The organism is Virgibacillus alimentarius (assembly GCF_017874635.1).
GTDB classification, from domain to species: domain Bacteria; phylum Bacillota; class Bacilli; order Bacillales; family Amphibacillaceae; genus Virgibacillus_B; species Virgibacillus_B alimentarius.
On the sequence record NZ_JAGIKX010000007.1, the window covers coordinates 1 to 102,613 of the forward strand.

Genomic DNA, 102,613 nt, shown 5'->3' on the forward strand with positions numbered 1-102,613 from the left:
TCATGAATTTAGATCAGTTGATCTGCATCCACAACCACAAGCTATCATCTATATTCTTGACATACTGGTTGTTTTGTTCAGTTTTCAAAGAGCAATATCTTTATAGTAGAATGATTATATCATGTTACATATAGTTTGTCAATCCAACGAAATTCGCTCATTTCAAAGCGTTCATTTCATCCTTTCGTTGACAGCAAAAATAATTTTACAACCGAAGAACAAAAAAGTCAACACTTTTTTATGATTTTTTTCACATTATACCTCATGCCAATTTGATAAAGTTTTAAATAATTATTTCTCCATCCCAATCAAGCATTCCACCAACCAAGTTAGAAACTTTATATCCATTTTCATTTAAGTATAATGCAGCATTCATACTTCTTCTTCCAGAACGACATACAAGTACATAGTGTTTACTTTTATCTAAATCCTTCATTTCTTCAGGAATTTTATCTAAACGAATATGTTTTGCGCCTTCAATCATTCCTTGTGCAACTTCTTCATCTTCACGAACATCAATTATCTCTATCCCTTGATTCGTTTCCTTTAACTCCTGCAATTTATTTGGTGTTATTTCATTTATATTTTCCATCTCATTCATCCTTTTTTTTATTTTCCATTCAATAATACTTTTTTTGCGTATAGCTTTCAATATCTAACACAAAATAATTTCACCTGATCACATTGGAGAGATTAGTATGAAATTAAGATTTTACGCTCTAGTTCCTTTATGTTTAACTTTTTTTATTTTCAGTTTAGGTTTTGTAACATTTGCAAATGAAAAGGGAGAAGAACCCGAACCTGTAGTTATCAAAACATATGAAGAAGATATTACTGGAGATGGTTTAAAGGAAACCATCAAATTAAAAGGTGTTTTACTATCCGAAGATTCGGATTACTTCCATAAAGTTTGGGCGAATATAAAGGGGAAATATAATCAACAGTGGAAAATTCATTTTGAAAGTGGATATAAGCCGACTATTCTATTTAATGATTTAACGCATAATAAGGTGAATGATATGTTATACCAGAGTGCATCTAAAGACAATAACGAACAGTATAATTATCAATTGTATACACTTAAAAATGAAAAGGCCACTGAAATTCCCTTGCCTGAGCAGGATTATATACAAGGTAAATTCAAAGATAATTTTAAAGTCGATATTCGAATATCCCATGATGCAGATTCTGAAATTGTAAATATAAAAAATCAAGCATCTAAATATGTCCAATTAGGTATTTATAATGAACAAGGTGAATTACAAAAGCCCACTTCTGCAGTTGTAAATCCAATCTCCTTTATTGAACCGAAATTAATTAGTAAAAGTAAAGGTATGGGAATGAAAAGTTTTCAACAAATTAATGCTACTAAGAATACTGATCAACTCGGTACCATAGAAACGCTTTGGTATTACGAAAAAGGGGATTGGATCATTTTGAAAACAAAATGGGTTCGTGAAGATTAAAAAAATGAAAAGGATCTCTTTATAGTTGAGATCCTTTTCATTTTAATTTGCAACAATGTTGACTAACTTTCCAGGAACAACGATAACTTTTCGAACCGTTTTTCCTTCAATCCATTCCTGGATTTTTTCATCTGAGAGTGCTTTTTGTTCAAGTTCTTCTTTTGGTATATCTTTTGAAACACGGATTTTTGAACGTACTTTGCCCATGATCTGTAAAACAATTTCGACCTCATCTTCGACTAGTTTTGTTTCATCATATGTTGGCCACTCTTCATATGCGATAGTTGTAGTATTTTCAAGACGATTCCACAATTCTTCACCAATATGTGGCGCAATAGGCGAAAGTAATTTAACAAATCCTTCTATATACTTTTTAGGAATCATCTTTGCTTTTTGAGCTTCATTCACAAACACCATCAGTTGAGAAATACCCGTATTAAAGTGCAGATTTTCATAATCCTCAGTAACTTTTTTTACTGTTTCATGATAGACTTTATCCATCGATGAATCATCCGAAGTCTCTGAAATTTTCTCAGAAATTTTACCCTCGTCCGTAATAATCAGACGCCATACACGATCAAGAAAACGACGTGCGCCGTCCAAACCACTTGTTGACCAAGCAACTGCAGCATCAAGAGGCCCCATAAACATTTCATATAGGCGTAAAGTATCGGCACCATGAGAAGTTACAATATCATCTGGATTAACAACATTTCCTTTTGATTTACTCATTTTTTCATTACCTTCTCCAAGAATCATTCCTTGGTTATATAATTGCGTAAAAGGTTCTTTCGTTGGTACAACTCCAATATCATATAAAAACTTGTGCCAGAAACGTGCATATAATAAGTGAAGTACTGCATGTTCTGCTCCCCCAATATATATATCGACCGGCAACCACTCATTTAATACTTTAGGATCTGCTAGCCGCTCCTTATTATCCGGATCTATAAACCTTAGGAAGTACCAGCAGCTGCCTGCCCATTGTGGCATTGTGTTTGTTTCACGTCGTCCTTTCATTCCGGTTTCTGGGTCGGTCACATTAACCCAATCGCTATTAGCTAGTGGGGACTCTCCAGTTCCAGATGGTTTTATCTCTTCTAATGTAGGTAACTCCAAAGGTAATTCCTCTTCGGGAACCGCGCTCATTGTCCCATCTTCCCAATGAATAATTGGAATTGGTTCACCCCAGTATCTTTGACGTGAAAATAACCAGTCACGAAGACGGTAAGTCACTTTCCTTGTACCTTTGCTATTTTTTTCAAGCCATTCTATCATTTTTTCAATTGCCGCATCTTTATTTAGACCATTCAGAAAATCAGAATTAATTAGTAACCCATCGCCAGTATATGCTTCGTTGGAAATATCTCCACCAGAAACAACTTCTGTAATTGGCAGATTAAATTTTGATGCAAATTCAAAGTCTCGCTCATCATGTGCAGGAACAGCCATGATTGCTCCAGTACCATACGTCATCAACACATAATCTGCTACCCAGATCGGCATTTTTTCATTATTTACAGGATTAATAGCATAAGCACCGGTAAAGACACCTGTTTTATGCTTTGCTAAATCAGTTCTTTCCAAATCAGATTTTGTTTGTACTTCTTTTATATATGCTTCAACCGCTTCCTTTTGCTCTGAAGTTACAATTTCTTTAACATAAGGATGCTCTGGTGCTAAAACAGCATAAGTTGCACCAAATAACGTGTCAGGTCTTGTGGTGAATACATTAATTCCTCTATCATGCCCATCGATAGAAAATATAACTTCTGCCCCTTCAGAACGGCCTATCCAGTTGCGCTGCATATCTTTTATACTTTCAGGCCAATTTAGCTCTTCTAAATCCTCAAGTAAGCGATCAGCATAAGCCGTAATTTTCAGCATCCATTGTTTCATTGGTTTGCGGATAACAGGATGGTCACCACGTTCACTCTTTCCGTCAATCACTTCTTCATTTGCTAAAACCGTACCTAATGCAGGGCACCAGTTAACAGGTACTTCATCCATATAAGCTAGACCTTTTTCATAAAGTTTTGTAAAAATCCATTGCGTCCACTTGTAATAACTAGGATCTGTTGTGTTTATTTCCCGATCCCAATCATAGGAGAAACCTAATTCTTGAATTTGTCTTTTAAATGTTTTAATATTTTCTTCCGTAAATTCTGCCGGGCTATTCCCTGTATCGAGCGCATATTGCTCTGCAGGCAAACCAAAAGCATCCCAACCCATTGGATGTAATACTTCATATCCTTGCATACGTTTCATCCGAGAGATAATATCTGTCGCTGTATATCCTTCTGGATGCCCTACATGCAAACCCGATCCGGATGGATAGGGAAACATATCAAGCGCATATACCTTTTCTTTTTTTGAATGCGTGTCCGTTTTAAATGTTTTATTCTCTAACCAATATTGTTGCCATTTCTTTTCGATTTCACGATGGTTATAACTCATTATGATTACCTCCTTCTTCCTGATAAAACCAGCTTTTTCCGCAATTATCTAAAAAAAAGCCACTCATCCCTAAAAAGGGACGAGAAGCTTTTTCCCGCGGTACCACCCAAATTAACGCATATCGTATGTACGTTCACTTATATCTTTAACGCAGATGTACGGCAGAAACTACTTATTCACTTCTGCAACATTGCAGGTGAGTTCATAACAATTCAGGAACAGTTCTCACCAGCCACTGTTTCTCTAAACCTGAATACGATTATTACTACTCCAGCGCGTCGTTATTTGAGTTATTATATCGAATTTTAATGAATTCAATATACTTTGTCAAGACAATACATTTGGAATACTTTAGATTCCAGTGTTTAATAGCAAAAACAAATTTTTTAGATTATCTTTCCATCGTGTTAAACTTATTATAGCGTAATAAAAAAGAGGGGTTTGTAACTATTTATGTTAAAAGGTATTTTAAATTATTCTCATTATTTACTTGCTTTATCCACACAAAATGGAGAAACAGTTATTGATGCAACTTGCGGAAATGGAAACGACACACTTTTTTTAAGTAAAAAAGTCGGCAAGGAGGGGCATGTCCTAGCATTTGATATACAGGATCAAGCAATTAAAAACGCTAAGGCTTTAGTAGAAGGTCATAACTGTTCGAATATATCTTTCATTCATGACAGTCACGTGAATGTATCTGAATATTTATCTTCTGAAAGTAAAGTCGGAGCTGCTATTTTTAATCTTGGATATTTGCCAAAAAGTGATAAAACAATTATTACACAAGGTGAATCCACCATTTCATCTATAAAAAGTATCTTAGGTTTCTTAAGACAAAACGGGCTCATTGTTATCGTTGTATACCATGGTCATAAGGGAGGAAAAAAAGAAAAAGAAATGATCCTCAGCTATGTCATGAATCTTGATCAAAAAAAGTACCATGTATTACGTTACGATTTTATCAATCAAAAAAATAATCCGCCTTTTTTATTAGCTATTCAGAAAAAATAATGATTAACAAAACAAGCCTGTGTCTTCATAAGGGCTTGTTTTTCGTATTTTTAAAACGGTAATATATGATTGTATTCCAATAAAAAAACTTCGCTTTACGTCCGCTGATTTCAAGCAGTTCTTTTTTCATTTCTGCCCCGCTGGACAATTGCTTTACTTTCGGATCACCTAGGTATAACCCGACTAATCCGTGATGTATCATTTCATGAAACTTGGAGTCAGGAAGTTGCTGTACATGTTTATCCGCCTCTTTTATAAAATAAATAAAGCGTTTTTTCATTTTCTCGCCATTTGGATAATAACTGCAGAAGTTCAAATCCCCTTCATACCTATCTTCCTGTTGATCAATGTAATAATCCAATAAAATATGTAAGCCCTGCATAAACGGAAAATAACCATCGTATATTTTCTGAGCAAGCTGATCCGTAAGTTTCCCCTTTAAGGCATAAGACACAGTACAAAAAACCCCTAATGTGGAGCCAGCAGCTGCTGCAAATTCATACCATTTCAACGATGCCCAGTCCCCTCTATTTTTTTCATACCACTTCGTCAAACGGGGTATTCGCTCCATTTCAGTAACATGTTTATGAACCTGAAGATCTTCGTATAGACCTTCAAGTTTCATCATACACTCATATACCGTTGGTGAAAAGTTCAGCTGGTCAACCACTCTTTGACAGGTTTTAACAAGATCAATTAAATAGGCCGCATCTTCCTGTTCATCCCTTAATGCATAATAATTTTTCGGTTTATTTTCTGGTGTTAGAGCGTCAACCATGGCCTGATGCAGTAAACGAAAGTCGTTGGGATCCATTGATGTACTCCGGTCACACAAATTATCCAAATAATCACTTATAGTCTGGTAGGCAACGATAAAACGTATCGCTTCTTTCCATTCCTCCCCTGCCAACAAGGCATAAACAGCACCTCCCTGACAATGAAAACGTTTCGTTTCGATACTTGCAAGAGCTTGTGAACGAAGCTCACTATTTGGTATCCCCTCCGCTCGAGTTTGCCAAAAATGTAATTCTAGATCAACCTGAGGAAATATTTTTCGATACACAGAAAATATTAAAGTTAGTACGGTTCCTGGTATTCGTTCAACCACCCTGCTACCTCCATTTCTAAAACTTCAAATCTATTTTAATCAATTTTTTTTGCTATACTACATATATCATCAAATAATCAGGAGGATTTCAAATGATACACCCTTATGAAGACATTCACCCTTCTATTCATGAAACAGTTTTTATTGCACATAATGCAACAGTGATTGGAAATGTAAGCATTGATGAGGCATCCAGCATATGGTTCCATACCGTCCTTCGTGGTGACATTGCACCAATAATAATAGGTAAAGAAGTGAGTGTTCAAGATTTATCTATGATCCATCAAAGCCCTGATATGCCAGTTATTGTCGAAGACGGCGTAACAATCGGCCATCAAGTTAGATTACATTCAGCAACCGTCAGGAAAAACGCTTTAATAGGTATGGGTTCTTTACTATTGGATGGCGCTGAAGTAGGAGAAAGTGCGTTTGTTGGAGCTGGTAGCTTAATTCCACCGGGAAAAAAAATACCGCCACATACACTAGCGTTAGGCAGACCAGCTAAAGTAGTTCGAGAACTATCCGAAAAAGACTATAAAGAATTAGAACGTGTACGAACTGCTTATGTTGAAAGAGGAAAATATTATAAAAATAATACCTCTTTAGGGCTACCATTTTAATCTATAAAAGCAGGCTTTCAGTATATAACTGTTTTGCCTGCTTTTGGTCATTTTGAATATATTATTTAGTTGGTTACTTTTGCTATCTCTTTATCTGGTTTGCTTAATTCTGATATGTCAAACTTATTTTCTACGAATATTTGATGCCAAAGCATAAACATGAGAACAGTCCATATCTTTCTGCTATAGTCTCCCTTGCCTCGGCAATGAGCTTCAAGCAAATCAAGAACATAAGATTTATAAAGTAAATGATCTGTCTGACTTTCCTGAATCAGCTGTTTAGCAAAATCATATAACTCATGCTTTAGCCAATGACGGATTGGTACTGGAAAACCAAGCTTTTTACGATCAAGAACATGATCAGGAATAACACCCCGTGAAGCTTCACGTAAAATATGCTTCGTTGTCCCGTTTGCAATTTTAAGGTCAACCGGAATTCCATTTGCAACTCGAAATACTTTTTTATCAAGAAATGGAACACGTACTTCAAGCGAATTTGCCATCGTCATTCTGTCCGCTTTTAATAAGATATCGCCACGCATCCATGTATGGATATCAACGTACTGCATTTGATTAACGAGTGGATAATCGCGTACATTGTCAAATAACTTACCAGTAATTTGCTGATAAGATATATTTTCATTATGATATTTAAGTATTTGCCGCTTCTCATCATCTTCGAACATTTTTGCATTACCAATATAACGCTCTTGTAATGGCGTTGTACCACGTTCTAAGAAGCTCTTTCCTCTTACACCTTCAGGCAATACTTCTGCAACTTTAGCTAGCAAACTTTTAGCAGGTGTTGGGATTGAATCAAACAATTTTAAGGACTCCGGTTCACGGTAAATATTATATCCACCGAATAGTTCATCTGATCCTTCACCTGATAAAGCGACTGTAACATGCTTGCGTGCCTCACGAGCAAGAAAATACAACGGCACACATGACGGATCTGCTAATGGATCATCCATATGCCACATAATCTTCGGAAGCTTTTCAAGATATTCATCTGGAGTTATCACATAAGAAATATTTTCAACATCTAACTTATCAGCTGTTTCTTTCGCTACATCAATTTCTGAAAATCCCTCACGCTCAAAACCAACCGAAAATGTTTTAATATTTGGATTAATTTCCTTTGCCATGGCAACGATGAGTGTGGAGTCTATGCCACCGGATAGAAACGATCCAACAGGAACATCACTACGCATATGAACGTGAACAGAATCATACAGGCTATCTTGAATTCGTTTTATCCAATCCTGCTTGTCCATTAATACAGGGTTGAATGTTGCTTTCCAGTAACGATGAAATGCAATGGGCTCTCCAGGTTTTTGTATGAAGTAATGACCTGGCTCTACTTTTTTTATCCCCGTAGTCATTGTCATCGGTTCTGGAACAAACTGGAAGCTTAAATAATGATGCAATGCCTCTTGATTTACTTCCTGCTTATCCATCATTAATGCAATACTTTTTTTCTCAGAGGCAAATAATGTACCATTCTCAGTTTCATAATAAAACAAAGGTTTAATGCCAAAAGGATCTCGAGTACCGTAGAGTGTCTCATTTTCTTTATCCCAAATCAAAATAGAAAACATACCTCTTAGATACTGGAAAGCTTTTTCTTTATGTTGAGAAAAAAGCGCTGCAATGACCTCTGTATCAGAGTCTGTTTCAAATGTATATCCTTCTTTTTGCAGATCTCTATGTAATTCCACAAAATTATATATTTCTCCATTAAAAATCAACCATATTTTATCATTATCATAGCTTAATGGTTGTGCACCATTATCGATATCAATAATACTTAAACGTCTAAAGCCGAATGACACATATTGGTCATGGTAATAGCCCTCATCGTCAGGGCCACGATGTGTTATAAGGTCATTTTGCTTTTGAAAAAAGTCCATTTCTTCATTATCTAAAATATTTTGTTTGTTACGGATCATACCGATAAAACCACACATATTCTAGCCTCTCTTCCAGTCATGTTGAATCGTTAAAATTATATCATAAAATGGCTGATCCCGATATAATTATTTGATTCTGTTTTCCTTTAAATAAAAGGGATATTGTATAAATTCATACAATACCCCCCTTAAAATTATTACTTTAATGTCAGCGCCTTTAATTCTTCCACTTTATCTGTCTTCTCCCATGGAAATAAAATATCGGTTCTTCCAAAGTGACCATAAGCAGCTGTTTGTTTAAAGATTGGTTTTTTTAAGTCAAGCATACGGATAATACCAGCTGGTCGTAAATCAAATAATTCACGAATTGCTTCAACCAATATATTTTCGTTTACAACACCTGTTCCAAATGTGTTGATTGTAATCGATACAGGTTCAGCGACTCCAATAGCATAAGCAAGTTGTACCTCGCATGTTTTTGCAAGTTTAGCTGCGACGATGTTTTTTGCAACATAGCGGGCAGCATATGCCGCAGAACGATCAACCTTCGTTGCATCTTTTCCACTAAATGCTCCCCCTCCATGTCGAGCATAACCACCATACGTATCAACGATGATTTTACGGCCGGTTAATCCGACATCACCTTGGGGGCCACCTATGACAAAACGTCCTGTCGGATTAATGAAATATTTTGTTCTCTCATCCAGTAAATTTGGTGAAACCACAGGACGAATCACATATTCCACCATATCTTTTTTAATTTGTTCGATGGTCATTTTTTGATGATGCTGTGTCGAAATCACAATCGTATCTACGCGGATTGGGTTACCATTTTCATCATACTCAATTGTTACTTGCGTCTTTCCATCCGGACGCAAATAATTGAGTAATCCTTCTTTCCTTACATCAGCCAACCGTTTGGAAAGCTTATGTGCAAGGGAGATGGGCAATGGCATTAGCTCTTCGGTTTCATCACTTGCAAAACCAAACATCAACCCTTGATCTCCCGCACCAATTGATGCAATCTCCTCATCAGTCATTTGTCCTTGCCGCGCTTCAAATGCTTGATCTACGCCACTGGCAATATCAGGAGATTGCTCATCGATCGCAGTAAGTACTGCACATGTTTCTGCGTCAAATCCATATTTCGCCCGTGTATAGCCAATATCCTTGATTGTTTGTCTAACAATTGCTGGAATATCCACATAAGTATTTGTTGAAATTTCCCCTGAAACTAATACCATACCTGTTGTTACTGTCGTTTCACAAGCTACCCGAGCATTTGGGTCTTCCTTTAAAATTTCATCTAAAACGGCATCAGAAATTTGATCAGAAATCTTATCTGGATGTCCTTCTGTCACCGATTCCGATGTAAATAGATGGCGATTTTTCATATTCATATGATTAAATCCTCTCTAAAATATGGTACGGATCTCTATTTTCCAGTTTTTAGCATATAGAAAAATCATCAAATCAAAAAGTATTTTATTTTGATTTTAAACAAACATTTTCTAAAAAAGAAAATTTCTTCATAATTTTATTATCCAAAGTGAAAACTAAAAAAGCCCTTCCTGCTATCTGAGGAAAGGGTTATTGCCTTTCACTCTTATTGTTCAAGGTTGAACCTTGCATCAGGTAAGCACCTTTTCACAAGTGTGATGGTTGCTGGGCTTCATCAGGGCTGTCCCTCCACCGACTCTGAATAAGAGAGTATCCGTTCGGATTTCATCGTAACGAAATAGCAATTGGATGTCAATACTTTTACTTTTTCTCATCGTAACATCTCTCCGATATTTTCATAAACTATTTTTAAAATAGTATGGACTATTTTTATTAATGTGTTATACTATTAACCATAATTTCATTATTTATTTATTTGATATTTGGCTTTTAAAAAAATTAACGCATATAAAAAGGCAGGGATTTAACTTATGAACACCGTGAAGCAGTCAATATTTAAAGATCTCTTAGAACATAAAGGTATCCAACATAATTTATCAGTTCCACGATTAGCAGAGCAAATCTTGGAACGTGGGGAAGGCATATTAACAGCTACTGGGGCCGTTCGTGCTGAAACAGGAAAATATACTGGAAGATCGCCAAAAGACCGTTTTATTGTCCGTGATGAAGTTTGTGAAGACTTAATTGATTGGGGTTCAGTCAACAAACCAATTAATGAAGACGTATTTAATACACTATATGAAAAAGTCGTTTCTTACCTTAAGGATAAGGAAAAATTATTCCACTTTAAGGGATATGCTGGAGCAGATGCAAAATACCGTGTACCAATTCAAGTATTTAATGAATATGCATGGCATAATTTATTTGCAACTCAAATGTTCGTTCGTCCCTCTAAAGAAGAACTTCAAACACTCGAACCTGAATTTACAGTTGTTTCAGCACCGTCATTTAAAGCAGATCCTAAAGTGGATGGTACTAATTCAGAGGCATTTGTATTAATATCTTTTAAAAAGAAAATTGTCTTAATTGGCGGTACAGAATATGCAGGTGAAATTAAAAAATCTATTTTTTCTGTAATGAATTACTTACTTCCACAACGTGAAGTATTATCTATGCATTGTTCCGCGAACGTGGGCCAAGAAGGTGATGTTGCTCTATTTTTCGGACTGTCAGGTACAGGTAAAACAACTTTATCCGCTGATCCATACCGCCGGTTAATCGGTGATGATGAACATGGTTGGAGTCCGAATGGTATTTTCAATATCGAGGGAGGGTGCTACGCAAAATGTATTAACCTTTCCCAAGAAAAAGAGCCGCAAATATATAATGCTATTCGATTTGGCTCTGTACTGGAAAACGTCGTTATTGATGATAAATCACGTAATCCTGATTATGATGATACATCATTCACCGAAAATACAAGAGCAGCATACCCACTGGAGAATATTGATAATATTGTAACGCCTAGTATAGCTGGTCATCCGAATACGATTATTTTCTTAACTGCAGATGCATCTGGTACACTTCCACCAATAAGTAAATTAACAAAAGAACAGGCAATGTACCACTTTTTAAGTGGTTACACAAGTAAATTAGCCGGTACTGAACGTGGTGTAACAGATCCACAAGCAACATTTTCAGCGTGCTTCGGATCTCCTTTCTTACCACTTGCTCCTTCAACGTATGCAGAGATGCTCGGTGAGAAAATCGATCAATTTAACTCAAATGTATTCCTAGTTAATACAGGCTGGACTGGTGGTGCTTATGGTGTTGGAGAACGTATGAAGTTATCTTATACCCGTGCAATGATACATGCTGCATTAGAAGGTGAACTCAATACAGTGGAAACAACGCAGGACGAAATCTTTGGATTATCAATACCATTGAATGTTCCAGGTGTACCAGACGAGGTATTAATTCCTAAAAATACTTGGACAGATAAAAAGGCATATGATATTGAGGCAAAAGCACTTGCCATGAAATTCCATAAAAACTTTAAAAAGTTTACAAACGCTAGTCAGGATATAAAGCAAGCTGGCCCATTATATTATTCTGAGTAAATAAAAACCGATCTCCTATCTTGAGATCGGTTTTTTTATATGTAAATAATGCGTTATCTTCCTATTCCCTCCTCTTAATATAGGCATTCACACATTTTTAATCCTTACATAAACTATTTCAGACCCATTACCATTTTCAAGAAAGGAACGATCGGCATGACGAAAATCAAATTTGTCGCCTTATTTTCATGTCTAATGCTTATATTATTAACTGCTTGTAACACAAATGAAAAATCATCTATAAAATTAGCTGAAGTTACGCGTTCCCTTTTTTACGCTCCACAGTACGTTGCATTAGAGAAAGGATTTTTTGAAGAGGAAAATTTAGATGTAGAATTACAGACGACGTGGGGCGGGGATAAAACGATGACAGCATTATTATCTGATGGTGCAGATATAGCACTTGTTGGCTCAGAAACATCTATTTATGTTTATACGCAGAACTCAAAAGATTATGCAGTTAATTTTGCAAATTTAACACAAACCGACGGAACGTTTTTAGTGGCGAAAGAAGAACACCCTGAATTTAAATGGAAAGATCTAAATGACAGTATTTTTCTTGGGCAGCGCAAAGGTGGAATGCCTCAGATGGTAGGTGAATTTGTTTTGAAAAAAAATAACATCGATCCACATAACGATTTAGAATTATTGCAAAATGTTGATTTTGCAAATATACCTGGTGCTTTTGTTTCTGGTGATGCAGAATATGTTCAATTATTCGAACCAACTGCTAGTGTGTTCGAAAAAGAAGGAAAAGGCCATATTATTGCATCTTTTGGAGAAGAATCAGGCAATGTTCCATACACCGGGTTTATGGCAAAACAGAGCTATTTAAAAGAAAATAAAGATGAAGCAAAAAGATTTACAAGAGCTATTTATAAAGCGCAACAGTGGGTGGAGGAAAATAGTGCTGAAGAAATAGCAAAAGTCATCCAACCTTATTTTGAAGATACCGAATTAGATATTTTAACCACCTCTATCCAACGATATAAAGACCAAGACTCTTTTGCAACGAACCCTAGCTTAAAAGAGGAGGATTGGGAGAATCTTAAAGAAATTATGAATGAAGCTGGAGAACTCAAAGAAGATGTGCCATACGATGAGCTAGTTAACACCGAACTGGCTGAAGAGGTCGCAAATGAGTAAGGAGGAAAACCATATGTCATTTCTTACCCTCGAAAACGTATCACATCACTATTTCACAAAGAATAGTTTTACAAAAGCCTTAAGTAATATTTCTTTTAATCTTAAGGAAGGGGAATTCATTTCAATCCTTGGCCCGAGTGGCTGTGGAAAATCAACGATTCTTTCTATTATTGCTGGAATTATGAAACACACTTCTGGAAAGGTTTTATTAAAACAAAGACCTCTAGAGGAGTCTGAACTGCCTATTGGATATATGCTGCAGCAGGATTACTTGTTTCCTTGGAAGACCATTATAGAAAACTGTTTAATAGGGCCAAAAATACGTAAGGATAAATCAGAGTATAAAATGAGTCAGGCAAAAAAGCTACTAAAGGAAGTTGGCTTAACAGATATAGAAAAGGAATTTCCGGATTCTCTGTCCGGTGGCATGCGGCAACGAGTAGCCTTAGTTCGAACATTAATAACGAATCCGGAAATTTTATTGCTTGATGAGCCTTTTTCTGCACTTGATTACTTAACAAAATTGAAATTGGAAAACTTAGTATCAAAGCTGTTAAAAAGCTATCACAAAACCGCCATCTTAGTAACACATGATATTGGTGAGGCTATTTCCATGAGTGACCGCATTCTTGTTATGAATGCTAATCCTGGCAACATTGCTAAAACATTCGAGGTGCCGGTTGAATTACGAAATGAAACCCCCTTCTTCGTCCGAAGACATCCAAAATATCAAATGCTTTTTGATAAAGTTTGGGATGAATTAAATAAAACAGAGAGCACTTCTTTAAAATCGATGGGAGGGGCAAAGAACGATGAAACAAAATCCTGATAATTACCTCTTTCAACAATATAAAAATAAACAAAAACGTGAAAAGAAAATCGTTATAACATGGCAACTAATCATTTTTATTGGTTTTTTTTCTGTTTGGGAATTAGCAAGCAGCTTATACTGGATAGATCCATTAATATTTAGTTCACCAAGTAAAATAATTGGTTTAATGATGGATAAATTTGCAGACGGCTCGATGTTCATTCACTTGCAAGTTACGCTATTTGAAACAATATTAGGATTTATTATAGGGACGATTGCAGGTATTATCATTGCTACATCCTTATGGGCATCCATCAGATTTTCAAGAATCATGGATCCCTATCTTGTTATTATGAATGCTATGCCAAAGGTCGCTTTAGGGCCAATTATTATTGTAGCACTAGGACCTGGCTATTTTTCTATAATCATTATGGGAGCAATCGTATCCGTTATTATAACCACACTAGTTGTTTATTCAGCTTTTAGAGAAGTCGATCCAAACTATGAGAAGGTTTTAAAAAGTTTTGGTGCTACGCGATGGCAATGTTTTAAAGAAGCAGTGTTTCCTGCTACATTACCGGCGATGATTTCCACTCTTAAAGTAAATGTCGGTCTTTCATGGGTTGGTATTATTGTTGGTGAATTTCTTGTCGCTAAAGAAGGTTTAGGCTATTTAATTATTTACGGATTCCAAGTGTTTGATTTTTCATTGGTAATGTCCAGTTTATTACTCATTGCCATTTTTGCAGCAATTATGTACAAAATAGTTGAAAAAATAGAAAGTTGGCTGATCAAACATACACATGAATAGCTCAAAAATATAAGCATCGTCTATATCTCATTATAATAGACGATGCTTATGTTGAAAATTTTCTTTTATATATTTCAATGAATGTGGTAAAACACCATCTTTCATAATAAAACTGTAAAGGTTATTATGTTTTATATTCGATGGTATATTGTTCATCATTTTTGGTCCTTCCGTTTCGAAATAATTTTCTTGGTCAATGATCTCATCAATTTCAGCGTAATAAACATTTTTTATAATACTGCCACTTTTTCCAGAAACAAAATATTGTCCAATATAATTAATCCTTTTAATTTTAGCACCCGTTTCTTCTTTCACTTCACGAATGGCTGCTTGTTTAGCTGTTTCACCTTCCTCTACCTTTCCTCCTGGGAATTCAAGTCCTCGCTCTTTATGCTTTGTTAAGAGCCATTTATCCTTATGTCTGCAAATAACCCATACATGTTTTGGTTTTTTTGAAAAAGGATGATCATTAAATGAAAGATTCACTTCGTTATGGTAGTAATCTCTAAAAGTATACATGTTCCAGCTGCCTCATTTTCATATTCTTATTCTCATACTATAAATGTGTAATATCCGTTATTTTCCATGATTTATTTCTTGTAAATTCATATACAATCGTATAGGTGCCATACAAAGCAGAATCATTTACTTGCTTCACCTTCACTTTATTACTCTCTAATTGTACCATATCATAATCATTTTCTTTATTAAACCAAGGCGGTTTTGCAGTTGTTTTTAGGTACAAACCATCCTGTTTCTCATGATAATAATATTCTATATATGTTGACACAACACTGCTTGTTGCTATTTGATTAAAAGCGTGTGTTAACCCTTCTTTTGTATCATATTCTAATACTTTATTATTTTTCGTTTTTTGTATTAATTTATCCATAAATTGATCAGTTAATGAAGCGATTTGTTCATGGGACAATGATTGATCTTCTTCCTCTTGTGTTATGCTATGAACATTTTTTGCAGATATTATTTTCAGATTATTTGTTTGAAAAATGAATAAGGAAAATAAAATGGCAGAACATAACATCCATAATAAATACTTTGCTTTATGTGTTCTCATCGTAAAGTTCCCCCTTAGATTTTATATATAAGCCTGTCCTACTTATAATATTCCTTCAATTCCAAAAGGATAAACAACTTTACATACAAAAGAATAAGATAGCTTCCCATCTTATTCTTTCGTTCTTTACATATAATCATTTTTTAAAACATTCATACTTTCGATGTGCGCTTTTGTTTGTTCATCACCTAGTCCATAAATAAGCTGTAAGGCTTCATTTAAACCAAAATCATAATCATCGTTCGACTTATCCTTATGATATGCCAGAATCGGTACATGTGCTCTAAAAAAAGATCTTATACCAGCTCCGTGCATATTATCCATTTTAGCTCGTAATATACTAATTTCTTCATCTGTTGCATAAATGGTAAAAATGCTATTATTTCCATAAGGTATTTGAGAAATCTCATGTGTACCTACGTTTACATAATATCTTTTTCTTTCCATACAGCACCTCCTACTTTTAATTTGGCTCAAAAAAGCAGAAGCATGTATGGATTTTAAATTTTTTTAAAAAAAGAGCACTCATTAAAGGTACCGACCCCCGTAAGCTAGAGTAGAAAACTAACTTTCGGGGGTCGGTACCATGCAGAAGAATTTAAACTATAATTATACAAATTTTAATGAAAAATAACAAAATACGTCATTTGTTACGTTTTTCTAATCGCTCTATTAACTTATTCCTCAATAGCTTATTCGAAGCATTTTTAGGTAAGGATGCTACAAAATAAAGCTCTTTTGGAATTTTGTAATTCGCTAAAGCATTTTTTGCATAATTGACAATGTCTTCTGAAGTTACATGTTCCTCATTTTTCACGACAAAAGCTACTGGAACTTGTCCCCATTTCACATCATTTTTTCCAACGACACCAATTTCATGTATTTGTTCCATACCTGCAAGTACACTTTCAATTTCAGAAGGGTATATATTTTCTCCACCAGAAATAATTAAATCATTCCTGCGATCAACGACGTATAAAAATCCTTCATTATCTACATAACCAAGATCTCCTGTAGCTAGCCAACCGTTACGTAAAGCTTTTTGAGTAGCGGTCTCATTTTTATAATATCCCGACGCAACCATTGGACCTTTTACATAAATCTCCCCAACATGTTCGCCCTTGTTATTACCAATTTTTAACTGTGCTGGAAACAGAGGCTTTCCTGCAGAACCTATCTTCTCTAATGCATTTTTTGGACTCAAGGTAACTATTTGTGACGAAGTTTCTGTCATGCCGTATGATTGAAATACTGGTATTCTTCTTGCTTTTGCTTGATTTAATAACGGCTTTGGAGCCGGACCCCCTCCAAGCAACATACAACGAAATGCAGTTGGATAATGGTTATTTCCAAGTAATTGAACTAATTCCTTGAGCATAATCGTTACAACAGAAACAATGGTAACATCTTTTTTCATAATAGCTTCATGAATTAATGCTGGATCATACTTTTCCAGTAAATAAACGGGTATACCATAAATGACACTGCGGATAAAAATGGATAATCCGCCTACATGAAAAATTGGTAATGTAGCTAACCATTTATCATTTTCAGATAACCCTAGATTTAATGCAGAACCGATTGCACTCCACCAATGATTTCCATATGTATGCATAACACCTTTCGGAAAACCTGTAGTACCAGATGTATAGATAATTGTAAATACATTATCTATATTTATTTCTGTTTTTAATTCGGTATTTTTCTCTGTTGATTGTTCTATTTGGGAAAATGTGTTAATCAAAACAGAAACGGGAAATTTCATTTTTCTGATTCTATTTTCCATTTCATCGCTGACAATGATGAAGGATACATCTGCATCTTTCACTTGGTAATTTAATTCTTCCTCTTTTAATCTGGTATTCAGCATAACCGAAACAGCTCCCAGATAACTTAACGCATGAATAGTAATCACCATATCTATACTGTTATTAGATAGAATTCCGATGTGAGAACCTTCTTTCACTCCATTTTCAGCTAATTTTTTCGCAAATGTTTGACTTGCAGAAGCCAATTCTAAAAATGTCATATGATAACCATCTGGCAATTCTATTGCAGTTTGATCAGGTGATAGTTCTGCTCTTTTACTTAACCAATGTGGTATCGTTTCAGCCATCACTTATAAAGCCTCCTTACGTAATTGAAAAGAGGCTTTTCCTAATGAGTTGACCCCCTCTATGTAAAATACTTTAGAGGGGGTCAACCATATGCTTCCTAAGAAAGCCTCTTTTGAAAAATATAGATTAAGGAAAACGCGGAAATTGCTTGAAATCCGGTTTTCTTTTTTCTTTAAACGCATCTCGTCCTTCTTTTGCTTCGTCCGTTGTATAATAAAGAAGCGTTGCATCTCCACCAATTTGCTGCAAACCTGCTAAACCATCCGTATCTGCATTAAATGATGCCTTCAAGAAACGAAGGGCTGTTGGTGATTTTTGTAACATCTCTTCACACCACTGAAGTGTTTCTTCTTCCAACTTTTCTAATGGAACAACAGTATTTACCATGCCCATTTCATATGCTTCCTCAGCATTGTACTGGCGGCATAAATACCAGATTTCGCGTGCACGTTTATGTCCAACCATGCGTGCGAGATATCCTGCCCCATATCCAGCATCAAAGCTGCCGACTTTTGGACCTGTTTGTCCAAATACAGCATTTTCCGCTGCAATCGTTAGGTCACATACAACATGCAGTACATGTCCTCCACCTATAGCATAGCCTGATACCATCGCGACAACTGGCTTTGGTATCGTTCGAATTAGTCGCTGTAGGTCTAATACATTTAAACGCGGAACTTGATCTTCCCCTACGTATCCACCATGACCTCTTACAGTTTGATCTCCGCCTGAGCAAAAAGCTTTATCTCCAGCTCCAGCCAGAATAATTACACCAATGGATGAGTCATCCCTCGCATCAGCAAAAGCATCAATCATTTCATTTACTGTTAATGGAGTAAAGGCATTATGTTTTTCAGGACGATTCATTGTTACCTTCGCGATTCCATTATATTTTTCATAAATAATTTCTTGATACTCTCTTGCTTGTTTCCACTCGACTGTCATAGAAATCCTCCTTATGTAATTACAATGAATTTATTTTTAAAATAAACGCAGTTACTATTTTACCAAATATTTTAGGTTGTTCCACATGAATTGCATGCCCTGAATTATCAACAATCACTAGATCACTTGATTTAATACGTTTTTTCATCCTTTTATTAATTTGAATAAATTTTTGATCGTCACTGCCTACAACTAATAATACTGGCTTCTCAAATCTAGTTAACTCCGACCACCAGGAAGGTTGTTTTCCGTTTCCCATGTATCTTAAAGATCGGGCTAAACCCTCTTCCGTCTGCGCTAATCGTTCTTGTCGAATGGATTGCTGGACTACTGCTGATAATCTTTTTTGAGTGTGGAAAAGCGGGATATTTTCCCAGTAATGAACAAATGCTATTAATCCATCTTGCTCTATTTTGCTTGCGAGTTTTTCATCATTTGCAGCCCTATTCATACGCTCTTCTGTAGAATTTAACCCCGGAGAAGAACTTTCCAAACATAATGAAGTAACCATTTCAGGGTAAAACATTGCAAAAGATAACGCAGTTCTACCTCCCATTGAATACCCTACGAGATGAACCTCAGAAAGTTTTAAATGAAATAACAATTGCTTTATGTCAAAACAACAAGCCTCCATTGTTCTAGGAGATTGTGTTCTTGTTTTACCATGGCCCGGCAAGTCGACCGTAATAATTTGAAAGTGTTCCTTCAAAACGGGAATTACCGAATACCACGTAGATGTGCTGCCGGTAAATCCATGGAATAAGACAACAGGCGGACCATTTCCATCAATTTCATACCAATATTTCGCATCTTCTATTTTAAAATACAAAATATTTCACCACTCACGATTTAAAATTTCATTTTCTATTGCTCGCCACTTACTTTGATGCCATTTAAGATTTTCGGTTCGATCTGTTTTTACTTCTATAATGTTTATCCCTTTGTGCTTGTAACTTTTATGGAGTGCAATTCTTAACTCCTCTTCCTTCAACACACAAGAATAATTTCCTCCATACATTGTCACTGCATGCTTAAAGTCGATGTCTATAGGAGTTCCAAATAATGCTTCAAAATGTTTATCGTCACCCGCTTGCGGCAGAAATGAAAATATCCCGCCACCATTATTATTTATTAATAAAATCGTTATATTAAGCTGGTAATGTTTCGCAACCAAGAGACCATTTAAATCATGAAAGAATGACAAGTCTCCTATCACTAATGTGATATGCTCGCCTGAGGCTGCGGCTCCAAGACTGCTAGAGACCATACCATCTATCCCATTAGCCCCTCGATTTGCTAGAAGTCTTAATGTTTTAGATGTCGTCATGAAAAAGGTATCCACATCACGAATAGCCATACTATTTCCCACGTATAATGTGCTTTCTTCAGGAACAACTTCAAATAAAAGTCGTATTGCTTCTCCTTCTGTCAATTTCTCATTTTTTTCTTTTAACCTGAATAACTCTTTTTGAGCAATTGTGTTCATTTCTCTCCACTGACCTATCCAATGTGGGTCACAATTTATCTCCTCTGATGCAACGGTTAAATCCTTACAAAGCAAGATAGGGTTAGCGAAAATAAAAGTTGATTGATTGCCGGCTGGCTCACGAAACCCTTCATTTTCTTCCACAATAAATTGTTTTGTTTGATGGTGATCTTTCACATAAAAAAGATATGCCTTTGAAACTGGCATCGCCCCAAAGCGGATAATAAAATCAGGTTCGAGTTGCTTGCGAATCGCTTCATGACGCAAAAAGGAATCATACCCATCAATGATATGATTTTTATCATGTTTTCCTGATCGAATTTGGGATAGTGGGTCAGCTAAAATAGGTATATTCCACCTTAATGCTAATGTCGTAATAGCTTCAGCAAGGCTTTCACTTACTTGAGGGCCACATACAAATAAACCTCTTTTTTTGTTTTTTAAATCATCAAGAAGTTGTTTTAATTGAGGTTCGTCTAATATCTTTTCACCTACGTATGCAGGATGATACGAGTCCTCTTTTTCTTGCTCCCACAATTGTTTTATTGAAAAGTCTGGAACAAGCGGTTCCCGGAGGGGAAAATTTAAATGTACTGGTCCTGCATTCCCTTCTTGTGCTAAATAAAGAGCCCTTGCCGCTTTACTTCTGGCATAATTTAGCATCTTAGATGAAGCCTCAGGTAATGCCATTTCATGAAACCATTTAACATAATCCCCGTACAATTTAATTTGTTCTATTGCTTGCGGAGCACCGACGTCTCGAAGTTCATGCGGACGATCCGCTGTTAGAATGACTAGTGGAACTCTACTGTAATACGCTTCTACAATAGCTGGAAAATAATTTGCAGCTGCAGTTCCAGAGGTACATACCATAGCGACAGGACGCTTGGTTTGTTTTGCCATTCCCAATGCAAAAAAAGCGGCAGATCTCTCATCTATATGAATCCAAGTGTTTATTCCTTCATGTTCTGTTAATGTCATAGCCAGTGGTGTTGACCTTGACCCTGGTGAAATCACCACGTCTGATAATCCATTTTTGGCAAGTTCATCGACAAAATTCGCCACATACCGTGTTAATCTTTCCGTATGGTTCATTCCCTTATCCTCCTAAAACGGATAGCATAGGCAGAAACTTAATATTTGTTTCTTCATATTCTGCTTCAATATCAGAGTCCTTTACTACACCACATCCTGCAAACAAGGATGCTTTATCCCCTTTTATAAGGCCAGAACGTATGGCAACCGCGAATTCGCTATTTTGATTACTGTCCAGCCAGCCAATTGGCGCTCCATACCAGCCGCGATCTAATTGCTCATGTTCGCGAATAAAGGCTAATGATTCTTCTGTCGGGGTTCCTCCAAGCGCTGGAGTAGGGTGTAGCTCTCTAACAATGTCAAAAATACTGTATTTATCCTTAAGTTTTGCTATAACAGGTGTAAATAAATGTTGTAAATTTTTTAAAGGATAAATAACGGGCTTACCCGGGATATCGATATCTGTACAATAATCATTTATTGCACGCTTAATCATTTTTACAACAAAATCATGTTCCTCTCTATTTTTTTCATCGTCTAGAAGTGAGATACCTATTCTTGTATCCTCTTCCTTCGTATTTCCACGAGGTGCAGTTCCTGCTAAACATGTGGAAAGCAACTGGTTTTTCTCCAGTTTTACTAATCTTTCTGGGGTTGCACCTATAAAACAGTCATTCCCGTTTTCAAACGCAAAAATATAACTAGTTGCTTGTGTTTTAATCAATTTATCTATAATAGCGGAGATTTCTGCTTTATTCTTTAGTTCTAAGCGTAATTCCCTTGCAAGCACAATTTTTTTTGCTTCATTCTTTTCAATCTTTTCCTTTGCAAGGCGAACACTGTGCTTCCACGCTTCAGGGTTTTTTTCTTCCTTCGACTTAATCCCAACTCCCTGGGGGATTTTAATAAAAGTATTAAACAATTTCTTCTCAGCTTGTTTACATGCCCTCAGCATCTGTTTTGGATGATCATTTTTCGTTACTTGAATATTAATTGTAAAATAAGTGGTGTTATTGTTTTTGGTTAATAAAAATTCTGGTATCGTAAATCGGCTTGGCTGGAAGTTTTCCCATAAACTGGATCTTTCTCGTTTAGGATCAAAAGACATACCGCCTAGTGCAAGTAGACCTGTACCTGCTACCTCATACGGATTATGAATGATTGCTTCTTGTAAGAGTTTATTCCACTCTTTCTCGGTTTCGTTATATCTTGATTTGTTTGCAACAATATCATATGCCTTTCCGACGCCGACTACGCAAAAATCATCAGCGGTACTAGACCAAAAAATTCGATTTTTTTCTAACATTTTTGCCGCTTCAAAAAATACAAGAGGATCTATTCTATTTACTTGTTTGGTAAAACTAACGAGCTGAATTTCTCCATTTGTTTTCACTTGATCAATCGCTTTACTAAGCAGAAATTCTATTTGGTCTTCCTTCATTTCAATCATCTAATATAAACCTCCGTTAAACATACGATGCAAAATACCCTTCTCTATTTTATTCTCTTTTTAATGGTTTCTCAAGGAAAGTCTTTCCCTAGCTAGTCTAACTTGCTCATTGACACACTTCACAGAATTACATAGACTTAGAATGATATGGACGAAAATTCAGGAGGAGAACAATAATGCAAGATAAAACAAATATAAAAGAAGTCCTAAATGAAAAAGAAGGCTTTCAAATCTGGTGGCGTCTGCTACGCCCACATACATTAACAGCCTCTTTTGTTCCTGTTTTTGTTGGTACCATGTTTGCATTTAATGATGGTACAATAGAGATTAGGTTATTTTTAGCTATGCTGCTAGCTTCTATTCTTATACAGGCAGCTACAAATATGTTTAATGAGTATTATGATTTTATTCGCGGTTTGGATAACGAACAGTCAGTTGGAATCGGCGGTACCATTGTTCGTGATGGTATCGCACCAAAGACAATCTTAAACCTTGCTTTTACCTTTTTTGGAATAGCCATACTACTTGGTGTTTATATATGCATGGAGTCAAGTTGGTGGATCGCAGTAATTGGTCTTATCTCGATGCTTTTTGGATATTTATACACCGGGGGCCCCTTTCCAATTGCTTACACACCCCTAGGGGAACTATTTTCTGGCTTTTTTATGGGAACAGTTATTATCGGCATCAGTTATTATATCCAGACACTCTCAGTTACCGTTGATGTTATACTCATTTCTATCCCTGTTGCTATATTTATCGCCAGCATTATGCTTGCCAATAATATTCGTGATTTAGATGGAGATAAACAAAACGGACGTAAAACAATTGCTATTTTAATCGGACGTAAACAAGCGGTTAAATTAATGGGATTTTTATTTACTGCATCTTACGTCCTGACCGTTCTTTATATTATACTTGGTATTTTACCTATTTTATCTATTGTTGTAATACTTAGTAGCATAAAGGCACGAAATGTAATAAAAAATTTCGAAGGAAAAACAAAACCTATTGAAATGCTACCTGCAATGATTGCTACAGGAAAAACTAATACTTTATATGGTATCTTACTTGGACTTTCATTGCTTATTAGCCACTTTATATAAAAAGGAGAGCATGCATGATGGATCTAAAAAACACATTAATGGAAGCACTTGGGATTGAAATTGCTTCATTAGATAAAAATCTAGTAGAAATGACGATGTCTGTCGATGAACGTACACATCAGCCAGCTGGGTATCTGCATGGCGGGGCTAGTATTGCACTTGCTGAAAGTGCTGCTAGTATAGGTGCCTACTTAAACATTGACCCAGAGATATCAAATGTTTTTGGTATAGAAATTAATGCCAATCACATCAAAAGTAAACGAGATGGAATTGTTACTGCAAAAGCTACACCAAGTCACATTGGTAAAACGACGATGGTCTGGGAAATTAAAATAACGGATGAAGAAGATAGGCTTATATGTGTTTCAAGATGTACGATTGGGGTAGTTCCAAAAAAATAGATTTAGCAAAAACACGCTTCAGAAATAAAGCGTGTTTTTTATATCTTCCCATGATGCTTACCTTTGTTCAATTTGAAAAGTAAATTGATTGTCACATTGGAATTTTCCCTTACTATATGTACGTTCAACAAATGTCAGGTGGTTTGATTTATCCACAAGTAAAATCGTAGACGAACGCGTACCATAATTAGGTATTTTAATAAATAAGGGTGAAAGTTTTCGTTCTAATTCTATATTTACACCAGTATTTGGTAAATTTATATCTTCTGTTTCTTCCATATCAGTCAAAAATTGAAATAGCTTGTTTATATTTATCGTTTCCTGTTCCATTATATGTTCTTTCAGTTTTTCCTTTCCCTTAACTACTTTCGGCCAAGGTGTGTCTAAGAAATGGTTGCTTAATCCATGTGTGCCAGCAGTAATCTCTAATATTTTATTTTGTCTATTACTTAAATAAAATAAATGATCCGGATTTCCTACTATTAAGTTAAAACCGGAATAATTATTAGCGTTTTTTTGTATGGATTCGAGATAATTTTGGGGCCCCATGTTTCCTGACAAATAAGCACTTACAAGTTCTCCCCTTGAAATTTTATTCGTATTTTGCTGATCTGCTTCACGAAAATTTGTTAATGCAGCAATACGTCCTTTCTTTGTCACACCAAGCCAAGTGCCCATTCTCCTTAAATCACGTCCTGCCAGTATGTTTGGGTTATCTTCCCAAAAATGTGCTGGCATTGTTGGACGTTCATAAAATTCGTCGCGATTTGCTGCTAATACTAATTTATAGATTGGGTGATCATGCAATTGAAAGTTAATTAAACACATGAATAATCCTCCTGTTTATTAATACGAAAACCAAGTAAAAAAGCCAATCCCTATCACCTTATGGGACTGGCTTCTTTTTACATCTATCTATACAAAGCTTGTTTGCTTTTGTTCAATCCAACTGCGCATTTTAATGAATAAAGGCACAAATAAAAGACCAATTACTATTCCTTTAATTGCATTAAATGGCAATACTCCTCCGATTATAGTAAGCCATTTTACTTTATCAGTCATTTCCCAGCCCATAAACCATGCATATGCTGGTAGTATGAGCAAGTAATTTAAGATACTCATTCCAATTGCCATGATAATTGTTCCGGAAACTAATCCAGAAATGATGCTTTTTACCCCTTTATATTTATGATATAGGATAGCAACAGGTACGACAAACATAACCCCTGCTATAATATTTGCAATCACACCTATTGGGTCCGCTGCTCCTGTCACTGCCAGATAAAGGATGTTTTTAATCGCGACTACGATTACACCAGCAAACGGCGAGAAGATTAAAGCAGCCATTAAAGCCGGAACCTCACTAAAATCAATTTTTAAATAAGGTGGTAAAAATGGCAACGGGAAATTCAAGAAAAATAAGATAAGTGAAATTGTTCCCAGTAATGCTAAAATAACCAGTTTTACTAATTTTGATGATGATGTATTTTTCATCACCATTCTCTCCCTTCATCTAATCGATTCCCATCTCGTCTTGTGATGAAGGATGAGCATATTTCCTTTTACAAAATGAAAAACCCCAAAGCCTAATCGGGGCTTTAGGGTATACAAGTCATAGGAAAATAAAGGTGTTTTCTCACACCATTTTCAGCTCGACATCTTCTCCCATCCAGACTTTAACTGTCGGTTCTGGACTTACACCAGATCAACCACGCTGCGAATATTTATGCTTTGTGGGTCACGGACTTAAGCAAAGTTCTTGCCTTTACCGTCGGTCGGGAATTGCACCCTGCCCCGAAGATGGAATCGATATAATATTGTTACCTATTATTATACATGTATTTGTGCAATTTGCAATAAAAATTTTATAAAGACAGCAGATGATTAATCATCTAAGGGATTGAGACTTTCTTTTCCAGTTAAATTAGATATCATCTCTACAAGTAATTCTATTTCTTCATCAATATCTTTTAAGCTTACAGTCTCAACTGGGGAGTGCATATACCGTAAGGGTAAAGATACTAATGAAACTGGCACACCAACACCAGTCAAGCGCATCTTATCTGCATCAGTTCCAGTCATTCTCGGAGTTAATTCATATTGAATATTCATTTTCAGCTTCCTCGCAGTCTGCTCTAACAATTTATTTATTTTAATATTAATTGGAGCACCTTTTGCAAGTACAGGTCCCTTTTCCAACTTTACATCTCCATGCTTGTTTTTATCTACACCCGGATAATCCGTGGCAAAAGTAACATCACAAGCGATTGCCATTGTTGGTTGAATACCCGCAGCTGCAAAATAAGCACCTCCCATATTTGTCTCTTCATTTACAGTGCTTGCTGCATAAACTCCAACCGTACAGTCCGTTTTGGATAATCTTTTTAGTATTTCTGCGATGATAAATGCGCCCGTACGGTTATCTAAACCACGTCCAGCCACATACCTGTCTGTTAATATTTCAGGTTCTCTTTTATATACGGCAAGATCCCCAATTTGAACATATTTCTCCGCTTCCTCTTTTGATTGATATCCACAATCAATAAATAAATCCTCTAGATCAAAATCTTTTTTTAATCCGCCATGATGTTGAGCGTTCACTCCAATAACACCTGTAACTGTTTTATTATAACCAAGTACACTTGTCTTCATTCCCACTGCTGCCTTAGGGTTAATCCCCCCCACTTTATCAAAATATAAAAAGCCATGATCATCTATGCGATTAATAACAAGTGCAATTTCATCACAATGACCTGCAAGCAAAACTTTAAAAGAGGCATTAGGATTTAGCACGCCTATTGCATTTCCCGCATTATCTGTTCGGATTTCATCTGCAAATTTTTCAACATAATTGATCCATTTTTTTTGAATTTCCATTTCATTACTTGAAGGTGAGGGAGTTTTTAATAGCTCCATTAAAAACTCAGTGTTTGATTGTTTCAATCGTATTCCTCCTAATTTTTTCTATAATACTGTTTATTTTAAGTTTAAAAATAACGAACGTCTAGTATATTGATTACTTTGAAATCCATATTGTATAATTTTGTTAACCCTCTGTCTATACTAATAAAATACCATTCATGTCTATAAGGAGAGCGTAATGAGTATTGAATTTTTTAAAAACATTTATTTTCGATTACCCATTATTCTTAGACTTCTAATTACAATTTTAGTTATTATGCTTTTTTTCGGCATTATTATTCGAATTATCGAGCCTGATGAATTCCCAACTATATTTGAGGGTGTTTGGTGGGCTTTTGTAACAGGAGCAACCGTTGGCTATGGCGATTATGTGCCGTTAACCGTTATGGGAAAAATAATAGGCATTTTCCTTATTCTTTCCGGGGGAGGTTTACTAACCTTTTATATAACAACATTATCAGCTGCTACTATCAATCACGAGCGTAATTTATCAAAAGGAAAAATTGAATATAAAGGAAAAGATCATATTATTTTCATCGGTTGGAACGAACGAACACGAAAATTAATCGAAATGACCGAAAAACATAATCCCAATATTGATATTGTTTTAATCGATCGTACCCTAAAACATCTACCTTTTCAAAAAGTTCCTGTACATTTCATTCATGGGAATGCAAGTGAAGATAATACATTACGCCAAGCACATATTGAAACAGCAAGTTGTGTTGTTATTACAGCAGATTTTTTCACAAAAGAACATCAACCAGATCATTACACGATTCTAACTACTGTTGCTATAAGAGGGAATAATTCACAAATACCAATTATTACTGAAATATTTTCTACCATGCAAATTGATAATGCACTACGAGCTGGTGCCAGTACCATTTTACGGCCAAATGATTTCATGAGTTTACTAATGTATCATGAATTATTTCATGAAAAAGAGGCACATCCTTTTGAAGCTATTTTACAACTTTTAACACATCAGCAATTTCGCCAGACTAAAGTACCTGAACACCTCATTCACAAATCTGTCAGGGACGCATCCTTCCAATATTTTAAAAACAGACATATTTTTCTTGGTATTATACGAGAAGAAGAATGGAAACTAAACCCTTCTCCGGATTTACTTTTGCAACAAAACGATATTGTTGTTACTTTGTCCCATTGGTAAAACAACGTTGATGATTCTAGACTTTTGCTTAAAAAGTTAATTTATGATAGTATGTTAACTTGTATGAAAAGAAACTGAATATAGATATAGGAGTTGTTTATCATGACAGATAAATTTGAGAGTGGTCAGGTTTTAGAGGGAAAAGTAACTGGGTTACAACCATACGGAGCTTTTGTTGCCTTAGATAACGATACACAGGGATTGGTTCATATTTCCGAAGTAACACATGGTTATGTAAAAGATATTAATGAATATCTGTCAATCGGCGATACTGTAAAAGTAAAAATTTTAACGATCGATGGAGAAAAAAATAAAATGTCATTATCTATCCGTGCTACAGAGGAAGCACCCGCAAATAATAATGCGAAATCTGCATCTAAAAGCAAACCTACACAACAAAAAACTGAATCTACAGGATTTAACACACTCAAAGGAAAGCTTGAAGAATGGATTGAACAATCAAAAGAACGTGAAAATACATTTAAGAATTAAAAGGGGCTTCTCAGGTAACATTGACTAAAATAGAGCAATGTTGGTTGAGAAACCTCTTTTTTAATTTTTATCATTCTTGATTTAATCACTTTACTACTTTAAAGTAAATGTAACAATAATAAAAGGGGTGTTATAGATGACGCACGTTTCTTTAAGGTATGATAAAGCATTACCTTTTTTTACTCAATCGGAAATGGATAATTTGAAGAATTTTGTACAGACTGCGCATGACGCTTTACATAACAAAACTGGACCAGGCAATGATTTTTTAGGCTGGATTGATTTGCCTGAAACATATAATAAAGAAGAATTTGCCCGGATTAAAGCATCTGCTGAAAAGATAAAACAGGACACAGATGTTTTACTCGTTATAGGAATAGGTGGTTCCTATCTTGGAGCACGTGCTGCTATTGAAATGTTAAATCATTCATTTCAAAACCTACTGCCAAAAGAAAAACGCAAGTCCCCTCAAGTAATTTTCGCAGGACATCATATGAGTACTGCCTATGTCAGCGAATTATTTGATCTGCTTGAAGATAAAGATGTTTCCATTAATGTTATATCAAAAAGCGGAACAACTACCGAACCCGCTCTGGCTTTACGTATTTTCCAAAAATACATAGAAAAAAAATATGGAAAAGAAGAAGCAAAAAAGCGTATTTATGCAACTACAGATAAAAGAAAAGGTGCATTAAAAACAGTTGCGGATAAAGAAGGTTATGAGACGTTTGTTATTCCTGATGATGTTGGTGGTCGCTTTTCCGTACTAACAGCAGTAGGTTTACTTCCAATCGCTGTAAGTGGAATCAAGATTGATGATATGATGCATGGAGCCAAAGAAGCGATGGTTGACTTAGCTGAACCTTCTTTAGATAAAAACCCAGCATATCAATATGCCGCATGCCGAAATATCCTTTATAATAAAGGAAAAACAATCGAAATGCTAATTAATTACGAACCTCATCTGCATTATTTCGCAGAATGGTGGAAACAGTTATTCGGAGAAAGTGAAGGCAAGGATCATAAAGGAATTTTCCCTGCTGCAGCTAATTTTTCTACTGATTTACATTCCATGGGTCAGTACATTCAAGATGGTCGTCGTGATCTTTTTGAAACAGTGCTGCATGTAAATGAATCAAAAATGCAAATAACACTCGAAGAAGACGACGTGAATACGGATGGACTTAATTACCTCGTAGGAAAAACCATTCATGAAATCAATGACAAAGCGTATCAAGGAACACTACTCGCTCATACAGATGGAGGCGTTCCAAATTTAATTATAGAATTGCCTAAACTGGATGCATTCACCTTTGGCTATTTAGTTTATTTTTTCGAAAAAGCATGTGCAATGAGCGGATATTTATTAGGGGTAAACCCTTTTGATCAACCAGGAGTCGAGGCATATAAAAAAAATATGTTTGCTTTACTAGGTAAACCAGGGTTTGAGAATGAAAAGGAGAATTTAGAAAAACGACTGAATTAAAAGGGATTAAAAAAATGTAAAAAGATGTTTAATTTATTTTCTTCTGGGAATAACTATAAATGTAAGACTTTCTCGTATTCCCCCTGTGGGCAAAGCGCATTGCGCTTTGCTTTTTTTTGTAGAATTACCCCACTCCCAGAAGAGTAATTCTTATCCATTTTCACTTTTTTCGTTATAATAGAAGTAACAAGATAAGAGGAGGGATTGTTAATGGGAGTATTTGATACCATTCAGGCGCGAAAAAATACTCGTTCAGTAAAATGGGATGGGCTGAAATCCGTATTCCAAACGAAGGATGTCCTGCCAATGTGGGTTGCTGACATGGATTTTAAATCCCCGCAAGCTGTAAATGAAGCTTTAATGAAGCGGGTAGAACACGGAATTTACGGTTATACAATGATTGACCATGATGTTAAAAACTCTATTGTGAATTGGATAAAACGACGACATCATTGGCAAATACAGCGCGATTGGCTAACTTTCAGCCCTAGTGTAATAACAAGTTTACATATAGCTATTCAAGCATTAACAGAACCAAATGATAAGGTTCTAATTCAAACCCCGGTTTATACACCATTTTTTAATGTGTTAAAACAACATAATCGAGAAATGGTCAAAAATCCCCTTGTCTTACAAAATAATTATTACAAAATTGATTTTGAAGACTTTGAGGATAAACTAAAACAAGGTGTAAAAGCATTTATATTATGTTCACCACATAATCCAGTCGGTCGTGTTTGGACAAGGGATGAATTAGAAGAAATCGCCCGATTATGTTTAAAATATGACGTGATTATTTTGACTGATGAAATTCACGGGGATCTTGTATACCCGAATCATCATCATATTCCTTTTGCTTCATTATCTAATGAAATAGCAGAACAGACAATTACATTCATGTCTCCTTCTAAGACATTCAATTTGGCTGGTCTGCAGGCATCCTACATGATTGTTAAAAATCAAACAAAACACAAAAAATTAACAGAACACCTTAAAAAACAGGGGCTAAATACATTAAATACAATGGGAAACACAGCTCTTGAAGCGGCATATAATCATGGCGAATCTTGGCTTGATGAGCTGATCAGCGTATTACATGACCATCGAAACTATGTAACCGAAATGCTGGAGTCACGCACAAAGGAATTAAAAGTCATTAACTCCGAAGGAACCTATTTGATTTGGATTAATTGCAGTGGATTGAAAATGGATAGTCCATCTTTACGGAAATTTATGATTGAAAAAGCCAAGGTAGGGCTAAATCCTGGTATGAACTATGGAAAAGAAGGCAGCCAATTTATGCGTATGAATATCGCTTGTCCAAGAGCAATACTAGAAGAAGGAGTTAATAGGATCATAACTGCAGTCAATGAACGCTAATATCAGTAGGGAGAAGTTATCTTCTCCTCACTGTTAAACATACGTAGAACAGATGTCAAAGACCTCAAATTTTTATAATGTTCCAAGTTTCTACTTCTCTTTATCATCTTCTTTTCCCTTTATTTCCGTAGGATCTGTTGATTGTTCCTCTTCTTCTTTATCAGGGTCGGCTTTTAATTCACCACACATAATACGCGCTCCCGAATCTCCACCTGGTTGTGTTACCCCATCATCTTGATCTTTATGAATAACTAAGGATGTGCCTTCTTCACTTAAAATAGATTTTTTCCCTTCAAGGAGGGTTGCATCTGCTAACATCAGTTCAGTGTCTACTGCTCCGCTACTGTCAGCTTCGACATTAGGTAAGTCACCTAAATGATTCCCATCCGGGTTCATTAACCCATGCTTTTTTCCCTCTGGATTGAAATGGTTTCCTGCGCTTTTAAAATCTTCTCCTTTACAAGTTGGATTTTCGTGGAGATGTATTCCATGCAATCCCGGGGTTAACCCCTCTACTTTCACCTCTATTTGCACTCCATCTGGATGTTCACTAAATGTAGCAGTACCTACCATATCACTATCAGTGTTATACATATCAATTTCCCTTACGGAAGGTTCATTTGTTTGACAAGCTGTCAATAGAACCAATAAAAGAATAAATAATAAGCGCATTTCGTTTTCTCCTTACTTTCGTATATACTAATTATTAGTATCCACAAAAATAAGCAAAATAAACGAATCCAATAAAAAACCTCCTTAGCTTTTAAATTGCTAAGGAGGGTTAGTTGTGCCCATTCGATTTATGATCCTCACGTTTGGAAAGATTATATTCTTGTTCAAATCGACTTTCGTCTTTTTTTGATTTCCGATAGATTAAATACATCGCCACCGCTGCACCAATCATGAATATAACTAGCATGATCACAGCTGGAATATATTCCGTTTTATCTTCAGGAAAGTATAAAAACTCCATAATCGCTGCCCCTTTCTTTTTTTAATTATAGCAAATTCTCTATAGTTCCTAAACATCTCTTCAAATAATTCGCTAATTTGTTATTTTTTTGGCACAATAAAGAAAAGGAGGTTGCCAAAATGTCAGAAATAAAAGTCGGGGATACAGTTCGTGCCCATTACAACTCAGGTATTTATATTGGGAAAGTCGTAGAGGATCGTGGAGAAAGGTTTTTGGTGAAAGTGCTAGCAGTGCAAAAACATCCAATGCAAGGTGATCTCCATCACCCAGGAAAAGTAGATGAACCAGGAGTGTTATTTCATGAACGAAAAGCACTAGCATTTCGAGAGAAAATGAATGTTCAAAAGGCAGTTGTCTACCCTTTCGACGATGAAATTCCTAATTACAATACTTCTATAAAAGAAGCAGTGGAAACTTCTAAGAACAAACTAAAGGCAAAAGATACAGCATTTAATAAGAAAGCCTTAGAACGCCTAAAAGGACTAGAGGAACATTATTATAAAAAAAGTTATTATTAGAAGAAAGGGTCAGACCCCGTCTATTGGGAACTGACCCTTATGACTCCTTTATTCTCCTAAATGTTCTTTAATTACTGATTCAACACCCGAGAGTGCTTCTTCCTCATCATTTCCTGATGTAGTTATTTTAATTTCTGCCCCTTTTGGAATCCCCAAGGACATGACACCCATAATTGATTTTAAATTAACTGTTTTATCATTATAAGAAATTTCAACCTCAGACTCAAATTGCCCTGCTTTATTCACCAATAATGTAGCAGGACGCGCATGGACTCCTGTATCAGCTGTGATTGTAAATGTTTTTTCCTTCATTAATAAAAATCCTACCTTTCTCCACTATATTTACCATACAGTTGTTCATAATTACATTTATTTTCTACTGATCATTATAACCAATATTATAAACAAATGAACTAATAACATTATATATAATAACAATTATTTATGAAACTAGAAAGGCTTTTATTATTTTATTTATAACGAAAGTTTGTCTTTGGATGTCTGTTATGATACCGTTATTTTAAGCGTTTTTTGAGGAGGAAAAACATGAGTGTACATATTGGTGCCAATCAAGGAGAAATAGCAGATAAAATTTTATTGCCTGGGGATCCGCTGCGGGCAAAGTTTATTGCTGATACTTTTTTAGAAAATGTCGTCCAGTACAATAAAGTACGTGGGATGTACGGATATACTGGAACCTATAAAGGGGAACGTATATCTGTACAAGGTACAGGCATGGGAGTACCGTCAATTTCTATTTATGTTAATGAACTGATTCAAAGCTATAACGTTCAAAAACTCATTCGAGTAGGAACATGTGGAGCTATTCAAAAAGACGTAAAAGTTCGGGATGTTATTTTAGCTCAAGGTTCTACAACTGACTCACAAATGAACCGCATGATTTTTAATAGAATTGATTATGCTCCGTTAGCTGATTTTGATCTACTCAAAAATGCCTATGATGTAGGCGTTAATAAAGGTATGACATTACGTGTTGGAAATGTGTTTACGAGCGACAATTTTTATCGGGATAACGCAAAAGAGGTGAATGAATTACTAGCCAAATATAAAGTATTAGCAATTGAAATGGAAGCTACTGCTTTATATACGTTGGCTGCAAAATTTGACCGTCAAGCACTTTCTATTTTAACTGTTTCAGACCACGTCTTGACGGGAGAGGAAACATCCGCAAAAGAGCGGCAAACTACATTTAATGAAATGATGGAAATAGCTCTTGAAACAGCAATTAAATAATAATTATTTAGATAAATCTGTTCTTTCAAATAACCATGTAAGGTATTGAAAGAACTTTTTTAACGACTTTTTTTAATCACTTATACGAATAAGCTCATTTCATACTAATTATAAACCAAATAGGGAATAGATTTGATAAAGGACTTAAATGAAAGGAATAGAGTGATGTTTAATTTACCTTTAGTAGCTGCATTAATTGCAATTATGCTTGCACAAATAATAAAAATCCCTATTCAATTTTTCATCACCAAAGAGTTAAATCTCAATTTAGCATTTAGCACGGGAGGTATGCCAAGCAGTCATTCTGCTGCAGTTTGTGCATTAACGACAGGAGTTGGAATAGTAGATGGTATCACATCAATGACATTTGCTGTCTCCTTTGTCTTTAGCATTATCATCATGTTTGATGCTTCAGGTGTTCGAAGACAAGCAGGTGAGCAGGCTATCGTAATAAATCAATTATTAAAAGACTTTCAATACTTTGTCGATGAAGCAAAACAATGGAATAAAAAAGAGAAGTTTATGAAACAAGAAGAACTAAAAGAGCTATTAGGCCACCAGCCAATTGAAGTATTTTTTGGAGGATTATCGGGCGTAGGCATCACCTTTTTACTGTATTTTTTACTTTAAAATGAAACAACTCACTGCATTCGATTGCAGTGAGTCTATGTTAATTCATTCATTTGTAATTTGTTCTCGAAATACTTGCATTGCAGCATTCTCATTTAGCTTTGTAAGTTCCTCTTCTGTCAAATTTCCATCCCCATACTCAACTACATAAACTTCAACTTCTTTTTTGCCCCACTCCGAATATACTTTATCTACTGATGGATAATATAAATCAATTTTATTCCCGGTGATGGCGCTTCCCTTGTCTGCTACTACACCATATCCATAATCTGGAATGTATAAAATAGTTCCTACCGGATATACACTTAAATCCGCTGCTATTGTAGAATATAAGTCTCTTTTTACCTTAACACCAGAATATGTAATTCCATATTCCGGATGATCCGGATTTTTCCCAGTAGATTCCATACCTGCAGTATATCCTGTTGCCAATACTGTATCACTTGGGAGTTGCTCCTTGTTGACTACTTCATCCAGCGATTTTTTTTCTTCTTTTTCACTCGAAATATACCTATTTTGTTCTACCATATTATTTAATGCTTTTTTCTTTAATGCTATTTGTCTACCTTCTAGTTCTGAATATGAGGTTTCGTAAATATACTTATCATTTTGATACGCATTTCGTACGTCTGCAAATGTGACATTAGAAATTGAACTTACCGTTGTGTAAAGTGCTCCTAAGAATAAAAGTATCATTCCAGTTCTGCGAAAAAGTTGCTTCATTGATAACACCTCTCTTGGATGTCATCCTTTCCCATCTGGAACGTTTTTATTCATTTTCTTATTTAGAAATGGTTTAAAACATTTGATAACCACTTTTACGTAATATTTTTATGACTATCCCAGAAATAATCGTACCAACAAATCCAGAAATCAAAATAATAATATCAACCAGGGTAACATTCATTAGATTTGAAAACGCAGTAGAAAATGATGCTGCCGGGTTTTTAAAGTATTCAATTGTAGAAATATTATCAACAATCATAAGAACGATAATTGGATAAATCAGTGTCATAAGCCATGTGCGTCTTAATAACATATTCAAAATAAAAGCAAGGCCAAAAAATATAACCAAAAACAATAGAATAGAAACTATTAGTTGGATCATCACGTCATCTCCTTTCTGAATTCACGTTCTTAAACACAAATTCCATTTTATAATATAAACATGAAAAAGCAAAGACAATAAACTGCCTTTGCTCTTTTTTCAATAGAAAAAATTAAACTTTCCTTTTTTAATCATTAGTTTAACTCCGCCCAATTTATATAGATAATGATTATCAATTATTTTTTCCATAACTGTTGCCTTCCACCCAAATAGTTTGCGATCTTTCATAAATATACCTACAGCATCATCGTTACCTAAAGATGCAACTGTTCCTATCGTTCTTGGTTGAAAATCAACTATTTTTCCCTTGCCTTTAATAAGTGTTTTTAAATTATGTGCAACTGTTTCAGCTTGTTGTATAGCTATTTGAGCTGTTGGGGATAAGAGATTCTCCGGATTATTTTCCGAGGTTAAAGCACAGTCTCCTACCACAAACACATTGTTATATTCTAAGGTTCGCATATCCTGACGCACTTCAATTTTACCAGCATTCATTTTAAAACCTGATTGTTCCACAATCCTATTCGCCCGGATTCCTGCAGCCGAAATCGTTGTGAATGTTGGAATTTCTATTTGCTCTCCATCTTTTTTATAAACAATACTTGCTGATGTACATTCCTTTACCTTTGCCTCTGTTATTATTTCTACACCGCGAGATTCCAAAGAATTCATCGTATAATCAATAAGCTGTTGATCAAATCCAGGTAAAATTGTTGATGCTTCTTCTATCATAACAACACGAACCTGAGGTTTGTTTATATCAAATTCCGCACAAAGGTTAGGAATCCGATCAACTAATTCTCCTGCGAATTCGATCCCTGTAACCCCACCTCCGCAAATAACAATGTTGAGATGTGCTTGGTCCTTATCTTTTTCTTGATTATACATCGCGAAATTATATTCAATGTGCTCTCTAATTAAACGAGCGCTGCTAAGGTCATTGATCATAAGCCCGTTTTCTTTCAGTCCTGTAATTCCGTATGTTGCCGCTTCAAATCCTAACCCAATAACAAGATAATCATAGTCTATTTCACCGTCTTCTAGTTTAACTTTGTGATTTTTTGGTTTGATAGAAACAACTGTGTCCTTAATAAACTTGATTTTTTGCATATTTAATATGTTTTTAATATCAATTCGCGATCTTTCTTGTTCTAAAGTACCTGCAGCATTTTCATGTAACCATATTGTCTGATAATGATAATCATTTTTATTTACCAGTGTAATCGTTGCATCATTTAAGCCTATTGCTTTTTGCAGGTTCACTGCAGTCATCATTCCACCATAACCCGCCCCCAAGATTACGATATTTGGCTTTTTCATGTTTTTACCACCCATTTTTTGTTAATTTCAATCCATTATTGATAAAAGCTAATGTGTGATTTATTTCACTAAGGTTTATATTTATTATTATTAAACTTTTATATCTTTGTTACATGATTGTAATATATAATCCATTGATTATAGTAGTCTTTTTCATTCAAATTTTCAACCCTATCATTGCACCTTTTTCTTGAAAAATTTTTGAATTATACGTACGAAATAACACTCGAGACATATCTATTTATGATAAGATAAAAATAATGTACAATTTGTTGTAGAGAAACGGAGGAAATTGATTATGGAAAATAAAGTTTATGATATAACTATCATTGGAGCAGGACCGGCTGGTCTATTTACTGCATTCTATGGTGGAATGCGCCAGGCAAGCGTTAAAATAATTGAGAGTTTGCCACATACTGGAGGGCAACTAACAGCCTTGTATCCGGAAAAATATATATACGATGTTGCCGGATTTCCAAAAATCCGTGCCCAAGATTTAGTAGATAATTTAGAAGAACAGACGAAGCTGTTCGATCCAACCATCGTTTTAAACCAATCCGTTGAAAAAGTAGAACGGCTAGAGGACAATACATTTAAACTGACATCCAACGAGGAAGTGCACTATACTAAAACAATCATTATTACTGCAGGGAATGGAGCTTTTCAGCCTCGCCGCCTGAATGTTGGGGATTGTGAACAATTTGAAGGGGTTAACCTCCATTATTATGTAAATGATATGAATCAATATAAAGATCAGCATGTCTTATTATTAGGTGGCGGTGATTCCGCTGTAGATTGGGCACTAATGCTTGAACCTATCGCAAAACAAGTGACTTTAGTTCATCGACGCGATAAATTTAGAGCCCATGAACATAGTGTAGAAAAATTAAAAGCTTCCAATGTTAATATATTAACACCTTTTACACCTAAAGAAATAACTGGAGATACCAAAATTGATAAAGTAACATTACAGGAAGTCAAAGGTGAAAACCAAATTGAGCTGGAAGTCGACTCTATTTTATGTAATTATGGTTTTGTCTCTACCTTGGGTGCAATCAAAGACTGGGGATTAGAAATCGAAAAAAATAGCATTATCGTTAATACCAAAATGGAAACAAATATACCTGGTATATATGCCGCTGGTGACATTACCACCTATCCTGGGAAAGTAAAGTTAATAGCTACTGGTTTTGGTGAGGGTCCAACAGCAGTAAATAATGCTAAGCAGTATATTGATCCATCTGCCCGTATACAACCTAAACACTCAACAAGTATGTTTTAATGAATAGAACCGAATAAATTCAGGAAATAAAAAAGCTAGAACAATTCGTGTCCTAGCTTTTTAGCATTTTTCTGCAGTTCCCTCACGGCCCTCAGCTCGAAAAGAAGATCCACAGCCACATGACACAATAGCGTTTGGATTATCAATACTAAATCCGCCACCCATCATGTTTTGTTTAAAATCAATCGTAGTCCCTTCGATAATCGGTATATCCTGTTTAAAAATGACTACCGGTATATCATTAATTTTCTCAACCATATCCAGCTCTTCATTTATTTCATAATCAAATCCTAACGAATAGGATAATCCGCTACATCCTCCACCTTTAACTCCAAAGCGCAGGCGAGCATCAGCTGTTTCTTCTTTCATCATCTCTTTTATCTGATCACAAGCTTTATCAGTAATTGAAATTACCATTATATGCTCCTCCTCTGATTTATGATGGAATCATGTTAAGTACTACTATTAGTATACAAAAAAGGGGTAGCATGATGCAATCATTTCGTTTATACCTGTAACGCTACATCATTTTTATCTAATGCTTCATAAATGGTTTTTAAACGCGGGATCCCTTCTGCAACGATTTCATCATTTACCAAGACAATTGGATAAAATAAATCCTCATCAAAAATTTTTTCTATAAATTGTTGATGTTTTTCATTACTCTGTGACTCATTAATATCGATATACTTATATTGTATGGAATCATCAATATATTTTCTTCCAATTGCAGCCTGCAGCCATTCATAAGTATCCTTTGATCCTGGTGCTCCAACACAACTAGCACAAATTTGTTCCGCTCCATAAACTGTTATTGTTACCTTCTTCTTTACCATTTCCTCTCCTCCTACCGATATTTATTGTTGTTCTTTTTATTTTACAAAACATTTTTTTAAAGATAAAATAAAGGTAATTGAATAGTTCCTAAATTTATCAATAGATTTTTTCTTACATTCATCATATAATAATGATATAGAAAGGGGTGGATCGATAATGCATGAACAAGTACAAGAAGTTTTAAGTAAATTACGCCCATTTTTACTACGTGATGGTGGTGATGTGGAACTTGTTGATGTTGATGAGAACGGTATTGTCCTACTTCGACTTATGGGCGCTTGTGGTAACTGCCCAAGTTCTGCAATCACATTAAAAGCTGGAATTGAGCGCGCATTAATGGCTGAGGTTCCTGGAGTTACTGAAATTGAACAAGTATTTTAATTTTATTAAAGCAGGGGCAGACGGAATGTTAATCATGTCTGCCTTTTTTATGGTTTTCTGAATCAGTGTTCCGGTCTTATTCAGGGCTATTATTCAAATACGGGGGTTTTTGGCCCGTTACCATCAAAAAATGAAACAACATTTTCCATACATAAATGAAGCATTGCCTTCCGGGTTTCGATACTTGCTGATCCAATATGAGGTAAGCATATGGCATTATCTAAACGCACAAGCGGATGATCACTAGGTATAGGTTCATCTTCAAACACATCTAATCCTGCTGCAGTAATTTCCTGACTCTTTAAAGCGTTAACCAATGCTTTTTCATCCATCGTACCTCCCCGGGATACGTTAATAAATATTGCGGATTTTTTCATTTTTTGGAATGCCTGCTTATTAAATAAATGTTTGGTACGATTTGTTAAAGGTACTAACGATATTATAAAATCAGCCTCACTTAATAGATTGTCAAATTCTGTATAAACCGCATTCAATTCTTTTTCTTTTTCATATTTTCTCGTTCGATTGTTGTATAAAATGGACATTCCAAAACCTTTCGCTCGCTTTGCTACGGCCTCACCAATTCTCCCCATCCCGACAATTCCGAGTTTTTTATGATGAATGTCTGTACCTGCAAGTAAGAATGGAGACCAATGACCCCATTTATCTTCTCTAATATAATCACTTGCCTCCGTCATCCTCCTTGCTGTAGCCATTAAAAGCGAAAAGGTTAAATCAGCCGTTGTTTCAGTAAGTACATCCGGTGTATTGGTAACGATTATATTGTGCTTTTTTGCTACTTCTATATCAATATTATCATAACCCACTGCCATATTGGCTATTATTTTTAAATGATGGGTATTTTCTAATAATTCCTTATCAATACGCTCAGTTAACATACATACTATCCCGTCCGCTTGCTTAGTTTCTTTCAAAAAAACCTCCCTCGGAACTGGTGTATTTTCTTCTTCCCACATTTTGAAAGTAAAGGAGGCCTCGTGTGGAGCTAATATTTCCTGCGGTATTTTCCTGGTTATATAAATAAGTGGTTTCTCCATCCTTTTACTTCACCCCATTAACTATTATTATAACCAGTGTAACACAGGAATGTGTAAAGCTTCATGCTGAAGGCCCATTTCGATGAAAAAAGAGCTTAAATTTTGTTCATAAATGGATTGTTTTTCGATCAAATTTTCCATTTTAGTGAAATAAGTTTGATCATTCTTTTCTGTAAAAAAACTTTCTTCGATTAGATCATAAAATGTGATGGGAAAAATCAATCTTCCATATAATAAACGCCAGCTAAATATGGATAAAGGTCTCAATGATTGATAATCATCCATAAACGATCTTAATTCTTTATTTGCTTGATTTAAAAATAATTTCGTACGAATATACTCCGCTAAGTCCCGTGTCGGATGATCATACATTAAATCATTAACCCAAATAACAGGCTTTAAAAGATGGTCATCATAACGCTGAAAAGTGATGGTGCCTTGGTCACCTTCATCGTAACGGTAATCTTCTGTTGTTTCTTGAATATACTGTATAGCATTTTCACTCATTCCTATAATATAGGGTAAAATGTCCATCAACAAGCGATAGTAACAGGTATGTTTCCTTTTTGCTTCATGGATAATTCGATTTTCAAATATCGTAAGCTTATGGATCCATAAGTTTTTCCATTGACCGTAGCTTGAGATATTTTGTGGTTCATAGTGATATGCTGCATTCATAAGATGAAAATTTGCTAATGAATGACCATGCGATTCTATATAGTTTGTTTGAGGACTTTGTACTTGAACAACCATATACGATTTATTTTGATAAGTTGTAAACCAATTTCCATCCATATTTTGAATTGGTTTCGCTGTATGATAAAGGCCTTTTTCTACCAGAAAATAAGCTAGTGCTGCTTGTTCCATATGTATCATTTCCTTGTTTTCTGATGAGATGATAAAATAAGTATACGCATTATCTATAAATCCCAATTTCCCATTTATAGTTATTTTATCTCTAATATAGACAGCATAATCACGATTAAGCATTTCCTCCACCATGATCCCTCCTTCATCCTACATTAGTCTATGAATGAAATTAGTATAAATTAACAAGAAGAATGAAGTTTTAAGAAAGTATAGGTGAAAAAAATGGATAAAAATACAAATCAAAGTAAATTAGAAATTAAAGCAAGAGAATGGTTAACCGAGCGTGGTGTCACATTAGATCACATTGCGGAGTTAGTATATTATTTACAATCAAAATATCATGAGGATTTAACAATGGAAGAATGTTTGCATAATGTAGACCGTGTTTTAACGAAAAGAGAAGTCCAAAATGCTATATTAACCGGTATTCAACTGGATATGCTAACAGAACAAAATAAGTTGGATCAACCGCTTCAGAAAACAATTGAATTAGATGAAAGCTTATATGGAATTGATGAAATTATTGCCTTTTCGATCGTTAATGTTTACGGTTCGATAGGGTTTACAAATTATGGATATATTGATAAACAAAAACCAGGAATTTTAAAACATTTAAATGACAAAACAACGGGCGAAGTCCATACATTTCTCGATGACATTGTAGGAGCAATTGCAGCTGCAGCTTCAAGCAGATTAGCTCATTCATTTGCAGATGATCAATTATTAGATGATTAATGTGTTAAAACCATTTTTTATCATTAAACCTTTATAATAAAACATTTGAAAGCTGAAAACGTGCAAGACGTGTTCAGCTTTCAAATATGATCTATCCATTCACTTAAATTTTTCACATGATAATTCGGCTTTTTATCAAAACTTGAATATTCATGATATGGAGTTACACCAGTGAAAACCATTAACGTATCTATCCCTGAATTTATGCCAGCTAATATATCTGTATCATAATTATCCCCTACCATTACGATATCTTGTTTGGCTACACCTAATTCAGATATAGCTTCGTTCATTATGATTGTCTCCGGCTTCCCTATATAAATGGGGTGTTTACCTGTACTAACTTCAATTACCGATGTGATTGCTCCATTTCCCGGGAGAAGTCCATGTTCTGTAGGTATTGACACATCCCTATTTGTAGAAATAAATTCTGCTCCAGCACGGATTGCTATACATGCTTCTGCGATTTTTTTATACGTAACACCCCGATCAAGTCCAACTACAACGTAATCACTTCCATATGCTTCTTCCGAAATTGTTAGACCCTCTTGCTGTAAGGCTTTGTACAATCCCTCCTCGCCAATTACGAAGCAATTTGCATCTGATTTTTGATGTTTAATAAACTTTGCTGTAGCTAAACTTGATGTAATTACATGTCTAGACGTCGACGTGATATTCATTTGATTTAACCTATCAGAAACATTTTCTGGTGTACTTGTTGAATTATTGGTTAAAAACAAATAAGGAATGTTTTTTTTATTTAATGCGTTAATAAAATCTGCTGCGGAAGCAATTGGCTCGCTGCCACGATACATTGTTCCATCTAAATCAATTAAATACCCTTTAAATTTTTTCATGTCATGCAACCTTTCCTCAAATAAAAGAGGATGATTCGTTTATCGCAAATCATCTTTGGTTCGTTTTTTTATTGTCCACCTGCAATGTGGATCACCTTTTGTAATCAAAGATCTTGAAAGAACTTCACAATCCGAAAAAAGTTCTTCGAATACACGCTTATCATTTTTACATATCTCATTATACGAATTTGCAATCGAAGCAACTGGACAGTTATAATATATGATTTCATAAGTCCCATCTTCTGATTTTTTCACTTCAGTCATATAACCTTTTTCGTTTTGCATACATGCAATTCTTGAAATTTTTTCATCCAATTTTTTATTTTTTATTTTTTCATGGAAGGAATTTTTTTCTCGCTCCATGCGTTTCGATAATAAGTCTGTTACTGCCTGACTTCCTTGTAAACCTTCCAAATCTTGAAGAAGCTGAAGTGCCAAATTTCCATCTTGGTTAGGGAACGTTTTATGCCCTTTTTCTGTAAGGGAATACGTATAATACGGTCGGCCGATATCCTGTTTATGTGTATGTTTACGAATAAAGCCCTGTTGTTCTAATTTATGAATATGCTTTCTGACTGCTATTTCAGAAATTGTAAAGTGCTTCATGATTTTATTCATTGTAATATCGTGGTCTTTTTTTAAAACATATAATATCTTTTGTTTTGTCGTAAGTTTCATCACTATACATCCCTTAATCATTATTTGTTTGTGAATGCATTTGCCACGCCTAGTTCATTATTCAAATAAGATCTGATGTGTGTACTAAATCTTTCTATAACGGATTTACTTTCTAGCATAATCATTGCTAACTCTTCGTGATCAATAGCTAAATAATCTCTGACTAGTTGTTTACGAAGACGTATAACTTTTTTATAAACGTTTTTATCTTGCTCTGGTAAAACCTCCTCATCAACTAATATGTCGATAATATCTTCATAGCTACCCGGATCACGCATAATGAACCCATCAATCATCATATTTCCTACATCAAGCGTTGATTCAATAAACATATGTGTGATTCGTTCTAAACCTAATTTATCCTTAAAAGATGGAAAGGTTTGTTGATTTAACTCTGCAAGCAACTTTTCCATATATTTTAGTATTTCTTCAATTTTGCTTCGATCAATAAAATACATCTCAGTACCTCCAATACTCTCTCTACACTACTATCATACCATATAATGGCTGTAAATTTTAATGACACCAATAAATGGTACGATTGTTTTTTTTCTTTTTGTATAACATAAAAGTAGAAAGGGATGATACTTTTATGGAAAAAAAAGATGGCAGGGTCTATACTGATTTCTCAAATGTTCGTAGTATGCGAAACGAATTAGTTCCTGAAGAATATCCAGAAGGCTCATTTGGGTCGCCTATCAATGAGGATGAACCAGTGGAGGGAAAGTCTACGCCATGGGAAAAAGGTCAACGTAGACAAAGTGCCTATGTTTATTCTTATAAAGCACTTCATGATGATCTACCTAGACAAACGCCTGGCGCCCACCCCCTTCATGACGAAGAAGGTGAAGTAAAACCAGAAGATGAGGAGCAGTAGAAATGGCTACTGCTCTTGTATTAGCCTATTTTTTTTAATACAAAATAAGCACACCCAAAGTTGCAGTATTCATATAAATAATCGTCCAAAGCTCCAATTCTTGTATCGTAATTTGCTTTCGTATTATTATCGTTATAAAATCCTTTTAATCTGAGTTGATCGTATCCCCAGTCACCAACAATAAAATCATATTTCTTAAGAATTTCGGAATAACGTTCATTTAATACATCTTCTTGAAATCCTTCTTTTACATCTTCTATCAATTGATAATTTATGCCATTGAGTTCAATCAAACTATTCACCTCATTGTTAAAACTTTTCATTTATCATATCACATAATTTGGGGGCAGAGGAATCTTACCAATAATTATTTGCATGAATTTAATCCCATTACAGAAACTAAGTAACGATTTAAATCTGAAGGAGGAAAAGGAATGAAAAGAAAGCTGTTTGCTTTAATTATTTTTGCTATGGCCCTTGTTATATCTGGCTGTGGTAACTTTGATAATTACAGTAAAAGAGATAAAGTAGTTGAAGAATTGGATCCAACCAGAAATCAAGAAAGATCAACAAATCAAAATACAGATAATAAACTAGGATATGTTAGTTATACTAAAGATCAAATGAAAAATGAACCGAAGCAAAACGTGACGATAGATCGTAATAAAATGGCTGATATGATATCGAGAATTATTTTGCAGCATAAAGATTTTGGTGAAGTGGCTACGCTTGTAACTGACGAAGATGTACTCATTGCTTATGAAGCAAACGATCGAATCGATGATGAGGATGCCGCAGACATTGCAAAAAAATCAGCACTTTCAGTAATGCCGCAGTATTTTGATATTCACGTTTCCAATAATGATGGTGGGATAATGAATGATATACGCAGCCTTCATAATTCAAGCACTCAAAATAAAAACTATGACAATTATAAAGATGAAATCATTAAGAAAATGAAGAACTCCCCTCAGGATGATAAAGATAATAATAAAGAATAAGTATTTAAAAAAGGGACTAACATATTTTCTGTTAGTCCTGCTAATTCTAGATCGTGTTTTGGGAGGTGAAACAAATTGATGGTTAAACGAATATATATAATGCTATTTGTTTTATTGGTTTATTCTCTTTTTTCATTTGAAGTTCAAGCTGAGGAAACAAAAAGTGATATATACCAAGATCGCATGGCCCTTTATAAAAAAACAGAAGCATTAACACAAGTACCATGGTATTATATTGCAGCGGTGGATCAATATGAAAGAAACGCTCAAAAAGAATCAGATTCAGATGAGGAAGAAGTCGTATCGATAAAGATAAAACCAAATAAGTGGTTTGGCATTGGCAATAGCACAAAAAATATGGATGAAGAGATTATAACCTTTTTTGCTGGCCATGGTAAGGACGGAAATGGGGATGGAAAAGCTGACCCCAAAGATCCCGAGGATGCACTCTATACGATGGCAAATCTTCTTTTAAAGCACGGGCCAACAGAAGATGATATAAAAATTGGGTTGTGGAACTTTTATAAACGTGATCTTTCCGTTCAAACTATTGTCAGTACAGCAAAGGTATTTAAAAAATTTCAAGATATAAATCTGACTAAACGCGACTTCCCTGTATCAATGGATTACAATTATAGTTACGAAAGTACATGGGGGGATCGCCGAGGATTCGGCGGAGTTCGTATTCATGAAGGAACTGATATTTTTGCTGGATATGGAACCCCTGTAAAATCCACGACGTACGGTGTAGTTGAATTAAAAGGATGGAATTTATATGGTGGCTGGCGGATTGGAATTAGAGATATTAATAATATTTATCATTATTATGGTCATCTAAGTGGGTATAATGATGATATTAAGGTCGGACAAGTAGTTAAACCTGGCGACGAATTAGGCAGAGTAGGATCTACCGGTTATGGTCCTCCTGGAACCTCCGGAAAATTCCCACCGCATCTACACTACGGAATGTACAAAGATAATGGTCAAAATGAATATTCTTTTGATCCTTATCCTTATTTAAACAAATGGGAAAATATGGCTAAATAAAAATAAGATCCTAACCGTTCGTGTTATGATCTCCTTAAGGTTGCAAAATTTTAATTCAAAAACAAGATAGCATGTAAAATCGTAAAGATTTTCACATGCTATCTTTTCATCCAATTTTAATGCTTAACCCTAAGTGGTGGTATTATTTTTATCTTGTTCCCCACCCTTAAGGAGAACTCGTTACTCCTGGTGTAATATTCTTATTTTAATCGTACATTAACTGGACTCTTTCGCATTCTGATCTTTGGATTTTTTCACCGCATTCGTAATGCTTGCAGCTAATCCTCCCCATATAACCACAACACCTATAATCATCACGAAAACTGCACTCCCACTCATTAATTTACCTCCTTCGATTCCGTATCTGCATATGCTTTCTCAGACTTTTTCCACTTTGTTAGAGATATGAGGATACCGATTATAAGTGCAGCAGCTGCCACAAACCAGCCACTATACAATATGAAAGTGTCAGCGTATCCTTCGTAATTTCCATTTTCTGTAGCAAACTCCTTAAGCAAATTTTGTTTAAATAAGCCAAACATCATATATCCTAAAACAAGTGGTGTAATGATAGACAAACTAATCGTCCACCATGAACCTAATCGGATATCAGATATTCCATTCGCATGATCTTTAAATTCTCCAACCTTTCGTAAAACCCAAGCTACCAAAATAACTTCAATAAGCCCGACAAATGCAACACCGAATTGATTAATAAAATAATCTACAGCATCTAAGAATGCCATTCCGCCTTGTGAAGCATATAAAAAAGAAACAACTGCAGCTAAACCTCCACCAAATAACACAGCTTTCGTTCTTGAAATTTTAAATTTATCAACTAATCCGGCCACATATGTTTCGGTAATTGACATTAAAGACGTTAAACCCGCAAGAACTAGTGAAGCAAAAAATAAAAATCCAAAAAGTTCACTAAAAGCCGGAAATTCATTTATAATCTTTGGGAAAACAACAAACGCTAATCCTACTCCACCCGCAACAACATCATCAATAGCTACCCCGGATTGTGTGGCCATAAATCCTAATACCGAGAAAACTCCGATACCTGCCAATAACTCAAAACTTGAATTCCCAAAGCCTGTTATAAAGGCATTATTTGTAATGTCTGACTTCTTCGGCAAATAACTTGAATACGTAATCATAATTGCAAAGGCAATGGATAAACTAAAGAAGATTTGTCCGTATGCTGCTACCCATACATTTGGAGATAAAATCTTACTGAAATCAGGCGCGAAAAATGATTCTAGCCCAACTATTGCACCGGGTAAAGTAACAGCCCGGATTACAATTATAAGAAAAATAACAAGCAATGTTGGTATGAAAATCCGGTTTGCTATCTCGATACCCTTTTTAACACCTCGAAATAGAATTCCCAAGACAAGCAACCATACAATAATTAGAGGAATAAATACTCCTGGAACAAGACTTCCTGTTTGCCCAACATCAACAGTATTCTGTAAATAATCATTGAATAAAAATGATTCCGTGTCTTCTCCCCAACTTAAATTAATGGAAAAAATCGAATAAGATATTGCCCAGGCAATAATAACTGAATAATATGTTGAAATGGTAAAAGCCACTAATACACCCCACCAACCAATCCACTCGGATTTTTTATGCATTTTTCGATAGGTTAAGGGTGCTGATCCACGATATTTATGCCCCATCGTAAACTCCATAATTAAGATGGGAATACCAGCAGTTAACAAAGCAAATAAATAAGGAATAAAAAACGCTCCTCCTCCGTTTTCATATGCAACAGAAGGAAAGCGCCAGATATTTCCTAATCCAACAGCAGAGCCCACAGCAGCTAAAATAAATCCGGCTCTTGTCCCCCATTGTGAGCGATTTTCCATTATAATACCTCTCCCTTCCACAATTATTTTAAATATCTTATTTTTCTGATATTTATGTTTATATTATAGCTTTACTTTTTATACATGTCAAAAATTTTATTTAATAATAAACAATATTCTTAATACATTGACATAATTAAAAGCACCTTTCACAATCCCACTATAAAGGTGCTTTTTAAAGTTATACTTTTTTTAAAGTTGTTTTGGTTAAAAACCGGATAAATATACCAAATGCAATAATTATCACAACTGTTACTATTAATGAAAGTAGTATATAATTCGTTAAACCAATCATTAAATATCCGATACATGCAGCTGCCGCAGCAAGTAATGCATATGGCAATTGCGTTATAACGTGATCAATATGGTTTGCACCAGCTCCAGTTGAAGAAAGAATCGTAGTGTCTGAAATAGGAGTACAATGGTCCCCAAATACTGAACCCGCTAGCACTGCCGCTAGTGAAGGAAGTAATAAATCCATATTTGTTATCACCGCAACTTCTGCTGCAATAGGCAACATGATACCAAAGGTCCCCCATGATGTACCAGTTGCAAGTGCCATGACACCTGCAATAAGGAAAAATAATAACGGTAAAAGCGTTGGACTTAATGAGACAGTTTGCACGATATGTGCTAAATATTCCCCGGTTTTTAATGTGCCTATTACAGAGCCAATCATCCATGCCAGTATTAATATATAAATGGCAGGAATCATTGTTTTAATTCCTTCTAATATTACTTTAAAAACGTTTGCTCTAGGCAGTTTTTGCTGCGTATGAAAGAAAAAAGAAGTACCAACAGCCAAAAGACCACCAATAAATAATGATAAATTAACATCGGTATTAGCAAATATTGTAAATATTGTTATATTACCATCACTGGCTTTTGCACCTGTGATTACCATTGAAGTTACTGTAGTAATAATCAATACACATATAGGTGCTAAAAGATGATAAACTTTTCCTTCCTCGTGAGGATTAAATGTGTTACTGAAATCGCCTGGAACTTTTTTATTTTTCGTATTAAGCAGTTCCCCGGTTTCGATTGCTCGTTTTTCATGTGTTCGCATGGAACCAATATCTAGCTTAAAGGTAGCGACAATAAAAACAAGAATCATTGCAGCCAGTGCATAAAAATTAAGTGGAATCATTTTAATAAATGCTTCAAATGGTTGAAGTGTTGTAATTTCATTAGCAGCGAATAAGCCCCCTAAAATACCTATAATATAAGCTCCCCAACTGGAAATTGGAGAAATTACAGTTACGGGTGCTGATGTAGAGTCAATAAAATAAGCGAGTTTTGCCCTGGAAATTTTATGCCGGTCTGTTAATGGTCTAGCAATTTGCCCAACTGCTAAACTATTAAAATAATCATCAATAAAGATCATTAAACCTAAAACAGCTGTCATTAATTGTGCACCTGTTCTCGTTTTTATCCGTTTTATCATCCACTCTCCAAATGCCCTGCTACCACCTGAGGCAGTTAAAAATGCTGTCATTATGCCTAATAATAACAAAAAACTCAATAATAAAATATTACTGATGTTAACAGATCCATCTGTAATAAATATCTGAAAAAATATAATCCAAATTTCTTTAAGCGTACCACCTATCGAAAAATTATGGATAAGTAATGCGCCTGCGATAATTCCTGCTCCTAACGAAAGTACTACTTTTCTTGTTAATAACACGAGTACAAGCATAATAATTGCAGGAATAATAGAATAAATTGTACCTTCCATCGAAGCTCCCCCATTAATTTTTTAACTTATACATGGAGGAATTAAGCTAAATGAAATATTACTAAGTGCTTTAGTTTCTTTTAGCCGTACAAATGATCGTGTCTTTTTAAAGGTAAACAAAAAAACAATGATAGAAAATAACCTATCATTGTTTTACAATATACGTTATCCTCCATCTCGATCAGTAGTCCTCCATGCACATTACTGCAAACATGACAGTATTCCTCTTATTCAAAGAAATACCAGCTAATAATAAAGATGACCTTCATTACGCTTCGGCAAACAATCCTTTCGTCAATTATCATTGATGTCATACTCCAATTGATTACTGATATCATTTGCACCTCTACCTCACCGATCTGATAAGGTTTAATATAGAATTATGATTACTACTATACTAGATTGTTAATTATCCTGCAAGTCTTTTTTTGGTACTGAAATCGATGGGTCTTTACCGTCTCCCCCATAAAATTCGGGAACATCCCCCATAACCAAATGTTTATCAATTAAAATTTTAGTATCGATGCTAGTAACTTCTGTGGTAAACGGAATAACGATCTGTACTTCAGCTTCAACTATAACATAAAGCGTTACTAATACATTATTAATTCCAAATTCTTCTCTCTGTTCGACGATATCTGTTTGAACATTTCCCACTAGTTCAAGATTAACCGGAATTTTAGGACCCAAGTTGGCAAGAATGGTATTGCCAGTTGCCTGACCGATAGGAATTTCTACAACCGTGGGGTCCCTTTCTACAAGTTCATCCACCGTATCTCCATACATTTCAGGTTCATCCAGTGGATCTTCATAATCAGGGGGTTCACCTCTGTTCATACTGTGAAAAAATTCTTCTACTCTATCCGTTGCGGCTCGATTAATTTTATTAACAACAGATGAGTCCCATCCAATAAATGAAACATTCCCCTCATTATCTGTTGTCGTTTCCGTAAGATCTTCAAAGGTATATTCCTCCGCAAATTTTACAGCAGAATTTATCCCGCGTGTTGCAAATTCTGTTGTTTTCACTTCTGCTACTTCCATCAACGTGGGTTTTATTCCATTGTTAATAATATGCATACTGCCAAACAAAAGAAGGATAAATAATATCAAGGTTACCATAAGAATATTTTTTACTGGAGGTGGTGTTCTTTTCTTTTTTATTCCGAATCTTCGTCTCATATGAAAACCCCCCTTAAAACAAGTTATGCTTTTTAAAAGGAGGATAGAATTATATAAAAAAAGAAAATGCCTTCCTAAAAGGAAGACATCTGTTCTAAGATATTTTAAGCAACGCTTCTTTGCCTGTCATACCAACTTCCCAGCCAAATGATTTTGAAGCATCGGTTATTTTTTCTAATGGGGCATGTAAGAGCTGATCAATTGTTTTAACACCCTTTGCACGGCCAGCGACCACATGACGATCTGATAAAATGGTATTTAACACGTCTACATCTAATGCTGCACACATAATGTAACCAACTTCATTTGTTATAACTAATAAATTTGTTTTTGGTAATTCTACACGAATTGAAGTAAAAATCATACCATCTACCTCTAAAGGATTAACTGTGATCATCCACTTCCCTCCTTCTTGCTTACATAATATATGTATGCAAGAAGCTAGATCGATGTCACGATTATAGTGGGTTATTCATTTTATTTAAGCAAAATTTTGAACCAGTGTATATGCTAGTAAATCGCGAATAAATTCAGGTAAAAAGAACTGTTTTGTTGAAGACTTTGCTATTTCTGGAAGTAATCTTCCAAATGTAAATGTGTCCGCTGTTGCTACTCGATAAATATTGTCTTTAACTAATTCTTCACCTTGAAAAGTAACCTTCTCCACATATTCCTCACCATTAGAACGGGTAAGCGTTTTGACTGTAAGACCTGAAAATATCATCCTGCCAAGTACTTCTCCACGAAAACCAAAACCACGTAATTTTAATTCCGTAAATTCTTTTGTAAAAGAAGCTCGGATTACTTTCAGTAATTCATCACCAGAAAGCTGCACGATACAAGGGTTTATTGGATGCGGACAAATGCGGTGAATGTCCTTAAATGTCACATCACCAGCCCCCAATTGATCCATAAGTAAACCTGCATTTAACATTGCACAATCTGCATTTGTCCAATTTTTTAATGTATCCGTAAGCTTTTGCATGATTTCGGTATGCTGAAACCATTTTACTTCGATTGGATTTTCCATATGTATAATAGGGTCACCGAGGAGTCTATCTGCCTCTTTATTTAAAACCAGCAGTGATTGTTCCGCCTGCAAGTCATTAGAATAATGCGTAATATCTGTTGCATATGCTTCTTTATTAACAAGTTTATTTAAATCGTGATCCCATGTGAGAATAACTTCCCCTACAAAGGAACAATGCTTTCCCGCTGCCGTAATAATTGTATTGTTGATCTCCTCTCCCCTACGTAATAAATGATGTGTATGACCGCCAATGATAACGTCGATAGCACTAAAACGTCTGGCAATTTCCTGATCTTCATTAAGTCCTAAATGAGATAATAAAATAATAATATCAGAAACTTGTTCTAACTCATTTATATATTTCTCTAGCGTATGAAAAGGTGCTTCCACATGCCAGTCAAGTAAGTTATAAAACGCATTAAATGGGGCGGTAAGACCAATCACTCCTATTTTAACGCCTTTAACAGATTGAAGATGTACCGTTGGCTGAAGCCATTCAGGTTCCAACGAGCGCATACTTTTTAAATTACTACATACCACCTGAAAGTTCGCCTTATCATATAAATGGAATAAGTCCTCATGAGCAAGCGTAATCCCCTCATTATTTCCAAGGGTCACGATATCATAACCTGCATCGTTCATTAGCTGAACATTCGCTTTTCCTTTGAATGCTTCAGCTATTGGATGCACTCTATCCAAGTGGTCCCCTATATCAATTATCCAGCAAGATTGGTGTTCTGCCTCTCTTTTTGCTTTCTCATTCTTAAAATAACCAGCCACACGAGGCCACTGTTTAAAATTACTATGTAAATCATTCGTATAATACATATATATTCTTTCTTTCATTTCCATGCTCCTTAAGCTAATCCTTCTATAATTAATCGCAATCCAATAAGTACCAATATTATCCGAAGTATCCACTCTAATGCTTTACTGTTTAAAGATTGGTTAACTCTAGCACCGATCTTGCCACCTATCCAAGCTCCAGGAATAAATAATAAAGTATACTCCCAAACAATATGACCAAGCATGATATGTGTACCTGCGCTCATTATACTTATGAATAAAATCATAAACATGGACGTAGCAGTAGCTATATGTGTAGGTACTCCAAAAAAAAGGATCATTACTGGAACCATTATGGATCCCCCGCCAATACCAAACATACCTGATAATATTCCAACACCTAATGAAATATAAAAGGCTGTCCATACCGAAATACGGTAGTGATATATTTCACCATCAACTTTAAACGTTCTTATAGAATTATCCTGTTTTGTATTTCCTAAAGATCGCGGTTCTCGTTTTATTAAAAATAGAAAAGATATGATTACCATGATAAATCCAAAATACAGCGAAAAGTCATTGGCATCGATGTATTGGTTTAACCATGCACCTATAATACTGCCTGGAATACTCCCTGATAAAAAGTATAAGCCTGTCTTATAATCAACCCGCCCTTTTCTAAAGTAAGAAATAGTTGATGATAGCGCAGTAAAAACCATAACAATGAGAGATATCCCCACTATCATTTGAGGGGAGGCCCATGCAAAGTCATGAACATATTGGCTTAAGAGCAGCATAGTTGGAATTAAAACTACTCCGCCTCCTAAACCAAGCAAACTCCCAATGAATGCTGTCATTATTCCTATAATTAAACAAATGATATAAATCAAGCATATCCCTTCTAACTTTTACTTTCTACAATGCTATTTATTTATCTTAGCACTGATTGCAAGCAGAAACAAAGAACACCACTTATACAGTTGCCAAAGACAGTATTAAAATTACCTATTGTTTTCATAGGAATAAGTAATTATAAATCTTTATTTTGATCATCACCATTTGCCAGGTCCATTAAATTTCTTCTCTCTTTGTAATTTTCATACAAGCAAAAAATAAACGAAGGTGAAGTACCCTTCGTTTATTTTAAATATTTATTAATTAAACCAACGTTCCGTGACCACTTTCTTTCGTGTATAGAATTGAACACCATCTTTGCCATTCGTTCCTAAATCACCAAAGAAAGAGGCTTTATTTCCAGCAAAAGCAAAGAATGCCATAGGAGCTGGTACATTTACATTCACACCGACCATACCTGCATCAATTTGATTACGGAATTGTTGCGCACTTTTACCACTTGATGTATAAATAACTGCACCATTTGCAAACTTTGATTCATTTGTCAGTTTTATACCTTCTTCTAAATCTTTTACCCTTACAACACTTAGAACAGGTGCAAAAATTTCCTCCTGCCATATTTTCATATCAGTATTCACTTCATCGAATATAGTTGCCCCCACATAGTATCCTTCTGGAACACTGTCTTCTATTTTTCTGCCATCAACTAGTAGTTTTGCTCCCTCTGCAACACCACTATCAATATAGCCGAGGACACGGTCTTTATGAGAGTCGCGAATTAACGGGCCTATAAAATTATTCTCATCCAGGCCATCACCGACTTTTAATTTTTTCGTTTCGGCAACAAGTTTTTCGATAAATTCATCCGCTACATCATCAACTACTGCCACAACAGAACAAGCCATACAACGCTCCCCACTGCTTCCAAACGCAGCACCAATAACCCCTTCAATTGTTTTTTCCATATCACAATCTGACATCACTACAGCATGGTTTTTAGCGCCTGCTAAAGCTTGGACTCTTTTACCGTTAGCTGTTCCTGTTTGATAAACATGTTTTGCAACAGGTTCTGAGCCTACGAAGGAAATTGCTTCAATCGCTGGATTTTCAAGTATACTATTAACGACATCTTTCCCACCATGAACTAAGTTAAGAACGCCTTTTGGGAACCCTGATTGATAAAATAACTCTACTAATCGTTCGGCTAAAATTGGCGTTCGTTCAGAAGTTTTCAGAACAAAGGTGTTGCCGCACGCTATCGCTAATGGATACATCCACAAAGGAACCATCATCGGGAAATTAAACGGCGTAATACCTGCAACAACTCCGATAGGATAACGCCAAATTGACCCATCAATACCAGTAGCTATCTCCGGCAATGCATCTCCCATCATTAAATTTGGCGTTGATGTAGCTAGTTCGACAACTTCAATACCACGTTGAACCTCACCACGTGCATCTTTTAATGATTTTCCGTTTTCTAACGTAATTATTTTTGCAAGTTCTTCCTTATTTTCCTCTAACAGCTGCAAATATTTGAAAACATACCGTGCCCGATTTGGAACAGATACTTGCGACCATTCCACATATGCTTCCTTAGCCGCTTCAACTGCTTTTTCAACATCTTCACTTCCTGATATAGGAACTTCCGCAATAATTTCTCCTGTTGCAGGATTAGGAATAGACTCCATTTTTTCAGTAGTTGCCGATACCCACTTATTTCCAATGAAATTCTTCATTTCTTGAACTGTAGTTTTTGTCATAGTAATCCCTCGCTTTTTATACTTGATTGATCTTTAACTCTCTCATAAAGTGCTGCCATATCTTTGTTTCCATATCCGTCATCAACAGCTTTTCCGTATAGTTCTAATAATTCTTCACTAATTGGTAATGCCAACTGATGTTTATTTGCTAAGTCTATCGCAAAATTTAAATCCTTTAATAATAAATTTAATGTAAAACCGGCTTCATAGTCTGATTTAGCAATATAATTATTATAGTTTCGATCGTAAATTCGGCTTTGTCCGTAACTAACATTTAGCATATCAAATAAACTATCTAAATCAATATTCTGTTTATTTGCAATGTGTAAGGCTTCTGCCACGCCTGCCGTATAAAAACCAATTAATAAATTATTGATTAACTTAACGGTTGTTCCACTATCAATTCGTTCACCGACATGAAAGATATTTTTTCCAAGTCTCTCAAGAATAGGTGAAACTTCATCAAAAACTTCCTTTGGTCCACCAACCATAAATGTAAGTGTTCGATTTTTAGAACCGATAACCCCACCGCTCACGGGAGACGCAAGATATTTTACATTAAATTTGTCAGCTGTATTTTTTAGCTTGTGATTTAAGTCAGGTGAAACAGTACTCGTGTCTATTAATACCGTACCTGTATGTTTGTTTAATATCCCCCCCTCTCCAAAATAGATTTTTTCCACTACTTTTTCCGATGGCAAGCTCGTGAATAAAACATCACATTGCAGCGTTAGCAAATTAGGGAATGAAACCGGCTTTCCACCTAATGAAACAAATTTTTTTAAAGATGTTTCATCTATATCAAAGCCGCTTACTTCAAATCCATCATTTAATAGATTTTCAACCATCGGCATCCCCATATTGCCTAAGCCTATAAAACCTATATGTTTCATCCTTCTCCCTCCAATTTTTATAGGTGATAACGGTCCTGCTGTATGATATGTTTGGCTATTTTTCTTTTCTTTGATATGGAATCAGTATATTGTGGTACATGAATTTCAGATAAATGATATCTGAAATTTCCTAACTCACTTTCGCTATTGAAAATTCTGCCACTTATTTTTATAGCTTTCTGCATTACTTTTTGATAAGTTTCTTCACATATAATATCCGTCATTAATTGCTGTATCTCTTTATTTGATGCATCATTTAACCTAATTAAACATGTCTTCATCACATACATCTCTTTGATGATATCAGCGAGTAGTCGTAAAATCTCTTGTTCTTCTTCTAAATCGTTTAAGCTCACATTCTCGCTATCAGAAAGCGCTTCCATTAATGATTCGAGAATACCTTGTGTCCCTCGATAATACTGCTCATTATGTGCTTCATTAGGGAACAATTTGTCAGGAGAAACGATAGAATTATTTTTCCCGTATAATTTTATAAGGTTTCGGCTAATTGTAAGTCGATTAATTTCATTTGTACCTTCAAAAATTCGATTAATTCGTGCATCACGATACATTCTTTCGATCGCGTATTCTTCCATAAAACCGTATCCGCCATGAATTTGTAATGATTCATCTACAACAAAATCAAGCACTTCCGAGGCTTCTACTTTATTAATCCCACAATCAATTGCATAAGCTGGCAGCTTAGAAAGTATATTGAGATCATCCAGTTGTTCATTATCAATTAGATGAGCTGTATAATATGCGGAACTTTCCACCCGGTAAATAGCAAGTGCCATATTTGCAATTTTTTCTTGTATCATTGAAAATTGAACAAGCTCATTTTTAAATTGCTTTCTCTCTTTTCCATATTTAACTGCTATTTCAAGCGCCTGCTTAGCCGAGCCAATATTGGCAAAAGAAAGCTTTAGGCGGGCTAAGTTTAGTATATTTAGAGCGATATAATGTCCCTTTCCCAGTTCCCCCAGAATATTTTCTTTTGGTACATTAACATCTTCTAAAATTAGCGTAGCGGTTGAAGATCCTCTAATTCCTAATTTTTGTTCTTCTGGTCCTATCGAAACTCCCGGCATATCTCTTTCAACGATAAAAGCTGTCATCCCCTCTTCTGTCCGAGCAAAGACAACATATATGTTTGCAACATGTGCATTCGTAATCCATTGCTTTTCACCGTTTAATAGATACGTCGAACCTTCATCGGAAGGTTTTGCAGTAGTTTTCGCGGATAAAGCGTCAGATCCGGCGTTCGGTTCCGTTAGCGCGTATGCTCCTATCCATTCCCCAGAAGCTAATTTTGGGATATATTTTTCTTTTTGTTCCGTTGTCCCAAAGTATACATAAGGTAAAATTCCAACTCCAGTGTGAATATTAAAAGAAACACTAAAACTGCTTGCATACCCCATTTTTTCAGCAATAAGTCCAGAAATTTTCTTACCTAACTGCAAGCCACCAAAGGCATCCGGGATATCTGCCCCTAAAAGACCAAGTTCGCCTGCTTCTTTAAATAAACTTTTAGTCACATCATAATCATACGCTTCCATAGCATCTAGTTGCGGGAGAACTTTCTCATCAACGAACTGCTCTACGGTTTGTTTTATTAATATTTCTTCTTCATTAAATTGATCAGGACTATATTCTTCTATATTGGAGGTGTTGTATGGAAAAATAAACATTCTTTCATTTTCTGCACTTGTTTTGCTCACTGAAGTAACACTCCTTTCAAAATTATTTTTGATCAATCTAATACATGCATTTTTTATGCCAACAATTATAGGACGGATAATATCGCTACAGGCTTCTTTTGGACAAAACATGAGGCCATTGCTCTGTGTCAATATTGTCTAAATGTTTAGACAGTAATCTAATTGATTTTGAATCGAGTGAGTTTATTATATAGAGTTGCTCTAGAAATATTTAGTATTTTAGCAGCTTGTGATTTATTTCCATCCGTTTTTTCAAGAGCTGATAAAATTGCTTGTTTTTCCTCTTTGCTCATTTGTTCTTCCATATTTTCAAAACGACGCTGTTGATCAAAAATCAATTTCGGAGTTTTCATTTCATTTTCAGGGAAAAGGATATTCGAGAATTCATTATTAATAATATGTTGATCCTCCGATAATACGAATAGTCTTTCTAAGACATTCGTCAATTCACGTACATTTCCAGGCCAATCATATTGATTAAATTTGCTTAATAACTTTTTATCAATTGTCTTCTCTTCCATATGGTACTTCTTTGATAACTCTTGAAGCTTATGAGCGACAATTGGCGGGATATCCTCTCTACGTATTCGTAGTGGTGGAATGTGGATTGGTATTACATATAGCCGATAAAATAGATCTTCTCGGAAATCCCCTTCTTTCACCATTTGTTTTAGATTTTTATTTGTGGCTGCAATAATTCTTATATCTACTGGTATGCCATCGTGTGCTCCGATTCGATACACTTTTCTTTCCTGTAACACTCTCAATATTTTTGCTTGAATGTTTAAGGGCATTTCACCAATTTCATCTAAAAATAAAGTTCCACCATCAGCTAATTCAAACTTCCCTATTTTACCGCCGGGTTTCGCTCCAGTAAAGGTTCCTTCCTCGTAGCCAAATAATTCGGATTCAATTAAATTTTCTGGAATCGAAGCGCAATTGACGCTAACAAATTTCCCTTCTGCAGTGACACCCATATCGTGAATTGCATTAGCGAATTGTTCTTTACCTACACCACTTTCTCCACTAATGAATACTGTTGCCTTTGTCTTGCTTGCTTTTATTGCAAGTTTTTTCGTTTGAGATATAACTTGACTGTCACCTAATATATCTTCAAAACGAACTTTATCTTTCATGGAGACTTTTAATTTTGAGTCCAATTTTTGTTTTACATATTGCATGCCACGATCTAACTGCTCCATTCGTTCGATGACTTGATATATTTCAGAAACTCCCTCATATACAAGCATTCCTACCGCACCAACAACTTCATTATTTTTCCAAATTGGTAATCGATGGACAACTAGATTATGCCCTTGCAGCCGGTGCGCCTGACTCCTTTCTGGCACTCCTGTTTGTAAAACAACAGGCAATCGCGTACCATCAATTACCGTATCGGCTGGTCTTCCCACTGCTTCTTTTTGTGAAACACCGACATAACGACTATATGCTTCGTTAAATATTTGAATTACACCCTGTTTATCGACAACAGCAAGCCCTTCATATGCAGTATTAAAACTGAGCTCATACCATTTAATCGTTTCTTCTAACGACTTTATCTTTTCATTTTGCTGTGTACAAAAAGAATGTCTTGCCGATTCATCAACCACACCAATTAGGTTCTGAGTCTCATCCGTAACATAGGTTGGTGTTTCTGCAATCTTAAACATTGACTCATTCTCTGAAACTGTTCGATAAGTCTCACTCATCCATTTGGTGACAACATCTGTTTGCTTGAACGCAGCATTTTGTAATGCTTGTATATAATTTTTAAGATGAAAAACACCGATTATTTTTTCGTCTTTTGTTACTGGCACTTCATTTATATCTTTTTGCGCCAATAACTTTAAGGCGTCATTAACTTCTGTTCTTTCGTCAATTATTATAGTATTTTTCTTCATCCAAAATTGTACAACCAAACTATGAGCATGCATGTTTTGTCACCTTTCATTTTAAAAGTATTCAGGAGTAGCTTCTTAACTTTACTGTTGTTTATAAAGTTAAGAAGCAAATTTTACAAGTAAGAAAAAGTTATACAAAGAAAGATTTTACGAGTTCACCTGAAACATCTGAAAGTTGCTTATATTGATACTTTGGATTTTGGCCTTTATCAATAATTACCGAACGAACACCTTCATAAAAATCAGCATGATTCAAAAAGTTTTTCACAATGCGTTTATCTGTCTCTAAACATGTCTTAAATGATTGCCCTTCTCCTTTTATTAGCTGTGCCAAAGTTACTTTTAGGGATGTAGGTGATTTTTCTAAAATTGTGTTTTTTGTATTTACACTGAATTCATCCGTACTATTCGTTAATGATTCTATAATCGTTTCAACCGATTCATGTCTAAAATGTTCATCAATCATAGACCGCAAGTTTGCTAAATTACTCTTTTCTTGATTAATTGGCTCTGCATACTCCTGTATTATCTTATCGAGATGATCATAGATTTTCTCTACTTGACAATCAGCTTGTAATAAAGTCTCCTTAAATTGAGGAAGACGATCGCTCGGTATGTAATGTTGTACGGCATTACTATAGACAATATCTTCACCACGGATTATTTCTGATGTTAAAGCTAAATATCGACCTATATATCCAGGGGCTTGATTTAAAAAATAAGCTGCTCCTACATCAGGGAAGAAGCCAATGTTCATTTCCGGCATTGCCCATTTTGTTTTTTCTGTAATGATACGATGGCTTGCACCGTAGGACAAACCTACTCCGCCCCCCATTACAATACCGTCTAAAATAGCTACAATGGGTTTATTAAATTCTGAAACTAGCAAATCAACTTCATATTCAATATCAAAAAATTCAAGGGCTTCTTTCATATTTTCATCGCTATCTTTTGCAGCATATAGTTTTTTTATATCTCCACCAGCACAAAAACCTTTTTCTCCGGATCCACTCAACAGGACTGCTGACACACGAGTATCATCTTGCCAAGCCAAAATTTTTTCTTTCATTTTTAATAACATACTAGTGTTCAATGAATTAAGTGCTTTAGGACGATTTAAAATTATTTCTGCAATACCGTTGTCATGAATTTTAAACAATACATCTTCCAATACTCTCTCTCCTTCTATGAATGTTTAAAGTTTGGTGAACGTTTTTCACTGAATGCTTCGACACCTTCTTTTGCATCATGCGTTAAAAACAATTCAGCAAATAGTTCTCTTTCTCGTTTTAAACCTGAATCTATTGTTTCGTTATTACCTTTAACAATTGCTTGGACTGTACGGCTAATAGCTTGCATACTTTTGTTTTTAATATAGGAATTCGCAATTGCCCCCGCTCTGAACATAAGTTCATCCTTCGAAACTACTTCCTTCACAATTCCATATGATACTGCCTCTTTAGCGGATAATTGTTTACCTGATAATATTAAATCTACAGCTGTTGATACACCAGTTAGTCGACTTAATCTTTGTGTTCCGCCAAAAGTAGGAATCAAACCAAGATTTAATTCTGGAAGCCCAAGAATAGCCTCATCTGAAGCAATTCGAATGTGGCATCCCATAGCAAGTTCTAATCCTCCTCCAAGGGCTGGTCCGTTAATCGCTGCAATTACAGGCTTTCTCATCGATTCTATTTCATCACACAATGCTTGACCGGCTTTAGCCATTTCTAATCCTCTTTGATCGTTCCCCATTGCAGGAATAAACTCTTTTATGTCTGCACCTGCAACAAAAAAGCGACCATGACCTGTGATTATCACAGCAAAAACATCCTCATTGTTATCTAATTCCGCAATAACTTCACGCAATTCATTGATACACGCGGAAGATAATGCGTTAGCTGGCGGTGCATTTATTTCTAAAATAGCCAATGATCCTTCATAGGTTAAATTTGTATATTTATTATCCATTCCATTTGCCTCCTTTAACGATCTATACAGATATCAATGCAACTTTTATGCCAGCCTATTATGACAGCGTTTCCAATTAATTATTAGCAAAATAGTGTATAATTGTATAGGCAATTATACACTATTTAGACATAAAAACCAAAAGTGTCTAAGATAATTAATAAATAGTAGACGAATCACTTGAACGAAAACTATTTATAAAAAGTTGAATCAAATAAATTCAAATAGACAAAAATGTATGTGCAAAAGTGTTTACGATTTAATACCCAAAAGAATAAGCTTACCGATTACGATAAGCCCGATGCATGAAAACGGATAACTAAAAAAATAAAAATTGCCATCGTATTTGGCATCATATTTATAACAACCGATTTAATATTCAGTAATACTTTTTCCAATTTGCATTTAAACCACTAACAACCCAATAGATTTTCAAAACGTGTATATTCGCCGGAAATCATGAATTGTTATATGTTTGCGAAATCTCCTTCTTTGCAATAATTTCATTTGCTGCTTCGAGCCTTTTATGTTCATCAACTGAGTCCCCCGCAAACTTATTCTGCATAGGTAAAGGTTTATTGGCTTTTAGCTCATTGTGAACGTTTATTTGCTCTTCCTCATTTGCCTTTGTTGGAAACTGAGATTTCTTGTTTGATTGTTCCTTCATTTTTTTCACCTCATTATAGTGTTTGTGTAGCAAACCCTTTTATACTAAAAATTCCTGCAAATTCTTGTCCCTTTTAATTCTTACACTTAATGCGAATTGACCTATTTATCAAATAAAAGGAAGGGAATTGTCTACAAACGATTTAAGAGCAACCAAGGAAAGATGATATCAATTTTATGATCTTATTGAAAGGCTTCGATTATGAATTACATAATCGTTATATGGAAAGAATTAATAATCAAACAAGGCTCGGAACGCATAATTTAGGAGTAAGCTAGTGCTCAGGCCAACATTTGACTTAGAACCATAATAAAATAAAGAAACCCCCTAGCCATAAACATTAATATGGCAAGGGGTTTTCATTATTAACCAACAGAACCGTCCATTTCCATCTTAATCAGACGGTTCATTTCTACAGCATATTCCATTGGTAGCTCTTTCGTAAATGGTTCAATGAAGCCCATTACGATCATATCTGTTGCTTCTTGCTCTCCTAAACCTCTACTCATCAGGTAGAATAGCTGTTCTTCTGAAACTTTAGATACTTTTGCTTCGTGTTCAAGTGAAATATTGTCATTATAAATTTCATTATACGGGATTGTATCTGATGTTGATTCGTTATCCATAATCAACGTATCACACTCAATATTAGAACGGGCACCTTCCGCTTTACGTCCAAAATGAACGATACCTCGGTAATTTACTTTTCCACCTTTTTTCGAAATTGACTTTGAAACAATAGATGAAGAAGTATTTGGTGCTAAGTGATGCATTTTAGCGCCTGCGTCTTGATGCTGGCCTTTCCCAGCCAAAGCAATCGAAATGGTGTTTCCGCGTGCTCCTTCTCCTGCTAGAAGTACAGCTGGGTATTTCATGGTAAGCTTAGATCCCATATTTCCATCAATCCATTCCATTGTTGCATTGGATTCACAAGTTGCACGCTTTGTAACTAAATTATAAACGTTATTTGCCCAGTTTTGGATTGTTGTATAACGGCAATATGCATCTTTTTTAACGAAAATTTCTACTACTGCACTGTGTAGTGAATTTGTTGTAAATACAGGAGCTGTACAACCTTCTACATAATGTACAGATGCACCTTCATCAACAATAATTAAAGTTCTTTCAAATTGTCCCATATTTTCGGAGTTAATACGGAAGTAAGCTTGCAGTGGTGATGTTGTTTCTACACCTTTTGGTACATAGATGAATGAACCACCTGACCATACTGCAGTATTTAACGCAGCAAATTTATTATCTGAAGCTGGTATAACTTTACCAAAATATTCTTTAAACAGCTCTTCATGCTCTCTAAGTGCTGTGTCTGTATCTTTAAAAATAATTCCAAGTTTTTCTAAGTCTTGCTCTAGACTTTGATAAACTACTTCTGATTCATATTGAGCTGAAACACCGGCTAGATACTTTTGCTCTGCCTCTGGAATGCCGAGTTTATCAAATGTTTCCTTAATTTCATCGGGTACTTCATCCCAAGTTCTTCCTTGTTTTTCAGAAGGTTTTACATAATAGACAATTTCATCAAAGTCTAACTCAGAAAGATCACCACCCCATTGAGGCATTGGTTTACTATAAAAAACATCTAACGCTTTTAAGCGTTTTTCAAGCATCCATTCTGGTTCCTCTTTCATTCGGGAAATTTCTTCAACAACGTTTTTCGTCAAGCCTCTCTCAGTACGAAAAACAGAAACATCCTTATCGTGGAAACCATATTTATATTCTTCCATTTCAGGTATATCTTTCGCCATGATTAAAACCTCCTATAAGATATTCATACAAACGGAGTAATGCCTTTTAGGACATTTAGGTTTGTATGCTAATCCATTGGCTAACTACTCTTTATGAACACCTTTTTCCATTGCCTTCCATGCTAGTGTAGCACATTTAATGCGTGCTGGAAACTTAGAAACTCCTTGTAGTGCTTCTATATCTTCCAAGTCTAAATCTGCTGTATCCATGTCTTTTCCAAGCATCATATCGGAAAACAATTCAGACATTTGTAATGCATCATCTAACGTTTTCCCCTTAATTGCTTGAGTCATCATAGACGCAGAGGACATGCTGATCGAACAACCTTCACCATCGAATTTAACATCTTTTACGATATTATCTTCTACTTGTAATTGTAATTGTATACGATCCCCACAAGTTGGATTATTCATATCAACAGTCAGTACGTCACCATCGATAACTCCCTTATTACGAGGGTTTTTGTAATGATCCATTATTACTTGCCGGTACAGTTGGTCTAGATTACTAAAAGACATTACCAAAAAACTCCTTCGTTTTTAAAAGTCCATCAACCAAAATGTCAACATCTTCTTTTGTATTATACAAATAAAAACTCGCACGTGCTGTAGCTGTTACATCCAGCCATTTCATAAGCGGTTGGGCACAATGGTGACCCGCCCGTACAGCAATTCCCTCTGCATCAAGTACCGTTGCTGTATCATGCGGATGTACACCCTTCAAATTAAACGTTACTAATGCAGCTCTTTTTTCAGGCCCATAGATTTCGATATCATCAATTGTATTCATTCTTTCTATTGCATAATCTGCCAATTCATGCTCATAATTTGCCACTTTATCCATGCCGATTTCATTCAGAAAATCAATTGCAGCACCTAAACCAATTGCTCCAGCAATAACTGGTGTCCCGCCTTCAAACTTCCAAGGGAGTTCTTTCCATGTAGAATCGTATAAATTTACGAAATCTATCATTTCTCCTCCAAATTCAACTGGTTCCATAGACTCTAGCAATTCTCGTTTACCATACAATACCCCAATACCAGTAGGACCACACATTTTGTGTCCGGAAAACGCATAAAAGTCACAGTCCATATCTTTTACGTCCACTTTAATATGTGGTGCACCTTGAGCGCCATCCACAAGAATAATCGCTCCATTTTCATGAGCAATTTTAGCAACTTCTTTTACTGGATTCACTGTACCTAATACATTGGATACATGTGTTATGGCAACAATTTTTGTGTTTTTAGTAACTGTCTTTCGCACATCTTCAAGTGTTATTGTGCCATCGGATTGTAAAGGGATATATTTCAACGTAGCATTTGTGGCCTTTGCTGCTTGCTGCCATGGAATAATGTTACTATGATGTTCCATTGGGGTAATAACAATTTCATCACCCGCTGTTAAATGATGACGTGCATAACTTGTTGCAACAGTATTGATCCCAGTTGTTGTTCCACGATTAAATATTATTTCGGCGGAACTCTCTGCATGAATGAATCGCCGCACTTTCTCACGAGCACCTTCATACTTGTCGGTAGCTCGTGAGCCAAGTGTGTGAACACCTCTATGCACATTAGAATTATCTTGTCGATAATAATCATTAACTGCTTCGATGACGGACAATGGTTTTTGTGCAGTTGCAGAAGAGTCCAAATAAACAAGAGGATGTCCATTAATCTCCTGATTTAACACTGGAAATTGTTCTTTAATAGCATTTATATCCATTAGTATACCTTCTTCTCAATGACTTCTTTTAATTGTTCTCTAACGGAAGCAATTGGTAATTGATTAACAACTGGTGCAAGGAACCCATGAATGATTAAGCGCTCTGCCTCTGTTCTTGTGATACCACGACTCATTAAATAATAAAGTTGAAGCGGATCTACTCTTCCTACTGATGCTGCGTGCCCCGCTGTAACATCATCTTCGTCTATTAAAAGAATAGGGTTTGCATCTCCTCGTGCATTCTTACTTAACATCAGAACACGAGATTCTTGTTCCGCATTAGCCTTTGATGCACCATTTTCAATTTTTCCGACTGCATTGAAGATTGAAGTTGCACTATCTTTTTGCACCCCATGCTGCAAAATTTGTGCATCTGTATTTAAGCCATAATGAACTGTTTTTGCAGTGAAGTTTTCAATTTGTTTCCCTCTGCCAATCGTAACAGTTTTAGGGAATACACTTGAATTATCACCTACTAGGTGACTGACATTTTCAAATATTGTATTACCATCGTTCATTTGCCCCAATGCCCAATTAATCGTAGCATCACGATATGCAATTCCACGACGATTCATATATGTGGTTGTTCCGGCAGCAAAGTTGTCAACTGCACCAAAAGATACTGTTGCATTGTTATATGCTATTACTTCAGTTACTACGTTTGCTATTGTTTCTTGTTCATCATTATGTGAAATGTAATTCTCGACATAGGTTAACGAACTGTTATCGTCTGCTACTACTAACACATGATTAAACAATGCTGTCTCAGGATCTTCTTGCCAGAAAATAGCTTGCAGGGGCTCTTCTACCTGTACATTTTTTGGAATATATACGAATATCCCACCATTCATGAGCGCTGCATGGAAAGCCGTTAACCGATGCTCATCTACAGAAACAGCGTCTTTCATATAGTATCTTTTTACTAAATCTTCATGATTTTGAATAGCTGTGAATATATCTGTAAAAATAACACCTTTATCTTTTAACTCTTTACTTAAAGCACTATATGCTACAGTTTGGTTACACTGAACCAATACGTTTTCCGATGCACCTTCTTGATTTAATAAGCCTTGAATTTCAGATGGCAAATCATTCTTTGATGAAATCGCTTCTCGCTCTGATACATGCTTGAATTTACTGAAATTCCAACGATTTATTTTTGTTTTATCAGGCTTAGGCATTTCTAGCGCATCAGCTTGCTCTAAAGCTTGAAGGCGTAATGATTTCATCCATTCTGGTTCATTTCTTTTTTGCGAAAACTGTTCGATATATTCTTTATCGTATGGCAGTTTTGTTTCTACAGTCATTTTACCCCTCCTAACAATACTATTACGCTTTTTGCCCTACTGTTTCGTCTTCGATGCCTAGTTCTGCTTTAATCCACTCATAGCCTTCCGCTTCTAGTCTTTGTGCTAATTCAGGACCGCCTGATTTAACAACACGGCCTTGCATCATCACGTGGACGTAATCAGGTGTAATATAGTTTAATAAACGTTGGTAGTGTGTAATGATTAGGCATCCGAAGTTATCTTCGCGCATTTTATTAATACCTTTAGAAACTATTTTCAATGCGTCAATATCAAGACCGGAGTCAATTTCATCCAAAATTGCAATTTCTGGCTTCATCATCATTAATTGCAAAATTTCGTTACGTTTTTTCTCTCCGCCTGAAAATCCTTCATTCAGATAGCGTTGTGCCATATTTTTATCTATTTCTAGAAAATCAAGCGTTTTGTCCATTTCCTTGATAAACTTCATTAAAGAGATCTCATCGCCTTCTTCACGGCGAGCATTAATGGAAGAACGTAAGAAGTCAGAAGTTGTTACTCCGCTGATTTCACTAGGATATTGCATTCCGAGGAATAGGCCAGCACGTGCGCGCTCATCTACTTCCATCTCTAGTACATCTTCCCCGTCTAGATGAATACTTCCTTCTGTAATTTCAAATTTAGGATGTCCCATAATCGCGGAAGCAAGCGTTGATTTTCCAGTACCATTGGGACCCATGATTGCATGGAATTCTCCGCCTTTTATTGTAAGGTTTACACCTTTTAATATTTCATTACCTTCAATGGTTACATGAAGATTCTTAATTTCTAAAACTGATCCAGCCATGTCGATACCTCCAAGTACTATTTGTTTGAATGAAGTTTCAATCCATTCTTAATTTATTCTAATTATAATCTTAAATCATTTAGAATCAATATTCAACTCTTTTAGTTTTAAGGTGTAGATGGGTTAATTATAAAAATTTCTTAATGATAAAAATGATATCATATTTTCAATAAAGGGAGATTAATAGGAGTAAAACGAGTAGATACTATTCATTCATAAACCATAAAAATACTGGTGATCCTTTCAATCGGGAACACCAGTATATCATATTATTACTTATGAATTTGATTATCTATTTCAGCGATAAGATGTTTACATTGTTCATACTCCTGTTGTCTCCGTTTTTCAACAGTGAGTCGTTTATCAAATTTTCTGCTGTACTCCGCATATCCCATATTATGAGACTGTTGCATTGCTTTTTCCATTTTTGGAGTATAATTCATTCGTATTCCACTTTGGATAGTGAACCATCCTTTCGGTTTATTTGCAATCAACTTTATCGTATCACATATAGAATACCCCAGACAAAGTGCGAATAAACACATATTGGCGAAAAAAGCTTCATTTTATGAATTCTCTTAAATATAATGTTCCCCAAGTCTTAAAACAATGAATTTCTCTGTCATTAACAATTGAATACTGTGTTTTTCGATTTCATAACTCATGAAATATCCGTTAATGATCTCCATCAACAAGAACAACAGCTCTTGCGTAAATCTTCAATTTAAATCAATTAAAATTCCTCCTAAATATAAAAAGCCTTTCTGCTTGAGAACAGAAAGACGTTATATCTCAAGTTTTGTGTTCTTTCATATGGTTTCGTCAACAATATTGGCTATATTTTAAATTGTTACTTTCTACTAAACAATTCAGGTTTATACTTCAGTAGATAAGAGTAAATATTAGGAATAGACTTAAAAGCATAAATTTTTTCTTTTATTTCATTCTCTTCCTTAATAAATAAACAAGGCACACTTTCTATTTTTGCCTCTTGCATAAAGTCAGAGAACAAAGATGCATTCATTTCATAAAAGATGTCCTCTCTATGGACTGATTCAATATGCTCAAGCATAGATCTTGCCAAATGGCATGTACCGCAAAAAGGTGTGTGAATATATAATAAATAACGTTCTGTGTTTAAAAGTTCATTTGTCATCGATAGCAAAAAAATCACCTTATCGTTATATTGTATAATACATCTAATGTAATCTACATTAAATAAATGGGGTTAACCATTATATCCTTATCTATTAATGCCATTGCTAAAATTTCTTCAGGGGTTGTTGCCACCTCCCGAAATTCACTGTTTACATAAATATGTTCTGCGTGCGGAAGCTCATGCGCTAATTGTTTCCTGAGTTTTATTCCGGCATCATCTTCATCAACAAGAATATAAACATCTTTATAATCTAAATCATAACCATCTAATAATTCATCAAATCGTTCTACTCCAAGTGTTCCATTTGTACAAATAATCGTGATGTCGTCCATTAGTACTTTTTCTATTTGCCTTTTATCTGTTAACCCCTCAACAATAACAATCCTATCTGTATCATCACCCATCATACCATAACACCCCTTCATCATTAAACAAAAAAGCCAGCGTTAGCATATTCTTTAAATTATTTTTATTTGCTTCTTAATATATAGTATATGTTTCAAACTGTATTAAAGTACAAATAAGACTGACCCGCAACTTTACTAGATGCGAGTCAGTCTTTGTATGTTTCTAATTATTAATCTTCATTTATAAATTCTTGATATTGCTCATCTGATAGAAGCTCATCAATTTCTGATTCATTTGATGGCTCTACTACGATCATCCAAGCTTTTTCATATGGTGACTCGTTTACAAATTCTGGACTATCTTCTAAGTCTTCATTTATTTCAACAACTTTTCCGCTAATTGGCGCATATAGTTCAGAAACTGTCTTAACTGATTCAACACTTCCGAATGGCTCATCAGCTTCGATATCGTCACCTTCTTCAGGAAGTTCTACAAATACAATATCTCCCAATTCTGATTGAGCAAAGTCTGTAATACCAATACGAACTTTGTCACCTTCTTTTTTAACCCATTCGTGCTCTTCTGAATACAATAAATCTTTTGGTAAACTCACTGTAATCCCTCCGTTTTTAATTGCATAAGTATAGGCATGTCTTTTTCTATGTTAGTATATCTAATAATAAAAGAATTCACTTCGATTATCAAGTAAAAAAGAGATAATTGGAAAGTACATCATTCATTTTATTTTAACCACATTTCTTTATATGTATCCTCGTTAAAACCAACAAGCACATTTGTTCCATCTGTTGCAATAGGGCGCTTGATTAACATACCATCAGAAGCTAAAAATTCTGCCATTTCCACTTTACTGGCATCTTTTATTTTATCCTTCATATTAAGCTCACGATATTTTTTTCCGCTTGTGTTGAAAAATTTTTTAGCCGGTAAACCGCTCTTATCAATGAGGTCCAATAACACCTCTTTTGCTGGTGTTTCATCCACGATATGTATACTGGTATACGGAACATCATTATCATCAAGCCACTTTTTCGCTTTTTTACACGTGCCACACTTCGGGTACCAATAAAAGGATAACACCATTATTTCCCTCCTTCATTTCATCGTTTCCCTTGTATTGTAACATAAGAATAAAGGCCTGCCACATCTAATGCATGCGGCAGGTCTTTTTCATTCAAATACTATACAATATATTTTTCTTCATCAATGATAGTAGAAGCAATTTCTCGTTTTTTAGCAATTACGTTGATTGGTGTATGTCTTGTAAGTTTGCGTAAAGATGAAAGCATCATACGTAATGCGTCACCTTCTTCTACTGCAATTAATGTTTCTTTAGCATCTGCTTCAATACGGTTAAAAGCTTCCTGAGCATAAACTTGTGTGTATAGAAGTTTTTGTTTGCTATTTTCTTCGCCATTTCTATCAATTGCTTTCTGTGTACGAAGAATTGCTGCCTCCATATTGTATACTTCTGCAGCTATATCCGCTAAATTCACAAGAATTTCTTGTTCATTTTCAATATTTTGTTGGAATTTTTGTGCAGCTAATCCAGCGCCCAGCAATACTATTTTCTTTGCATTTTTCAATAAATATTTTTCCTGCTCTAATGTCTCAGAACCAACTTCTTCCGGCATCAGCATCATTAATTCTTCTTGTAACTCTTGCGCTTTTTGAAGTAAAGGCAATTCCTTCTTCATTGCCTTCTTCAGTAACGTTCCAGGAACAAGAAGACGATTGATTTCATTTGTTCCTTCAAAAATTCGGTTAATTCTTGAATCCCGGTACATACGCTCTACTTCATATTCTTGCATAAAACCATAGCCGCCATGAAGTTGAAGAGCCTCGTCAGATACATAATCAAGTAGCTCTGTACAAGTGTATTTATTCATGGAACACTCAATTTGATATTCTGCAATTGCCCGGGCAATTTCACGTCCATCTTTAAGCTGCTCATCAGTTAAAGAACTCATGCGTTGTTTAAACAAACCTACTGTGCGGTAAACAGCACTTTCATTTGCATAGGTCTCTACGGCCATTGTAGCTAATTTTTCTTGTGTAAGAGAAAAACTTGAAATAGGAGTATTAAATTGCTTTCGTTCATTAACATATTTTGTAGCAAGCTCTATGCTTCGTTTTGAGCCACCTACACCGCCAATTGCTAATTTATAACGACCAACATTTAAAATATTAAATGCAATAATATGTCCGCGTCCTTTTTCTCCTAACAAATTTTCAACCGGAACTTCCGCATCCTCTAACACTAATGTACGTGTTGATGAACTTTTGATCCCCATTTTCTTTTCTTCAGGACCAGTTGAGACACCAGGAAAGTCTCTTTCAACGATGAATGCCGAGAAATGTTCACCGTCAATTTTTGCATAGACAATAAAGACATCAGCAAATGCAGAGTTTGTGATCCATTGTTTTTCTCCATTTAAAACATAATGTGTTCCTGCTTCATTCAGTTTAGCTGTAGTTTTTGCGCCTAAAGCATCAGATCCAGAGCTTGGTTCTGTTAATGCATAAGCAGCTAATAATTCACCGGTTGCTAGTTTCGGCAAGTACTTTTCTTTTTGTTGATCATTTCCGAAAAAGACAATTGGAAGTGAACCAATTCCAACATGTGCACCATGTGTTACTGAAAATCCACCTGCACGAGAAAATTTCTCGGAAATTAGTGCAGAACTAATCGTATCTAATGCTAATCCGCCATATTCTTCAGGTACATCTGCGCCAAGTAATCCTAGCTCACCTGCTTTTTTCAATAAATCTACAGAATGCTCAAATTCATGATTTTCCAGATTATCAATTTTTGGTACAACTTCACCAAGTACAAAATCTTCCGTTGTTTTGGCAATCATATGATGTTCTTCCGTAAAATCCTCCGGCGTAATAACATCATCAGCCTGTAAATCTTCTACTAAAAATGCGCCGCCTTTAAAAGTTTTTTCTTGTGTTTCACTCATTCTTATCGTCCCCTTTTTTTAATAAATAAAATCTAAATGAACCTTTTATACATAGAATGGCAGATTACAAGAGTTCAAAAACACCTGCTGCTCCCATTCCACCTCCAATACACATTGTCACAACGCCAAATTGCACATTGCGGCGTGCCATTTCATGAGCCAGGCTTAATGTTAGCTTTGTGCCAGTCATACCCAACGGATGTCCTAAAGCAATAGCTCCTCCATTAACATTCACTTTATCTGTATCTAAACCGAGTGTGTTTATTACATGAACAGACTGTGAAGCAAATGCCTCGTTCAATTCGATTAATCCAATATCAGAAAGGTCAAGTCCAGCAATCTTCAATGCTTTTGGTACTGCCTCTACTGGTCCTGCACCCATTATTTCGGGAGCAACTCCAGCAACAGCAAATGACCGAAATTTCACTAGTGGAGTTAGGCCCTCTGATTCTGCTTTTTCCCTATCCATAACAAGTACAGAAGCAGCTCCATCACTCATTTGTGATGAATTCCCAGCTGTAACTGATCCAGTCACAGAAAAAGCTGAACGCAGTTTGGAGAGAACCTCTATCGATGTTCCCGGGCGCACGCCTTCGTCGGTGTCAAACATCTTTGTTTTTTCGTCAATTTTATTTTCTTTTCCTACAAAACGATTTGTTACTTCCACAGGAACAATTTCATCTTTAAATTTATTTTCGCTAATCGCCTTCGCAGCACGTTCATGACTTTGCACAGCAAAAGCATCTTGATCGCTTCTTGAAATATTAAATCGTTTGGCTACTTCTTCCGCGGTGTGTCCCATTGACATGTAATATTCTGGTGCAGTCTCTACAAGCTTAGAATTTGGCTTGATGTTATGTCCGCCTGTAGGAATTAAACTCATTGACTCTGCCCCGCCTGCAATAATTGAATCACTTGCACCAACCATTATTCGTTCTGCTGCATAAGCGATACTTTGTAAACCGGAGGAGCAATAGCGATTAATCGTAATAGCAGGTATATCCGTTTTTAAATCTGCAAGCCCTACAATATTACGAGCCATATTTAGCCCTTGTTCTGCCTCTGGCATTGCACAGCCGATAATGACATCATCTATATTTCCATTATAATCTCCAGCACGTTTTAACGTTTCTTTAATCGTTAATGCTGCTAAATCATCAGGTCGTGTTGTAGCAAGTTTACCCTTTTTCGCTTTCCCTACCGGTGTTCTTGCACCTGCAACAATTACAGCTTCCTTCATGTTACTTCCTCCTTAGTTTATTAATTGCGAAGTGGTTTTCCTTTCATTAGCATATGTTGCATTCTAGCTTGAGTTTTCGGTTCACCTATCAGACTCAAGAATGCCTCACGCTCTATATCAAGCATTGTTTGTTCATCAATATAGGATCCTGCCGTAATTCGGCCACCAGATAGTACATAAGCTAACTTTTCTGCAATTTTCAGGTCATGGTCTGAAGCATAACCGCTATATTGAAGTGATTTTGCACCTAGCAACATAGCTGCATATCCGGAATCACCGACTACAGGAATCTTTTCACGTTTTGGAGCAGCATATCCTGCTTTTGCTAAAGATAATACTTTTTGTTTTGCGTCATAGAGTAAATGTTCTGGATTTACACTAATTCCATCTTGCTTATTCAAATATCCATTTTCACGCGCCTCTTCAGCAGAAGTCGAGACATTCGCCGTTGCGATTTGTTCAAAAACATTATTAGCTACTTTGGATAGGTCAAAATCAATTCCCTGTGGCATATTGCGAAGCATCTTTAAATAAAGCTCTTTTGTTCCTCCACCGCCTGGTATTAGGCCTACTCCACATTCAACAAGACCAAGATATGTTTCCTGGGATGCTTGAACGGCACTTGCAGGCAACGTTACTTCTGCACCACCGCCTAACGTCATATTAAACGGAGCTGTAACAACTGGTTTATTGGAATATTTGATAGCCATTGCCATGTTTTGGAATTGCCTGATAACCAAATCTAATTCAAAAAAGTTATCATCTTGAGCTTCAAATAACATCATCCCGAGATTGGCACCTACACAAAAATTCTTTCCTTGATTTCCGATAACAAGGCCCGCGTAGTTTTTGTCAACTTCCTCAATTGCATATTGCACCATTTGCATGATGTCTGGTCCAATTGCATTACTTTGAGAATGGAATTCTAGTCCTGCTACACCATCACCTAAATCAATCAAACTCGCACCCTTATTCTTTTTGATAACTCCATTTACATCTTTTAATCTTTTTAGATTAATTTCTTTTTTATTAAACGTTTGTTTTTTAAATTCCCCGTTATCATAGTAATAAATAGCACCATTGTCTTCCTGGTAAAATGTTTCGTTTCCTTTTTCCAGATGCTTTAATACCCAATCTGGAATTTTGTCCCCTTCAGCTTGCATACGCTCAACTGACTTGCTAACGCCAATGGCATCCCACATTTCAAATGGTCCTATTTCCCAGCCAAACCCTAAACGCATTGCTTGATCAATTGAAATAATATCATCCGCAATTTCGCCTAGTAATTCAGCAGAATAAATAAGTACAGGCTTAACTACTGACCATACTAAGTCACCGGCTTTGTCTCCTTTTGCCTTTACAAGCGCTTTCAATTTGTTTTTGGATCCCTTTGCTTGATTAGCCATTTCAGTTGCGGGTGTTTTTAATTTATTGCGATCCTCATATTCCATTGTTTCTGGGTTCAGTTCATAAATGACACTTCCCTTATCACCCTTCTTTTTCAGGTAAAATCCTTGACCAGCTTTGGATCCAATCCAACCATTTTTTTGCATCTCCATCATAAAGTCCGGAACGCGGAACATCTCTTTTTCATTGCCATCCACCTGGTCAAAGACGTTTTTGGCTACATGGATAAATGTATCCAATCCGACAACATCCAATGTCCGGAATGTTGCACTTTTTGGACGTCCGATCATTGGTCCAGTAACTGAATCAACTTCTCCTACACTATAGCCACTGTTTAGCATTTCTTGGACCGTGACAAGCAAGCCATATGTTCCGATTCGATTTGCAATAAAATTAGGCGTATCTTTCGCTTCTACAACACCTTTTCCAAGAACATCCTCTCCAAATTCTTTCATGAATTCCAAAATTTCAGGATCGGTGTTTTTCGTTGGTATAACCTCTAATAATTGCAGGTAACGTGGCGGATTAAAAAAGTGTGTACCTAGAAAATGCTTTTGAAATTCTTCTGAACAGTCAGCAGCCATATCTTCGATTGAAATACCTGACGTATTCGAACTTACAATCGTTCCTTCTTTACGATACTTTTCAACATTTGCAAACACTTTTTTCTTTATCTCAAGATTTTCTACAACTACTTCGATAATCCAGTCAACATCCGCTATTTTTTCCATATCATCATCCATATTTCCAACTTCAATTAAGTCAAGACTTTCCTTTGTTGTAATTGGTGATGGTTTTTGTTTTAAAAGGCTTTTCTTACTTTCTGCTGCCAAGCGATTTCTAACTGTTTTATCATTTAACGTTAATCCATTTTTTTCCTCATTCTTCTTTAATTCCTGCGGTGCTATGTCCAGCATTAACGTTGGTATTCCAACATTAGCTAAGTGAGCGGCTATACTGGAACCCATTACTCCTGAACCTAACACTGCAGCACGCTTGATTGTTTGCTTCATGTTTTGTCCTCCTACCTATAATTTGAATGAATACTCATTCATTTTATTTTAAAAAATAAAAGATAGTAGTGATCTATCCGTCTATATATACTATAAAATACTTTTGAATATTTAGCAATATATATCTTTAAATTTTCCAAATTTTTTAAAGCGTCACTATTATTAATCATGATATGCTCGTATGCAATTTTTGCTAAAATACACGTTCTTTCTTTTGTAGCTACCCTAATCGCTGATCCCAGCTTCCTAAAATACAATAACATTTTTTATTGAATCGTAATTATTCCTATTTACAAATCGAAACCATTACGATATGATTAAAAATGAAATAAAATGGAAAGGAATTTATTTATGAAAATATATCAAACAATTATAACAATACTAATCATTGGACTGATTGCAATAGGATGCTCCCCATTCTCTAATCAACCGAACAATGATCAGCTTTCCATATATACAACAATTTACCCAATACAATATGCTGTTGAACGGATTGGTGGAGATACCGTGAGCACAACATCAGTATATCCGCCCGGAGTAGATGCACATACGTATGAACCTGCTTCTAAAGAGATGACAACCATCGCAAAAGGAAATGCTTTTATTTATCTTGGAGCAGGTATGGAAGGTTTTGCTGAAAACGCAGCAGAAGCACTCCAATCACAAGATGTTAAACTGATTGAAATCGGACGCCACGATGAGCTGTTTCATTCAGAAAATAGTCATTCCAACCATTCAGAAGAAACCCACCATCACGATGGACATAACCATGGAGATCATGATCCTCATATATGGTTAGATCCTGAACGAATGATTGAAATGAGCACCGTAATTAAAGATGAATTAATAAAACTCAACCCATCAAAGGAAGACGAATATAACGAAAATTTTAATAATCTAAAGAAAAACCTAGAAAATCTTGATCAAGCCTTCTTTGATACCTTAAATCCCAAACAAAATAAAGATCTACTTGTTTCCCATGCTGCTTATGGTTACTGGGAAGAACGATATGGAATTGAGCAAATTGCAATAAACGGACTCTCTTCCAGCAATGAACCTTCACAAAGAGATTTAACAAAAATTATTCGTCAGGCGAGAGAACATCAGTTAAAATATATTATTTTTGAACAAAATAGTTCGAACCGAGTAAGTGAAATTATTCAAGATCACATTAATGCAGAAGCTTTAACGATTCATAATCTCTCTGTTTTGACTGATAAGGATATTAAAAATAAAGAAAACTATCTCTCATTAATGGAACACAACTTAGAAATACTAGATAAAGCTATCAAATAAGGGAGGATGTATGATGTCAAAACCAATCATAACAATGAGTAATATCAATTATGCGTATGACAATAAAAAGGTTTTAAAAGATATCAATTTCGAAGTTCCACGCGGTTCTTTCATGGGGCTAATTGGACCAAATGGCGGCGGTAAAACAACTTTGATCAAACTCATTGTTCGATTATTAAAACCAGATAATGGCTCTATTCAACTCTTCGGTGAAGCCATCGAAAAATATCATAAATGGAATAAAATTGGATTTGTTTCCCAAAAATCTAATTCTTTTAACAAAGGGTTCCCAGCCACTGTTTTTGAAGTCGTTTCAATGGGGCTTACTGCCAAAATCGGATACTTTAAATTTTTAACAAAAAAACATAAAAATAAAGTACTCCATGCCATTGATCAAGTCGGCATGCTTGATTATGCATACCAGAATATCGGGAATTTATCTGGGGGCCAGCAACAGCGTGTATTTATTTCCCGTGCTCTGGTCAGTGATCCAGAATTATTAATTTTAGACGAACCAACTGTTGGTGTTGATTACGAGAATGTAAAACGTTTCTATGAACTACTGCACGAATTAAACGAGAAACGAGATATTACTTTACTGCTTGTGACTCATGATACCGGTACAATGACCGAACATGCCACAGATATTGTATGTCTTAATCAAACCCTTCATTTTCACGGAAAACCAGAAGAATACACTTCTTTATCTGAAGCTGAATTATCACGATTTTATGGACATCCAGTAAATGTTATCACGCACGATCACTAATCTTGGAGGAACTTTTATGATAGCTGACTTTTTAGAATTTGATTTTTTGCGACACACTTTTTTTACCGGTCTATTAATTGGATTAATCGCACCCTTACTTGGTGCATTTATCGTGGTCCGTCGTCTTTCCCTTATAGCGGATGCTCTATCACATGTAACTTTGGCTGGAATTGCTTTTGGTCTCTTTTTAGAAAAGAAAGTTTTAGGAGCAATTATAACACCTTTCTATAGTGGGTTGACTTTTTCGGTCATAGGATCAATTTTCATTGAAAAACTTCGTACCGTTTATAAAGATTATCAAGAACTGGCAATCCCCATTATTTTATCTGGCGGCGTTGGTTTAAGTGTTATATTTATCTCCCTGGCAAATGGCTTTAATACGGATATATTTAACTACTTATTCGGATCTGCCTCGGCAATCAGTCAAAAAGACTTCTTTACAATTATCGTAATTTCAATCATCATTTTATTTAGTATTGGGTTATTTTATAAAGAATTGATGACACTCTCTTTTGATGAAGAACATGCTACTGTTTCTGGAATCCATTCAAAACGAATCCATTTATTATTTATAGTTTTAACAGCTTTAGTTATAGCTGCATCCATTCGTATCGTTGGGGTTTTGCTTGTATCTGCCTTAATGACATTACCGGTTGCAGCAAGCATGAGATTGGCAAGAGGTTTTAAACAAATGATTATTCTGTCTATCATTTTTGGGGAAGCTGCAGTCATTACAGGGTTAATTAGTGGTTACTATTTAAGCATGCCACCCGGGGGGACAATAGTGGTGGTATCAATTATTATTTTATTGCTTTCAATCAGCGTTAAACGGTTTAATTTTAAGAGAGGAGAGCTTGAAAAATGAACGTGAGTGAAGCGATTGAACTTTTAAATGATAAAGGTTTTAAAACGACAAGTCGGCGAAAAGATATCTTAACCTATTTTTTTGATGCAGATGGTTATCGAACAGCGAAAGAGCTAATGCAACATATGGAAGCAATCCATGAGGGAATTAGCTTCGATACCGTTTACCGAAATTTGAATATCTATCATGAAATCGGTATTTTGGAATCTACAGAATTAAACGGAGAAAAGCTTTTTCGAATGAATTGTACAAACGAACACCACCACCATTTTATTTGCAAAGAATGCGGAAAGACAAAAGAAATAGCCCTTTGCCCAATGGATGATATAAAAGGAACCTTAAAAAATTATTATATTGAAGGACATAAATTCGAAATTTATGGGCTGTGTCCTGGATGTTTATCCGCATAAAATATACGGAAGAATGTATGTGCAGAACCTGGACGGTAAAGCTGGAGCTAAAACTCCAGCTTTTTTCATTTATTAACCAAATACTTCTGACAGTACCTTCGATTCTTTATGATCGAGCATATTTTTATGAATCACTTTATCCACTAGCATATTCATTTGTGTTTTGATTTCTTGTGACGCATCTGCTTCCCCTACAACATATATTTTTTCCCAATGATTATCTTTCGCACGCTTGTCTAATTTAGAAGCAATGCACTTATACCAACGATGCTTATTCGCTTCATAACGATCTTTAAAATTCTCTTTTTGCGCATTTATTGAACCGAGTCCTGTTGTATTATTTGCTGCCCGTGGTCCTACTTTTTGTCTCCAATCATCTGTATCTAAATTCAACTCATAATACACCGTATTTTCAACGTCATTTAAATAAGACTCTATGATCTTGATTTCGTTTTGCTGAACGAGAATAACCCCTGTTCTAGGATAATGCTCGCAAAGGGATTTTAACTGATCAAGCACAGGAGTCTCCTGCCAGTAAAACTCTGTTTTTAGCCGAGCTTGAAAACGAGCTGCAAACCAAACATCTTCACTGGCACTAGCAAAAATAATAATTCCTTTTCGTAAAGCCAGTTCATTTTCAAATACATATTTTTTTACTTTTTGCTTTACTAATTGAAAATTTTTTAATTCCTCTTTATTATTGGCTTCTTCTAGGTATTGTTCAAAATTTCTTAGTCCATTTTTAAATTGCAGCTTCCACTCACCGCCCTGTTGTTCCGGATCAGATGGGTCTGTATTCAAGTACATGGTAAAAGCTTTATCAGGTCCTTGTTTATTTACTTTTTCTAGCTTGTTTAGCTGCTTGCTAATGTTCATTATAATTTTAACACCCCTCCTAATATAATCTTATAATAATATTTATCCTTTCACTTCCTTAAATAAACATTATTTACATACGCTAGAAAATGTTTGTTTTTACCTAAATCTTTACCCATAAAAAAACAGCTAAATTAGCTGTTTTTAATTCATCATTACTGGTTGACAAATTCCTCAGCATGAATCAACTGATTTTTCACCTGTTCTTTTCCAGTACCTCCTATACTATTTCGAGCATTTACAACGTTTTTATAAGCTAATACATCATAGATATCCGATTCAAATAAATGATGAAAATTCTTATATTCTTCCAGTGACAGATCCAATAGATACTTTTTATTCTCAATCGCATATAAAACAATTTTTCCAATCACTTCATGTGCCTCGCGAAAAGGCAGGCCTTTGGTCGCTAAATAGTCTGCGATATCGGTTGCGTTCGAATAATCCTGCTCTACTGCCTGATACATATTTTCCTTATTAACATGCATTGTTTTTAGCATTGGAGCAAGTAAGCTAAGTGCCCCATCAAGTGTCGCTACAGTATCAAATACACCCTCTTTGTCTTCTTGCATATCTTTGTTATACGCTAATGGAAGACCTTTTAATACAGTTAGTAAACTCATCAAGTTCCCGTAGATTCGGCCTGTTTTCCCGCGTAAAAGTTCTGGAACGTCAGGGTTCTTTTTTTGTGGCATAATACTGGATCCAGTACAAAAAGCGTCATCTAGCTCGATAAATTGGAACTCTTGACTAGACCATGTTATTAATTCTTCAGAAAGTCTGGATAAATGCGTCATAATAATGGAACAGACAGATAAAAATTCTACTGCGAAATCACGGTCACTAACAGCATCTAAACTATTTGGATATACTTGATCGAATTGAAGCATTTCAGCTGTTTGCTCGCGATTGATTGGAAAAGTCGTCCCTGCTAAAGCGCCCGCACCTAAAGGCGACCAATTTACCCGTTTCAGGCTATCTTCAAGTCGCTGTTTATCACGCTGAAACATCCAAAAATAAGCTAACAAATGATGCGCAAATAAAATGGGCTGCGCTCGCTGTAGGTGCGTATATCCGGGCATGATCGTATCCATGTTATCTTTTGCCTGACTTATAATTGCACGTTGGACGTTTTCCAAATGCTTAATCATGATTTTTGTTTGTTTGCGGACATACAGGTGAAAATCTGTTGCAACTTGATCATTTCTGCTTCGTCCTGTATGCAACTTTCCTCCGACAGGACCAATTTCATCAATAAGCATTCTTTCAATATTCATATGAATATCTTCATTGGCAACAGAATAATCTACCTTTCCTGCTGCCACTTTTTCTCTTATTGTTACCAGTCCTCGGATTATTTGATCCCTTTCTTCTGCAGAAATGATTTCCTTATCCGCAAGCATTGTAACATGTGCCAAGCTTCCTTCGATATCTTCATAAACAAGTTGTTTATCAAAGTTTATGGATGCTGTATATTCTTCTACTAATTTATCTGTTTCTTTTGTAAATCTACCGCCCCATAATTTTGTCATGTCATTTTCTCCTCTTAGTTAAAAATTACTTTGAATGGATAACTATATTGGTATTTTTTTTATTTTGTGCATAAATTTCTGTTGGCAATCCCCACAATTTAATAAATCCAACTGCCGCATTATGATCAAACATATCTCCTTTTTCATACGTAGCAAGAGCTTCATTATACATGCTCTGTGGAGACTTGCGTGCTGTAACTTGATGGTTTCCTTTAAACAGCTTGACACGTACCTTTCCAGTAACTACTTCTTGTGTTTCATTAATAAAAGCATCAATTGCAGGACGCAATGGTGAATACCATAATCCATCATAAATAATTTGTGAAAATTGCTGGTCTACTTTTGCCTTAAATTGACTAACCTCACGCGTATGTGTTAAAAACTCCATTTCTTTATGGGCATTGATCAATATTAATGCTGCTGGATTTTCATATACTTCACGGGATTTAATGCCTACTAAACGGTTTTCAATATGATCAATACGTCCAACCCCATGTTTTCCCCCAAGTTCATTTAAAGTTTCGATAATATCAACGAGATTCATTTCTTGACCATTCAAGGCAACAGGAATACCTTTTTCAAAAGAAATGTCTACATGATCAGCTACGTTTGGTGTATTTTCTACCGGATTCGTCCATTCAAATGCTTCTTCTGGGGCTTCATTCCATGGATTTTCTAACACGCCTGCTTCACATGCCCGCCCCCATATATTTGCATCGATTGAAAAGGGATTATCTAAATTAATAGGAATAGGAATACCTTTCTCCTTTGCATAAGCAATTTCTTCATCACGTGTCATTCCCCACTCACGAACCGGTGCTACAACATCTAAGTCTGGATTTAAGGCTTTAATTGATACTTCAAAACGAATTTGATCATTTCCTTTTCCTGTACAACCATGTGCTACTGCACTCGCACCTTCTTGTTCTGCCACATCCACTAACAGCTTAGCAATAAGTGGTCTACTTAAAGCTGATGATAGTGGATATTTGCCCTCATATAATGCATTCGCCTTCAAAGCAGGCATTAAATAATCTTTTGCTAATAATTCTTTTCCATCAATGACAACAGCATCAACAGCTCCTACTTGCAGAGCTTTTTGGCGAACAGCTTCCAAATCCTTTTCTTCTCCCATATCAATCGCAAGTGCAACAACATCATAATTATATTTTTCCTGTAACCATTTTATTGAAACGGATGTATCTAAACCACCAGAATATGCTAATACAATCTTTTCTTTACTCATTAAAATCCATCCCTTCTTTACTTGAAACGAACTTTTTATTGATTATGAATTATTATACATAATAAAGCATAAAAATACAATACTAATTTTAAAAAACAGTTAGAATATTTTCTAACTGTTTTTTAAATAAATCTTTTACTTTACATCTGTATCCCGTTTCAGCATTTTTATAAATGATAGAACGATTAATAATAATATAACCGTAAACGGTAGTGCAGACGTCAAAGATGCTGTTTGTAAGGCACCTAAACCACCTGCTAGTAATAACACTACAGCAATTGCAGTTATTAAGACACCCCATATCATTTTTACGAGCAGATTCGGATTTAAGCTACCTCTTGACGTCATACTCCCTAATATATATGTTGCTGAATCTGCTGATGTAACTAAAAATGTAAAAATAAGGATAAGCGATAAAATAGATAATATATTTGTAAGCGGAAGGTTCCCAAATGTCTCAAATAATGCAACTGCGAGATCTGCATTTACCGCTTCAGCAATTGCAGTACCTTCGTTTAAGTCACTAAATAAAGCAGTTCCGCCAAAAGTTGCTATCCACAAGCAGGCTATTGCAGGAGGAACAATTAATACACCAAATACAAATTCACGTATGGTTCTTCCTCTTGACACACGGGCTACAAACGCACCTACAAATGGGGACCAGGCAATCGTCCATGCCCAGTAAAATATCGTCCAGTCCCGCACCCATGTACCTCCCTGGTACGGAGTGAGACGTAAACTATATTGAACAAAATTAGTTAAATAATCACCTAAACCTAATACGAAAGTATTTAATATAAATACAGTTGGCCCAGCAAAAAATACAAATGCCAGTAATAAAAGACACAAACCCAAGTTTACATTACTAAGCCATTTGATTCCTTTATTTAACCCTGTACTAGATGATATCAAATAGGTGAACAGCATGATTGCAGCAATAGTCATTTGAATCCAGATAGAATTTGGTACATCAAAGACAGTTTTCAATCCCCCATTCATCTGGAGAATACCAAGACCAAGAGATGTCGCCACTCCCATTACAGTCGCAATTACTGCTAGAGTATCAATGGTCTTTCCTATTGTTTTGTTTTTACCTATCACGGGCTCAATGGATGTTGAAATTAACCCGCCCTTGCCTTTTTTAAATTGTAGATAAGCAATTATTAAACCTACAACCGCAAAAACAGACCACTGACTGATTCCCCAATGGAAAAAGGCATATCCCATTGCAATACGGGCTGCTTCTTCCGTTTGCGCTTCTAGACCGGGGAACGGTGTTTCGAAAAAATGGCTCATTGGTTCTGCAACACCCCAGAACACTAAGCCTGCTCCAAACCCTGCTGAAAACAACATGCCAATCCAAGTAAAAAAAGGATATTCCGGTCTGGAGTGCGAAGGTCCCAAACGGACTTTACCATATTTACCAATTGATAAAGTAATTAAAAATATAATAAAGATAAAAATAGACAGCAGATAAAACCAACCAAAGTTAGTGGTTGTAAAACTAAAGAGCTTTTCACTAACTTCCCCAAATTTACCTGGCATAATAGCTCCAATGATTACTAGTAACGAAACAACGAATGCAGATACAAAAAAAACGGGATTTTTATACGTATGTTTTTTCATAAATTATCCTTTCAAATATTTTTATAGTATGTATCGACCTATATGTATACCACAAAATCACTTATGTAAAACTCCTCCTTGCTTATTTCTTAATTTTCGTTAGGCATCAACCTATTCTTTTATGTACTAAATAGAATAACCAAACATTCACTATATTAACACTATCACGATAAAAATAAAATCCCACTTTAGAATGATAACATTGGATATACAAAAGAAGTCTAACCCAAATGGTCAGCTCCTCTTTTATATCCAACATGATAACTAGGCTCTCTGCAGCATTCGTTCCAGTGCAATCATTGCGTTCTTTGAAACGGACTTTTCTACTATAATTTGATTATTAATCTCACCTTCATTTAATGTTTCTAATGTCCATAATAAATGCGGCAAATCAATTCGATTCATCGTTAAGCAAGGACACATGTGAGGGTTAAGTGAAAAAACTTCTTTATCTGCATGTTGGTTTGTCAATCGATTAACAAGATTCATTTCTGTACCGACAGCCCACTTTGTTCCAGCTTGAGCCTTCGAGATTGTTTCAATAATATATTTTGTAGAACCACAGTAGTCGGATAATGCAACAACTTCTCTGCTGCATTCTGGATGTACGATAATGTTTACATCCGATTTTGATTTTCTTACCTGTTCAATATTATTTACTGTAAAGTTTTCATGTACAGAACAATGCCCCTTCCATAAGATCACTTTCACAGCTTCGGGATCCCCATCATATTCAAACGTATCCGTAATCGGATTCCAAATCGCCATTTTATCTAATGGAACACCTAGATCGTATGCTGTGTTTCTGCCTAAGTGCTGATCTGGTAAAAACAGAATTCGCTCCTTCTGTGTAAAGGCCCACTCAAGCATCTTCCTTGCATTGGAGGATGTTACGGTTGCACCACCATTTTGTCCAACAAATGACTTGATCGCTGCAGTAGAATTCACGTAAGTTAAAGGCAAAATAGTATCACCAAAATTTTCCTGCATGACTTTCCATCCGCGCTCCGTCTGATTAATATCAGCCATATCAGCCATAGAACACCCCGCACGCATATCCGGTAGAATGACTTTTTGCTCATTCCCAGTCAAAATATCTGCTGTCTCAGCCATAAAGTGGACGCCACAAAACACAATATACTCCGCCTCTTTATTCTTGGCAGATACTTGGGCGAGCTTTAAAGAGTCACCAGTTACATCAGCAAACTGAATGACTTCATCTTTTTGATAATGGTGACCTGGAATAAATAATTTAGATCCAAATTTGTCTTTTATTGTGCGGACACGTTCTTCCATTTCAGGTATCGAAAGCTTTTTGTATTTTTCCGGAAGTGTTTGACTATCCTCATTTTGAATCAAATCTAATAAACTCATTTTATCTCCTCCTCACATACGGTTAAGCTAATATCCAATGCTTTTACGGAATGCGTAATATATCCAAGCGAAATATAATCGGCACCTAAGTTCCGGTATTTAGCTAAATTGCCTAATGTAATCCCGCCAGAAATTTCGGTTACGACCAAATCTGGAACATAGGATACTAATTCTTTTACTTGTTTTGGACTGCAATTATCAAACATAATCACATCTGCCTTCGCTTCCACTGCTTCGATAACTTGTTCTTTTGTTTCTGTCTCGACCTCGACATTTACCATATGACCAATATTTTCTCTCACCCTTTGAACAGCTTCGGTAATCGATCCGCAAAAAGAAATATGATTGTCTTTTATCATCACACCGTCATATAATCCGAACCGGTGATTTCTGCCGCCACCAACAGTTACTGCATACTTTTCTAGCATCCTTAACCCTGGTGATGTTTTTCTCGTATCACATATTTTCGTATGCTTATCATTTAATGTTTGGACACTTTTATTGGTTATTGTAGAAATACCGCTCATTCTTTGAAGCAAATTTAAAATCACACGTTCCCCAGTCAATAAATAAGTGATTGGACCTGTTACTTCAGCAATAACATCTCCTTCATAAACACGATCCCCATCTTGATAAAACGTTTTCACTTCAATAGCAGGATCAAATAAATAATACCCTTCCTTAATTACATCCAACCCCGAAATAATACCTTCTTCTTTGCTGATAAATACACCTTTCCCACATTCAGTAATTGGAAAAATTGCCTGACTTGTTATATCTCGATCACCCATATCCTCTTCAAAAAAAGCGTGGAGAAGGGTACGTAGTTTGATTAGATTCATGTTATAAAGCCCCTTTACTCTTAAAATTATGCTCATCTATGTGACGGGTAATGCGCTGTTTACACCATTGCTCCACTTGTACTGGATAATCCGAACGATGATGACCTCCTCGACTTTCCGGGCGTTCCAACGCAGATGTCGTTATTAACCATGCAGTAGTTAACATATTTACAATTTCAACTTCATTTTTAGACAGCTCGTATAGAGTTTGATTGAAGAAGTCATATTTTTCCAACCACGCTTTCATTTTTTGTAAATTCTTTGCATTACGGATAACACCCACATATTTCATCATTTTATCTTTTAACTCTTTCTTCTGAGGAAGTACGGTGTGATTTATTAACTTCCCTTCCCCCTGTTTACACGCTTTTTCAAGATCACCAGAAGGGACAAGCCTATCTTTAATAGAATTATTTAGTATATCATTTGAAGCTAGATGTCCAAATACAATACCCTCTAATAAAGAATTGCTTGCCAGCCGGTTGGCTCCATGCACTCCTGTACATGCTGCTTCACCGAGTGCATATAACCCTTCCATTGACGTTTGGCCATGGTAATTTGCTTCTATTCCACCCATCATAAAATGTGCGCCAGGAGTAACAGGAAGAATGCTTTTATTTACATCAATTCCATGTTCATTGCATAAATGATGTATTGTCGGAAAGCGGGAAGCAAAAGATTTTACATTGGCTATATTCAAAAAGACTTGTTCTCCCTTATTCTGTTTATGAAATATTGTTCTAGCGACAACATCTCTTGGTGCCAAATCTTCTAGTTCGTGAACACCTTGCATCACTCTATTTCCATGACGATCGATTAAGTATGCACCTTCTCCTCGTACTGCTTCCGATACGAGACCTAGTACCTTGTTGTCTTTATATAAAAGTGTCGGATGAAATTGTATAAATTCTAAATCAGCCAGTTTAGCCCCTGCTCGATACGCGATAGCAATACCGTCACCTGTTACAGTAGCATCATTTGATGTAGTGGCATATACATGCCCACATCCCCCTGTAGCAATAATTGTTGACGGAGCATAGTAGGTTATGAGCTTATCATTGGCGTTTTTGGTAATAACTCCAATGCACCGATGATCATGTACAATCAGATCGATTACCATTTCATATTCAATGATAGACACATTGTCATTCAGCTGTTGAAACATAAATGTTATGATTGCTTTACCAGTAGCATCACCTCCAGCATGAACAATTCTCCTTTTTGAATGGGCTCCTTCCATCCCAAAATACAAATCACCATCTTTTCTCTGATCAAAGGGCATTCCATCACTTATTAACTGTTTCACATAGTCAGAGCCTTTTTGTACTAATGTTCTTGTATTACTATCGTCGTTATGAAAGCATCCGGCAATAATAGTGTCTGTATAATGGGAATGCCAATCGTCATTGCTTCGAATTGCTGCAGCAACTCCTCCTTGAGCATGAAAAGAATTACTATGATTTACACCTGATTTTGTGATAATAATCACATTCTTTTCCTTGCTTAATTGATTAGCAGCTGTTAATGCAGCAATTCCACTGCCAATAATAATGACGTCAGGGTTATTCATTTTAGGTTCTCCTCTTAATTTCTGTGAATTTATGAAATCTAATGTATATCTATATGTCTTGACATCTATATTTACATATTATTATACTAAAAACAAGCGTTAAATGATAAAAGCTTAAAGTCGTTATCGAAAATAACTAGGAGTGCTTATATGATTTACTTAGATTATGCTGCTACAACGCCAACTTCTGACGAAGCGTTACATGTTTATAATAAAGTTTCGCAGTCTTTTTATGGAAATCCCAGCAGTCTCCACGATATAGGTTCAAAAGCGCAACATTTATTGCAGTCTTGCCGCAGAGAACTATCCTCCTTATTAAATGGTTCAGAAAACGGCATCTATTTTACCAGTGGGGGCTCGGAAGCAAATATTTTGGCATTAAAATCACTTATTAATGCACATCAAGGGAAAGGAAATCATCTTATTACAACTGCTGCGGAACATTCATCTGTTTTTAATTTTTTCCAATTAATGATGGAAGAAGGGTTTGAGGTTACTTTTTTACCAATTCATGAAGATGGTCTAATTCAAATAAAAGATTTAAAACATGCAATAAAAAAATCAACGATCCTTGTATCCATTCATCATGGAAATGGCGAAATAGGAGCCGTTCAGCCAATTGAAGAGATTGGAGATTTACTTGAAGCTTATGATATATTATTTCACAGTGATTGTGTCCAAACATTTGGAAAAATACCTATTAATATCCAAAAGGCAAAGCTTGACAGTTTATCCATCTCCAGCCATAAAATATATGGACCTAAGGGTGTAGGATCTGCTTATATCAATCCAAACACAACTTGGCAGCAAGAAATTCCTGGTACAACACATGAATCTGGATTTCGCCCAGGAACAGAAAACCTTCCTGGTATTGCAGCTTTTATTACCATAGCCGCAGCCGTATGTAATCATATGGAAATCGAGCAAAAGCGATTAAATAAATTAAAATTATATTTAGTCAACGAGCTGCGAAAAAGATCCACGTTCATCCATATTGAAAGTGGTTGGTCAACTGATTATTTGCCCCATATCCTTGGTCTTAGAATAAAAGGAATGGAAGGTCAATACACCATGCTTGAGTGTAATCGTTACGGTGTTGCTGTCTCTACAGGAACCGCATGTCAAATAGCCAACCTAGCGCCTTCGCGAACAATGCTAGCCTTAGGAAGATCGGAAACAGAAGCAAAAGAATTTATTCGCTTGTCTTTGGGTAAACAATCAACAATGGAGGATATGCAAAAAACTATCTCTATCTTTGATACAATCATCGAAAAATCCCTTCTTGTTAGGAGAGAAACAAAACATTGAAAGCAAAAAAGATTACTGGTGAAGCAAGACGCACCTTCATATTAAAATTATTAAAAGAAGCAAATCAACCAATTACAGGATCTTCATTTGCCGAAAAGGCAAATGTCAGCAGACAGGTAATCGTACAAGACATCTCTATATTAAAAGCAAAAAAAGAGCCCATCATCGCTACAAGCCAAGGATATCTATACATGGCAAATGAAAAGGATGAGAAGAAAAACCAAATGGTTATCGCTTGTAATCACCATCCGGTGCAGACTCGGGAAGAATTAAACATTATCGTTGATCATGGTGTTACGGTAAAAGACATAAAAATTGAACATCCCGTTTATGGAGACCTATCAGCTTCAATCATGGTGAGTAATCGAAAAGAAGTAGATCAATTTATCAAGCAAATTGAAGAAACAAATGCTCCCTATCTTGCGCCACTTACAAACGGTACACATCTTCATACCGTAGAAGCGGATACACCGGAAAAACTTCAAGATGCCTGTAAAAAATTATTCGAAGCCGGCATTTTAATTCGTGAATAAAAGAAAAACTGATAGTTCTGTAACATTTTAGGTATTTTACCCCCTTTTTAGAAAATACTAACTGTACAACAATAAGGGGGGGTTTTTACCTATGGAAGAAAAAAAGAAACTGGATTTAGTTTCAATTGCTTCCGTTCCTTTAGTGATGACACTCGGGAATTCGATGCTAATACCGATTCTTCCAGTCATCGAAAATAAATTAAAAATCACCGCATTCCAATCCAGCTTAATCATTACCGTATATTCAATGATTGCAATTATCCTTATTCCGTTTGCTGGATATTTATCAGATCGATTCGGCAGAAAAAAAGTGATCATTCCTAGTCTGATCATTACAGCTATTGGCGGACTCATCAGTGGCCTGGCTGCAATGCTTTTTGAACAATCATATTTATTAATTTTATTAGGCAGGTTTATACAAGGTATTGGAGCTTCGGGAACTTTTCCAGTTGTACTCCCGCTAATTGGAGATATGTTTAAAGAAGATCGAAAAGTCAGCAGTGGATTAGGGCTAGTTGAGACCTCTAACACAGTAGGAAAGGTATTAAGTCCAATCATTGGAGCAGCTTTAGCGTTAATCACTTGGTACACACCACTTCTTGCTATTCCTGTATTTTGTCTGGTATCCCTAGTGCTTGTTTTCTTCTTGTTAAAGGTTCCTAAACAGCAAGAAGAACCAGTCCCACTTCGTACATTTTTCAAAAATATTAAGGAAATTTTTGCTAAAAAAGGAAGATGGCTTTATGCTATTTTCATCATTGGCTGCATCTTGATGTATGTCTTATTTGGTGTATTATTTTACTTATCCACCATACTGGAAGAAAATTATCAAATAGAAGGTATTTTGAAAGGTCTAATCCTTGCAATACCTTTATTAACTCTATCTCTAGCATCTTATATTACAGGTAAAAAAATTGGAGAAAACAAACTTCTTATGAAATGGGTAACATTTTCTGGATGCCTATTATTAACTTGTACGATATTCGCCATTAGCTTTTCAGAATCCATTTATTTATTAGTTGGAGGTCTCATCTTTAGCGGAATAGGTATAGGAATGGCCCTTCCTTGCCTAGATACATTTATAACAGGTGGAGTTAAAAAAGAGGAAAGAGGGACAGTCAGTTCAATTTATAGCAGTATGCGCTTTATTGGTGTTGCTCTAGGACCGCCACTATTTGCGATGATTATGAAATATTCCCATCAGACACTTTTTTTGACTACTGCTGCTATATGTATAATTGCTTCTGGATTTGCTCTTATTTCCATAAAACCAAAAAGAAATTACAATCCGGCATTATCGGAATAACTAAAAAATAGCAACTGGAAATTCATCTCCAGCTGCTATTTTTTATTAGCTTGTACAATACTAGGAATAGCCAGACAAACTGATTGGATTATTTATCTTGATCGGTAATAATGAGAGGACCGTCTTTCGTGATTGCAATTGTATGTTCGTATTGGGCAGAACGGCCTTTATCGACAGTTCTGGCTGTCCAATTATTAGCATCCATCTTACTTCGCCACTCTCCCTCATTGATCATTGGTTCAATTGTAATAACCATTCCTTCTTTTAATCGCAAACCTTTATTTGGTACCCCAAAATGTGGAATGTAAGGTGATTCATGAATAGTAGGTCCGATACCATGGCCGGTAAAATCACGGACAACCGAAAATCCTTCACCTTCTGCATAAGTTTGAATTGCATGTCCAATATCACCAATGCGCTTTCCTGCCTGTGCTTGTTCAATTCCTTTATACAAAGCCGTTTTTGTAACTTCTAATAATCGCTTTCCTTTTTCATCAACATTTCCAACTGCATACGACCAAGCGGAATCTGCTAATCCTCCATTTAAATTCACTACCATATCAATTGTGACAATATCCCCGTCTTCAAGCTTTTCGTTACGAGGAAATCCATGACAAATTTCATCATTAATGGAAGCGCATGTTGCATATTTATATCCATTATATCCTTTTTGCTCAGCCGTAGCCCCGTGTTTAGCTAAAAAGCTTTCAACAAATGCTTCAATTTCCATCGTTGTAATTCCCGGTTTAATCATCTTAGCAATTTCTTTATGACACTGGACAAGTATATCACCTGCAGCTTGCATTTGTTCTATTTCTCGTTTACTTTTTCGTGTAATCATTTCTTTTCTTCCTTCCTGCTGATCGTTAAAATCAATCTAATTTTATGTTATATGATATCCTTCTGTTCTCATCATCCATAACCTACAGTCAGTTTACTATAAAATAAACGATGATGCGAACAATGCGCAAATCAAAATAAGACATAATACTTTCAACTACAACAAGAAGAATACAGAGAGTACAAAACCCTCTGTATCCTTTAAACCACTAACAATAGCCGCCGAATCCAGCGCCGCCATAACCATAACCGCCACCTGTATATGAGGTTCCAACTATGATTAATAATATAAACAGGACGACTATCAGTGCAAAACCTCCACCGTAGCCACCTAGACCTGTGCTCATGTTATTCCCTCCCCGTTGATTTCGATCACTATACATTATGCAACGTGAAATCATTTAGGTAGGGCGTTTGTCGGATGACCTTTTATAAGTAATCTCGTACGTAATAAATATTTCCATTTTTCACCGTTGCTTCATCTCTAAGAATATCAACCAGAACGCCTCCAACAGTCTCTGTGTTCTTTAAATGATTATTTTTCTTATAATCTTTAAACTTTTCAACATCCATAAATTCATCATAACTGCTCGTACGAATTTGCTCCTGCATGGCTGTATCCATAACCCCGGGGCTAAATGCGATAATTTTATTCCCTGTCTTTAGTTCATCCTGCTCTAATGACACAGTTTTAGTATACATGTTCATACTTGCTTTTGTACTGCAGTAGGCACTCCATCCGTAAACAGGACGTTCAGCAGCACCTGATGTGATTATTACGCTAATTAAAGGCACATCTTTTTCAAGTGATTTTTGTAAAAATAAATTTGTTAATACCATTGGAGCCACCGTATTTACCTGTACATGGTAAGCTAAATCTTCTGCTTGAATATTCATTGCCTGGTCAATTGGTTCAACTACAGCAGCATTGTTTACTAGGTAAACAAATGACGGTTCTTTAGCATAAAGCGTTTTACTAATATCATTAAACGCTTTTTCGATACTTGCTACATCTCCCAGATCACAAGTATAGTGTGTAAACAATTGATTATTCTGTTCTGCTATTTGTGATAACGCGTCATTTTTAGTGCGGGAGATTCCAATAACATTGACTCCGGCTTCTAGAAACAATTTAGCAACTGATTCTCCCAATCCTTTTGAAACCCCTGTTACAACAGCAAATTTCATTTGCTCCCCTCCTATGCTCCTAAAAAAAGCTTTGTTTTAATTTACTATCATTATAACAATTTTGAAACGATTTAACAGGATGGCTGTTTTCGTATACTTTGTTATTTATGCCATTCCAGTTGAAAATTTCCTTTCACCACACAAATGATTCAATTCTGTTTACATAAATAGTCTCCAGATAACACTTTTATTTCTTCCTTAAGCTATCCCAATAATACACCAGTGTTTCCATTCCCTTTTTGAAGCTGTCTAATGGAAAGCTTTCGTTTGGGGAATGGATACGGTCTTCTGGCGTTCCAAATCCTAATAAAACAATTGGAATATCGTAAATTGCTTCCATCCATTCTACAACCGGAATAGAACCTCCCATTCTTACATAGACTGTTTCTTTACCAAATGCTTTTGTATAGCTTGCTGCTGCTTTTTGAATGAGTGGATGATCCGGTTCCACTTTGTACGCTTTGGCTGATAATTTTTCCTTTTTCACATTTACTTTAACACCTGTTGGTGCATGATGATAAACATGCTTTTCTAACAAATTCTGTATTTTTTCAGGGTCTTGTCCTGGTACTAAACGACAAGTGATTTTTGCAGTTGCAGACGACGGGATAATTGTTTTTGTTCCTTCTCCCTGATAGCCACCATACATACCATTAATCTCAAAGGTCGGGCGCGCCATTGTATGTTCTTTTGCTGTATATCCCGTCTCAGATGCTGTTTCTGTTACACCAGTTGTCGTTTGATAATCTTCACCTTGCACATTTTTAATCAACTTTCTTTCTTCATCAGACAATGGTTCCACATCGTCATAAAATCCTTCAACTGTAATTACTTCATCTTTGTTTTTCATAGATGCTAAAATTTGCGTTAAAGCCATAATTGGATTCTTAATGGCTCCTCCATACATACCAGAATGGAGGTCGTGGTCTGGTCCCTTTACAGTAATCTCAATACCAGTAAAGCCTTTTAGTCCATATAAAATAGTCGGCTGATTTTTAGCAACCATGCCTGAGTCGGAAATGACAGCAAAGTCTGCAGCGAATAAATCTTTTTTAGTATGTAAAATATCATATAAATTTTCACTACCAATTTCTTCTTCGCCTTCAATACATACCTTCACGTTTATTGGCAGCTTCCCTTCTGTTTTTATAAAAGCTTCAAATACTGCTAAGTGCATAAATACTTGGCCTTTATCGTCACTTGAGCCACGAGCGTACAAACGCCCATCACGAATTTCCGGCTTAAATGGGTCACTCTTCCATTGATCTATTGGATCAACTGGCTGTACATCATAGTGACCATAAAACAACACGGTAGGTGCTTCAGTTCCTGCTTGAGTATACTCTGCATAAATAAGTGGATGACCAGGGGTTTCCATCTGTGTAACGTTCTCAAATCCCAGTTCAGATAAATAACTCTTTAAAAATTCTGCTGCTTCTAGAATATTCTGTTTATGTGTACTGTCTGTGCTAACACTCGGTATAGATAAAAAATCATTCCATTTTTTCATTAAATCTTCATTATGATCATTTAAATAATTTAATACATCCCTTGTCATAAAAATTCCTCCTATCCACCTCTATTTTAGCATATTACTTGCCGAAAATTGAAAAACGAGCGCTCTTTCGAGTCGCTCGTTTTATTTTATCTATTTCCTTGTGGGAATACACGTTCAATCATGTCTCCAAATTGGTCAAAGAATCCGCCAATTGGGTTACCATTCCTGGCTTCATTGGCATAATCATTCGTTAAATCAATAAAATCCGGGTTTGTAGTAACATAAACATTGTCAATATCATTATCAACAGATTTTACTACGTCGGTGATTTGTTGCTTGACTTCATCCGTAACATCATTATCATTGTTTTCATTATCATTGTTTCGTGTATTATTATTTTTTCTGTTTAAATCGCCTGTATTATTTATACCATCATTATTTGTTACTCCGTCATTGTTTCGGTCATTATGATTGTTGTTATTGTCATTATCATCATTGTTTAAAACCGCACCAACATATGCATTGTTGTCAGTTGTTAATACATATGCGCGATCAATCTCATCTACCTTATCTGTAATCTTGTCTGCTGCTTGCTTTGACACATTGTATCTGCGATCATTATCTCTATTCCTATCTTGTGCGTCATTTACCCGATCATTTCGGTTATCATTATCACGTACATTACGTGTATTGTTATCCGCACGGTCATTGTAGCGAGTTTGTTCTACATTATTGTCAGCATCATTATTTGTTGCACCATTGTCCCTATTGGCATCATCATTTGCTGTACCACAACCAACAAGTGCTAACGTTGTTGCTAAGGCTACACTTGCTACTTTAAATTTCATGTTTTTTAATCCTCCTTTTCTGTTTGGTTTTAGTATGTAACAGAAAGGAGTTTTTATTTACGCTTTTTATCATTGTGTCTTTTTGGTAATTACACCAATATTGTATCAGACAATATATAGAGAAATAGGAAACCCTACAAATAACCCTTTAATTAAGGAGGGATATTGATGGACATTCCTGATTACGACAAAGCTTTATATTATACACTTTGGGGACAATGGGATGATTTGCTTGTATTGATGGTTCGGACTAAAGATGATATGCTTTCTAAAAAAATAGAACTTTTTTTACATGCTTACCATTATGCTCCAGATCAAAAGTCTATATTGGAATCCCACGATGACCTTCTGTATTATTTGGAACATGCAATGAAATCAGTACCTGCTGCAGTAATGGAAGTATGATTACACGATGCACCATTCTCATGGATGGTGCATCTTTTTAAAGGGCCTTTTCTTTTGACATTCTTTACTTTGCTTTTATTGGCTTCACAAATTATTATCTTTTACTGGCTCTGTTTGAGGCTCTTGTATTTGTTTTTCTTCATTAAATTGATAAAAGGATTGAATCATTTCTTTGTCTTCTTCGTTGAAATTATTTTTCACCATATTCTTTTCATCTATTTCTAATGCCATTGTTTCGTTCATTGTTTGATTATTCTTCTGTGCTTTTTCCCTAATTTTTTTTGGCACTTGGAATGTAGCAATTCCCCAGCCAGATTCTTTATCGGATAAATGATTTTGTAATCGTTTAATTAAATCCCCATTTTGAGCCTCTTCATTCACAAAGCTTACACCAATCAGCATATTTTTTCCATGTTTAACTAGTCCTGCTTCCTCACTATGCATCATAATCTTTGCAATTACTTTTTCTAAATATTTGTTTTTATAATTTGTTAATTTTTTCACAAGTTGATCTGCATCATCGTTTAAAGGTGTAATACGATGGACATGTAATGATTCATCAATTATTAATTCGACACTAGGATTAATTTCTAAATTAATATAGGCATATGTTTTATTTTTTCCCATAATAAAATAAAGGGGCATTACAACAAGTAACAGCATGCAAACCATCGCAACAATACGAACGGGTGATTTTACCTGTTTTTTAAAATATAAAAAGAATGATTTCTCGGATGCGATGGGTTTAAAATATACTTCATCACCTATTTCAACGTTCTCCACAGATGCTGCTTTTTTAAAAATACCTTCCTTTGTCATAATAATAATATAACGACTGTGCTTTTCCATCACAATGCCTTTCTTCACTTACCCACCCCCCCTTAAATAATCCTTAAGATAAACATAGTCTTCGTTAAGTACAATAAACATTGCTAAAATAAACTTTCGGTTCCTCTCTAATGTTTTCTTACTCACATTTACCTTTTGGATTAGATCCTTTATTGGCAGTCTTTTTTTAGCTCGTACATATTCTCTTAATGCTTTATCATGAAAAAGAATTTTTGCTACTTCTACAGCAGATTCCCTGGCATCTTGGTGTTTGGGTGAAACTTCCGTGAGTTCAAGTAAAGATAATTTATACGTAGCTAACTTTTCTTTGTAATCCTTTATTTCTTCTTTCCGATGCCATGCATCCTGTTCCTGAATATAAGCTTCTTTCGCTGCTGCTACTTCCAGCGGATTTTCCATTTGCTCCACATCGTACGTTTCATCCAAAGATGCCGCAACAGGGGCTTTTTTGATATAACGAATATAGTCGATCACTCTTCGTTTAACAACAAGCTTTGCAAAAGAGAAGAAAGAGCTTCCCCTTTCAGCGGAAAAGCTTAATAAAGCATCATTAAACGCTGACAAGCCAATGCTAAATTCATCATCCTGCTCAGGGTCGATATAACGTTTGCAAACTTCTGAAACGCATTTAGCAATAAATGGCTGATACATTTTCAACAAATAATTCTGGGCTTCATCATTCCCTTCTTGAACTAATTTTATCATCTCATCCAGGGGCATATTATTAAACTCATCCATAACTTAGAGCACCCCCAGTCGCTATAAATTTCGTTTTAGGTTTATCTTTTTTGGGTGTACCATTATTTATATATTTAAAACATACGCGGTTCCTTTTCTTTAACATGATGATTCCACCATCTTTTTTTAGTTATTTCAAAATGCTTCAACATGCTTAATAGTACCCTAATGAACTATGTGAAGCTATCTCAAAATAGTTACATTTCCTTTAAATATCAGTAACTTATTTACCAGGTTACTGTAAAAAAAGTGGAACAACAGTTTATTTATTGAACTTTTGATACCTGTAATAGTAATCAATCGGAACAAACATTCCTACCTTCCCATATTCGTCATGATCTAAAGTACCAAATACAACTCCGATCACTTTTTCGTTTTCATTAATAACCGGACTGCCGCTGTTGCCACGATAGACCGGAGCTTTTATCATAACAACTTCTTCGGTCCAATTATTCAATTTCACATCATCAATAATTTCACCTTCATTAGCGATCCCTTGAAAGTTTAATGGATTACCAATAAACTTTATGATCTCGTTGGAGTGAAATGAAGGATTTTCGGCCAAATCTAAAAAGGGGAGTTTTTCCCCGTTTTCTCTATCTATTTGAAGAACTGCCAAATCAATATTTGGGTACGTCTCAACAACTTCAGCCGTAAAAAGACCCTTCTCAGGAAAAGCCACAGTGACACTGGCATCTCCCTCAACAACATGATGATTTGTTAATATCTTTCCATCATCTGTAATGGAGAAACCAGTACCTCTGGCATCTTCAGTTTCTATAACAACTACTGCCTTTTTATACACTTGAACCATTTTTTGTTGAGACAACTTTGCAGAAGTCGTTAAAAAATCAATCGCAGGAACCGAAAATGTTTGAGGCAAAAGAGCTACGATATTAAACACCATCGCAATAGCAATAAACCAAAACGCCCATTTTGGAAATGGACGTTTTGACTTGGGTGGTTTTCCTTTCTTTTCTCTATCTAATGCTTTTTCTCTTTCGACTTGCAATAGTTCCTCCATCTCGTCAGCATCTAATTCTTCAAATAGATCTTCATCTATGATGTCATTTTTATGTTCGTCATTCGAACCCATACGTCACCTCGTCAATTTAAAAACATGAAAAAAAAGAGAATCGAGCTATTCTCTTGAAAGTGGATAAGTTATATACTTTTTAACTCTAGTTTACTTTTTGTTTTAAGCCTAAATAAATGTACCAAGCGCTCTATGTTTCATTGACTACATTCGTTTCGCTGGAAGTGTTTATGAAAACTCTGGGATGTTTCATAGCAAAAACGGACTTGCTTCATTGGTTTAGTGCACAGCCGGAAATTTCGAACAATTCGTTTTATATGTAAACCCCATTTAGTTATTATACGCTTATTATAGCACGAATCGTCAAAAGTAGACAAGTTTAATTATGAATTTTCTGAAATAGTATATGCTATAAATTTATATTTTTTTGCAATAACTATACGAATTTATCTAAATTTCTGCTATATTATTATAATAAAGGCAAAATTTTAAGGAGATGTTTCCCATTATTAAGTATCTGGAAGAAATGCTAAAATATAACAAAGAATTCGTAGCAGACAAAAAATATGAACAATATAAAACAGATAGTTTTCCAAATAAACGGATGGTTATCTTTACTTGTATGGAATCACGCTTAGTAGAACTACTGCCACGTTCTTTAAACATCCAAAATGGGGATGTGAAGATGCTGAAAAATGCAGGAGCTATTATCCGAAAACCATTTGACAGTATAATGAAAAGTATACTTGTTGCCGTTTATAGCTTAAAGGCAGAGGAAGTAATAGTTATCGGGCATCATGACTGTGGCATGTCACATGTAAACACAGACCAATTAATGGATACTATGTCAGACAGAGGAATATCGGATGAAGCCTTATCCACATTAGAGCATGCAGGTATCGATTTCGAAGAAGAATTCCATGGTTTTGAAACGGTCGAGCAGTCTGTTGAACAAAGTGTAGGCATTATCCGTAATCATCCCCTTCTGCCGGAAGAAGTAAAAGTACATGGACTTGTGATCGACCCAGGAACCGGTAAAGTAGACGTTGTTACAGAAGATAATTAAAAAGCCAAGAATAAGTAAAAATGGGTTCGGTCTTTGATGATCGAACCCATTTTTCTCAGGATTACTTTCGTGATCTTTTGCCTATTTCTGTTCATGGCGATGCACTTTTTCAAGTTTACCGCCTTGAACGCAAACCCTAATTCATTTCCCACCTTCTCTTTGCCCCTCACCGACAAACGCGTGAAGCGCAAATTAGCCTTCTGAAAGCTTCTTTCTAATATATTCTTTTTGCTGCTCCCATTTTTCGTTATAATAAATTTTCCGGTTGTTTCCTTCTTTTGCTTTTCTGTCTTCAAATAACTGTTGCGTTTTCCGAGGATTTTCATGTCATTTTCGTATTTCTGTTTGCGGATTAAAAAGTCCTGGAATCGTTTGCGATATTGTTACGGTTCTTTACGCTCGGAACGAAGCTGCTTACGTTCACTTCCATCTTCATTTGCTTCCATTTGCGCAAACGATTAATCGTTTAGGGTTTCAAAATCTGGAATGTGGTGTTAAGCCATGTAGCGAAGAAATTAATTAGAGTCATATTCCATTTCATGCAAACAGGCGAATTATATAAAGAAGTTGTTTATACGTAATATTTTGACCGTTATAAAATACTAAAGTTTAACAAAAATACACAGATTGATGATTAATTAACCATCAAGCTTATTTGCATGTCCAAATTCCCAATAAAAATAGTATTAAATTTTGTCGCTAGCACTATTGACTTTATATAGTTAGTCTCTTTTTATTTTCATATTATATTTTTTTTGATTGGAATGTCAACACTCAACTGAACAAATTTTTAAAGGTGTTTCAACTTGTATTCAGCTGGTGTTAAATAATCTAGCGATCCGTGAATTCGAATATTATTAAACCAATTCACATAATCGAAAAGTTCAAGGTCAAGTGCTTGTTTGCAAGGGAAAATAGTGCCGCCCACAAATTCTGTCTTAATCGTCTTAAACATTGCTTCAGCGACGGCGTTATCGTAAGGAGACCCTCTTTCACTCAAGGAACGTTCGATACCAAAAGCATCTAAAGCATCGTCGATGAGCTGGTTTTTAAACTCATTACCGCGATCTGTGTGAAATATTTCG

103 protein-coding genes, 2 pseudogenes, 3 riboswitches and 1 other annotated feature are annotated in these 102,613 nt (G+C 35.6%); of the genes and pseudogenes, 31 read left to right on the plus strand and 74 right to left on the minus strand.

The window, feature by feature from the left end; all coding sequences use genetic code 11:
- Positions 1 to 283 precede the first annotated feature (283 nt).
- Positions 284 to 592 carry a rhodanese-like domain-containing protein gene (locus tag J2Z81_RS06045; protein WP_029269856.1) on the minus strand — a complete coding sequence of 103 codons (309 nt, stop codon included), beginning with the start codon at positions 590 to 592 and terminating at the stop codon, positions 284 to 286.
- 106 nt (positions 593 to 698) lie between these two features.
- On the opposite strand from J2Z81_RS06045, the gene J2Z81_RS06050 reads away from it, so the two are divergent.
- Positions 699 to 1,466, plus strand: a complete 768-nt coding sequence (locus tag J2Z81_RS06050; protein WP_226370917.1) for a hypothetical protein — start codon at positions 699 to 701, stop codon at positions 1,464 to 1,466.
- Positions 1,467 to 1,508: 42 nt separating this feature from the next.
- On the opposite strand, the gene leuS is transcribed toward J2Z81_RS06050, so the two are convergent.
- Positions 1,509 to 3,923, minus strand: a complete 2,415-nt coding sequence (leuS, locus tag J2Z81_RS06055) for a leucine--tRNA ligase (protein ID WP_226370918.1) — start codon at positions 3,921 to 3,923, stop codon at positions 1,509 to 1,511.
- A 72-nt stretch (positions 3,924 to 3,995) separates the two neighbouring features.
- Positions 3,996 to 4,211: a binding site (T-box leader), on the minus strand.
- A gap of 165 nt (positions 4,212 to 4,376) precedes the next feature.
- On the opposite strand from leuS, the gene J2Z81_RS06060 reads away from it, so the two are divergent.
- Positions 4,377 to 4,937, plus strand: coding sequence for a class I SAM-dependent methyltransferase (locus J2Z81_RS06060; protein ID WP_029269862.1), 561 nt, complete (start codon positions 4,377 to 4,379; stop codon positions 4,935 to 4,937).
- A gap of 25 nt (positions 4,938 to 4,962) precedes the next feature.
- Here J2Z81_RS06060 and J2Z81_RS06065 read toward each other — a convergent pair whose 3' ends face one another.
- A complete protein-coding gene (locus J2Z81_RS06065) occupies positions 4,963 to 6,045 on the minus strand; it encodes a tetraprenyl-beta-curcumene synthase family protein (protein ID WP_029269864.1) in 1,083 nt (360 codons plus the stop codon).
- Between the two features lie 92 nt (positions 6,046 to 6,137).
- Here J2Z81_RS06065 and J2Z81_RS06070 point away from each other — a divergent pair, with 92 nt between their 5' ends.
- Positions 6,138 to 6,665 (plus strand): gamma carbonic anhydrase, encoded by a 528-nt coding sequence (locus J2Z81_RS06070; RefSeq protein WP_226370919.1) that lies wholly within the window; start codon positions 6,138 to 6,140, stop codon positions 6,663 to 6,665.
- Between the two features lie 65 nt (positions 6,666 to 6,730).
- Here the strand turns inward: J2Z81_RS06070 and asnB are convergent, their stop codons facing one another.
- Both asnB and metK read right to left on the minus strand, forming a co-directional pair.
- Positions 6,731 to 8,635 (minus strand): asparagine synthase (glutamine-hydrolyzing), encoded by a 1,905-nt coding sequence (gene asnB, locus J2Z81_RS06075; RefSeq protein ID WP_029269868.1) that lies wholly within the window; start codon positions 8,633 to 8,635, stop codon positions 6,731 to 6,733.
- Between the two features lie 140 nt (positions 8,636 to 8,775).
- The gene (gene metK / locus J2Z81_RS06080) at positions 8,776 to 9,978 is read right to left on the minus strand and encodes a methionine adenosyltransferase (protein WP_029269870.1); all 1,203 of its coding nucleotides are present in this window, start codon (positions 9,976 to 9,978) and stop codon (positions 8,776 to 8,778) included.
- A gap of 203 nt (positions 9,979 to 10,181) precedes the next feature.
- A riboswitch (SAM riboswitch) is annotated at positions 10,182 to 10,287 on the minus strand.
- Positions 10,288 to 10,509: 222 nt separating this feature from the next.
- On the opposite strand from metK, the gene pckA reads away from it, so the two are divergent.
- The 4 genes from pckA (at position 10,510) to J2Z81_RS06100 (ending at position 14,867) form a co-directional block, all read left to right on the plus strand.
- Positions 10,510 to 12,099, plus strand: a complete 1,590-nt coding sequence (gene pckA, locus J2Z81_RS06085; protein ID WP_226370920.1) for a phosphoenolpyruvate carboxykinase (ATP) — start codon at positions 10,510 to 10,512, stop codon at positions 12,097 to 12,099.
- Positions 12,100 to 12,255: 156 nt separating this feature from the next.
- Positions 12,256 to 13,245, plus strand: coding sequence for an ABC transporter substrate-binding protein (locus tag J2Z81_RS06090; RefSeq protein WP_029269874.1), 990 nt, complete (start codon positions 12,256 to 12,258; stop codon positions 13,243 to 13,245).
- 13 nt (positions 13,246 to 13,258) lie between these two features.
- Entirely contained in the window at positions 13,259 to 14,074 is an 816-nt protein-coding gene (locus tag J2Z81_RS06095; protein ID WP_226370921.1) for an ABC transporter ATP-binding protein, read from the plus strand.
- Positions 14,058 to 14,867 carry an ABC transporter permease gene (locus J2Z81_RS06100; RefSeq protein WP_226370922.1) on the plus strand — a complete coding sequence of 270 codons (810 nt, stop codon included), beginning with the start codon at positions 14,058 to 14,060 and terminating at the stop codon, positions 14,865 to 14,867. The genes J2Z81_RS06095 and J2Z81_RS06100 overlap by 17 nt, the downstream gene beginning before the upstream one ends.
- Positions 14,868 to 14,897: 30 nt before the next feature.
- Here J2Z81_RS06100 and ytkD read toward each other — a convergent pair whose 3' ends face one another.
- The 8 genes from ytkD to J2Z81_RS06140 form a co-directional block, all read right to left on the minus strand.
- On the minus strand, positions 14,898 to 15,386 hold the full coding sequence (gene ytkD, locus J2Z81_RS06105) for an RNA deprotection pyrophosphohydrolase (RefSeq protein ID WP_226370923.1): 489 nt from the start codon (positions 15,384 to 15,386) through the stop codon (positions 14,898 to 14,900).
- Between the two features lie 37 nt (positions 15,387 to 15,423).
- Positions 15,424 to 15,942 carry a hypothetical protein gene (locus J2Z81_RS06110; RefSeq protein WP_051681487.1) on the minus strand — a complete coding sequence of 173 codons (519 nt, stop codon included), beginning with the start codon at positions 15,940 to 15,942 and terminating at the stop codon, positions 15,424 to 15,426.
- Between the two features lie 126 nt (positions 15,943 to 16,068).
- A complete protein-coding gene (locus J2Z81_RS06115; RefSeq protein ID WP_029269882.1) occupies positions 16,069 to 16,389 on the minus strand; it encodes a hypothetical protein in 321 nt (106 codons plus the stop codon).
- Between the two features lie 196 nt (positions 16,390 to 16,585).
- On the minus strand, positions 16,586 to 18,058 hold the full coding sequence (locus J2Z81_RS06120) for an o-succinylbenzoate--CoA ligase (protein ID WP_226370924.1): 1,473 nt from the start codon (positions 18,056 to 18,058) through the stop codon (positions 16,586 to 16,588).
- Positions 18,059 to 18,185: 127 nt separating this feature from the next.
- Positions 18,186 to 19,004: a 1,4-dihydroxy-2-naphthoyl-CoA synthase gene (menB, locus tag J2Z81_RS06125; protein WP_029269886.1), complete on the minus strand. Its 819-nt coding sequence runs from the start codon at positions 19,002 to 19,004 to the stop codon at positions 18,186 to 18,188.
- A 19-nt stretch (positions 19,005 to 19,023) separates the two neighbouring features.
- Positions 19,024 to 19,833, minus strand: a complete 810-nt coding sequence (gene menH, locus J2Z81_RS06130; protein WP_029269888.1) for a 2-succinyl-6-hydroxy-2,4-cyclohexadiene-1-carboxylate synthase — start codon at positions 19,831 to 19,833, stop codon at positions 19,024 to 19,026.
- 6 nt (positions 19,834 to 19,839) lie between these two features.
- Positions 19,840 to 21,585 (minus strand): 2-succinyl-5-enolpyruvyl-6-hydroxy-3-cyclohexene-1-carboxylic-acid synthase, encoded by a 1,746-nt coding sequence (gene menD / locus J2Z81_RS06135; protein WP_226370925.1) that lies wholly within the window; start codon positions 21,583 to 21,585, stop codon positions 19,840 to 19,842.
- Between the two features lie 4 nt (positions 21,586 to 21,589).
- Positions 21,590 to 22,975 carry an isochorismate synthase gene (locus J2Z81_RS06140; RefSeq protein WP_226370926.1) on the minus strand — a complete coding sequence of 462 codons (1,386 nt, stop codon included), beginning with the start codon at positions 22,973 to 22,975 and terminating at the stop codon, positions 21,590 to 21,592.
- A 176-nt stretch (positions 22,976 to 23,151) separates the two neighbouring features.
- Here J2Z81_RS06140 and J2Z81_RS06145 point away from each other — a divergent pair, with 176 nt between their 5' ends.
- Positions 23,152 to 24,081 (plus strand): 1,4-dihydroxy-2-naphthoate polyprenyltransferase, encoded by a 930-nt coding sequence (locus J2Z81_RS06145; protein WP_029269892.1) that lies wholly within the window; start codon positions 23,152 to 23,154, stop codon positions 24,079 to 24,081.
- 17 nt (positions 24,082 to 24,098) lie between these two features.
- A complete protein-coding gene (locus J2Z81_RS06150; RefSeq protein ID WP_029269894.1) occupies positions 24,099 to 24,482 on the plus strand; it encodes a hotdog fold thioesterase in 384 nt (127 codons plus the stop codon).
- A gap of 57 nt (positions 24,483 to 24,539) precedes the next feature.
- Here J2Z81_RS06150 and J2Z81_RS06155 read toward each other — a convergent pair whose 3' ends face one another.
- From J2Z81_RS06155 to J2Z81_RS06165, 3 genes are all read right to left on the minus strand, one after another.
- The gene (locus J2Z81_RS06155; RefSeq protein ID WP_029269896.1) at positions 24,540 to 25,310 is read right to left on the minus strand and encodes an NRDE family protein; all 771 of its coding nucleotides are present in this window, start codon (positions 25,308 to 25,310) and stop codon (positions 24,540 to 24,542) included.
- A gap of 87 nt (positions 25,311 to 25,397) precedes the next feature.
- A complete protein-coding gene (locus J2Z81_RS06160; RefSeq protein ID WP_029269898.1) occupies positions 25,398 to 25,976 on the minus strand; it encodes an ECF transporter S component in 579 nt (192 codons plus the stop codon).
- Positions 25,977 to 26,135: 159 nt separating this feature from the next.
- Positions 26,136 to 26,288: riboswitch (FMN riboswitch) on the minus strand.
- A gap of 78 nt (positions 26,289 to 26,366) precedes the next feature.
- Positions 26,367 to 27,398 (minus strand): M20/M25/M40 family metallo-hydrolase, encoded by a 1,032-nt coding sequence (locus tag J2Z81_RS06165; RefSeq protein WP_390337259.1) that lies wholly within the window; start codon positions 27,396 to 27,398, stop codon positions 26,367 to 26,369.
- A gap of 184 nt (positions 27,399 to 27,582) precedes the next feature.
- Here J2Z81_RS06165 and J2Z81_RS06170 point away from each other — a divergent pair, with 184 nt between their 5' ends.
- The 4 genes from J2Z81_RS06170 to J2Z81_RS06185 all read left to right on the plus strand — a co-directional run bounded on the left by J2Z81_RS06170 (position 27,583) and on the right by J2Z81_RS06185 (position 31,939).
- Positions 27,583 to 28,581: a potassium channel family protein gene (locus tag J2Z81_RS06170; protein WP_029269902.1), complete on the plus strand. Its 999-nt coding sequence runs from the start codon at positions 27,583 to 27,585 to the stop codon at positions 28,579 to 28,581.
- A gap of 102 nt (positions 28,582 to 28,683) precedes the next feature.
- Positions 28,684 to 29,073, plus strand: a complete 390-nt coding sequence (yugI, locus tag J2Z81_RS06175) for a S1 domain-containing post-transcriptional regulator GSP13 (RefSeq protein WP_029269904.1) — start codon at positions 28,684 to 28,686, stop codon at positions 29,071 to 29,073.
- Positions 29,074 to 29,209: 136 nt separating this feature from the next.
- Positions 29,210 to 30,559 carry a glucose-6-phosphate isomerase gene (locus tag J2Z81_RS06180; protein ID WP_029269906.1) on the plus strand — a complete coding sequence of 450 codons (1,350 nt, stop codon included), beginning with the start codon at positions 29,210 to 29,212 and terminating at the stop codon, positions 30,557 to 30,559.
- A 210-nt stretch (positions 30,560 to 30,769) separates the two neighbouring features.
- Complete coding sequence (locus tag J2Z81_RS06185; RefSeq protein ID WP_226370927.1) at positions 30,770 to 31,939, plus strand: MalY/PatB family protein; 1,170 nt, start codon at positions 30,770 to 30,772, stop codon at positions 31,937 to 31,939.
- Positions 31,940 to 32,029: 90 nt separating this feature from the next.
- Here the strand turns inward: J2Z81_RS06185 and J2Z81_RS06190 are convergent, their stop codons facing one another.
- Positions 32,030 to 32,611, minus strand: coding sequence for a superoxide dismutase family protein (locus J2Z81_RS06190; RefSeq protein WP_226370928.1), 582 nt, complete (start codon positions 32,609 to 32,611; stop codon positions 32,030 to 32,032).
- 109 nt (positions 32,612 to 32,720) lie between these two features.
- A complete protein-coding gene (locus J2Z81_RS06195; RefSeq protein WP_226981262.1) occupies positions 32,721 to 32,912 on the minus strand; it encodes a hypothetical protein in 192 nt (63 codons plus the stop codon).
- A gap of 119 nt (positions 32,913 to 33,031) precedes the next feature.
- Here J2Z81_RS06195 and kapB point away from each other — a divergent pair, with 119 nt between their 5' ends.
- A complete protein-coding gene (gene kapB, locus J2Z81_RS06200) occupies positions 33,032 to 33,430 on the plus strand; it encodes a sporulation phosphorelay system protein KapB (protein ID WP_029269912.1) in 399 nt (132 codons plus the stop codon).
- Between the two features lie 48 nt (positions 33,431 to 33,478).
- On the opposite strand, the gene J2Z81_RS06205 is transcribed toward kapB, so the two are convergent.
- Positions 33,479 to 33,742, minus strand: a complete 264-nt coding sequence (locus tag J2Z81_RS06205) for a phosphocarrier protein HPr (RefSeq protein WP_029269913.1) — start codon at positions 33,740 to 33,742, stop codon at positions 33,479 to 33,481.
- 234 nt (positions 33,743 to 33,976) lie between these two features.
- Between J2Z81_RS06205 and deoD the strand changes: the two genes are divergently transcribed.
- Together deoD and J2Z81_RS06215 are read left to right on the plus strand one after the other, a co-directional pair.
- Positions 33,977 to 34,684: a purine-nucleoside phosphorylase gene (gene deoD / locus J2Z81_RS06210; protein WP_226370929.1), complete on the plus strand. Its 708-nt coding sequence runs from the start codon at positions 33,977 to 33,979 to the stop codon at positions 34,682 to 34,684.
- 165 nt (positions 34,685 to 34,849) lie between these two features.
- Positions 34,850 to 35,314 (plus strand): divergent PAP2 family protein, encoded by a 465-nt coding sequence (locus tag J2Z81_RS06215; protein WP_226370930.1) that lies wholly within the window; start codon positions 34,850 to 34,852, stop codon positions 35,312 to 35,314.
- Between the two features lie 45 nt (positions 35,315 to 35,359).
- Here the strand turns inward: J2Z81_RS06215 and J2Z81_RS06220 are convergent, their stop codons facing one another.
- The 3 genes from J2Z81_RS06220 to J2Z81_RS06230 all read right to left on the minus strand — a co-directional run bounded on the left by J2Z81_RS06220 (position 35,360) and on the right by J2Z81_RS06230 (position 37,742).
- Entirely contained in the window at positions 35,360 to 36,037 is a 678-nt protein-coding gene (locus J2Z81_RS06220) for a 3D domain-containing protein (protein WP_226981263.1), read from the minus strand.
- Between the two features lie 73 nt (positions 36,038 to 36,110).
- Positions 36,111 to 36,422, minus strand: a complete 312-nt coding sequence (locus J2Z81_RS06225) for a YuiB family protein (protein ID WP_029269921.1) — start codon at positions 36,420 to 36,422, stop codon at positions 36,111 to 36,113.
- Between the two features lie 99 nt (positions 36,423 to 36,521).
- Positions 36,522 to 37,742, minus strand: coding sequence for an NAD(P)/FAD-dependent oxidoreductase (locus J2Z81_RS06230; RefSeq protein ID WP_029269923.1), 1,221 nt, complete (start codon positions 37,740 to 37,742; stop codon positions 36,522 to 36,524).
- A gap of 298 nt (positions 37,743 to 38,040) precedes the next feature.
- Here J2Z81_RS06230 and J2Z81_RS06235 point away from each other — a divergent pair, with 298 nt between their 5' ends.
- A complete protein-coding gene (locus tag J2Z81_RS06235) occupies positions 38,041 to 39,024 on the plus strand; it encodes an NAD(P)/FAD-dependent oxidoreductase (protein WP_029269925.1) in 984 nt (327 codons plus the stop codon).
- Positions 39,025 to 39,084: 60 nt separating this feature from the next.
- On the opposite strand, the gene J2Z81_RS06240 is transcribed toward J2Z81_RS06235, so the two are convergent.
- Together J2Z81_RS06240 and J2Z81_RS06245 are read right to left on the minus strand one after the other, a co-directional pair.
- On the minus strand, positions 39,085 to 39,441 hold the full coding sequence (locus tag J2Z81_RS06240; RefSeq protein WP_029269927.1) for a HesB/IscA family protein: 357 nt from the start codon (positions 39,439 to 39,441) through the stop codon (positions 39,085 to 39,087).
- A gap of 89 nt (positions 39,442 to 39,530) precedes the next feature.
- Entirely contained in the window at positions 39,531 to 39,860 is a 330-nt protein-coding gene (locus J2Z81_RS06245) for a YuzD family protein (protein ID WP_029269929.1), read from the minus strand.
- Positions 39,861 to 40,017: 157 nt separating this feature from the next.
- Here J2Z81_RS06245 and J2Z81_RS06250 point away from each other — a divergent pair, with 157 nt between their 5' ends.
- Positions 40,018 to 40,242: a NifU family protein gene (locus J2Z81_RS06250; protein ID WP_029269931.1), complete on the plus strand. Its 225-nt coding sequence runs from the start codon at positions 40,018 to 40,020 to the stop codon at positions 40,240 to 40,242.
- Between the two features lie 89 nt (positions 40,243 to 40,331).
- On the opposite strand, the gene J2Z81_RS06255 is transcribed toward J2Z81_RS06250, so the two are convergent.
- Positions 40,332 to 41,300: a 2-hydroxyacid dehydrogenase gene (locus J2Z81_RS06255; RefSeq protein WP_226370931.1), complete on the minus strand. Its 969-nt coding sequence runs from the start codon at positions 41,298 to 41,300 to the stop codon at positions 40,332 to 40,334.
- 27 nt (positions 41,301 to 41,327) lie between these two features.
- Complete coding sequence (locus J2Z81_RS06260) at positions 41,328 to 42,290, minus strand: protein kinase family protein (RefSeq protein ID WP_051681488.1); 963 nt, start codon at positions 42,288 to 42,290, stop codon at positions 41,328 to 41,330.
- Between the two features lie 102 nt (positions 42,291 to 42,392).
- On the opposite strand from J2Z81_RS06260, the gene J2Z81_RS06265 reads away from it, so the two are divergent.
- A complete protein-coding gene (locus J2Z81_RS06265) occupies positions 42,393 to 42,905 on the plus strand; it encodes a phosphatidylglycerophosphatase A family protein (RefSeq protein WP_029269937.1) in 513 nt (170 codons plus the stop codon).
- Positions 42,906 to 42,985: 80 nt separating this feature from the next.
- Here the strand turns inward: J2Z81_RS06265 and J2Z81_RS06270 are convergent, their stop codons facing one another.
- From J2Z81_RS06270 to J2Z81_RS06280, 3 genes are read right to left on the minus strand one after another with little or no spacing between them, the layout of a single operon-like run.
- Positions 42,986 to 43,762, minus strand: a complete 777-nt coding sequence (locus J2Z81_RS06270; RefSeq protein WP_226370932.1) for a TIGR01457 family HAD-type hydrolase — start codon at positions 43,760 to 43,762, stop codon at positions 42,986 to 42,988.
- Between the two features lie 39 nt (positions 43,763 to 43,801).
- Positions 43,802 to 44,440 carry a helix-turn-helix transcriptional regulator gene (locus J2Z81_RS06275; protein ID WP_029269939.1) on the minus strand — a complete coding sequence of 213 codons (639 nt, stop codon included), beginning with the start codon at positions 44,438 to 44,440 and terminating at the stop codon, positions 43,802 to 43,804.
- Positions 44,441 to 44,460: 20 nt separating this feature from the next.
- Positions 44,461 to 44,898: a DUF86 domain-containing protein gene (locus J2Z81_RS06280; protein WP_029269941.1), complete on the minus strand. Its 438-nt coding sequence runs from the start codon at positions 44,896 to 44,898 to the stop codon at positions 44,461 to 44,463.
- A 134-nt stretch (positions 44,899 to 45,032) separates the two neighbouring features.
- Between J2Z81_RS06280 and J2Z81_RS06285 the strand changes: the two genes are divergently transcribed.
- On the plus strand, positions 45,033 to 45,317 hold the full coding sequence (locus J2Z81_RS06285) for a hypothetical protein (protein WP_029269943.1): 285 nt from the start codon (positions 45,033 to 45,035) through the stop codon (positions 45,315 to 45,317).
- Between the two features lie 20 nt (positions 45,318 to 45,337).
- Here the strand turns inward: J2Z81_RS06285 and J2Z81_RS06290 are convergent, their stop codons facing one another.
- Positions 45,338 to 45,610, minus strand: coding sequence for a YutD family protein (locus J2Z81_RS06290; RefSeq protein WP_029269945.1), 273 nt, complete (start codon positions 45,608 to 45,610; stop codon positions 45,338 to 45,340).
- Between the two features lie 141 nt (positions 45,611 to 45,751).
- Here J2Z81_RS06290 and J2Z81_RS06295 point away from each other — a divergent pair, with 141 nt between their 5' ends.
- Together J2Z81_RS06295 and J2Z81_RS06300 are read left to right on the plus strand one after the other, a co-directional pair.
- On the plus strand, positions 45,752 to 46,318 hold the full coding sequence (locus tag J2Z81_RS06295) for a YhcN/YlaJ family sporulation lipoprotein (RefSeq protein WP_029269947.1): 567 nt from the start codon (positions 45,752 to 45,754) through the stop codon (positions 46,316 to 46,318).
- A gap of 78 nt (positions 46,319 to 46,396) precedes the next feature.
- Entirely contained in the window at positions 46,397 to 47,365 is a 969-nt protein-coding gene (locus J2Z81_RS06300) for a M23 family metallopeptidase (protein WP_226981264.1), read from the plus strand.
- 216 nt (positions 47,366 to 47,581) lie between these two features.
- Here J2Z81_RS06300 and J2Z81_RS06305 read toward each other — a convergent pair whose 3' ends face one another.
- The 27 genes from J2Z81_RS06305 to J2Z81_RS06435 form a co-directional block, all read right to left on the minus strand.
- Positions 47,582 to 47,704: a methionine/alanine import family NSS transporter small subunit gene (locus tag J2Z81_RS06305; protein ID WP_156947727.1), complete on the minus strand. Its 123-nt coding sequence runs from the start codon at positions 47,702 to 47,704 to the stop codon at positions 47,582 to 47,584.
- Positions 47,704 to 49,239, minus strand: coding sequence for a sodium-dependent transporter (locus J2Z81_RS06310; protein ID WP_029269700.1), 1,536 nt, complete (start codon positions 49,237 to 49,239; stop codon positions 47,704 to 47,706). The genes J2Z81_RS06305 and J2Z81_RS06310 overlap by 1 nt, the downstream gene beginning before the upstream one ends.
- 181 nt (positions 49,240 to 49,420) lie before the next feature.
- On the minus strand, positions 49,421 to 50,980 hold the full coding sequence (locus tag J2Z81_RS06315) for a Na+/H+ antiporter NhaC family protein (protein WP_029269698.1): 1,560 nt from the start codon (positions 50,978 to 50,980) through the stop codon (positions 49,421 to 49,423).
- 177 nt (positions 50,981 to 51,157) lie between these two features.
- A riboswitch (Lysine riboswitch) is annotated at positions 51,158 to 51,337 on the minus strand.
- 48 nt (positions 51,338 to 51,385) lie between these two features.
- The gene (gene yunB, locus J2Z81_RS06320; RefSeq protein WP_029269696.1) at positions 51,386 to 52,162 is read right to left on the minus strand and encodes a sporulation protein YunB; all 777 of its coding nucleotides are present in this window, start codon (positions 52,160 to 52,162) and stop codon (positions 51,386 to 51,388) included.
- Between the two features lie 94 nt (positions 52,163 to 52,256).
- Positions 52,257 to 52,559, minus strand: a complete 303-nt coding sequence (locus J2Z81_RS06325; RefSeq protein WP_029269694.1) for a YunC family protein — start codon at positions 52,557 to 52,559, stop codon at positions 52,257 to 52,259.
- An 84-nt stretch (positions 52,560 to 52,643) separates the two neighbouring features.
- A complete protein-coding gene (locus J2Z81_RS06330) occupies positions 52,644 to 54,038 on the minus strand; it encodes a bifunctional metallophosphatase/5'-nucleotidase (protein WP_226370933.1) in 1,395 nt (464 codons plus the stop codon).
- A gap of 11 nt (positions 54,039 to 54,049) precedes the next feature.
- Positions 54,050 to 54,868 (minus strand): sulfite exporter TauE/SafE family protein, encoded by an 819-nt coding sequence (locus tag J2Z81_RS06335; RefSeq protein ID WP_029269682.1) that lies wholly within the window; start codon positions 54,866 to 54,868, stop codon positions 54,050 to 54,052.
- 264 nt (positions 54,869 to 55,132) lie between these two features.
- Positions 55,133 to 56,596: a CoA-acylating methylmalonate-semialdehyde dehydrogenase gene (locus J2Z81_RS06340; protein WP_226370934.1), complete on the minus strand. Its 1,464-nt coding sequence runs from the start codon at positions 56,594 to 56,596 to the stop codon at positions 55,133 to 55,135.
- Entirely contained in the window at positions 56,593 to 57,489 is an 897-nt protein-coding gene (locus tag J2Z81_RS06345; RefSeq protein WP_029268749.1) for an NAD(P)-dependent oxidoreductase, read from the minus strand. Before J2Z81_RS06345 ends, J2Z81_RS06340 begins: the two co-directional genes overlap by 4 nt.
- 17 nt (positions 57,490 to 57,506) lie before the next feature.
- Positions 57,507 to 59,210, minus strand: a complete 1,704-nt coding sequence (locus J2Z81_RS06350) for an acyl-CoA dehydrogenase family protein (protein ID WP_226374356.1) — start codon at positions 59,208 to 59,210, stop codon at positions 57,507 to 57,509.
- A 158-nt stretch (positions 59,211 to 59,368) separates the two neighbouring features.
- The gene (locus J2Z81_RS06355; RefSeq protein ID WP_226370935.1) at positions 59,369 to 61,144 is read right to left on the minus strand and encodes a sigma-54-dependent Fis family transcriptional regulator; all 1,776 of its coding nucleotides are present in this window, start codon (positions 61,142 to 61,144) and stop codon (positions 59,369 to 59,371) included.
- 97 nt (positions 61,145 to 61,241) lie between these two features.
- Positions 61,242 to 62,282 carry an enoyl-CoA hydratase/isomerase family protein gene (locus tag J2Z81_RS06360; RefSeq protein WP_226981265.1) on the minus strand — a complete coding sequence of 347 codons (1,041 nt, stop codon included), beginning with the start codon at positions 62,280 to 62,282 and terminating at the stop codon, positions 61,242 to 61,244.
- 14 nt (positions 62,283 to 62,296) lie between these two features.
- Complete coding sequence (locus J2Z81_RS06365; RefSeq protein WP_226370936.1) at positions 62,297 to 63,082, minus strand: enoyl-CoA hydratase-related protein; 786 nt, start codon at positions 63,080 to 63,082, stop codon at positions 62,297 to 62,299.
- Positions 63,083 to 63,539: 457 nt separating this feature from the next.
- Positions 63,540 to 63,749 (minus strand): hypothetical protein, encoded by a 210-nt coding sequence (locus J2Z81_RS06370; protein WP_029268758.1) that lies wholly within the window; start codon positions 63,747 to 63,749, stop codon positions 63,540 to 63,542.
- A 365-nt stretch (positions 63,750 to 64,114) separates the two neighbouring features.
- Positions 64,115 to 65,512 (minus strand): Fe-S cluster assembly protein SufB, encoded by a 1,398-nt coding sequence (gene sufB / locus J2Z81_RS06375; protein ID WP_029268760.1) that lies wholly within the window; start codon positions 65,510 to 65,512, stop codon positions 64,115 to 64,117.
- A gap of 84 nt (positions 65,513 to 65,596) precedes the next feature.
- Positions 65,597 to 66,031 carry a Fe-S cluster assembly sulfur transfer protein SufU gene (gene sufU, locus J2Z81_RS06380; RefSeq protein ID WP_029268762.1) on the minus strand — a complete coding sequence of 145 codons (435 nt, stop codon included), beginning with the start codon at positions 66,029 to 66,031 and terminating at the stop codon, positions 65,597 to 65,599.
- Positions 66,021 to 67,241 (minus strand): cysteine desulfurase, encoded by a 1,221-nt coding sequence (locus J2Z81_RS06385; protein ID WP_029268764.1) that lies wholly within the window; start codon positions 67,239 to 67,241, stop codon positions 66,021 to 66,023. The genes sufU and J2Z81_RS06385 overlap by 11 nt, the downstream gene beginning before the upstream one ends.
- Positions 67,241 to 68,548 (minus strand): Fe-S cluster assembly protein SufD, encoded by a 1,308-nt coding sequence (gene sufD / locus J2Z81_RS06390; protein WP_029268766.1) that lies wholly within the window; start codon positions 68,546 to 68,548, stop codon positions 67,241 to 67,243. The genes J2Z81_RS06385 and sufD overlap by 1 nt, the downstream gene beginning before the upstream one ends.
- Before the next feature lie 22 nt (positions 68,549 to 68,570).
- Positions 68,571 to 69,356 (minus strand): Fe-S cluster assembly ATPase SufC, encoded by a 786-nt coding sequence (gene sufC / locus J2Z81_RS06395; protein ID WP_029268768.1) that lies wholly within the window; start codon positions 69,354 to 69,356, stop codon positions 68,571 to 68,573.
- Positions 69,357 to 69,628: 272 nt separating this feature from the next.
- The gene (locus J2Z81_RS06400; protein ID WP_198020926.1) at positions 69,629 to 69,799 is read right to left on the minus strand and encodes a hypothetical protein; all 171 of its coding nucleotides are present in this window, start codon (positions 69,797 to 69,799) and stop codon (positions 69,629 to 69,631) included.
- Between the two features lie 407 nt (positions 69,800 to 70,206).
- Positions 70,207 to 70,512, minus strand: a complete 306-nt coding sequence (locus J2Z81_RS06405) for a thioredoxin family protein (protein ID WP_029268770.1) — start codon at positions 70,510 to 70,512, stop codon at positions 70,207 to 70,209.
- 53 nt (positions 70,513 to 70,565) lie between these two features.
- Entirely contained in the window at positions 70,566 to 70,922 is a 357-nt protein-coding gene (locus J2Z81_RS06410) for a toprim domain-containing protein (protein WP_029268772.1), read from the minus strand.
- Positions 70,923 to 71,092: 170 nt separating this feature from the next.
- Positions 71,093 to 71,476: a glycine cleavage system protein GcvH gene (gene gcvH / locus J2Z81_RS06415; protein ID WP_029268773.1), complete on the minus strand. Its 384-nt coding sequence runs from the start codon at positions 71,474 to 71,476 to the stop codon at positions 71,093 to 71,095.
- A 128-nt stretch (positions 71,477 to 71,604) separates the two neighbouring features.
- Positions 71,605 to 71,964, minus strand: a complete 360-nt coding sequence (locus J2Z81_RS06420) for an arsenate reductase family protein (protein ID WP_029268775.1) — start codon at positions 71,962 to 71,964, stop codon at positions 71,605 to 71,607.
- A gap of 98 nt (positions 71,965 to 72,062) precedes the next feature.
- The gene (locus tag J2Z81_RS06425; protein WP_226370937.1) at positions 72,063 to 73,847 is read right to left on the minus strand and encodes an acyl-CoA dehydrogenase family protein; all 1,785 of its coding nucleotides are present in this window, start codon (positions 73,845 to 73,847) and stop codon (positions 72,063 to 72,065) included.
- Between the two features lie 64 nt (positions 73,848 to 73,911).
- Positions 73,912 to 75,087 (minus strand): acetyl-CoA C-acetyltransferase, encoded by a 1,176-nt coding sequence (locus J2Z81_RS06430; RefSeq protein WP_226370938.1) that lies wholly within the window; start codon positions 75,085 to 75,087, stop codon positions 73,912 to 73,914.
- Positions 75,088 to 75,107: 20 nt separating this feature from the next.
- Positions 75,108 to 77,507, minus strand: a complete 2,400-nt coding sequence (locus tag J2Z81_RS06435; RefSeq protein WP_226370939.1) for a 3-hydroxyacyl-CoA dehydrogenase/enoyl-CoA hydratase family protein — start codon at positions 77,505 to 77,507, stop codon at positions 75,108 to 75,110.
- A gap of 351 nt (positions 77,508 to 77,858) precedes the next feature.
- On the opposite strand from J2Z81_RS06435, the gene J2Z81_RS06440 reads away from it, so the two are divergent.
- The 4 genes from J2Z81_RS06440 to J2Z81_RS06455 are packed head-to-tail and all read left to right on the plus strand — an operon-like array spanning position 77,859 to position 80,847.
- The gene (locus tag J2Z81_RS06440; protein ID WP_029268783.1) at positions 77,859 to 78,803 is read left to right on the plus strand and encodes a metal ABC transporter solute-binding protein, Zn/Mn family; all 945 of its coding nucleotides are present in this window, start codon (positions 77,859 to 77,861) and stop codon (positions 78,801 to 78,803) included.
- Positions 78,804 to 78,816: 13 nt separating this feature from the next.
- Positions 78,817 to 79,572 (plus strand): metal ABC transporter ATP-binding protein, encoded by a 756-nt coding sequence (locus J2Z81_RS06445; RefSeq protein WP_029268785.1) that lies wholly within the window; start codon positions 78,817 to 78,819, stop codon positions 79,570 to 79,572.
- A gap of 16 nt (positions 79,573 to 79,588) precedes the next feature.
- On the plus strand, positions 79,589 to 80,437 hold the full coding sequence (locus tag J2Z81_RS06450; protein ID WP_029268787.1) for a metal ABC transporter permease: 849 nt from the start codon (positions 79,589 to 79,591) through the stop codon (positions 80,435 to 80,437).
- Positions 80,434 to 80,847: a Fur family transcriptional regulator gene (locus J2Z81_RS06455; protein ID WP_029268789.1), complete on the plus strand. Its 414-nt coding sequence runs from the start codon at positions 80,434 to 80,436 to the stop codon at positions 80,845 to 80,847. Before J2Z81_RS06450 ends, J2Z81_RS06455 begins: the two co-directional genes overlap by 4 nt.
- Before the next feature lie 72 nt (positions 80,848 to 80,919).
- Here the strand turns inward: J2Z81_RS06455 and J2Z81_RS06460 are convergent, their stop codons facing one another.
- The 7 genes from J2Z81_RS06460 to nadB all read right to left on the minus strand — a co-directional run bounded on the left by J2Z81_RS06460 (position 80,920) and on the right by nadB (position 89,913).
- Entirely contained in the window at positions 80,920 to 81,723 is an 804-nt protein-coding gene (locus J2Z81_RS06460; RefSeq protein WP_029268791.1) for a VLRF1 family aeRF1-type release factor, read from the minus strand.
- Between the two features lie 155 nt (positions 81,724 to 81,878).
- Positions 81,879 to 83,255: an argininosuccinate lyase gene (gene argH, locus J2Z81_RS06465; RefSeq protein ID WP_226370940.1), complete on the minus strand. Its 1,377-nt coding sequence runs from the start codon at positions 83,253 to 83,255 to the stop codon at positions 81,879 to 81,881.
- Between the two features lie 25 nt (positions 83,256 to 83,280).
- Positions 83,281 to 84,501 carry an argininosuccinate synthase gene (locus J2Z81_RS06470; protein WP_029268793.1) on the minus strand — a complete coding sequence of 407 codons (1,221 nt, stop codon included), beginning with the start codon at positions 84,499 to 84,501 and terminating at the stop codon, positions 83,281 to 83,283.
- Between the two features lie 135 nt (positions 84,502 to 84,636).
- Entirely contained in the window at positions 84,637 to 86,127 is a 1,491-nt protein-coding gene (locus tag J2Z81_RS06475; RefSeq protein ID WP_226370941.1) for a BCCT family transporter, read from the minus strand.
- Positions 86,128 to 86,391: 264 nt separating this feature from the next.
- Positions 86,392 to 87,501, minus strand: coding sequence for a quinolinate synthase NadA (gene nadA, locus J2Z81_RS06480; RefSeq protein WP_029270144.1), 1,110 nt, complete (start codon positions 87,499 to 87,501; stop codon positions 86,392 to 86,394).
- Positions 87,498 to 88,343: a carboxylating nicotinate-nucleotide diphosphorylase gene (nadC, locus tag J2Z81_RS06485; protein WP_029270146.1), complete on the minus strand. Its 846-nt coding sequence runs from the start codon at positions 88,341 to 88,343 to the stop codon at positions 87,498 to 87,500. The genes nadA and nadC overlap by 4 nt, the downstream gene beginning before the upstream one ends.
- A gap of 1 nt (position 88,344) precedes the next feature.
- Positions 88,345 to 89,913: an L-aspartate oxidase gene (nadB, locus tag J2Z81_RS06490; protein ID WP_029270147.1), complete on the minus strand. Its 1,569-nt coding sequence runs from the start codon at positions 89,911 to 89,913 to the stop codon at positions 88,345 to 88,347.
- 150 nt (positions 89,914 to 90,063) lie between these two features.
- On the opposite strand from nadB, the gene J2Z81_RS06495 reads away from it, so the two are divergent.
- The 3 genes from J2Z81_RS06495 to J2Z81_RS06505 all read left to right on the plus strand — a co-directional run bounded on the left by J2Z81_RS06495 (position 90,064) and on the right by J2Z81_RS06505 (position 93,060).
- Positions 90,064 to 91,221 (plus strand): IscS subfamily cysteine desulfurase, encoded by a 1,158-nt coding sequence (locus J2Z81_RS06495; RefSeq protein ID WP_029270149.1) that lies wholly within the window; start codon positions 90,064 to 90,066, stop codon positions 91,219 to 91,221.
- On the plus strand, positions 91,218 to 91,754 hold the full coding sequence (locus J2Z81_RS06500) for a transcription repressor NadR (protein ID WP_029270152.1): 537 nt from the start codon (positions 91,218 to 91,220) through the stop codon (positions 91,752 to 91,754). Before J2Z81_RS06495 ends, J2Z81_RS06500 begins: the two co-directional genes overlap by 4 nt.
- Before the next feature lie 91 nt (positions 91,755 to 91,845).
- A complete protein-coding gene (locus tag J2Z81_RS06505; protein WP_029270154.1) occupies positions 91,846 to 93,060 on the plus strand; it encodes an MFS transporter in 1,215 nt (404 codons plus the stop codon).
- A gap of 88 nt (positions 93,061 to 93,148) precedes the next feature.
- Here the strand turns inward: J2Z81_RS06505 and map are convergent, their stop codons facing one another.
- The 5 genes and pseudogenes from map to J2Z81_RS06530 all read right to left on the minus strand — a co-directional run bounded on the left by map (position 93,149) and on the right by J2Z81_RS06530 (position 97,434).
- Positions 93,149 to 93,901: a type I methionyl aminopeptidase gene (map, locus tag J2Z81_RS06510; protein WP_029270156.1), complete on the minus strand. Its 753-nt coding sequence runs from the start codon at positions 93,899 to 93,901 to the stop codon at positions 93,149 to 93,151.
- Between the two features lie 250 nt (positions 93,902 to 94,151).
- Positions 94,152 to 94,247 (minus strand): annotated as a pseudogene (locus J2Z81_RS06515) (YjcZ family sporulation protein); the annotation flags it as partial.
- Between the two features lie 82 nt (positions 94,248 to 94,329).
- Positions 94,330 to 95,088, minus strand: a complete 759-nt coding sequence (locus J2Z81_RS06520; RefSeq protein ID WP_029270158.1) for a (S)-benzoin forming benzil reductase — start codon at positions 95,086 to 95,088, stop codon at positions 94,330 to 94,332.
- Positions 95,089 to 95,275: 187 nt separating this feature from the next.
- A complete protein-coding gene (locus J2Z81_RS06525) occupies positions 95,276 to 96,646 on the minus strand; it encodes a dipeptidase (RefSeq protein WP_029270160.1) in 1,371 nt (456 codons plus the stop codon).
- 86 nt (positions 96,647 to 96,732) lie between these two features.
- Positions 96,733 to 97,434 (minus strand): YhcN/YlaJ family sporulation lipoprotein, encoded by a 702-nt coding sequence (locus J2Z81_RS06530; protein WP_029270162.1) that lies wholly within the window; start codon positions 97,432 to 97,434, stop codon positions 96,733 to 96,735.
- Between the two features lie 168 nt (positions 97,435 to 97,602).
- Here J2Z81_RS06530 and J2Z81_RS06535 point away from each other — a divergent pair, with 168 nt between their 5' ends.
- Entirely contained in the window at positions 97,603 to 97,839 is a 237-nt protein-coding gene (locus tag J2Z81_RS06535; protein ID WP_029270164.1) for a YhdB family protein, read from the plus strand.
- An 84-nt stretch (positions 97,840 to 97,923) separates the two neighbouring features.
- Here J2Z81_RS06535 and J2Z81_RS06540 read toward each other — a convergent pair whose 3' ends face one another.
- The 3 genes from J2Z81_RS06540 to J2Z81_RS06550 form a co-directional block, all read right to left on the minus strand.
- Entirely contained in the window at positions 97,924 to 98,706 is a 783-nt protein-coding gene (locus J2Z81_RS06540) for an anti-sigma factor domain-containing protein (protein ID WP_029270166.1), read from the minus strand.
- Positions 98,707 to 99,426 carry an RNA polymerase sigma-I factor gene (gene sigI, locus J2Z81_RS06545; protein ID WP_029270168.1) on the minus strand — a complete coding sequence of 240 codons (720 nt, stop codon included), beginning with the start codon at positions 99,424 to 99,426 and terminating at the stop codon, positions 98,707 to 98,709.
- A gap of 262 nt (positions 99,427 to 99,688) precedes the next feature.
- Positions 99,689 to 100,522, minus strand: a complete 834-nt coding sequence (locus J2Z81_RS06550; protein ID WP_029270170.1) for a S1C family serine protease — start codon at positions 100,520 to 100,522, stop codon at positions 99,689 to 99,691.
- Between the two features lie 448 nt (positions 100,523 to 100,970).
- Here J2Z81_RS06550 and J2Z81_RS06555 point away from each other — a divergent pair, with 448 nt between their 5' ends.
- Positions 100,971 to 101,528: a beta-class carbonic anhydrase gene (locus J2Z81_RS06555; RefSeq protein ID WP_029270172.1), complete on the plus strand. Its 558-nt coding sequence runs from the start codon at positions 100,971 to 100,973 to the stop codon at positions 101,526 to 101,528.
- Here the strand turns inward: J2Z81_RS06555 and J2Z81_RS16185 are convergent.
- Together J2Z81_RS16185 and J2Z81_RS06565 are read right to left on the minus strand one after the other, a co-directional pair.
- A pseudogene (locus J2Z81_RS16185) lies at positions 101,525 to 101,813 on the minus strand (hypothetical protein); the annotation flags it as partial. The gene J2Z81_RS06555 and the pseudogene J2Z81_RS16185 sit on opposite strands and share 4 nt — an antisense overlap.
- A gap of 505 nt (positions 101,814 to 102,318) precedes the next feature.
- Positions 102,319 to 102,613 (minus strand): IS3 family transposase (locus tag J2Z81_RS06565; protein WP_226370942.1); only part of this gene is annotated, 295 nt, incomplete at its 5' end.

Bases quoted from the DNA above. Each gene is read 5' to 3' on its own strand.
- sufB (WP_029268760.1), bottom strand. From the start codon at position 65,512: ATGGCGAAAGATATACCTGAAATGGAAGAATATAAATATGGTTTCCAC.
- J2Z81_RS06435 (WP_226370939.1), bottom strand. From the start codon at position 77,507: ATGAAGCAAACAATCAAGCGTGCTGCAGTGTTAGGTTCAGGAGTAATG.
- J2Z81_RS06295 (WP_029269947.1), top strand. From the start codon at position 45,752: ATGAAAAGAAAGCTGTTTGCTTTAATTATTTTTGCTATGGCCCTTGTT.
- J2Z81_RS06430 (WP_226370938.1), bottom strand. From the start codon at position 75,087: ATGAAGGAAGCTGTAATTGTTGCAGGTGCAAGAACACCGGTAGGGAAA.
- sufC (WP_029268768.1), bottom strand. From the start codon at position 69,356: ATGGCTGGATCAGTTTTAGAAATTAAGAATCTTCATGTAACCATTGAA.
- menD (WP_226370925.1), bottom strand. From the start codon at position 21,585: ATGAACCATACGGAAAGATTAACACGGTATGTGGCGAATTTTGTCGAT.
- yunB (WP_029269696.1), bottom strand. From the start codon at position 52,162: ATGAGACGAAGATTCGGAATAAAAAAGAAAAGAACACCACCTCCAGTA.
- J2Z81_RS06240 (WP_029269927.1), bottom strand. From the start codon at position 39,441: ATGGTAATTTCAATTACTGATAAAGCTTGTGATCAGATAAAAGAGATG.
- J2Z81_RS06140 (WP_226370926.1), bottom strand. From the start codon at position 22,975: ATGATTGAAATGAAGGAAGACCAAATAGAATTTCTGCTTAGTAAAGCG.
- J2Z81_RS06180 (WP_029269906.1), top strand. From the start codon at position 29,210: ATGACGCACGTTTCTTTAAGGTATGATAAAGCATTACCTTTTTTTACT.
- J2Z81_RS06520 (WP_029270158.1), bottom strand. From the start codon at position 95,088: ATGAAATTTGCTGTTGTAACAGGGGTTTCAAAAGGATTGGGAGAATCA.
- J2Z81_RS06225 (WP_029269921.1), bottom strand. From the start codon at position 36,422: ATGATCCAACTAATAGTTTCTATTCTATTGTTTTTGGTTATATTTTTT.
- J2Z81_RS06285 (WP_029269943.1), top strand. From the start codon at position 45,033: ATGGAAAAAAAAGATGGCAGGGTCTATACTGATTTCTCAAATGTTCGT.
- J2Z81_RS06250 (WP_029269931.1), top strand. From the start codon at position 40,018: ATGCATGAACAAGTACAAGAAGTTTTAAGTAAATTACGCCCATTTTTA.
- J2Z81_RS06365 (WP_226370936.1), bottom strand. From the start codon at position 63,082: ATGGATAATAAATATACAAATTTAACCTATGAAGGATCATTGGCTATT.
- J2Z81_RS06305 (WP_156947727.1), bottom strand. From the start codon at position 47,704: ATGAGTGGGAGTGCAGTTTTCGTGATGATTATAGGTGTTGTGGTTATA.
- J2Z81_RS06145 (WP_029269892.1), top strand. From the start codon at position 23,152: ATGCAAGATAAAACAAATATAAAAGAAGTCCTAAATGAAAAAGAAGGC.
- J2Z81_RS06440 (WP_029268783.1), top strand. From the start codon at position 77,859: ATGAAAATATATCAAACAATTATAACAATACTAATCATTGGACTGATT.
- J2Z81_RS06315 (WP_029269698.1), bottom strand. From the start codon at position 50,980: ATGGAAGGTACAATTTATTCTATTATTCCTGCAATTATTATGCTTGTA.
- J2Z81_RS06445 (WP_029268785.1), top strand. From the start codon at position 78,817: ATGTCAAAACCAATCATAACAATGAGTAATATCAATTATGCGTATGAC.
- yugI (WP_029269904.1), top strand. From the start codon at position 28,684: ATGACAGATAAATTTGAGAGTGGTCAGGTTTTAGAGGGAAAAGTAACT.
- J2Z81_RS06235 (WP_029269925.1), top strand. From the start codon at position 38,041: ATGGAAAATAAAGTTTATGATATAACTATCATTGGAGCAGGACCGGCT.
- J2Z81_RS06260 (WP_051681488.1), bottom strand. From the start codon at position 42,290: ATGCTTAATCGTGATTATGCTGTCTATATTAGAGATAAAATAACTATA.
- J2Z81_RS06470 (WP_029268793.1), bottom strand. From the start codon at position 84,501: ATGAGTAAAGAAAAGATTGTATTAGCATATTCTGGTGGTTTAGATACA.
- J2Z81_RS06245 (WP_029269929.1), bottom strand. From the start codon at position 39,860: ATGGTAAAGAAGAAGGTAACAATAACAGTTTATGGAGCGGAACAAATT.
- J2Z81_RS06100 (WP_226370922.1), top strand. From the start codon at position 14,058: ATGAAACAAAATCCTGATAATTACCTCTTTCAACAATATAAAAATAAA.
- J2Z81_RS06270 (WP_226370932.1), bottom strand. From the start codon at position 43,762: ATGAAAAAATTTAAAGGGTATTTAATTGATTTAGATGGAACAATGTAT.
- J2Z81_RS06190 (WP_226370928.1), bottom strand. From the start codon at position 32,611: ATGCGCTTATTATTTATTCTTTTATTGGTTCTATTGACAGCTTGTCAA.
- J2Z81_RS06205 (WP_029269913.1), bottom strand. From the start codon at position 33,742: ATGAAGGAAAAAACATTTACAATCACAGCTGATACAGGAGTCCATGCG.
- J2Z81_RS06255 (WP_226370931.1), bottom strand. From the start codon at position 41,300: ATGGAGAAACCACTTATTTATATAACCAGGAAAATACCGCAGGAAATA.
- ytkD (WP_226370923.1), bottom strand. From the start codon at position 15,386: ATGTATACTTTTAGAGATTACTACCATAACGAAGTGAATCTTTCATTT.
- nadA (WP_029270144.1), bottom strand. From the start codon at position 87,501: ATGAGTTTATTAGATTTGATTCAAAATGAGGATAGTCAAACACTTCCG.
- J2Z81_RS06070 (WP_226370919.1), top strand. From the start codon at position 6,138: ATGATACACCCTTATGAAGACATTCACCCTTCTATTCATGAAACAGTT.
- J2Z81_RS06370 (WP_029268758.1), bottom strand. From the start codon at position 63,749: ATGAAGGAACAATCAAACAAGAAATCTCAGTTTCCAACAAAGGCAAAT.
- J2Z81_RS06405 (WP_029268770.1), bottom strand. From the start codon at position 70,512: ATGACAAATGAACTTTTAAACACAGAACGTTATTTATTATATATTCAC.
- J2Z81_RS06530 (WP_029270162.1), bottom strand. From the start codon at position 97,434: ATGAAATTTAAAGTAGCAAGTGTAGCCTTAGCAACAACGTTAGCACTT.
- J2Z81_RS06185 (WP_226370927.1), top strand. From the start codon at position 30,770: ATGGGAGTATTTGATACCATTCAGGCGCGAAAAAATACTCGTTCAGTA.
- J2Z81_RS06045 (WP_029269856.1), bottom strand. From the start codon at position 592: ATGGAAAATATAAATGAAATAACACCAAATAAATTGCAGGAGTTAAAG.
- J2Z81_RS06355 (WP_226370935.1), bottom strand. From the start codon at position 61,144: ATGCATGCTCATAGTTTGGTTGTACAATTTTGGATGAAGAAAAATACT.
- J2Z81_RS06170 (WP_029269902.1), top strand. From the start codon at position 27,583: ATGAGTATTGAATTTTTTAAAAACATTTATTTTCGATTACCCATTATT.
- J2Z81_RS06275 (WP_029269939.1), bottom strand. From the start codon at position 44,440: ATGAAACTTACGACAAAACAAAAGATATTATATGTTTTAAAAAAAGAC.
- J2Z81_RS06425 (WP_226370937.1), bottom strand. From the start codon at position 73,847: ATGAGTGAAACACAAGAAAAAACTTTTAAAGGCGGCGCATTTTTAGTA.
- J2Z81_RS06475 (WP_226370941.1), bottom strand. From the start codon at position 86,127: ATGAAAAAACATACGTATAAAAATCCCGTTTTTTTTGTATCTGCATTC.
- J2Z81_RS06450 (WP_029268787.1), top strand. From the start codon at position 79,589: ATGATAGCTGACTTTTTAGAATTTGATTTTTTGCGACACACTTTTTTT.
- J2Z81_RS06325 (WP_029269694.1), bottom strand. From the start codon at position 52,559: ATGATCACAGTTAATCCTTTAGAGGTAGATGGTATGATTTTTACTTCA.
- kapB (WP_029269912.1), top strand. From the start codon at position 33,032: ATGTCAGAAATAAAAGTCGGGGATACAGTTCGTGCCCATTACAACTCA.
- J2Z81_RS06300 (WP_226981264.1), top strand. From the start codon at position 46,397: ATGGTTAAACGAATATATATAATGCTATTTGTTTTATTGGTTTATTCT.
- nadB (WP_029270147.1), bottom strand. From the start codon at position 89,913: ATGAATAACCCTGACGTCATTATTATTGGCAGTGGAATTGCTGCATTA.
- J2Z81_RS06090 (WP_029269874.1), top strand. From the start codon at position 12,256: ATGACGAAAATCAAATTTGTCGCCTTATTTTCATGTCTAATGCTTATA.
- J2Z81_RS06265 (WP_029269937.1), top strand. From the start codon at position 42,393: ATGGATAAAAATACAAATCAAAGTAAATTAGAAATTAAAGCAAGAGAA.
- pckA (WP_226370920.1), top strand. From the start codon at position 10,510: ATGAACACCGTGAAGCAGTCAATATTTAAAGATCTCTTAGAACATAAA.
- J2Z81_RS06385 (WP_029268764.1), bottom strand. From the start codon at position 67,241: ATGGATATAAATGCTATTAAAGAACAATTTCCAGTGTTAAATCAGGAG.
- J2Z81_RS06115 (WP_029269882.1), bottom strand. From the start codon at position 16,389: ATGGAAAGAAAAAGATATTATGTAAACGTAGGTACACATGAGATTTCT.
- argH (WP_226370940.1), bottom strand. From the start codon at position 83,255: ATGACAAAATTATGGGGCGGTAGATTTACAAAAGAAACAGATAAATTA.
- sigI (WP_029270168.1), bottom strand. From the start codon at position 99,426: ATGGATGAGTTTAATAATATGCCCCTGGATGAGATGATAAAATTAGTT.
- J2Z81_RS06345 (WP_029268749.1), bottom strand. From the start codon at position 57,489: ATGAAACATATAGGTTTTATAGGCTTAGGCAATATGGGGATGCCGATG.
- J2Z81_RS06095 (WP_226370921.1), top strand. From the start codon at position 13,259: ATGTCATTTCTTACCCTCGAAAACGTATCACATCACTATTTCACAAAG.
- leuS (WP_226370918.1), bottom strand. From the start codon at position 3,923: ATGAGTTATAACCATCGTGAAATCGAAAAGAAATGGCAACAATATTGG.
- menB (WP_029269886.1), bottom strand. From the start codon at position 19,004: ATGACAGTCGAGTGGAAACAAGCAAGAGAGTATCAAGAAATTATTTAT.
- J2Z81_RS06150 (WP_029269894.1), top strand. From the start codon at position 24,099: ATGGATCTAAAAAACACATTAATGGAAGCACTTGGGATTGAAATTGCT.
- J2Z81_RS06550 (WP_029270170.1), bottom strand. From the start codon at position 100,522: ATGGGTTCGAATGACGAACATAAAAATGACATCATAGATGAAGATCTA.
- J2Z81_RS06165 (WP_390337259.1), bottom strand. From the start codon at position 27,398: ATGGAGCTATTAAAAACTCCCTCACCTTCAAGTAATGAAATGGAAATT.
- J2Z81_RS06535 (WP_029270164.1), top strand. From the start codon at position 97,603: ATGGACATTCCTGATTACGACAAAGCTTTATATTATACACTTTGGGGA.
- J2Z81_RS06310 (WP_029269700.1), bottom strand. From the start codon at position 49,239: ATGGAAAATCGCTCACAATGGGGGACAAGAGCCGGATTTATTTTAGCT.
- nadC (WP_029270146.1), bottom strand. From the start codon at position 88,343: ATGAATCTAATCAAACTACGTACCCTTCTCCACGCTTTTTTTGAAGAG.
- J2Z81_RS06400 (WP_198020926.1), bottom strand. From the start codon at position 69,799: ATGAATTATACTCCAAAAATGGAAAAAGCAATGCAACAGTCTCATAAT.
- asnB (WP_029269868.1), bottom strand. From the start codon at position 8,635: ATGTGTGGTTTTATCGGTATGATCCGTAACAAACAAAATATTTTAGAT.
- J2Z81_RS06340 (WP_226370934.1), bottom strand. From the start codon at position 56,596: ATGACAAAAACTACAGTTCAAGAAATGAAGAATTTCATTGGAAATAAG.
- J2Z81_RS06120 (WP_226370924.1), bottom strand. From the start codon at position 18,058: ATGGCTGAAACGATACCACATTGGTTAAGTAAAAGAGCAGAACTATCA.
- deoD (WP_226370929.1), top strand. From the start codon at position 33,977: ATGAGTGTACATATTGGTGCCAATCAAGGAGAAATAGCAGATAAAATT.
- J2Z81_RS06460 (WP_029268791.1), bottom strand. From the start codon at position 81,723: ATGAACATTAGCAAGCAGCTAAACAAGCTAGAAAAAGTAAATAAACAA.
- J2Z81_RS06495 (WP_029270149.1), top strand. From the start codon at position 90,064: ATGATTTACTTAGATTATGCTGCTACAACGCCAACTTCTGACGAAGCG.
- J2Z81_RS06420 (WP_029268775.1), bottom strand. From the start codon at position 71,964: ATGGTGTTATCCTTTTATTGGTACCCGAAGTGTGGCACGTGTAAAAAA.
- J2Z81_RS06230 (WP_029269923.1), bottom strand. From the start codon at position 37,742: ATGAAAAAGCCAAATATCGTAATCTTGGGGGCGGGTTATGGTGGAATG.
- J2Z81_RS06505 (WP_029270154.1), top strand. From the start codon at position 91,846: ATGGAAGAAAAAAAGAAACTGGATTTAGTTTCAATTGCTTCCGTTCCT.
- J2Z81_RS06160 (WP_029269898.1), bottom strand. From the start codon at position 25,976: ATGAAAAATACATCATCATCAAAATTAGTAAAACTGGTTATTTTAGCA.
- J2Z81_RS06050 (WP_226370917.1), top strand. From the start codon at position 699: ATGAAATTAAGATTTTACGCTCTAGTTCCTTTATGTTTAACTTTTTTT.
- sufD (WP_029268766.1), bottom strand. From the start codon at position 68,548: ATGACTGTAGAAACAAAACTGCCATACGATAAAGAATATATCGAACAG.
- map (WP_029270156.1), bottom strand. From the start codon at position 93,901: ATGATTACACGAAAAAGTAAACGAGAAATAGAACAAATGCAAGCTGCA.
- J2Z81_RS06215 (WP_226370930.1), top strand. From the start codon at position 34,850: ATGTTTAATTTACCTTTAGTAGCTGCATTAATTGCAATTATGCTTGCA.
- J2Z81_RS06525 (WP_029270160.1), bottom strand. From the start codon at position 96,646: ATGACAAGGGATGTATTAAATTATTTAAATGATCATAATGAAGATTTA.
- J2Z81_RS06280 (WP_029269941.1), bottom strand. From the start codon at position 44,898: ATGTATTTTATTGATCGAAGCAAAATTGAAGAAATACTAAAATATATG.
- J2Z81_RS06195 (WP_226981262.1), bottom strand. From the start codon at position 32,912: ATGGAGTTTTTATACTTTCCTGAAGATAAAACGGAATATATTCCAGCT.
- J2Z81_RS06220 (WP_226981263.1), bottom strand. From the start codon at position 36,037: ATGAAGCAACTTTTTCGCAGAACTGGAATGATACTTTTATTCTTAGGA.
- J2Z81_RS06330 (WP_226370933.1), bottom strand. From the start codon at position 54,038: ATGAAAGAAAGAATATATATGTATTATACGAATGATTTACATAGTAAT.
- metK (WP_029269870.1), bottom strand. From the start codon at position 9,978: ATGAATATGAAAAATCGCCATCTATTTACATCGGAATCGGTGACAGAA.
- sufU (WP_029268762.1), bottom strand. From the start codon at position 66,031: ATGTCTTTTAGTAATCTAGACCAACTGTACCGGCAAGTAATAATGGAT.
- J2Z81_RS06455 (WP_029268789.1), top strand. From the start codon at position 80,434: ATGAACGTGAGTGAAGCGATTGAACTTTTAAATGATAAAGGTTTTAAA.
- J2Z81_RS06060 (WP_029269862.1), top strand. From the start codon at position 4,377: ATGTTAAAAGGTATTTTAAATTATTCTCATTATTTACTTGCTTTATCC.
- J2Z81_RS06110 (WP_051681487.1), bottom strand. From the start codon at position 15,942: ATGAGAACACATAAAGCAAAGTATTTATTATGGATGTTATGTTCTGCC.
- J2Z81_RS06410 (WP_029268772.1), bottom strand. From the start codon at position 70,922: ATGATGGGTGATGATACAGATAGGATTGTTATTGTTGAGGGGTTAACA.
- J2Z81_RS06155 (WP_029269896.1), bottom strand. From the start codon at position 25,310: ATGTGTTTAATTAACTTTCAATTGCATGATCACCCAATCTATAAATTA.